108 protein-coding genes, 1 tRNA gene and 1 pseudogene (2 of these 110 cut by a window edge) are annotated in these 113,504 nt (G+C 65.4%); 71 read left to right on the top strand and 39 right to left on the bottom strand.

Annotated elements, in window-relative coordinates; translation table 11 throughout:
* A protein-coding gene (locus tag QNO03_RS09310; RefSeq protein WP_289603069.1) for a LutB/LldF family L-lactate oxidation iron-sulfur protein crosses the window boundary here: on the top strand, positions 1-1,416 show its 3' portion. It extends 102 nt beyond the left edge of the window; only the last 1,416 of its 1,518 coding nucleotides appear in the window; its start codon lies off the left edge, out of view; the stop codon is at positions 1,414-1,416.
* Entirely contained in the window at positions 1,413-2,030 is a 618-nt protein-coding gene (locus tag QNO03_RS09305; protein ID WP_289603068.1) for a LutC/YkgG family protein, read from the top strand. The genes QNO03_RS09310 and QNO03_RS09305 overlap by 4 nt, the downstream gene beginning before the upstream one ends.
* 23 nt (positions 2,031-2,053) lie before the next feature.
* Here the strand turns inward: QNO03_RS09305 and QNO03_RS09300 are convergent, their stop codons facing one another.
* From QNO03_RS09300 to QNO03_RS09285, 4 genes are all read right to left on the bottom strand, one after another.
* Positions 2,054-3,499, bottom strand: a complete 1,446-nt coding sequence (locus QNO03_RS09300) for a DUF5129 domain-containing protein (RefSeq protein WP_289603067.1) — start codon at positions 3,497-3,499, stop codon at positions 2,054-2,056.
* 138 nt (positions 3,500-3,637) lie between these two features.
* Positions 3,638-4,471, bottom strand: a complete 834-nt coding sequence (locus QNO03_RS09295; RefSeq protein ID WP_289603066.1) for an alpha/beta hydrolase — start codon at positions 4,469-4,471, stop codon at positions 3,638-3,640.
* Between the two features lie 380 nt (positions 4,472-4,851).
* A complete protein-coding gene (locus QNO03_RS09290) occupies positions 4,852-6,591 on the bottom strand; it encodes an L-lactate permease (RefSeq protein WP_289603065.1) in 1,740 nt (579 codons plus the stop codon).
* Positions 6,592-6,715: 124 nt separating this feature from the next.
* Positions 6,716-7,444, bottom strand: coding sequence for a YoaK family protein (locus QNO03_RS09285; RefSeq protein WP_502874573.1), 729 nt, complete (start codon positions 7,442-7,444; stop codon positions 6,716-6,718).
* A 122-nt stretch (positions 7,445-7,566) separates the two neighbouring features.
* On the opposite strand from QNO03_RS09285, the gene QNO03_RS09280 reads away from it, so the two are divergent.
* Together QNO03_RS09280 and QNO03_RS09275 are read left to right on the top strand one after the other, a co-directional pair.
* A complete protein-coding gene (locus tag QNO03_RS09280; protein WP_289603063.1) occupies positions 7,567-9,378 on the top strand; it encodes a gamma-glutamyltransferase family protein in 1,812 nt (603 codons plus the stop codon).
* Between the two features lie 168 nt (positions 9,379-9,546).
* Positions 9,547-10,509, top strand: coding sequence for an L-lactate dehydrogenase (locus tag QNO03_RS09275; RefSeq protein WP_289603062.1), 963 nt, complete (start codon positions 9,547-9,549; stop codon positions 10,507-10,509).
* Between the two features lie 30 nt (positions 10,510-10,539).
* On the opposite strand, the gene QNO03_RS09270 is transcribed toward QNO03_RS09275, so the two are convergent.
* Positions 10,540-11,265 carry a DUF72 domain-containing protein gene (locus tag QNO03_RS09270; protein ID WP_289603061.1) on the bottom strand — a complete coding sequence of 242 codons (726 nt, stop codon included), beginning with the start codon at positions 11,263-11,265 and terminating at the stop codon, positions 10,540-10,542.
* A 179-nt stretch (positions 11,266-11,444) separates the two neighbouring features.
* On the opposite strand from QNO03_RS09270, the gene QNO03_RS09265 reads away from it, so the two are divergent.
* The 4 genes from QNO03_RS09265 to QNO03_RS09250 all read left to right on the top strand — a co-directional run bounded on the left by QNO03_RS09265 (position 11,445) and on the right by QNO03_RS09250 (position 14,016).
* Positions 11,445-12,434 (top strand): LLM class flavin-dependent oxidoreductase, encoded by a 990-nt coding sequence (locus QNO03_RS09265; protein WP_229949476.1) that lies wholly within the window; start codon positions 11,445-11,447, stop codon positions 12,432-12,434.
* A 47-nt stretch (positions 12,435-12,481) separates the two neighbouring features.
* Entirely contained in the window at positions 12,482-12,952 is a 471-nt protein-coding gene (locus tag QNO03_RS09260; protein ID WP_289603060.1) for an acyl-CoA thioesterase, read from the top strand.
* A 108-nt stretch (positions 12,953-13,060) separates the two neighbouring features.
* Complete coding sequence (locus tag QNO03_RS09255) at positions 13,061-13,636, top strand: DUF421 domain-containing protein (RefSeq protein WP_229949480.1); 576 nt, start codon at positions 13,061-13,063, stop codon at positions 13,634-13,636.
* A gap of 176 nt (positions 13,637-13,812) precedes the next feature.
* Complete coding sequence (locus QNO03_RS09250; RefSeq protein WP_146362594.1) at positions 13,813-14,016, top strand: cold-shock protein; 204 nt, start codon at positions 13,813-13,815, stop codon at positions 14,014-14,016.
* Positions 14,017-14,401: 385 nt separating this feature from the next.
* Here the strand turns inward: QNO03_RS09250 and glsA are convergent, their stop codons facing one another.
* Positions 14,402-16,216, bottom strand: coding sequence for a glutaminase A (glsA, locus tag QNO03_RS09245; RefSeq protein WP_289603059.1), 1,815 nt, complete (start codon positions 16,214-16,216; stop codon positions 14,402-14,404).
* Between the two features lie 207 nt (positions 16,217-16,423).
* Between glsA and QNO03_RS09240 the strand changes: the two genes are divergently transcribed.
* The 7 genes from QNO03_RS09240 (at position 16,424) to QNO03_RS09210 (ending at position 23,507) form a co-directional block, all read left to right on the top strand.
* Positions 16,424-16,627 (top strand): cold-shock protein, encoded by a 204-nt coding sequence (locus QNO03_RS09240; RefSeq protein WP_146362590.1) that lies wholly within the window; start codon positions 16,424-16,426, stop codon positions 16,625-16,627.
* A 277-nt stretch (positions 16,628-16,904) separates the two neighbouring features.
* Positions 16,905-18,203 (top strand): Nramp family divalent metal transporter, encoded by a 1,299-nt coding sequence (locus QNO03_RS09235; RefSeq protein ID WP_289603058.1) that lies wholly within the window; start codon positions 16,905-16,907, stop codon positions 18,201-18,203.
* A gap of 183 nt (positions 18,204-18,386) precedes the next feature.
* Positions 18,387-19,853 carry a serine/threonine-protein kinase gene (locus QNO03_RS09230; RefSeq protein ID WP_289603057.1) on the top strand — a complete coding sequence of 489 codons (1,467 nt, stop codon included), beginning with the start codon at positions 18,387-18,389 and terminating at the stop codon, positions 19,851-19,853.
* Between the two features lie 27 nt (positions 19,854-19,880).
* Positions 19,881-20,285 carry a YchJ family protein gene (locus QNO03_RS09225; protein WP_289603056.1) on the top strand — a complete coding sequence of 135 codons (405 nt, stop codon included), beginning with the start codon at positions 19,881-19,883 and terminating at the stop codon, positions 20,283-20,285.
* 149 nt (positions 20,286-20,434) lie between these two features.
* The gene (locus tag QNO03_RS09220; protein WP_229949490.1) at positions 20,435-21,490 is read left to right on the top strand and encodes a zinc-dependent alcohol dehydrogenase family protein; all 1,056 of its coding nucleotides are present in this window, start codon (positions 20,435-20,437) and stop codon (positions 21,488-21,490) included.
* A 128-nt stretch (positions 21,491-21,618) separates the two neighbouring features.
* On the top strand, positions 21,619-22,635 hold the full coding sequence (locus QNO03_RS09215; protein ID WP_289603055.1) for a zinc-binding dehydrogenase: 1,017 nt from the start codon (positions 21,619-21,621) through the stop codon (positions 22,633-22,635).
* A 122-nt stretch (positions 22,636-22,757) separates the two neighbouring features.
* A complete protein-coding gene (locus QNO03_RS09210) occupies positions 22,758-23,507 on the top strand; it encodes a sulfite exporter TauE/SafE family protein (RefSeq protein WP_289603054.1) in 750 nt (249 codons plus the stop codon).
* Positions 23,508-23,517: 10 nt separating this feature from the next.
* Here QNO03_RS09210 and QNO03_RS14655 read toward each other — a convergent pair whose 3' ends face one another.
* Positions 23,518-24,207 carry a hypothetical protein gene (locus QNO03_RS14655; protein WP_354003892.1) on the bottom strand — a complete coding sequence of 230 codons (690 nt, stop codon included), beginning with the start codon at positions 24,205-24,207 and terminating at the stop codon, positions 23,518-23,520.
* A gap of 196 nt (positions 24,208-24,403) precedes the next feature.
* On the opposite strand from QNO03_RS14655, the gene QNO03_RS09200 reads away from it, so the two are divergent.
* Positions 24,404-25,300 carry a phosphodiesterase gene (locus QNO03_RS09200; RefSeq protein WP_289603053.1) on the top strand — a complete coding sequence of 299 codons (897 nt, stop codon included), beginning with the start codon at positions 24,404-24,406 and terminating at the stop codon, positions 25,298-25,300.
* On the opposite strand, the gene QNO03_RS09195 is transcribed toward QNO03_RS09200, so the two are convergent.
* A complete protein-coding gene (locus QNO03_RS09195; protein ID WP_229949497.1) occupies positions 25,297-25,722 on the bottom strand; it encodes a pyridoxamine 5'-phosphate oxidase family protein in 426 nt (141 codons plus the stop codon). The two genes, QNO03_RS09200 and QNO03_RS09195, sit on opposite strands and share 4 nt — an antisense overlap.
* 141 nt (positions 25,723-25,863) lie before the next feature.
* Between QNO03_RS09195 and QNO03_RS09190 the strand changes: the two genes are divergently transcribed.
* Positions 25,864-27,537 carry a catalase gene (locus tag QNO03_RS09190; protein ID WP_229949500.1) on the top strand — a complete coding sequence of 558 codons (1,674 nt, stop codon included), beginning with the start codon at positions 25,864-25,866 and terminating at the stop codon, positions 27,535-27,537.
* Between the two features lie 78 nt (positions 27,538-27,615).
* Here QNO03_RS09190 and QNO03_RS09185 read toward each other — a convergent pair whose 3' ends face one another.
* Positions 27,616-29,061 (bottom strand): stealth family protein, encoded by a 1,446-nt coding sequence (locus tag QNO03_RS09185; RefSeq protein WP_502874577.1) that lies wholly within the window; start codon positions 29,059-29,061, stop codon positions 27,616-27,618.
* A 337-nt stretch (positions 29,062-29,398) separates the two neighbouring features.
* Here QNO03_RS09185 and QNO03_RS09180 point away from each other — a divergent pair, with 337 nt between their 5' ends.
* From QNO03_RS09180 to QNO03_RS09170, 3 genes are all read left to right on the top strand, one after another.
* The gene (locus QNO03_RS09180; RefSeq protein WP_289603052.1) at positions 29,399-30,112 is read left to right on the top strand and encodes a hypothetical protein; all 714 of its coding nucleotides are present in this window, start codon (positions 29,399-29,401) and stop codon (positions 30,110-30,112) included.
* Between the two features lie 167 nt (positions 30,113-30,279).
* On the top strand, positions 30,280-30,951 hold the full coding sequence (locus tag QNO03_RS09175) for a DUF6318 family protein (RefSeq protein WP_289603051.1): 672 nt from the start codon (positions 30,280-30,282) through the stop codon (positions 30,949-30,951).
* Entirely contained in the window at positions 30,948-31,844 is an 897-nt protein-coding gene (locus tag QNO03_RS09170) for a hypothetical protein (RefSeq protein WP_289603050.1), read from the top strand. Before QNO03_RS09175 ends, QNO03_RS09170 begins: the two co-directional genes overlap by 4 nt.
* Before the next feature lie 45 nt (positions 31,845-31,889).
* Here the strand turns inward: QNO03_RS09170 and QNO03_RS09165 are convergent, their stop codons facing one another.
* The 3 genes from QNO03_RS09165 to QNO03_RS09155 all read right to left on the bottom strand — a co-directional run bounded on the left by QNO03_RS09165 (position 31,890) and on the right by QNO03_RS09155 (position 33,967).
* Positions 31,890-32,687, bottom strand: a complete 798-nt coding sequence (locus QNO03_RS09165; RefSeq protein ID WP_289603049.1) for an MSMEG_6728 family protein — start codon at positions 32,685-32,687, stop codon at positions 31,890-31,892.
* Between the two features lie 12 nt (positions 32,688-32,699).
* The gene (locus QNO03_RS09160) at positions 32,700-33,248 is read right to left on the bottom strand and encodes a GNAT family N-acetyltransferase (RefSeq protein ID WP_289603048.1); all 549 of its coding nucleotides are present in this window, start codon (positions 33,246-33,248) and stop codon (positions 32,700-32,702) included.
* Between the two features lie 83 nt (positions 33,249-33,331).
* On the bottom strand, positions 33,332-33,967 hold the full coding sequence (locus QNO03_RS09155; protein WP_289603047.1) for a DUF1684 domain-containing protein: 636 nt from the start codon (positions 33,965-33,967) through the stop codon (positions 33,332-33,334).
* A 22-nt stretch (positions 33,968-33,989) separates the two neighbouring features.
* Here QNO03_RS09155 and QNO03_RS09150 point away from each other — a divergent pair, with 22 nt between their 5' ends.
* Both QNO03_RS09150 and QNO03_RS09145 read left to right on the top strand, forming a co-directional pair.
* Positions 33,990-34,736, top strand: coding sequence for a sulfite exporter TauE/SafE family protein (locus QNO03_RS09150; protein ID WP_289603046.1), 747 nt, complete (start codon positions 33,990-33,992; stop codon positions 34,734-34,736).
* A 116-nt stretch (positions 34,737-34,852) separates the two neighbouring features.
* Entirely contained in the window at positions 34,853-36,103 is a 1,251-nt protein-coding gene (locus QNO03_RS09145; RefSeq protein WP_289603269.1) for a cell division protein PerM, read from the top strand.
* Here QNO03_RS09145 and QNO03_RS09140 read toward each other — a convergent pair.
* Complete coding sequence (locus QNO03_RS09140) at positions 36,100-36,525, bottom strand: hypothetical protein (RefSeq protein WP_289603045.1); 426 nt, start codon at positions 36,523-36,525, stop codon at positions 36,100-36,102. The two genes, QNO03_RS09145 and QNO03_RS09140, sit on opposite strands and share 4 nt — an antisense overlap.
* Positions 36,526-36,565: 40 nt before the next feature.
* Here QNO03_RS09140 and purN point away from each other — a divergent pair, with 40 nt between their 5' ends.
* Positions 36,566-37,144 (top strand): phosphoribosylglycinamide formyltransferase, encoded by a 579-nt coding sequence (purN, locus tag QNO03_RS09135; protein WP_289603044.1) that lies wholly within the window; start codon positions 36,566-36,568, stop codon positions 37,142-37,144.
* 7 nt (positions 37,145-37,151) lie between these two features.
* Here the strand turns inward: purN and QNO03_RS09130 are convergent, their stop codons facing one another.
* Positions 37,152-38,504, bottom strand: a complete 1,353-nt coding sequence (locus QNO03_RS09130) for an MFS transporter (RefSeq protein ID WP_289603043.1) — start codon at positions 38,502-38,504, stop codon at positions 37,152-37,154.
* Between the two features lie 702 nt (positions 38,505-39,206).
* On the opposite strand from QNO03_RS09130, the gene QNO03_RS09125 reads away from it, so the two are divergent.
* The 4 genes from QNO03_RS09125 to QNO03_RS09110 all read left to right on the top strand — a co-directional run bounded on the left by QNO03_RS09125 (position 39,207) and on the right by QNO03_RS09110 (position 43,919).
* Positions 39,207-39,593: an endonuclease domain-containing protein gene (locus tag QNO03_RS09125; RefSeq protein ID WP_289603042.1), complete on the top strand. Its 387-nt coding sequence runs from the start codon at positions 39,207-39,209 to the stop codon at positions 39,591-39,593.
* Between the two features lie 193 nt (positions 39,594-39,786).
* On the top strand, positions 39,787-41,400 hold the full coding sequence (gene purH / locus QNO03_RS09120; protein WP_289603041.1) for a bifunctional phosphoribosylaminoimidazolecarboxamide formyltransferase/IMP cyclohydrolase: 1,614 nt from the start codon (positions 39,787-39,789) through the stop codon (positions 41,398-41,400).
* 177 nt (positions 41,401-41,577) lie between these two features.
* Positions 41,578-42,813 carry an NADP-dependent isocitrate dehydrogenase gene (locus QNO03_RS09115; protein WP_283995890.1) on the top strand — a complete coding sequence of 412 codons (1,236 nt, stop codon included), beginning with the start codon at positions 41,578-41,580 and terminating at the stop codon, positions 42,811-42,813.
* Positions 42,814-42,956: 143 nt separating this feature from the next.
* Complete coding sequence (locus QNO03_RS09110) at positions 42,957-43,919, top strand: bile acid:sodium symporter family protein (RefSeq protein ID WP_289603040.1); 963 nt, start codon at positions 42,957-42,959, stop codon at positions 43,917-43,919.
* Between the two features lie 156 nt (positions 43,920-44,075).
* Here the strand turns inward: QNO03_RS09110 and QNO03_RS09105 are convergent, their stop codons facing one another.
* The 3 genes from QNO03_RS09105 to QNO03_RS09095 all read right to left on the bottom strand — a co-directional run bounded on the left by QNO03_RS09105 (position 44,076) and on the right by QNO03_RS09095 (position 46,896).
* Positions 44,076-44,654: an Hsp20/alpha crystallin family protein gene (locus QNO03_RS09105; protein ID WP_502874572.1), complete on the bottom strand. Its 579-nt coding sequence runs from the start codon at positions 44,652-44,654 to the stop codon at positions 44,076-44,078.
* A 232-nt stretch (positions 44,655-44,886) separates the two neighbouring features.
* Positions 44,887-46,356 (bottom strand): glutamate-cysteine ligase family protein, encoded by a 1,470-nt coding sequence (locus QNO03_RS09100; protein ID WP_289603039.1) that lies wholly within the window; start codon positions 46,354-46,356, stop codon positions 44,887-44,889.
* Positions 46,357-46,362: 6 nt separating this feature from the next.
* Positions 46,363-46,896, bottom strand: a complete 534-nt coding sequence (locus QNO03_RS09095; protein WP_289603038.1) for a hypothetical protein — start codon at positions 46,894-46,896, stop codon at positions 46,363-46,365.
* Positions 46,897-47,130: 234 nt separating this feature from the next.
* On the opposite strand from QNO03_RS09095, the gene QNO03_RS09090 reads away from it, so the two are divergent.
* From QNO03_RS09090 to QNO03_RS09080, 3 genes are read left to right on the top strand one after another with little or no spacing between them, the layout of a single operon-like run.
* Positions 47,131-47,889 carry a hypothetical protein gene (locus QNO03_RS09090; RefSeq protein WP_289603037.1) on the top strand — a complete coding sequence of 253 codons (759 nt, stop codon included), beginning with the start codon at positions 47,131-47,133 and terminating at the stop codon, positions 47,887-47,889.
* Complete coding sequence (locus QNO03_RS09085; protein ID WP_229949539.1) at positions 47,889-48,314, top strand: phage holin family protein; 426 nt, start codon at positions 47,889-47,891, stop codon at positions 48,312-48,314. The genes QNO03_RS09090 and QNO03_RS09085 overlap by 1 nt, the downstream gene beginning before the upstream one ends.
* Positions 48,311-48,940, top strand: coding sequence for a DUF3618 domain-containing protein (locus QNO03_RS09080; protein ID WP_289603036.1), 630 nt, complete (start codon positions 48,311-48,313; stop codon positions 48,938-48,940). Before QNO03_RS09085 ends, QNO03_RS09080 begins: the two co-directional genes overlap by 4 nt.
* 150 nt (positions 48,941-49,090) lie before the next feature.
* Here the strand turns inward: QNO03_RS09080 and QNO03_RS09075 are convergent, their stop codons facing one another.
* The 7 genes and pseudogenes from QNO03_RS09075 to purU form a co-directional block, all read right to left on the bottom strand.
* A complete protein-coding gene (locus tag QNO03_RS09075) occupies positions 49,091-50,179 on the bottom strand; it encodes a Gfo/Idh/MocA family protein (RefSeq protein WP_289603035.1) in 1,089 nt (362 codons plus the stop codon).
* Positions 50,180-50,361: 182 nt separating this feature from the next.
* Entirely contained in the window at positions 50,362-51,444 is a 1,083-nt protein-coding gene (locus tag QNO03_RS09070; RefSeq protein WP_229949545.1) for a substrate-binding domain-containing protein, read from the bottom strand.
* 54 nt (positions 51,445-51,498) lie between these two features.
* Positions 51,499-52,791: a multiple monosaccharide ABC transporter permease gene (gene mmsB / locus QNO03_RS09065; protein ID WP_229949547.1), complete on the bottom strand. Its 1,293-nt coding sequence runs from the start codon at positions 52,789-52,791 to the stop codon at positions 51,499-51,501.
* Positions 52,788-54,293 (bottom strand): annotated as a pseudogene (mmsA, locus tag QNO03_RS09060) (multiple monosaccharide ABC transporter ATP-binding protein); the annotation flags it as partial. The gene mmsB and the pseudogene mmsA, both read right to left, overlap by 4 nt.
* Before the next feature lie 303 nt (positions 54,294-54,596).
* On the bottom strand, positions 54,597-55,811 hold the full coding sequence (locus QNO03_RS09055) for an ROK family transcriptional regulator (RefSeq protein WP_289603033.1): 1,215 nt from the start codon (positions 55,809-55,811) through the stop codon (positions 54,597-54,599).
* Positions 55,812-55,861: 50 nt separating this feature from the next.
* Positions 55,862-56,389: a gamma carbonic anhydrase family protein gene (locus QNO03_RS09050; RefSeq protein ID WP_229949555.1), complete on the bottom strand. Its 528-nt coding sequence runs from the start codon at positions 56,387-56,389 to the stop codon at positions 55,862-55,864.
* Positions 56,390-56,420: 31 nt separating this feature from the next.
* The gene (gene purU, locus QNO03_RS09045; RefSeq protein WP_229949768.1) at positions 56,421-57,293 is read right to left on the bottom strand and encodes a formyltetrahydrofolate deformylase; all 873 of its coding nucleotides are present in this window, start codon (positions 57,291-57,293) and stop codon (positions 56,421-56,423) included.
* Positions 57,294-57,347: 54 nt separating this feature from the next.
* Here purU and QNO03_RS09040 point away from each other — a divergent pair, with 54 nt between their 5' ends.
* Entirely contained in the window at positions 57,348-57,884 is a 537-nt protein-coding gene (locus QNO03_RS09040; RefSeq protein ID WP_289603032.1) for a GNAT family N-acetyltransferase, read from the top strand.
* Here QNO03_RS09040 and QNO03_RS09035 read toward each other — a convergent pair.
* Positions 57,853-58,929 (bottom strand): FAD-dependent oxidoreductase, encoded by a 1,077-nt coding sequence (locus QNO03_RS09035; RefSeq protein ID WP_289603031.1) that lies wholly within the window; start codon positions 58,927-58,929, stop codon positions 57,853-57,855. The genes QNO03_RS09040 and QNO03_RS09035 overlap by 32 nt on opposite strands.
* 298 nt (positions 58,930-59,227) lie before the next feature.
* Between QNO03_RS09035 and glyA the strand changes: the two genes are divergently transcribed.
* From glyA to QNO03_RS09010, 5 genes are all read left to right on the top strand, one after another.
* A complete protein-coding gene (glyA, locus tag QNO03_RS09030) occupies positions 59,228-60,511 on the top strand; it encodes a serine hydroxymethyltransferase (RefSeq protein ID WP_289603030.1) in 1,284 nt (427 codons plus the stop codon).
* A 101-nt stretch (positions 60,512-60,612) separates the two neighbouring features.
* Positions 60,613-61,506, top strand: coding sequence for a bifunctional methylenetetrahydrofolate dehydrogenase/methenyltetrahydrofolate cyclohydrolase (locus QNO03_RS09025; protein WP_229949772.1), 894 nt, complete (start codon positions 60,613-60,615; stop codon positions 61,504-61,506).
* A 78-nt stretch (positions 61,507-61,584) separates the two neighbouring features.
* Complete coding sequence (locus QNO03_RS09020; RefSeq protein ID WP_229949561.1) at positions 61,585-62,550, top strand: ABC transporter ATP-binding protein; 966 nt, start codon at positions 61,585-61,587, stop codon at positions 62,548-62,550.
* Entirely contained in the window at positions 62,543-63,436 is an 894-nt protein-coding gene (locus QNO03_RS09015) for an ABC transporter permease (RefSeq protein WP_289603029.1), read from the top strand. Before QNO03_RS09020 ends, QNO03_RS09015 begins: the two co-directional genes overlap by 8 nt.
* Entirely contained in the window at positions 63,433-64,266 is an 834-nt protein-coding gene (locus QNO03_RS09010; protein WP_289603028.1) for an ABC transporter permease, read from the top strand. Before QNO03_RS09015 ends, QNO03_RS09010 begins: the two co-directional genes overlap by 4 nt.
* A 2-nt stretch (positions 64,267-64,268) precedes the next feature.
* On the opposite strand, the gene QNO03_RS09005 is transcribed toward QNO03_RS09010, so the two are convergent.
* A complete protein-coding gene (locus QNO03_RS09005) occupies positions 64,269-64,790 on the bottom strand; it encodes an O-acetyl-ADP-ribose deacetylase (RefSeq protein ID WP_289603027.1) in 522 nt (173 codons plus the stop codon).
* Positions 64,791-64,879: 89 nt separating this feature from the next.
* On the opposite strand from QNO03_RS09005, the gene QNO03_RS09000 reads away from it, so the two are divergent.
* From QNO03_RS09000 to QNO03_RS08985, 4 genes are all read left to right on the top strand, one after another.
* Entirely contained in the window at positions 64,880-65,383 is a 504-nt protein-coding gene (locus QNO03_RS09000; RefSeq protein ID WP_229949570.1) for a hypothetical protein, read from the top strand.
* A gap of 94 nt (positions 65,384-65,477) precedes the next feature.
* Positions 65,478-66,329 (top strand): exodeoxyribonuclease III, encoded by an 852-nt coding sequence (locus tag QNO03_RS08995; protein WP_289603026.1) that lies wholly within the window; start codon positions 65,478-65,480, stop codon positions 66,327-66,329.
* Positions 66,330-66,341: 12 nt separating this feature from the next.
* Positions 66,342-67,376 carry a tryptophan--tRNA ligase gene (gene trpS, locus QNO03_RS08990; RefSeq protein ID WP_229949571.1) on the top strand — a complete coding sequence of 345 codons (1,035 nt, stop codon included), beginning with the start codon at positions 66,342-66,344 and terminating at the stop codon, positions 67,374-67,376.
* 4 nt (positions 67,377-67,380) lie between these two features.
* The gene (locus QNO03_RS08985; RefSeq protein ID WP_331460338.1) at positions 67,381-67,980 is read left to right on the top strand and encodes a 2'-5' RNA ligase family protein; all 600 of its coding nucleotides are present in this window, start codon (positions 67,381-67,383) and stop codon (positions 67,978-67,980) included.
* Here QNO03_RS08985 and QNO03_RS08980 read toward each other — a convergent pair.
* The 5 genes from QNO03_RS08980 to sdhC all read right to left on the bottom strand — a co-directional run bounded on the left by QNO03_RS08980 (position 67,977) and on the right by sdhC (position 72,309).
* Positions 67,977-68,753, bottom strand: coding sequence for an alpha/beta hydrolase family protein (locus tag QNO03_RS08980; protein WP_289603025.1), 777 nt, complete (start codon positions 68,751-68,753; stop codon positions 67,977-67,979). The genes QNO03_RS08985 and QNO03_RS08980 overlap by 4 nt on opposite strands.
* Before the next feature lie 80 nt (positions 68,754-68,833).
* Positions 68,834-69,610, bottom strand: coding sequence for a succinate dehydrogenase iron-sulfur subunit (locus QNO03_RS08975; RefSeq protein WP_227914227.1), 777 nt, complete (start codon positions 69,608-69,610; stop codon positions 68,834-68,836).
* Positions 69,610-71,376 carry a succinate dehydrogenase flavoprotein subunit gene (sdhA, locus tag QNO03_RS08970; protein ID WP_229949574.1) on the bottom strand — a complete coding sequence of 589 codons (1,767 nt, stop codon included), beginning with the start codon at positions 71,374-71,376 and terminating at the stop codon, positions 69,610-69,612. The genes QNO03_RS08975 and sdhA overlap by 1 nt, the downstream gene beginning before the upstream one ends.
* Positions 71,377-71,443: 67 nt before the next feature.
* Positions 71,444-71,926 carry a succinate dehydrogenase hydrophobic membrane anchor subunit gene (locus QNO03_RS08965; protein ID WP_229949577.1) on the bottom strand — a complete coding sequence of 161 codons (483 nt, stop codon included), beginning with the start codon at positions 71,924-71,926 and terminating at the stop codon, positions 71,444-71,446.
* 5 nt (positions 71,927-71,931) lie between these two features.
* Complete coding sequence (sdhC, locus tag QNO03_RS08960; protein ID WP_146363726.1) at positions 71,932-72,309, bottom strand: succinate dehydrogenase, cytochrome b556 subunit; 378 nt, start codon at positions 72,307-72,309, stop codon at positions 71,932-71,934.
* 237 nt (positions 72,310-72,546) lie between these two features.
* Between sdhC and QNO03_RS08955 the strand changes: the two genes are divergently transcribed.
* The 18 genes from QNO03_RS08955 (at position 72,547) to QNO03_RS08870 (ending at position 92,546) form a co-directional block, all read left to right on the top strand.
* Entirely contained in the window at positions 72,547-73,686 is a 1,140-nt protein-coding gene (locus QNO03_RS08955) for a mannose-1-phosphate guanylyltransferase (protein WP_289603024.1), read from the top strand.
* 98 nt (positions 73,687-73,784) lie between these two features.
* Positions 73,785-74,975, top strand: a complete 1,191-nt coding sequence (locus QNO03_RS08950; RefSeq protein WP_289603023.1) for an amidohydrolase — start codon at positions 73,785-73,787, stop codon at positions 74,973-74,975.
* A 291-nt stretch (positions 74,976-75,266) separates the two neighbouring features.
* On the top strand, positions 75,267-76,349 hold the full coding sequence (locus QNO03_RS08945; RefSeq protein WP_502874571.1) for a BMP family lipoprotein: 1,083 nt from the start codon (positions 75,267-75,269) through the stop codon (positions 76,347-76,349).
* Positions 76,350-76,520: 171 nt separating this feature from the next.
* Entirely contained in the window at positions 76,521-78,065 is a 1,545-nt protein-coding gene (locus QNO03_RS08940) for an ABC transporter ATP-binding protein (protein WP_289603022.1), read from the top strand.
* Entirely contained in the window at positions 78,062-79,429 is a 1,368-nt protein-coding gene (locus QNO03_RS08935; RefSeq protein ID WP_502874570.1) for an ABC transporter permease, read from the top strand. Before QNO03_RS08940 ends, QNO03_RS08935 begins: the two co-directional genes overlap by 4 nt.
* The gene (locus QNO03_RS08930) at positions 79,426-80,712 is read left to right on the top strand and encodes an ABC transporter permease (RefSeq protein WP_229949587.1); all 1,287 of its coding nucleotides are present in this window, start codon (positions 79,426-79,428) and stop codon (positions 80,710-80,712) included. Before QNO03_RS08935 ends, QNO03_RS08930 begins: the two co-directional genes overlap by 4 nt.
* Before the next feature lie 43 nt (positions 80,713-80,755).
* Positions 80,756-81,187, top strand: a complete 432-nt coding sequence (locus QNO03_RS08925) for a cytidine deaminase (RefSeq protein ID WP_229949589.1) — start codon at positions 80,756-80,758, stop codon at positions 81,185-81,187.
* Positions 81,184-82,473, top strand: a complete 1,290-nt coding sequence (locus tag QNO03_RS08920; protein ID WP_289603021.1) for a thymidine phosphorylase — start codon at positions 81,184-81,186, stop codon at positions 82,471-82,473. The genes QNO03_RS08925 and QNO03_RS08920 overlap by 4 nt, the downstream gene beginning before the upstream one ends.
* A gap of 277 nt (positions 82,474-82,750) precedes the next feature.
* Entirely contained in the window at positions 82,751-83,419 is a 669-nt protein-coding gene (locus tag QNO03_RS08915; RefSeq protein ID WP_289603266.1) for a DedA family protein, read from the top strand.
* A 19-nt stretch (positions 83,420-83,438) separates the two neighbouring features.
* On the top strand, positions 83,439-84,575 hold the full coding sequence (locus tag QNO03_RS08910) for an adenosine deaminase (RefSeq protein WP_289603020.1): 1,137 nt from the start codon (positions 83,439-83,441) through the stop codon (positions 84,573-84,575).
* Positions 84,568-85,266 (top strand): MazG nucleotide pyrophosphohydrolase domain-containing protein, encoded by a 699-nt coding sequence (locus tag QNO03_RS08905; protein ID WP_289603019.1) that lies wholly within the window; start codon positions 84,568-84,570, stop codon positions 85,264-85,266. The genes QNO03_RS08910 and QNO03_RS08905 overlap by 8 nt, the downstream gene beginning before the upstream one ends.
* 170 nt (positions 85,267-85,436) lie before the next feature.
* A complete protein-coding gene (gene eno / locus QNO03_RS08900) occupies positions 85,437-86,723 on the top strand; it encodes a phosphopyruvate hydratase (protein ID WP_289603018.1) in 1,287 nt (428 codons plus the stop codon).
* 393 nt (positions 86,724-87,116) lie between these two features.
* Positions 87,117-87,791 carry an FtsB family cell division protein gene (locus QNO03_RS08895; RefSeq protein WP_289603017.1) on the top strand — a complete coding sequence of 225 codons (675 nt, stop codon included), beginning with the start codon at positions 87,117-87,119 and terminating at the stop codon, positions 87,789-87,791.
* A 63-nt stretch (positions 87,792-87,854) separates the two neighbouring features.
* Positions 87,855-88,532: a DUF501 domain-containing protein gene (locus QNO03_RS08890; protein WP_289603016.1), complete on the top strand. Its 678-nt coding sequence runs from the start codon at positions 87,855-87,857 to the stop codon at positions 88,530-88,532.
* 29 nt (positions 88,533-88,561) lie between these two features.
* Complete coding sequence (locus tag QNO03_RS08885) at positions 88,562-89,506, top strand: Ppx/GppA phosphatase family protein (RefSeq protein ID WP_289603265.1); 945 nt, start codon at positions 88,562-88,564, stop codon at positions 89,504-89,506.
* Positions 89,503-90,909, top strand: a complete 1,407-nt coding sequence (locus QNO03_RS08880; protein WP_289603015.1) for a S8 family serine peptidase — start codon at positions 89,503-89,505, stop codon at positions 90,907-90,909. The genes QNO03_RS08885 and QNO03_RS08880 overlap by 4 nt, the downstream gene beginning before the upstream one ends.
* A gap of 69 nt (positions 90,910-90,978) precedes the next feature.
* Positions 90,979-92,364, top strand: coding sequence for an NAD(P)/FAD-dependent oxidoreductase (locus QNO03_RS08875; protein WP_289603014.1), 1,386 nt, complete (start codon positions 90,979-90,981; stop codon positions 92,362-92,364).
* Between the two features lie 105 nt (positions 92,365-92,469).
* Positions 92,470-92,546, top strand: a tRNA-Leu gene (locus tag QNO03_RS08870).
* A 62-nt stretch (positions 92,547-92,608) separates the two neighbouring features.
* Here QNO03_RS08870 and QNO03_RS08865 read toward each other — a convergent pair.
* On the bottom strand, positions 92,609-93,139 hold the full coding sequence (locus QNO03_RS08865) for a hypothetical protein (RefSeq protein WP_289603013.1): 531 nt from the start codon (positions 93,137-93,139) through the stop codon (positions 92,609-92,611).
* Between the two features lie 212 nt (positions 93,140-93,351).
* Here QNO03_RS08865 and QNO03_RS08860 point away from each other — a divergent pair, with 212 nt between their 5' ends.
* Entirely contained in the window at positions 93,352-94,743 is a 1,392-nt protein-coding gene (locus QNO03_RS08860; protein ID WP_289603012.1) for an ABC transporter substrate-binding protein, read from the top strand.
* Between the two features lie 129 nt (positions 94,744-94,872).
* On the opposite strand, the gene QNO03_RS08855 is transcribed toward QNO03_RS08860, so the two are convergent.
* From QNO03_RS08855 to QNO03_RS08840, 4 genes are all read right to left on the bottom strand, one after another.
* The gene (locus QNO03_RS08855; protein WP_229949612.1) at positions 94,873-95,616 is read right to left on the bottom strand and encodes an ABC transporter ATP-binding protein; all 744 of its coding nucleotides are present in this window, start codon (positions 95,614-95,616) and stop codon (positions 94,873-94,875) included.
* Entirely contained in the window at positions 95,613-96,560 is a 948-nt protein-coding gene (locus QNO03_RS08850) for an ABC transporter ATP-binding protein (protein WP_229949790.1), read from the bottom strand. Before QNO03_RS08850 ends, QNO03_RS08855 begins: the two co-directional genes overlap by 4 nt.
* 116 nt (positions 96,561-96,676) lie before the next feature.
* Positions 96,677-97,657 carry a branched-chain amino acid ABC transporter permease gene (locus QNO03_RS08845; RefSeq protein WP_229949614.1) on the bottom strand — a complete coding sequence of 327 codons (981 nt, stop codon included), beginning with the start codon at positions 97,655-97,657 and terminating at the stop codon, positions 96,677-96,679.
* A 9-nt stretch (positions 97,658-97,666) separates the two neighbouring features.
* Positions 97,667-98,968: a branched-chain amino acid ABC transporter permease gene (locus QNO03_RS08840; protein ID WP_289603264.1), complete on the bottom strand. Its 1,302-nt coding sequence runs from the start codon at positions 98,966-98,968 to the stop codon at positions 97,667-97,669.
* 346 nt (positions 98,969-99,314) lie between these two features.
* Between QNO03_RS08840 and QNO03_RS08835 the strand changes: the two genes are divergently transcribed.
* From QNO03_RS08835 to QNO03_RS08810, 6 genes are all read left to right on the top strand, one after another.
* A complete protein-coding gene (locus QNO03_RS08835; RefSeq protein WP_229949616.1) occupies positions 99,315-100,157 on the top strand; it encodes a Bax inhibitor-1/YccA family protein in 843 nt (280 codons plus the stop codon).
* A 186-nt stretch (positions 100,158-100,343) separates the two neighbouring features.
* On the top strand, positions 100,344-101,051 hold the full coding sequence (locus QNO03_RS08830) for an ANTAR domain-containing protein (protein WP_289603011.1): 708 nt from the start codon (positions 100,344-100,346) through the stop codon (positions 101,049-101,051).
* Between the two features lie 43 nt (positions 101,052-101,094).
* Entirely contained in the window at positions 101,095-102,057 is a 963-nt protein-coding gene (locus tag QNO03_RS08825) for an aldose 1-epimerase family protein (protein ID WP_289603010.1), read from the top strand.
* Between the two features lie 48 nt (positions 102,058-102,105).
* A complete protein-coding gene (locus tag QNO03_RS08820) occupies positions 102,106-103,329 on the top strand; it encodes an AI-2E family transporter (RefSeq protein ID WP_289603009.1) in 1,224 nt (407 codons plus the stop codon).
* Complete coding sequence (gene ilvA / locus QNO03_RS08815; protein ID WP_289603008.1) at positions 103,326-104,567, top strand: threonine ammonia-lyase; 1,242 nt, start codon at positions 103,326-103,328, stop codon at positions 104,565-104,567. The genes QNO03_RS08820 and ilvA overlap by 4 nt, the downstream gene beginning before the upstream one ends.
* A 4-nt stretch (positions 104,568-104,571) precedes the next feature.
* Entirely contained in the window at positions 104,572-105,153 is a 582-nt protein-coding gene (locus tag QNO03_RS08810) for a rhomboid family intramembrane serine protease (RefSeq protein WP_289603007.1), read from the top strand.
* Positions 105,154-105,186: 33 nt separating this feature from the next.
* Here QNO03_RS08810 and greA read toward each other — a convergent pair whose 3' ends face one another.
* Positions 105,187-105,678 carry a transcription elongation factor GreA gene (gene greA / locus QNO03_RS08805; RefSeq protein ID WP_229949628.1) on the bottom strand — a complete coding sequence of 164 codons (492 nt, stop codon included), beginning with the start codon at positions 105,676-105,678 and terminating at the stop codon, positions 105,187-105,189.
* A gap of 222 nt (positions 105,679-105,900) precedes the next feature.
* Positions 105,901-106,359, bottom strand: coding sequence for a DUF4307 domain-containing protein (locus tag QNO03_RS08800; RefSeq protein ID WP_289603006.1), 459 nt, complete (start codon positions 106,357-106,359; stop codon positions 105,901-105,903).
* 57 nt (positions 106,360-106,416) lie between these two features.
* On the opposite strand from QNO03_RS08800, the gene mca reads away from it, so the two are divergent.
* Genes mca through QNO03_RS08785 form a run of 3 tightly spaced genes read left to right on the top strand, consistent with a single transcriptional unit; the run spans position 106,417 to position 109,822 of the window.
* A complete protein-coding gene (mca, locus tag QNO03_RS08795; protein WP_502874569.1) occupies positions 106,417-107,334 on the top strand; it encodes a mycothiol conjugate amidase Mca in 918 nt (305 codons plus the stop codon).
* Positions 107,335-107,385: 51 nt separating this feature from the next.
* Positions 107,386-107,700 carry a hypothetical protein gene (locus QNO03_RS08790; protein ID WP_289603005.1) on the top strand — a complete coding sequence of 105 codons (315 nt, stop codon included), beginning with the start codon at positions 107,386-107,388 and terminating at the stop codon, positions 107,698-107,700.
* Between the two features lie 10 nt (positions 107,701-107,710).
* A complete protein-coding gene (locus tag QNO03_RS08785; RefSeq protein WP_289603004.1) occupies positions 107,711-109,822 on the top strand; it encodes a thioredoxin domain-containing protein in 2,112 nt (703 codons plus the stop codon).
* Here the strand turns inward: QNO03_RS08785 and trhA are convergent.
* Positions 109,819-110,469, bottom strand: coding sequence for a PAQR family membrane homeostasis protein TrhA (gene trhA, locus QNO03_RS08780; protein WP_289603262.1), 651 nt, complete (start codon positions 110,467-110,469; stop codon positions 109,819-109,821). The two genes, QNO03_RS08785 and trhA, sit on opposite strands and share 4 nt — an antisense overlap.
* A gap of 285 nt (positions 110,470-110,754) precedes the next feature.
* On the opposite strand from trhA, the gene QNO03_RS08775 reads away from it, so the two are divergent.
* The 3 genes from QNO03_RS08775 to QNO03_RS08765 form a co-directional block, all read left to right on the top strand.
* Positions 110,755-111,516, top strand: coding sequence for an isoprenyl transferase (locus tag QNO03_RS08775; RefSeq protein WP_289603003.1), 762 nt, complete (start codon positions 110,755-110,757; stop codon positions 111,514-111,516).
* Positions 111,517-111,669: 153 nt separating this feature from the next.
* Entirely contained in the window at positions 111,670-112,998 is a 1,329-nt protein-coding gene (gene phoH2 / locus QNO03_RS08770) for an RNA 5'-3' helicase PhoH2 (protein ID WP_229949638.1), read from the top strand.
* Positions 112,999-113,060: 62 nt separating this feature from the next.
* Positions 113,061-113,504: the 5' portion of a prepilin peptidase gene (locus tag QNO03_RS08765; protein WP_289603002.1), read on the top strand. 90 nt of this gene lie beyond the right edge of the window; only the first 444 of its 534 coding nucleotides appear in the window; its start codon is at positions 113,061-113,063; the stop codon falls past the right edge of the window.

The following is a 113,504-nucleotide window of genomic DNA, read 5'->3' as shown; positions in this document are numbered from 1 at the left end:
AACGCGCAGCTGCGGGCCAACCTCGGCCACGCCACGCACACGATCCGGGACAAGCGGCTGCGCGTGGTGGCCGAACTGCCGGACTGGGAAGACCTGCGCGAGGCAGGCAGTGCCATCAAGGCGTCGGTCATGGCGAGGCTGCCCGAGCTGCTGGAAGAATTCGAAAAGAACTTCACGGCCCGCGGCGGCATCATCCACTGGGCACGGGACGCCGATGAGGCCAACGGGATTGTCCGCGACCTGATCCGGGACGCAGGCGTGGACGAAGTGGTCAAGGTAAAGTCCATGGCCACGCAGGAAATCGGCCTCAACGAGTACCTCGAAGAGCAGGGCATTTCCGCGTTAGAAACCGACTTGGCGGAGCTGATCGTCCAGCTGGACCATGACAAACCCAGCCACATCCTCGTGCCGGCCATCCATAAGAACCGCGCCCAGATCCGGGAGATTTTCCTGCGGGAGATGCCCGACGTCGATCCGGGACTCACCGATACCCCGGCACGGCTGGCCGAAGCCGCCCGGCAGCACCTGCGCCGGAAGTTCCTCTCCGCGAAGGTCGCCATTTCCGGCGCCAACTTTGCGCTGGCGGACACCGGCACGCTCGCCGTCGTCGAATCCGAGGGCAACGGCCGGATGTGCCTGACTCTGCCGGAAACCCTGATCACCGTCATGGGAGTGGAAAAGCTGCTGCCCTCGGCGACGGATCTGGAAGTGTTTATGCAGCTGCTGCCGCGTTCCTCCACGGGGGAGCGGATGAACCCGTACACCTCGCTGTGGACCGGGGTGACCGAAGGAGACGGCCCGCAGAACGTGCACCTGGTGCTGCTGGACAACGGGCGCAGCGCGGCGCTCGCCGACGAGATGGGACGTTCGGCCCTGCACTGCATCCGCTGCAGTGCCTGCATGAATGTCTGCCCGGTGTATGAGCGCACCGGTGGCCACGCATACGGCTCCACCTATCCCGGACCCATCGGTGCCATCCTGTCGCCGCTGCTGACCGGGATTACGTCTGAGGAGAATGCGTCCCTGCCGTATGCGTCCTCGCTGTGTGGTGCCTGCTACGACGCCTGCCCGGTGAAGATCAACATTCCGGAGATCCTGGTCCATCTGCGCTCGGAGGATGTGGAGAGCCGCCGCGGGACCACGAAGGTGCCGGGACAGATGGACGTCGCCATGAAGGCTGCTTCCTGGGTGATGGGCTCGGGCCGCCGGATGGCCCTGGCGGAAAAAGCACTGCCGTTGGGGAAGCTGGCGGCCGGACCGGACCGGAAGATCAAGAAACTTCCCGGCATGGCGGCCGGGTGGACCCAGAGCCGGGACATCCCGGCTCCGCCCGCGCAGTCCTTCCGGGATTGGTGGGCGAAAGAGCATCACGATCCTGGGTCGGAAGAGCACACCGAATTGGAAGAGAAGGCATGAGCGCGCGTACGGAAATCCTGGACCGGCTCCGGGCGGCCCTCCATGATTCGCCCGAAGCGCCGGAGATTCCCCGGAAGTACCGGCACACCTCAGGCATGAGCGAGGACGAACTCATCGAACTGCTCAGCGACCGGCTGCTGGATTACAAGGCCGGGGTCAGCGTGGTGGATGAAGCCTCGCTCCCGACCCGGGTTGCCGAGCTGCTGGCTGGAGAGAAGTCCTACGTGGTTCCTGCGGGACTGGATGAGCGCTGGACGGCTCTGGTTCCGGGGCGGGTGGTGGATTCACCCCAGGAACCGCTGAGCGTGGAGGAGCTGGACGGCATCGATGCTGTGGTGACCGGCAGCGCGGCGGCGGTGGCTGAAACGGGGACCATCATCCTGGACGGCAGCCCTGGCCAGGGCCGGCGGGCCTGCTCCCTGATCCCGGACCACCACGTCTGCATAGTGAAGGCAGGTGACATAGCCGGAGTGCTGCCGGAGGCGGTGCGGCGGCTCGACGTCACCCATCCGTTGACCTGGATCAGCGGTCCGAGCGCCACCAGCGACATTGAACTCGAGCGTGTGGAAGGTGTGCACGGCCCGCGGAGGTTGGACGTGGTTATTGTCCGCTGACGCGGAGCACGGGATGAATACCCCTAGAAGCTGCCGGAACTCCCCGCACCGGAGAAGCTTCCCCCGGTGCTGCCGTAGCCCGTGGTGCTGCTGGACTCTCCCCGCGCCGAGCTGATTTCCGTGGTGCCGGTTTCAAGACCGGTATTAAAGGTGCCCACCGTGTAGAAGGCGTAGTAGGGGAAGGCCGTATCCAGGATGGAGGGTTGGTAGCCCTCCCGGCTGCCGGGCCGGCGGGCGCCCTTCTTCTCCAGGGCTTCGCGCATCAGGTCGCGTTCCTTGTCGTTTTTCGCGTACCCGGCAATCACCGTTTCGGAGTGGTTCTTCAACAGATCCGAAAGCTCGCTCCGGGCATCGCGCAGCCGGTCCAGGGCAGTTTCGGGGTTGATGCTTCCCTCCGAGAGCTCGGCTGCCCAGGTCTGCACGTCCTGCCGTACCCGGCCCCGGAACGCGACGAGCGCGGCGGCGGTCGAGGAGTCCTTCTGACCCTCCTTGGAGTCCAGGAGATCGTCGAGTTTGGCCAGGTCGGCTTCGAACGGAGCAACCTGCCGGTCCCAGGCCCGCTCCCACCCGTGTGCCTTGTTGAGTAGGGAATTCGTGTCCGCAATGACGTCATCCAGGCCATCCAGCTCCATTGCCGTGTCCGCGTAGTCCTCGATGACGGCGGTGCTGCTGCGCTTCCGCAGGTCCTTCGCCGGTAGGTCATGAGCTGCGTTGTTTTGCCTGGTAGCGGCGTTGTAGCGGGTTCTGAAGGTGCGGTACTGCTCCAGGACCTTGGCTCCGTACGTCGATTCGGAGGGAATGGTCTGGGCGTTCACCTCGGTGGCTTCCAGATCCCGCGTCACGCTGGAATAGGCGGCGTCCGCTTCTTTCAGCAGCTTGGTGTTCTTGGCCCCGCGGTGGCGCCGGACTCCAACACCGACCCCTGCGCCTGCCAGCACCGCTACACCGCCCACAACCGACGCTCCGATGAAACCGTCAGAGGCGTACCAGGGCTGGTTGATCAGTTCGGCGGCTTCCTCGGTTGCGGCTATGGTGCCGCCGGTCCACTGGGCTTCGCGGAAAAGATCAGTGACCTCTTCGCGGATGTCTTCCTGCTGGTCCAGGGAAATCTTCCGGTCTTCACCGAAGTAGGTGCCGATATGGCGTCCCACGGGATCCAAGGCAAAGATGAACAGCCCGTCTGCCCATTTCTGTCCGTCCTCGCTGAGCCACTCCGGGTGCTCGGCACGGGCGAAGCTCAGAACGTCCTCATTCAGGTTCGCGCTCCCGCTGCCGTTGTAGGTATATACGGCCACAGTGGTGGGGTCGCGGAACTCAATGTCCTCGATCGCCGGCAGCAGTGTGTTGGCGTCCAGCACCCCGGCGGTGTCCTCGACAACCACTCCTGTCGGCGTCACCGCTGCGGCGGGCGGGATGCCCAAAAGGAAGGCAGACATCAGAAACAGCAGGGCAGTGAGTACGCGGCGCAAGGTCCCCCCTCGTCGTGAAGCGTGGTGCCCCGATCCTAACTGCTCCTCCGCCCGGCCGGTACAGGCACCGCAAACCGCCGTGCCGCCTTCGTGCCCCGACGACGACGGCGGGTGTGGTGCGGTACGGCGAAGCCTCCGCTAGGCCGTGAGTTCGTTGTGCTCCTGCAGGGCGGACTGCGCCGAAGCCGAAGTCACCGCGTCCAGGAACCCGATAGTTTCCTCCAGTACCTCGCGTGCTTCCGGCCGGTCCAGCCGGAACTGGTACTCGTGGCCGAGGGCAGGCTTGTAGTCCTCCGGCCAGAATCTGCGGGTCACCGGGACCCCCAGCTCCTCCAGCCGGTCGGCAAGGGGGAGGGACTGGTCAGCGGTCAGTGGGTCACCGTTGCCTCCGGAAATATACGTGGGAGGAAAGTCTGGATTCACGTGGTCAAAGATGGACATGTGTTCTGCGGCGGAGGTGGAAGCCCAGTCCTTGGATCCGGTGTAGGCCCACAACGCCTTCCTCAACCCCCACCCGAAAACGCCGTTGAGCTTGGCAACGGACTCGAAGTCGTAGACCCCGCAATTCAGCAGGATCCCGCGCAGGTGCTCCGGTGCCGCGGCGGGAGTAATGCCGGTGCGGCGGGCATAGTCGGGGTTCGTGATCCCCAGGGCCAGTTGTGCTGCAAGCTGGGCTCCCGCTGAGTCTCCGGCCAGGACAACCCGGTCCGGGTCCAGCCCGTACTTGTCTGCGTGTTCGCGCAGATAGCCCAAGGCAGTGTTCAGTTCCCGGACCGCCGTCGGATAACAGGCCTTGGGCGAGATGGTGTACCCAACACCCACCACGGCATAGCCGTAACCGGCGAGGACCCGCAGGTAGGGTTCCACGTCCTTCTTCGACCCCGAGATCCAGGCACCGCCATGGACCCACACCACCACGGGCAGCGGTTTCCTTGCCTCGGTGGGCAGGAAGAGATCCAGGGTGGGGTTCACTGCGGAACCCAGATACTGCAGCCCGCGATGGCCGGTGATGCTCCCCTTCGTAAGGTGCGGTCCGACCCTGTGCGATTGAAACTTTCCGGCACCAGAGAATACTCCGCGGATCAACAGGGCTGAGGGCCGGGGGTCGCGCTGCAAAGTGGCGGCGGCAACGGTTCCGGCAACGGCGGCCGCCCCGGCCAGAAGCCCCGCTGCCGGCAGCGACAGGACTTTCACGTTTTTAAATTAGGGCCGGCCTAAGGGTGCCATTTTCCAGTTTGCCCGCAGGCAACGCGTTCTCCCGGGGTGCCCGTGTGGCATCTCATGGCTGGATGTGCCCGCCGCCACAGGGTGAGGAACCCCTGGCCCCGAGGCCTAACCTGCGCAGCCAGTTGCTAGGGCAGCATCCACTCCAGGACCGGGGTGGACTGCAGGAAGACCAGGATGCACAGGGCCAACAGCAGCAGCACGCTCCAGCCGATCACCTTGCGCAGCAGCACCGATTCCTGGCCGCTCATGTTCACGGCTGCGGCACCGATGGCGAGGTTCTGCGGACTGATGAGCTTGCCCATCACACCGCCGCCGGTGTTGGCAGCGACCATCAGCTGGGGATCCAGGCCGGCTTCAATCCCGGCGGTCTGCTGCAGCTTGGCGAACAGGGCGTTTGCCGAGGTATCGGAACCGGTCACCGCCGTACCGATCCAGCCGAGCACGGGGGAGAGGAAGGCGAAGAACGCGCCGGTGCCCGCCAGCCAGGTGCCGATGGACACCGTCTGCCCGGAAAAGTTCATCACGTAGGCCAGGGCCAGGACCCCCAGGATGGTCAGCGCCGCCGAACGCATCCGCACCGCCGTCGTCCAGATCTCCCGGACAGCCGCGCCCATACTCAGCGGATACCGGCCGTTTTCGTTGAAGCGTGAGTAGACCAGCGCCACGATCAGGCCGGTGATCAGCAGCAGGGTGCCCGGGCTGATCAGCCATTCGAACGAGTAGATGGTGGAGGACTGGGTCTGGCCGTTGCTGTCCAGCAGTGCTTCGTGCAGCACCGGCCAGGGGATCTCGATGTTGGTTTTCGCCAGCGCCGCGGGCACGTCGATGCCGAGCGTCCACAGGTTCACGAACCCGAAGATGACGATCACCGCCACGTAGGGGAACAGGGCCATCCAGGCCCGGGATGGGGTCAGGCGGTCCGCCGCGGTGTCGTCGGCGGAGGTGAGCATATCTGAGCCCGCGCCGGAGCCGGCCGGTGTCCAGCCGTCGGCCCGCGCTTCGGCCAGCTCGGCCTTCATCCGCTGGTCGGCCTCCGCTCCGTTGCGTGGATGCCAGAACCGCAGGAAGCCGACGGCGGCTAGCATCGCGACAAGGGAGGCCACGATATCGGTGAGCTCGTAGGAGAAGTAATTCGAGCAGAGGAACTGGAAGACGGAGAATACGACGCCGGTAAAAAGGGCGACGGGCCAGCAGTCCCGCAGGCCCCGGCGTCCGTCCAGGATGAACAGGAGAATCAACGGGACGAAGACGGCGAGCACCGGCGTCTGCCTGCCGACCACCGCGCCGATCTCCTCGCCGGTGTAGTTGGTCAGGTTGGCGGCGGTGGTGATGGGGATGGCCAGGGCGCCGAAGGCCACCGGAGCGGTGTTGGCCACCAGCACCGCAGTCGCAGCGCGGATCGGGGCGATGCCCAGGGCCAGCAGCATGGTCACGGTGATGGCCACCGGCGCACCGAATCCGGCCAGGGCCTCCAGGAGGCCGCCGAAACAGAAGGCCACCAGGATGGCCTGGACCCGAAGGTCTCCGCCGCCAATCGCATCGAAGACGCGGCGCAGGTCCTCGAACCGGCCGCTCAGCACGGTCACCTGGTACAGCCAGACGGCCATCACGATGATCCAGACCACCGGGAACAGTCCGAACGCCGCACCCTGCGTCGCGGAGAGCAGGGCCAGGCCTATCGGCATGCCGAACCCCAGGACGCCGACGGCGAGGGCCACCAGCAGTGCCCATCCGCCGGCAACATAGGCGCGGGTCTTCGCGAAGGCCAGCAGGAAGAAGAACGTCAACAGCGGCAGCAGGGCCACCAGGGCGGACAACGCCACACTGTTCAGGACGGGGGAGGTGCTGGGAGTAAAGCTGTCCATAAAGACCTCCGCGCCGGCTACTGACCGGCTCAACCGGGGAAGCACTGGAACAAGCGCTACTTAAGCGTACGGCGGTGTTCCCTGCAGGTAACCCCCCGGACGCCCGGCAGAGGGGGTCAGCCGGCTATACGCTGCCCGACGCCGGGGCCGCGTTCCCGGCGGTGCGTTCCCGGTGGTGCCGCAGATAGCCCGCCGCGGCCACCAGGATCGAGATGACAGCGGAAAGTGCCAGCCCCAGCCAGAGCCCCACGTTCAGGGCCGCAGCACCGGCGACGGCGCCGAGGAGGATCAGCGCGATGGCCAGGGCCCGGCGCACCCAGTACTGGCTGTTCCCGCCTGCGAGGCGCGAATCGGAAGCCAGTCCGGTGATCGTGGAGGTCACTACTACGGTGGTGATCTCCGCAACCTTCAAACGCTTGGCGGTCGCGGCCTGTATGCCCATGGCGGTGGCGAGCGCCGACGTCGTGATGCTCCCCAGCACGCTGATGCCCTGGACGTCCGCCACTGCCGTAAACACGGCCAGCGCGGTAATGATGCCCGCCACCACCATCAGCGAAACGGAGGTGCGGAGGGACCAGCCTTCCGGTCCCTTGCGCAGCATCCGCCCGGCAAGGGCAGCGCCCAGCATAAAGAAGACCAGTGCCAGGACCGGGCGCAGGATCGGCAGGTTGGCTCCGCCGGCGAAGGCCATGCCCAGCAGCACCACGTTGCCCGTCATGTTTCCGGTGAAGACCCGGTCCAGGCCCAAGTACCCCACGGCGTCGACGACCCCGGTGGAAAAGGTCAGGGCCAGCATCAGCCACAAATGCACGCGGTCGGTCGGTACTGCGTTAAGTCGCTTCACTGGCGGCATGTCTCCTTGGGCGGGCACCGTCCGTGTAGACGAACGCGTGGTGGAAGTCCGATTGTATTCAAAACCGGATGCGAATAATGCAAGGATTCCCCTGACCCAGTTACCGGCCGAAAGCTGCCCCCATGACCTTTACAGCACCCGATCCCTTCACCACCCGGCCCACCCTGCAGGGCACCTTCGGCATGAGCGCCTCCACGCACTGGCTTGCCACGGCCTCGGCCCAGGCGGTGCTGGAGCGCGGCGGAAACGCGTTCGACGCCGCCGTTGCAGGCGGTTTTGTGCTGCACATCGTGGAACCGCACCTGAACGGGCCGGGCGGCGACATGACCGGTGTTTTCGTGACGGCCGAGCATCCCGCAGACCCGGTGGTGCTGATGGGACAAGGGCCCGCCCCGGCTGCTGCCACGCGGGAGCATTATCTAGCCGAAGGGCTGGAACTGGTGCCCGGTGCCGGTGCGCTCGCCGCAGCGGTTCCCGCCGCCGTCGACGCCTGGCTGCTGTTGCTTCGGGACCACGGCACCTGGGAACTGGCCGATGTCCTGGCCTTCGCTATCGGCTACGCCCGCAACGGCCACCCCGTCCTGGCAAGGGTCGGCGCCACTGTCGAGTCCGTTGCCGAGCTGTTCACCGAACACTGGCCCACTTCGGCTGCGCAGTGGATGCCGGAAGGCCGGGCGCCGCGCGAAGGCGAAATCATCCACAACCAGGCCTACGCATCGGTATTGGAGCGGCTGGTGCTGGCCGGTCCGGGCACGGGTACGCGGGCCGAACGCATCGACGCCGCCCGGCGCGAATGGCGGACGGGCTTTGTTGCGCGCGCCGCCGTAGACTTTGTTGCCGCGCCGCACCGCCACTCCTCGGGCACCGACCATGCCGGTGTCATCAGCACGGCCGACTTCGCCGGTTTCGAAGCCGGCTTTGAACCTGCCGTCACCTTCGACTTCCGCGGTTACACCATTGCCAAGACCGGTGCGTGGGGGCAGGGACCCGCGCTGCTGCAGACCCTGGCCATCCTTGCCGGTTTCGACGACGACCGGCTGGACCCGTCCTCCGCATTGGGTGCACACACCATCCTGGAGGCCCAGAAGCTCGCCATCGCGGACCGCGAGGCCTACTACGGCGACGCGCCGGTGCCGCTGGACTACCTGCTCAGCGAGGAATACGCCGCCGGCCGCCGTGCCCTGATCACCGACACGGCTTCCCACGAGTTCCGTCCCGGAACGGTGCCCGGCCACACGGCCTTCGTGCCGCCGCTGCGCACCGAATACCTGCCGCCGGCCCTGGCCGACGGCGGCGCTGGCTTCGCCGGTGTCGGGGAACCCACCGTGATGCCCACGGGCGAGACCCTCGGGGACACCTGCCATATCGACGTCGTGGACCGCTGGGGGAACATGGTTTCCGCAACCCCGTCGGGCGGCTGGCTGCAGTCCTCCCCGACCATCCCGGACCTGGGTTTCTGCCTGGGCTCGCGGCTGCAGATGACCTGGCTGGAAGCGGGGGCACCGTCCACGCTGACCCCGGGGAAGCGGCCGCGCACCACGCTGACCCCCACCCTCGTCCTGAAGGACGGCCAGCCGGTCGTGGCACTGGGCTCACCCGGCGGGGACCAGCAGGACCAATGGCAGCTGCTGTACCTGCTGCGCACCATTGTTGGCGGATACACCCCGCAGCAGGCCATTGACGCCCCCGCACTGCACACCACATCCATTCCCGGGTCGTTCTTCCCCCGCACCTGGACACCGGGCGGTGCGGTGGTTGAGGACCGGCTGGGGGAGGACGTCATCGCCGGGCTTCAGGCCCGCGGCCACGTGGTGACCCGGGCCGGGGACTGGGCCCTGGGAAGGCTTTCCTCAGTGCTGCGCGATCCCGGCTCAGGCCTGCTGCAGGCCGCGGCGAACCCCCGTGGCGCGCAGGGGTATGCCGCCGGGCGTTGAGGGACCGCTGCGCGTCCGGGACAGCCGGTTCGGCGCTTCCCGGACGTGGGCCGTTCCCGGGGCTGGGGTGGCTCTGCCGGTGCGTTCAAGCGGCTCTTCCGTTCCGTTCCCGGGGGCGGGAACCTATAGTTCAAGAGGGGTTCCTCCTACTGTGAGCGAGGCTTGGCCATGGCCAATATCACCACCCGACCCGTCACCAAACTTGGAATCGTGGGAGCCGGAAGCGTCGGCACATCGCTGGCCTACGCGGCTATCATCCGGGACACTGCCCGCCAGATCGCCATTTACGATATCGATGCCGAACGGGCCGGAGCCGAAGGCCTCGATCTTGCCCACGGCACCCAGTTCACAGGCGCCAATACCGTGACCGGCGGCGGAAATATTGAGGATCTGGCCGGATCCGACGTCATCGTTATTACGGCCGGAGCCCGCCAGCAGCCGGGCCAGAGCCGGCTTGACCTGGCTGGCGCCAACGTGCGGATCCTGGAGAAGCTGATGCCGCAGCTGATGGGACAGGCGCCGGACGCCGTGTACATCATGGTGACCAACCCGGCAGACGTGCTTGCCGTTGCTGCACAGAAGATAGCCGGACTACCGCGCAACCGGATCTTCTCCTCCGGCACGGTCCTGGATACCTCCCGGCTGCGGCTGCTGCTGGCCCGCGAAGCACACGTGCTGATGACCAGCGTGCATGCAACCATCATCGGCGAACACGGGGACACGGAGTTCCCGGTGTGGTCCAACGCCACCATCGGGCCCGTGCCCATCCGGGAATGGGAAATCAGCGGCCGGCAGGTGTTTACCGACGCGTTCCTCGCCGCCGCCACGGACGACGTCGTCAACGCCGCCTACAAGGTGATCGAGGGAAAGGGCGCCACGAACTACGCGATCGGCCTGGCTGGAGTGCGGATTGTCGAGGCGGTGCTGAACGCGGAAAACGCAGTACTGCCGGTGGCGGCCACGCTGGACGGGGAGTACGGGATAAGCGGTGTTGCGCTGTCCCTGCCATCGATCGTGGGCCACAACGGCGTCTACAAGATGCTCGAGATGCCGCTGGATGAGACCGAGCGCGGAAAACTCATGGCCTCCGCGGAAACCCTGCACAGCACGCTGGACTCGCTGGGGATCTGACCCGCCGAAGGCTGGCCCGCAGCTCCCCGCTTACGCCAGCAGCTCCCGCAGCCGCCGGGCATTGCGGACTGCATGGCCTTCGAGGTCGTTGTTGAAGTAGGCGTAGACGTCCCTGCCCGCGGATTCCCATTCGCGGATCCGGTCCGCCCACCACTGCAGGTCCTGCTCGGAGTAGGAACCGACGTAGAGGTGTTCCGGGTCCGGGCCGTGCAGGCGGACATACACGAAGGGCGCGGTGGCGCGCAGCGTGCAGGGCAGGTGTGCACCGCTCATCACCGTGTAGGCGGCACCGTGCCGTTCCAGCAGGCGGAAGACGTCTTCGGAGTTCCAGCTGTCATGGCGGAACTCTACGGCGACGCGGATCTCCTTCGGGAGGTTCGCCAGAACATACTCCAGCCGGTCGTCGTCGCGCTCCATATCGGGGGAGAGCTGGAGCAGGAACACACCGCTGCGGTCGCGCAGTTCGACGAAGCAGCGCTGGATGCGTCCGATCCACTCGTCCGGATCCCGCAGCTTCTGGGCATGGGTGAGCCCGCGGGGCGCCTTGACCGAAAAGACGTACCCTTCCGGCAGTCGGTCTCGGTAGGCGGCGAAGGCTTCCTCGCGGGGCCAGCGGTAGAAACTTCCGTTCAGCTCCACGGTGTCGAATTCCTCCGCGTATTTTTCCAGCCACAGCCGTGACGGCACGCCCTTGGGGTACAGCACATTGCGCCAGTGGTTGTAGGCCCAGCCTGATGTCCCGATATGGATGCTCACACCATCCAAACTAACGGTCTCCGGGCAGGCCCCGCGGTGGCTACGCGGGGGAGCGGTGTGAGGTAACTTTTGGCGGCCCGGTCCGCGCGCGTGAAATAAGCCGGGTGCTGCTGCGGTTGCATCTAGCGTGCCCGGACAAAAAGGCCCGGTGCACAAGCAACTGAAAGGCACGCACTCCCATGACTGTTCCGCTCTCCATTCTCGATCTCGCCATCATCGATGAGGGCGAGAGCGCACGTGATTCCTTCGCTTCCTCCCTGGCGCTGGCGCGGGAAGCGGAAGCTCTCGGCTACACCCGCATCTGGTACGCCGAGCACCACAACATGCCGACCATTGCCTCCTCCGCCACCAGTGTGCTGATCGGCTACATTGCCGCGCACACCGAAAGCATCCGGCTCGGAGCCGGCGGAGTTATGCTGCCGAACCATGCGCCCCTGACCATTGCGGAGCAGTTCGGCACGTTGGAAACCCTGTTCCCGGGCCGCATCGACCTGGGCCTGGGCCGTGCCCCCGGCAGCGACCAGAAGACCATGCGTGCGCTGCGCCGCGACCCGATGTCCTCGGACAGCTTCCCGCAGGACGTGCAGGAACTGCAGGGCTACCTGACCGGCAACACCCTGATCCCGGGTATCCATGCGACGCCGGGTGCCGGCACCAACGTGCCGCTGTACATCCTGGGTTCCTCCCTCTTCGGTGCCAAGCTTGCCGCCGCCCTGGGCCTGCCGTACTCCTTTGCCTCGCACTTCGCGCCGCAGGCACTGCAGGACGCCGTCACCATCTACCGCCGCGACTTCAAGCCCTCGGCGCAGCTGGCCGAGCCGTACGTCATCGCCGGCGTGAATGTCGTGGCCGCCGAAACCAGCGAGGAAGCCAAGCAGATGTTCGAGGATTCGCAGCGCCGCCGGGTAACCCAGCTCTTCGGCCGGGACCGCACCTTCACCGACGAAGAGGCGGACGCCATCCTGCAGTCGCCGGGCGGCCAGCAGGTCAAGCAGATGGGCCGCTACTCCGCTGTTGGCAACCCCGAGGAAGTCCGGGACTACCTCGACTGGTTCGCCGGGCACGCGCAGGCCGATGAGCTGATCGTCGCCACGCAGACCGCCACACTCGAATCACGGCTGCTTTCCTTCCGGCTGCTCGCGGACGCCGCCCTGCCGGTCCGTTCCTGAGCATTGCCCCTCCCGGGGGACCGGAAACCCTGTGCTAGATATGAAGGATGAGTTCCAGCCCCCAGATCATCTCCTGTTCCGTCAGCATGCGCTGGGGAGATATGGATGCCTACGGGCATATCAACAATGTTGAGATTGTCCGCATGCTCGAGGAAGCACGCGTGCATGCCTTCGGCCCTCCCGGCGGAACGGGAGGGCCCGGACGGGAACCTGCCGTCCCGCTGTTCACCGATGTTCCGCCCGGCACGCAGTCCCTCGTGGTGGAACACCGTGTCCGGTACGTGGCGGAACTGACCTACCGGAACATCCCCGCCGACGTCGACGTCTGGATCAGCGCGGTCAAGGGCGCCAGCCTGACGATCGCCTACGTCATCCACGATCCGGCGACGCACCAGGCCTGTGTGCGCGCCGAGACCACCCTGGCCTTCGTCGACGGCGCTACCGGCGCCCTGCAGCGGCTGACGCCGGCCCAGCGGGAGATGGCAGCCGCCCACACGGGAGCTTCCGTCTTCGCCTGAGGCCCACACCCGGGTTCCTGCAGCCGGGCCCTGTGATCGGCTGAGCACGGCCACTAGCATTTTCGGTAGTCCCGGCAGTTCCGCTGCGGAATTCAAAGGAGATGCACCGTGTGGCAGAACCTTGGCATCACTCCGACCGAAGCACTCTGGGTTGTTCTCAGCGCCCTGGGGATATACGCCGTCTTCTTCCTGCTGATCCGTGGTTTCGGGCAGCGTGCACTGGCCAGCTGGTCCACCCTGGACCGTGCCGTCGTCATCGCCCTTGGCTCCGTGCTCGGCCGGGTTGTCCTCGGCTACACGCCTACCCTCGCTGCCGGCGTCATTGCGCTGGCCACCATGTTCGGGATGCTCCGCGTGGAGGGGTACCTGCGCCGGACGCGGCGCGGCGCGTACCTCACCAGCCGGCCCATCCTCCTGATGGCGGGGAACGAGGTCCTGGAGGAAGGCCTGCGTAAGGCCCGGATCCTGGAGGACGAGCTGTACTTCAAACTGCGGCAGTCCGGAATCCGGAACCTGTCCGAAGTGGCGATTGCCGTGCTGGAGCCGACCGGGGACGTCAGCGTACTGCGCCGCGGCCAACTCATTGATCCTGTGCTGCTGCGCCGGGTCACCAACCAGTCACGTATTCCCCGGGATCTGGTGCTGCCAGGGCAAGGCCCCGGCAGGGCAGGGGAGGCTGATTAGGCGTCCGGGCAAACCTCGTGTAGGCTGAAACGCAGTTGTTGTGTTGCGCATTTTGTATTTCAAGTGGCGAAACCCAATTGGTCTAGCTGCTTTTTCTGTAGAAGCGGTAAAGGAACACCGCGACTGAAACCGCCCGAAAGTCGGGATGTGTTTCGAATGCAGAAGGAATTAAAAAAATGGCTACAGGTACCGTAAAATGGTTCAACTCCGAAAAGGGCTTCGGCTTCATTGAGCCCGACGACGGCAGCGCCGACGTCTTCGCTCACTACTCCGCGATCAACTCCAACGGCTACAAGTCGCTGGACGAGAACCAGAAGGTTAGCTTCGACACCGAGCAGGGCCCCAAGGGCCCGCAGGCCTCGAACATCCAGGCCCTCTAATTTCTTAGAGACTTTGTAACGGCCTAGCGCCGATACTCCAAGAGCAGGACGGGATCTCCCGTCCTGCTCTTGTGTTTAACCCGAGTGTTCTGCTGCGTTGCTTCACCGGCTTGGGCGCTGGGGTCTGGCCGGTACCGTCCGCGTAGCGCGTTGCGCCGTCCTCGGATCCCGACAAACCGCAGCGATCCGGACAGTCCGTATGGTGGGGGCTGTCCCATTCCGCGCAGGCGCCCGGGTTAGGCGGCTTTAATATTCCTGCGAGCTCTGCGAGCGAGGAATTTCGTTGCCGCCGTTCCGGGCTCCGGAGCGGAACCCGGCCACCTTCGCGGTAACGAGCGGAACCCAGCCACTTGCGCGGAAACCCGGAAACCCGGACCCGAGAGGCCTAGTCGTGAATCCGCACAGCCGCTTCACGCAGATACTGCTCGACCCGGCTGTAGGCATCCTGAGTCAGCGCCTTCCACAGGTTCATGCTCAGCACCGGGTCCGCCGCGGCCAGCTCATCAATGGCCTCCGCCGTTAGCACCTTCACCTTGACCGGCCCAGCGGCCTTAACCGTGGTCTCCTGGCGCTTGTCTTCGCCCATAGCCATCTCGCCGAAGGTCATCCCCGGACCCAGTGTTGCCAGCTTGACCCTGCTGCCGTCCGGACCGGGCATGGAGGTAGTGATGTGCCCGGACACAATAAAGAAGACGCCCCCGAACCGCTGGCCTACGCGCCGGACCACGTCGCCGTCGTCGTACGTCCGGTCCTCCATCATTTTCTGCAGCAGCTGTGCCTCTTCCGGATCCAGCGGGCTGAGCGCCGGGGAATCGGCGGGGTCGATGGCGTCCGGAAGGACAAGTTCGGTGCCGTGCTGCTCGAGCAGCCTGTTCTCGCACCACTCGATCGCAGCGGAGCGCAGGGTGAAGGATTCGGTCTTCCGGCCCAGTTCCTTCAGGGCGGACGTGACCGATCCTTCAACGTCCACCAGGGCCAGTTCGCGCCCGGCCTGGCGGAGCATGTCCTCGGCTTCGGCAATCAGGCGGATGGCGACGTCGGACACTTCGTCCACGCTGCGCAGATCGGCAACCACCAGTTCGACGTCGTCGGGCAGGTCGGTGAGTGCCCTCACCATGGACTCGGCCCCGGCGAAGAGCAGGTCGCCGTTGAGTTCGATGACCTGGACCCGGTGGCCGTGTCCGGCCAGGATCTCGGCGGCTTCGTCGGTCCGCCGGATACCCGAGGGTGTCGACGTGATGTCGTAGATGGCCCGGATGGCGGAGCGGCCGGTCCGTGCTGCCCGGACAAAGTGCAGCCCCAGGTCGTGGGAGAGCCGCTGGCTCACGGCCACCCCGCGCACGCTGTTGCCGTGTGCGTCCAGGGGAGGGGAGTAGACCGCCAGGCCCACCTGTCCGGGCAGGACGGCGAGGATGCCGCCGGCCACCCCGGACTTGGCGGGCATACCCACGCTGCTGATCCACGAGCCGGCGTCGTCGTACATGCCGCACGTGGTCATGACGGACAGGACGCGTTCCACCGAAGCGAGGTCCAGGACCTCGTCGCCGGTGAGGGGGTGGCGGCCGCTGTTGGCCAGGGTTGCGGCCATCAGGGCGAGATCGCGCGCGTTGACCATGACCGAGCATTGCCGGAAGTAGTCCTTGATGATGGGCGCCGGGTCGGATTCGATGATGCCGAAGGACCGCAGGAGGTACCCCAGGGCGGTGTTGCGGTGCCCGGATCTCAGCTCGGAGGTGTAGATCCGCTGGCTGACGTCGAGGTCGCGTCCGGCGAACGCGGAATAGGTGTCCAGGATGCGCTTGAAGCGGGACCTGCCGCCGGACCCCTTGACCAGGGACGTGGCGGTCAGGGCGCCGGCATTGATCATCGCGTTGGCGGGCCGGCCGGTGCCTTCGGCCAGGGAGATTTCGTTGAAGGAGTCGCCGGACGGTTCCACGTCCACCTTTTCATCCACGGCCTCCATGCCGAGGTCCGCGAGGGCCAGGGCGTAGGTGAAGGGCTTGGAGATGGACTGGATGCTGAATTCTTCGCGGGTATCCCCGACCTCGTAGACGAAGCCGTCGGCGGTGGCCAGTGCTATCCCGAAGCAGTCGGGGTTGACGTTGGCCATGGCCGGTATGCCGCGGTACGGGGTGCCGTCTTTTACGCCGGCTATCTCGGCGTGGATCCTGCGTAGGTAGTTCTCGATCGGGGAGTCCATACTTCAAGCGTAGGGGCTGGCGGAGGGGTGACTCTCCACGGTGTCCGCGGTATACTTTTTCCTGTTGCAGTGTTGTGCAATTTGTACGTTCAAGCGGCGAAACCCAGATCTAGGGCCAGCCGCTTTTTCTGTATTTTGCACGGAAGGCACGGCAGCGTGAAACTCCCCGAAGGTCGGGGCAGGTTTCGTTCAGAAGGATGATTAAAAATGGCAACAGGTACCGTGAAATGGTTCAACGCTGAAAAGGGCTTCGGCTTCATCGAGCCCGACGACGGCAGCGCTGATGTTTTCGCCCACTACTCCGCTATCAACTCCAGTGGCTACCGGTCTCTCGAAGAGAACCAGAAGGTCACTTTCGACACCGAGCAGGGCCCCAAGGGTCCGCAGGCGGTTAACATCCAGGCTGTCTAATAAGACATTAGGTCCGTTTCACGGGCCGGCTTGAATCAGAAGCAGGACGGGATTAATTCCCGTCCTGCTTTTGTTTTGCCCGCCGGAATTTATACGTAAACGCCCTTGTGATGGAGGCGGAGCGCCGGACAGCCGGGTGAGCAAGCTAACGCCGGAAGGGCGGGTCAGATTCCCTGATAGCGGTGCGAGGTGCGAAGATAACTGGGCTGGGGTGACGTACAGCACACTGTATGGATACCGCGCCCCGGACATCGCACCCAGGGATAGGAACGAAGGTATGTCTACTGACAATTTCCCCAAGCGGCCGCTGAACCACGCAGACGCTGTGGATGACGACGGCGGCACCCCCGCCAAGTGGAAGGTCGTCGGTCCCGGACTGGTGGTTGCCGCCACCGGCGTCGGCGCCGCGGACATGGTGGCCACACTGGTGGCCGGATCCCGCTACGGGTACGCATTGCTTTGGGCAGTGGTCCTCGGCGTGGTCCTGAAAATCATCCTGGTGGAAGGAGCCGGCCGCTTCACCCTGGCGACCGGCCTGACCATTTTCGAAGGCTGGCGGTCGCTGGGTAAATGGACCACCTGGTACTTCGGCCCCTACATCATGATCTGGGGCTTCATCTACGGGGCCACGGCCATGTCCTCCGCTGCCCTGCCGCTGGCGGCAGTCTTCCCGGTCCTGCCGCTGACTGCCTGGGCGGTTCTGATGGGCCTGGCCGGTTTCGTTATGGTCTGGTTTGGCCGCTATGCCACCTTCGAGAAAATCACCGCCGTGCTGGTCGGGCTGATGTTCGTAACCGTGGTGGGGCTGGCCGTGATCGCCGTGCCCAACATTCCGGCAATGTTCACGGGCCTGATCCCGATGATTCCCGAGGGCGGAGTGTTCTACACGCTGGCTCTCGCCGGTGGTGTGGGCGGAACGATCACCCTTGCTGCCTACGGCTACTGGCTGCGTGAAAAGGGCTGGTACACACCCAAGTGGATGCGGGTCATGCGGATCGACAACTCCATGGCCTACGTGATGACCGGCATCTTCGTCATCGCGATGCTCATTGTCGGAGCCGAAGTGGTCCGTTCGGCTGGAGTATCCCTCTCCAGCGGCGACGCCGGACTGCTGGACCTCTACGACGTGCTCAAGGCGGAATACGGCGACGTCGTCGGCACCGGCTTCCTGATCGGATTCTGGGCAGCGTCCTTCTCCTCGATCCTCGGGGTGTGGAACGGCGTTTCCCTGATGTTCGCCGATTTCTGGGGAAATATCCGCGGCAAGGAATCCGGCCACCCGGACACCCGGATCGGCGGCAAGTACTTCCGTTTCTACGTCCTCTGGCTGACCTTCCCGCCGATGATCCTTTTCCAGCTGGGACAGCCCATTGGACTCATCCTCGCCTACGGTGTGCTCGGCTCGCTCTTTATGCCGTTCCTTGCCGTGACCCTGCTCGGCCTGCTGAACGGCCGCCGCATTCCCAAGCAGTGGGCCAACAAGCTGCACACCAACCTTGCCCTCGGCTTCACGGCCCTGCTGTTCATCGCACTGGGCATCCAGCAGCTCTGGGACAACATCGCCAAGGTGCTGTAGCGGCACCAAGACCCAGGGAGAGCCCTGCAGACTGGCCCGTCACCGACCATCGGTGGCGGGCCAGTTTAGCGCAGCAGCCGTGCTTCTACGAGGGGTGAAACCAAGTAAAAGAAAAGTCGTTACGGGCCATCTACGCAGCGATTCTGCTCAGCTACGCTATTAGCGGCGAGGGAAGGTTGCAGGATGGAAACCAGCTCAACGGGTGGCCTGAACAGGGTCATCGCAGGCCGATACCGACTCATCGAACCAATTGGACGGGGAGGTATGGCCACCGTCTACCGGGGCCAGGACGAAGCGCTGGGACGCGACATTGCCGTCAAACTTTTCCGTGCCAGTGCGGTGGCTCCGGACGACGTCGGGCGGCAGGACAACGAGATGCGCCTCCTTGCGTCGCTGTCCCATCCGGGGCTGGTCACCCTGTTCGATGCGGGCAAGGAGGACCCCGGGACCGCTGGTGCCGACGACGGCGGAGCCGGGGAACCCCGGACCTACCTGGTCATGGAACTGGTGGACGGACCGGACCTCCGCAGGCGCCTGCGCGGCGAGGCGGTCCCGCCCACGGATGTTCCCTCCATCGGTGCCGACCTTGCCGCCGCCTTGGCGTATATCCATGACCGGGGGGTGGTGCACCGGGACGTGAAGCCGGCGAACATCCTGCTCCCGTCCAACGCCACGGGAACAGCGCCGCGGGCCAAGCTGACGGATTTCGGCATTGCCCGGATCCTGGACGGTGCCCGCATTACAGCCGCCGGTGCCACCCTCGGCACGGCCAACTACCTCAGCCCGGAACAGGCCTCCGGGCTCGGGGCGGATGCAGCGAGCGATATCTACTCCCTGGGCCTGGTCCTGCTTGAAGCCGTCACGGGAAGGGTGGAGTTCAACGGCAGCGCGGTCGAGTCCGCCGTCGCCCGCCTCAGCCGGGACCCTCAGATTCCGGTATCCCTCGAAAGCCACTGGCGCGGTCTCCTGGCCGCAATGACCACACGCGACCCCGACCTCCGGCCGACGGCGGCAGAAGTGTCCGCGACCCTGCTGGACTACCGCTGGGCGGAAGGCGTTACGCAGCCGGGGCTGATACCGCAGCTGGCATCGGGGCAGGGCAGTCCCTCCCTTCGGACCGCTCGTGCGGACTCCTCGTGGGACCCGTGGAGCGGGCCGGCAACGGCGGAGGCCTCACCGCTGCCGGACGGCGTCGTTACCGGGGCAGCCGACCCGGCCGACGGTCTTGCCGCAGGGCCAGCCAGAGCGGACCGCGGGGCACTGGGGAGGCATCCCTCGGAACCGCTGCCCTCGGTTCCTCCGCCCGTCGACCTTCCGCCCATCGACTCTCCTGCCGTCGACCCTGCTGTCGACCCCGCCGTCGACCACCCTGCTCTGTCCGGAGGCCTGCCGCCGGCGTTCCCGCCGAAGATCCCTCCGCCGGTGGGAACTCCATCCGCCGCACAGCCCGCGGCATCGCGGGTACAGGTGCTGGCCGAGCCGCGGCTGTCTTCGGCAGGACGTGCCCTGCTGGCGCTGCTGGTCATGGCAGTGCTGACAGCGGCCGTGGTCCTGATGCTCGGCAGAGCGGGTGCCCTGCCGGACGGAGGAGTCCTTCCGGGCGAGATCGGGCAGAACCTGGACCGGGTGCAGGACAGCTTCGGCCCGTAGCAGTGTTCCGCGCGGGATACTGGAGGAATGAGTACTTCCACCCCCGCCGGTCTTCCCAGTGACAGCCGCTGCCCCTGCCTCAGCGGGGAAACCTATGGCAACTGCTGCGGACGCTTCCATTCCGGAGCGGCCGCCGCTCCCACGGCTGAGGCATTGATGCGTTCGCGGTACAGCGCCTTTGCCACCGGCAACGCCTCCTACCTGCTGGACACATGGCACCCGGACCACCGCCCCAAGACGCTGGACTTGGACCCGGACATCGAATGGCGCCGGCTGGATATTCTTTCCACCTCCGGCGGCGGCCCCCTGGACACCACCGGGACGGTGGAATTCCGGGCACACTACCGGCAGGACGGCCAGCGCGGTACCCAGCAGGAACTCAGCAGATTTGTCCGGGAACGGGGCCAATGGCTGTATCTGGACGGACGATAACCCCCGGCATCTTCCGGCCCGGTCGGGGTGGCACCTAGGCTGGAAAGCATCCGACGGCGGCCCCGTAAACAGGCCCGCTCAGGGAAGCTCCCGAAACGCAGGCACATCAGAGGCCCTGCATCTAAGTCGGATGAGCAGGCGAGGACACCATGAAAGCACTCGTTTACGAAGGACCCGGACAGAAGTCGTGGAAGGACGTGCCGGATCCGCAGATCCAGGACCCGCGTGACGCCATCGTCAAGATAGATACCACCACCATCTGCGGCACCGACCTGCATATCCTCAAGGGCGACGTTCCGGCAGTCACTCCGGGCAGGATCCTGGGCCATGAGGGCGTCGGCACCGTGACCGAGACCGGCTCCGGGGTGAACGCCTTCAAAACCGGAGACAAGGTAATCCTGTCCTGCGTCTCGGCGGACGGCTCCTGCAGTTTCTGCAAGGACGGGCTATATTCGCACTGCACCGGAGAGGAAGGGCAGTCCGGTATCGGCTGGATCTTCGGACACCTGATCGACGGAACGCAGGCCGAGTACGTCCGCGTACCCTACGCGGACACCTCCATGTACCGGCTGCCGGAAACCGTCTCACAGGAGCACGGCGTCCTGCTCAGCGACATTTTCCCCACAGGATTTGAAATGGGTGTGCAGTACGGGCAGGTCCAGCCGGGCGACGTCGTCGCAGTGATCGGTGCAGGCCCCGTGGGGCTGGCTGTGATCGCGACCGCGGGACTGTACGGTGCGGCGAAGATCATCGCCGTGGACCTGGACGCCAACCGGGTGGAACAGGCCCAAAGGTTCGGTGCCACCCACGGAGTGAACTCCGGGGATAAGAACTGGCGCGAACAGATCATGGACCTGACCGACGGCTGGGGCGTGGACGTCGCGGTGGAAGCCGTGGGCATCCCAGCCACGTTCGAGATGTGCACCAATATCGTCCGGCCCGGCGGCAACGTGGCCAACGTGGGGGTACACGGGACGCCCGTGAGCCTGGACCTGGACCGGCTCTGGATCGAGAACATCAACATCAGCATGGGCCTGGTCAACACAAATACCCTGTCCATGCTCCTGAAGCTGATTGCCGAGGGGAAGCTGCCGGCCGAGGAGTTCATCAGCCACCGCTATCCGCTGGGCGACATCCTCACGGCGTACGACACCTTCTCCCGGGCCGCCGAAACCAACGCGCTCAAGGTGATCCTGCAGGCCTGAGCGGCGCACCTGGAGTGGACGGGCGGCAGCTGCCGCCCGTCCACTTTTTTGCGCACCGGCGGCACAGGCAGATAATGGGACCGCGGCCGCGTTCGCCCCCGCAGTTCTTCGCCCAAAAGAGGTTTTCCATGTCTAACGGCACCATGATCGCAGGACGGCTCAACGTCGAGACGGGCACCTTCGCCATGAAGGAAGTTCCGATTCCCGATCCCGGGCCGGGTTTTGTCCGTATCAAGGTCGGAGCGGCCGGCGTCTGCCTGTCGGACGTGCACCTCATCCAGGGCCTGCTGCGCCCGCAGTTCCTCAAGGGCAACGAGGTCACCCTCGGCCATGAGGTGGCCGGAACCGTGGATCTGCCCGGGGCTGGTGTCACCTCCGTTGCTCCCGGCGACCGTGTGGTGCTCCAGGCCGGTTACGAATACAACGGCGTCACGCTCACCATGGGTGTTGACTACGACGGCGGCTGGGCCGAGTACCTGGTGGTTCCCGCCGGCGTGCTGGTACCGCTCGGCAATGACATCCCCTTCGACCAGGCCTCCATCATCCCCGACGCCGTGTCCACACCGTGGGGCGCCATCGCTTCCACCGCCGATGTGCGTGCCGGTGAAGCAGTAGGTGTCTGGGGGATCGGCGGACTCGGCGCCCACGGAGTGCAGCTGCTGCGCCTGATCGGTGCCGCGCCGATCATTGCCGTTGATCCGATCCCCGAGGCACGCGCACGGGCCCTGGAATTTGGGGCCGACATTGCCCTCGATCCGATGGCGGAGGACTTCTCCGAGGCCATGAAGGCAGCCACCGGCGGCAAGGGGCTCGACGCCGCCCTCGACTTCGCCGGCGTCGACGCCGTCCGTGCCCAGGCCATCAAGTGCCTGGGCCGGGGCGGACGCCTCGTACTGGTAGGCCTGTCCGGCAAGCCGATGACCATTGATGACAGCACCGGCTTTTCCTACGCACGCAAGCAGATCCGGGGCCATTACGGCTCCGAGGCGCACCACGTGCCGCAGCTGGTGTCCCTGGCCAGGCTCGGCCGGCTCGACTTCGCCAAGTCCGTCAGTGCGCGCATTCCGCTGGCTGACGCGGAGCAGGCCGTCAAGGCCCTCGACGCCAAGGAAGGCAACCCGATCCGTTTGGTGCTGATCCCGTAGCTTCGGGAGGTGAAACAGCAGGAGCTCCCCGCACGTGCGGAGAGCTCCTGCTGTTTAATCCCGGCCGGAATGGAACAGCCTGGAATTGGGACGAAGGGAAGTCCGGGCCATAGACTTCGGCGGTGCATTCCGGACTGCTGCTGACCATCCTGATTGCCGTATTTGCCGGTGGCATCGCGCAGCGTGTGGCCGGGATCGGATTCGGGCTGCTGCTTGCACCGTTCTTCATCATTGCCCTCGGCCCGTATCCGGGGGTGGTGGTGACCAACGTGTGCGGTGCGCTCGCAGCCGGTCTGGTGATCGCACAGGTCTGGCGGAATATCGACTGGAAGATGTACGCCACGCTGGCGGTGCCGGCCGCGGCCGGTGTGCTCGGGGGAACCTATGCTGCCTCGGTCCTCCCGCCGGGACCGCTTGAAATCGGAGTCGGCCTCTTTATGCTCGCCGCACTGACCTCGTCCCTCGTGCTGAACCGGGCGGACGTGGTCCTGCGTGGCGAATCCCCGAAAGTTGCCGCCGGCCTGCTGGCCGGAATCAGCAACTCCATGGCCGGAGCAGGGGTTCCCGCCGTCAGCGCCTATGCGGTGCTGGCGCGGTGGCCGCAGGCATCCTTCATGGCAACCATGCAGCCTTTCCTGGCTACGCTGAGCCTTACAACTATTGCTGTCCACGCCGTCATTGACCCGGGGGAGTGGCCGGAACTCGCCTGGTGGACCTGGGTGCTGCTGTGCGTCCTGACGGTCGCCGGGCTACGGGCGGGAAACTGGCTCGCACCGCGCGTCAACGAAACCGCCGCCCGCCGCGTCGTCGTCGTACTGGCCTATCTGGGTGCCGTTTCCGCCCTGGTCAAGGGGATCATCGACCTGCAGTAAGGCCCGGGACCTACTTGGATTTGCCCGCGTGTTCCTTGGCAGCCTTGGCGGCCTTTGCCGCGGCACCAACCTTGGCAACCTTGGCCACCCGGGCCGCCTTGGCCTTCCTGGCATCTTTGGCAACCTTGGCGGCCTTGCCAGCTTCGGCTGTCTTCGCCGCCTTCGCTGTCTCGGCTGTCTTGGCGGCCTTGGCACTCCTATTGGCCTTCGCCGCAGCCTTCGCGGCCGCCTTGGCGCCAACGGCCACCGCGGTGCCCTTCACCGGCGTCGGGACCTTGACGACCTTGATCTTGGTCTTGGGCCGCTTGCGGTCCAGGATCAAAGCCGCCGCAACGCCCGCCATCCAGGTGTCCTTGGCCAGCCCCATGCCGTCTGCGCTGGGGCGGATACCGTCCTGCTCAGTCATGCCCGGCGTCTTCAGGTACATCCGGACCATGCCGCCGGAGAAGCAGCCCAGGATGAGTCCGGCGAGCCGGCTGGGTACGAAGGGAAGCAGCAGGGACAGCCCCACGCAGATCTCGGCATTGCTCAGCAGCTTGCCGAATTTCACCGGCTCAATGTCCTGGACCTGGGGAAAGGCATTGGCAGCCATCTGCTGCAGGCCTGCCGCGCTTTCGGCATCCAGATTGCGCTTGTTGAGGCCGGAGTTGAGGATATAGGCGCCGGTGGTCAGGCGCAGGGGGATATGGCTGATTTTCATGGAATTCCCTTCGCAGACGATGCAATTCCGAGCCTACGGCGGTCCCCGCCCTGCGCGCCAGAGTGGAAGCCGGATGAATCCGGCACGTAACTCCCGGTAAATTCCCGAAACGCGCAGGAACAGGTTACTCACCAGTCGCTAAGTCTGGTTTCATGAAGGGGTACGCCGCAGCAGCTGCCGACACGAGAAGGTTCCGATGGAATTGCTCCCGGCCGAGCATCCCCGCCCGCGCCATTTCCTCCTCCATCTAAGCGACACGCACCTGCTCGGGGGTGAGGACTGCCTGTACGGTGCGGTTGACAGCCACGCCAAGCTCCGGGACCTCTTTACCCGCCTTGAGGACGGAGGCCAGCGGCCCGACGCCATCATCTTCACGGGCGACCTTGCGGACCGGGGTGAGGCCCGCGCCTATGCCCGGCTGCGGGAAACCGTCCTCCCGGCCGCCGAGAGGATGGGCGCCAGGGTGATCTGGGCGATGGGCAACCACGATAACCGCGCGGCCTTCCGTGAGATCCTGCTGAGCGAAGCGCCGGACATGTCCCCGGTGGACCAGGTGCACCACCTGGGCGGGCTGCGGATCATCACCATGGACACCACGGTTCCGGGCTACCACCACGGGGAACTCAGTGAGGGTCAGCTCGCCTGGCTGCGGCGTGAGTTGCAGACCCGCGCTCCGGAGGGAACCATCCTCGCCATGCACCACCCGCCGGTCCCCAGCGTGCAGGACCTCGCTGTCCTGGTGGAACTGCGGAAACAGCACCGGCTTGCCGAAGTGCTGGCAGGAAGCGACGTCCGAGCCGTCATTGCCGGGCACCTGCACTACTCGACCTTCAGCACCTTCGCCGGCATCCCCGTCTCCGTGGCATCCGCCACCTGTTACACGCAGGACCTGACGACGCCGGGGACGCGCGGGCAGGATGCGGGACAGGGATACAACATGGTCCACCTGTACGAGGACTCGGTAGTGCATTCCGTGGTGTCCCTGCAGGAAAGCCGCACCGTTGGGAAACCCGTAGGGCCGGAGGAAACCGAGGCGCGCCTCGCCGCAGCCGGTATCAGCATTGCGGACGCCCGCGCCCTCGCGTCCGCCTAATCCGTGGCCGGTTCCGGACCCAGATTGAAGAACCGCCCGGTCACCGATTCGGGGATAATCTCCACGTAGCGGTACTTCTCCGTCCGGACCCAGGGCCGCAGGGGAAGCGCGTCCGCGGCCTCAATCTCGCCCGACGTTTCCAATGGCCGGGTGGTTCCCTTGACGACGACGGACCATGCCTCGGCGCTGTGGATGCCGTCGGCTTCGAAAGCGACGTGCGTATTAACCGTCATTTCCGCCAGTTTGGTGCCCGGCGCCGTGCGGATGAGGAGTACGCCGTCGTGCGCCAAATAGTTGATCGGATAGATGCTGGGCCGGTTGGCCACGCTGACCGCGAGCCGGCCGTGGTGCGTGTTCTCGAGGTACTTCCAGCTCTGTTCGGCGGACAGTTCAACGACTGGTGGCAGCTCTTCAGTGCTCATGAACACAGTGTGCCAAGGGGTGTCCCGGACCGCCACTATCAGGCTGCTTATGAACTTGACTCGGCCCCGGACCTTGCAAGAGAGTGGACTAGGTAGTATTTACGACCAAGCTAAGTACCGCACCCTCGAGGAGCACACGTTATGACAGACGCAGAACAGCAGAATCCCGCAGACGGACAGAACGCTGCCGGCGATCCGAAGACCCTGACCACCCGTCAAGGACACCCGGTCTACGACAACCAGAACACCCGTACTGTGGGATCCCGCGGTCCGGCTACCCTCGAGAACTACCAGCTCCTCGAGAAGATCAGCCACTTCGACCGCGAGCGGATCCCCGAGCGCGTGGTGCACGCGCGCGGTTTCGTGGCGTACGGCGAGTTCGAAGCCACCGGCAAGTGGGGCGACGAGCCCATTGCCAAGTACACGCGCGCGAAGCTCTTCTCCGAGCCCGGCAAGAAGACTGACGTCGCCATCCGCTTCTCCTCCGTGATCGGCGGACGCGACTCCTCCGAGGCCGCACGCGACCCGCGCGGTTTTGCCGTCAAGTTCTACACCGAAGACGGCAACTGGGACCTGGTCGGCAACAACCTCGGCGTCTTCTTCATCCGCGACGCGATTAAGTTCCCCGACGTCATCCACTCCCTGAAGCCGGACCCCGTCACCTTCCGCCAGGAATCGGCACGCATCTTCGACTTCATGTCGCAGACCCCCGAGGCCATGCACATGCTGGTAAACCTCTTCAGCCCGCGCGGCATCCCCGCCGACTACCGCCACATGCAGGGCTTCGGCGTGAACACCTACCGCTGGGTCAACGCTGCCGGTGAGTCCAAGCTGGTCAAGTACCACTTCCAGCCGCGCCAGGGCGTGAAGTCCCTGACCGAGGAAGATGCCGCCAACATCCAGGCCAATGACCTGGGCCACGCGTCGAAGGACCTCTACGAGGCCATCGAACGCGGCGACTTCCCCAAGTGGGACCTGTACGTGCAGCTGATGGACGACCACGACCATCCGGAACTGGACTTCGATCCGCTGGATGACACCAAGACGTGGCCGGAGCAGGAATTCGAACCCAAGCTCATCGGCACCATGACCCTGAACCGCAACGTCGTCGACCACCACAACGAAAACGAGCAGATCGCTTTCGGCACCGGTGTCCTCGTGGACGGCCTGGAGTTCTCGGACGACAAGATGCTTGTTGGCCGTACGTTCAGCTACTCGGACACGCAGCGTTACCGCGTAGGCCCGAACTACCTGCAGCTTCCGGTGAACTCCGCGAAGAACGCACGGGTTGCCACCAACCAGCGCGGTGGCCAGATGTCCTACGGCACCGACCTCGCGCCGGGCCAGAACCCGCATGTGAACTACGAGCCGAACATCACGGGCGGCCTGCAGGAAGCACCGAAGCCGGAGCAGGCCGAGGTTGGCCCGGAACTCGTTGGCCGCCTGACCCGCGCCCGCCTGAACCGCACGAACGACTACATGCAGGCCGGACAGCGCTACCAGCTGATGGAGCAGTGGGAGAAGGACGACCTGGTCGCCAACTTCATTGCCAACGTCGGCCAGGCAGCCCGCCCGGTGCAGGAGCGCATGCTCTGGCACTTCTACATGAGCGATGACGAGCTGGGTGCACGCGTCGGCGAGGGCCTGGGCATCAGCCTGGACGAGATCAAGGATCTCGGCCCGCTGGCCACCCAGACGCTCAATGAGGAAGAAACCGAGCGGATGAAGAACCTGGGCCACAACGGTCCCCGGAACGTCGAGGGCCTCACCATGACCCACTGCGTGCCCAACGAGCACGTAGTCGTCACCCGGTAAGGCACCGGTTCCGACTCAACGCAGTCAACGACGGCGCGGGCGCACTTCGGTGCGCCGGCGCCGTCGTCGTTTAACCCGCTACTTCTCCCACGGAGCCACGATGGGGAAGTACTTTTCGAGGAACTCCGTCACGCGTGCGGTCCGCTCCTCGGCGGGGACTTCCGGGAAGCTCCCGTCGTTGAGGCAGAACATGTCCACGTGCCGCTTGGCGAGCAGCCTGTCCATCACCTTCAGGCCCGCGTAGCTGGTGGTGTCGACATACCGGACCTTCGCCGTCTCCTGCGTGACCGCCCGGCCGGTGAGCAGCGCATAGTAGTGATAGAGCGAATTGGTGACGGAAATGTTGTCCTTGGCCCGGAATGTGCTGGCCGCAGTGGCGGCGAACTCCTCGGGAAAAGCCTCCTCCATTTCCAGCAGGACGCTGCGGCGCAGGGGAGCGGCCGAGTGTTCCAGATGGCGGGTGGTAACCCTGCCGAAACGTTCCCAGAGCAGGCGCCGGTTCACCCGGGCCGCGTTCTCGAAGCCGCTGCGCTCGGGATCGTTCGCGCCGAGGCCGATCCGGGTGTTGGCCTCAATGAACTTCGTAATCCCACCGGGGGAGAAGAACATATCCGGGGCAACCGGCCGGCCGAAGAACATGTCGTCATTGGAGTACAGGAAGTGCTCCGCGAGTCCCGGTATGTGCTGAAGCTGGGCTTCGACGGCCTGGGAATTGTGGGTGGGCAGCACCCCCGGGTCCTTGAAGTGCTCCGCCGCCGGAACGAAGGTGACGGACGGGTGGTCGGCCAGCCAGTCCGGCCGCGGGGAATCCGAGGCAATGAAGATCCGGCGGATCCAGGGTGCGAACATATGCACCGACCGGAGCGCGTATTTCAGTTCGTTGATCTGCCGGAACCGGGCTTCGTGGTCATCCCCTTCACCCACAACGGCGCCCTGCATCCGGGCGGCGCGGGCGGCCTGGAACGTGGGGGAACTGCCGTCCACCCAGGAGAAGACCAGATCGATGTCGAACCGGATATCCGTGGCGTGGTCGGCGAACATGTTCTCGATGGTCGGCCAGACCAGGCCGTGCTTTTCCACCGTGCCGCGGACCACCTCGGAGGCGGGGAGCGTGCGGCGGGTCAGGGAGTTTTCCACCGGAAGGGTGATGTTCTCGCCGTCCAGGTCCCAAAGTTCAATCTGCACACCGGCTGCACCCGAGATCAGCAGATTGGTGCCGGTGAAGGCCCTCGGCCGGTACACCCGGATGATGCGGGCCTTGTCGCTGGCGGAGAGGCTGCCGTCGGCAATCAGCAGGGTGCGGCTCTTTTTGGTATCCACGGTGCGGGCGTAGAAGGGCTCGTCGCGGCAGGCGTCGACCAGTGCCTTCGTCAGCTGCTGGCGCATCCGCAGGTCGACGGCGATGACCGGACGCTGGTCGTTGCCGCGCACCAGCAGGTAGGCGATGCCGGCGTCGTCGAGCACCCGGCGGACAAACAGCAGGTCCGCCACCATCGCCTCGTGCGGCGTGAGCCCGGTGTCCATAAGGGCCAGGCGGCCCTTGACGAAGGCGACGTTCGGGCGTTGCTCCACCCGGTGGAGCACGGCAGGCGAAGCGGGCTGGAGGGACTCCGGTGCGATATCCGGTTCCGGCGCTCCGAAGTAGACATCGTGTTCGGCGGCTGTATCGGTAATGGGAACCTCCTATGACGGTTCGGCGCCCGCAATGCAGGCGCTGGTTGAGTGCTGCGCTGCACGGGAGCTGCTTGCCGGTCATCCGGCGGGGTCCTTCGGGAAGCGCCCGAGATGCTCCGGGCGCTATGTGCTCAACTGTAGGCCGCCAGTAGCATTGATTTCGGACACGGACATTCCGGGAGTCGATGTGGGATACCGTAACACCGCCCGAAGCAGCACCGCCCGAAAAGCCATCACGCGTAACAGTTTTGCCCCTCAAAGCGCCCTGATCGCGGCAGCATTGCTCCTCACCAGTATCTCATCCTGCGCTCCGCCGCCCCAGTCCGGGCCGACGTCGTCGGACTCCGCCGATGCATGGTCCAGCTACACGACGGTGGACGGCAGCCTGCGCTTTGACCACCCGTCGGACTGGGAGGTCGTGGAGCTGCCGTCTCGGGCCAACGATCCGTTGGGCGGCGTGTCCCTGCAGGTGGTCGACGGCGGCCGGGTGCTGGCCCAGCTGGATACGGGCATCATCACCGACCTGAGCTGCACCGCGCCTGCGGAACCCGCCTCCTATGAGGAATACGAGAGTGTCCCGATGCCGGGACTGGAGTCGAAGCAGGGGACCGATCAGCGTTTTGTGTACCGTTCCCTGGCGCCGGCCGGCCCCTGGGGTGCCCAGGCAACCTATGCGGTGGTGAGCGGAGAGCCCCAGGCGGTGCAGTGCGGGTTGTTCGATTTCTTTACCTTGACCGAGTCCAGCGGCGGCCGGTTCGCGGGGGAGTACGGGAATGCTGCCGGAACTGCGGACGGGCCGGAAGCTGTGGAGGACTATCTTGACGGCGCCGAGCAGTACCGGGAGACGCAGGAATACCAGGATCTGAAGGAGATGCTGACGTCACTGCGCAACGCTCGGTAGCGGCCGGGGTTCCGGGGTCCTTCAACAAACCCATAAGTAGCTTGGCTTTGTTGAGCACTCTGGTGGCATGTGGATAAGTGGGTAGGCCCTGCGGCGGGCTGATTATCATGGCCTGATCGAGTGCTTGATCCTGTCTCGCGGCCGACCCACCTCCTGGGGGTTTTCGAATGTTCAGAAGTACTGCGCTTCGTTGTACCGTGCGGCTGAGATTTGTGGCTGCGGCAGTTGTGGTTCCGATGCTGTTCCTGACGGCCTGCACTGACGCGTCGGGCGATTCCGGCGATTCGGGGGATGGTGGAACGCCGTCTAGCCAGGCTTCCACACCGACGCCGACACCAAGTCCGACGCCCAGCGCCATGTACAAGCCGGCTTCGGCTGAGGGTCCGGCGGAGAACGTTCCACTGCCGGTGATGCCGGAGGAGGCGAAGGTCCAGTCGAAGGAGGGCCTGGAGGCGTTCGCGAAGTATTGGTACGACCTGGTCAATTACGGCTATGAGACGGGGGATGTTGGACCGGTTCAGGCGATTAGCAGCCCGGATTGCGCCGCCTGTCTGAACTACTACGAAGCCGTTGAACAAGGATTCATTGGTGATGACTGGATGGCCCAAGGTCACATCGAAGTCAAGGACGCCTATTCAGAATTTGTTCTGACCCCGCAGGGACGTTTTCAAGTATTGGTTATGCTCCAGCAAGGAGATATGGAGTTCTACGGTCCCTCCGGTCTCCAGGGTATCGATGACGGTGATACGGCCCCGGCAGTGCAGCTGTTCGAGGCAAGCTATGCAGATGGACAATGGACCCTGCTCTTCATCGACACGATGAAGACCAATGTGCCATGAGGATGAAAAAGGTCCAGATTCACCGGGTGTTGGCTGCAGCTTTGTTGATGCTTCCAATGGTCGGTCGAGGGGGCGATACTGCTGGTGAGGGCTCTTTCGTTGGCGGAAGTAACGTCGGGGGTTCTGCCGCCTATCAGCGCGATCCTGACAGCGGAATGTGGACTTCGATGCCGATCGGCATCCCGGATAATCCCTTTGGCTACCGTTTCGAACTGGTCTGCTTTGACGATACGACGGGATACCTAGAGTGTCTGGCTGGTAACCAGGACGCGTGTACGGCAGGTGAAGACGGTCGGCTTGTTTATTGGTTTTCCGGCCTGAGGAACACCGATCCGGCCACCTGGTTGCGGGTCAGCGATACCCCGTCCTGCATCTATTCCGAAGAACCCGTGGACATCGGTGAGCAGATTCAGCAGCAAATCCTCACTGCCTTTCAGGAACGCCCGATAGCCGCCGGGAAGGTGGTCCTGCAGCCCAGCCCGCACACCCTGGTGGGGATGGAAACCAACGTCTACGTCGAGGCCGCTGAGCAGGTTTTCGAGATGGTCCTGCTGGAACAGACCATACGAATTGTTGCCACTCCCACCGAGTTCGAACTGAACTACGGCGACGGGACTGTGTACGGTCCCACAGCCGGTCCGGGCGCGCCGCTGTCCCAGGACCGGTGGGGAGAGCAGACCAGGACGAGCCATAAATATGCCGCCAGCGGCGATTACCAGGTGGGGGCCACTGTTCATTTCTCCGGAACCTACTCGGTGAACGGCGGACCGATGATTCCCATCGACGGCCGCGCCGCCGTGTCCTCCGAACCGCAGACCCTGCGCGTGTGGCGGGCCGAAACCCGCAGCGTCGCGGATAACTGCCTGGTCAACCCGAACGGTGTGGGTTGCTAGGTCCCCATAAAAGGTCCTGCTGCGGGGCAGGACCGATGACAGTTGCTACACGGAATTCGGCCTCGGCACCGCAAAGAGCGTCCGGGGGTCCTGCAGCACGGCTGGATACGCGAACGCAGAGCGGGGAATTTCTCCGGTCAGCTTCACTGGCCGCACGGCCGTATCGTTCGTGAGCTCCACCGGACCGGCACGGCCCAACAGCAGTGTGTTCCTGTCTGCAGGAGAAAGGACAGCCACCGGATCGCCGTCGTCCATATCCTCCAACAGCCGCACCAGCTGCCGGCCCTTCTTGCCGGTGATCGGAGCCCCCTTCACGGAAAGCATCGGCAGGACAATCGCGGCAGCATCGCCGTCGGGCACGGCACGGGCCACCCACAGCGCATCGCTGGGATCCGGATCCACCGGATCGGGAACGTCGGCAGGGGAGGGCCAGACATACGGCAGCCCGCCGTCGGTATCCGGAAATAACGGACCGTAGACCTCAGGGGACTTCGTGATCAGGTTGGACCGGTGGCTGCGGTGCAGCTCCTCGTTGCCGATCCATGATGGAAGGTCGACGTCGGCCTCCGCCGCAGCATCCGGAGCGAACTCCAGGATCTGGTCCCGGACGGTATCGGCATGTCCGCGGGCAACCCACTCGTCCGTCATGGCCAGCCCGTAGGCGGTGAGCGCCGGCACAAAGCCCTTCCACATCAGCAGGGCGGGGTGGCGCTGCCAACCGTAGTCGGGAACCACCAGGCCGCGCAGCAGCTGCAGCGTCTCCACCCGCTGCTTACCCAGCCGCGCCTGGTCCAGGACAGCGGCGCTGCGGGCGAAACTCGGATAGGGAAGGAAGGTCTGCACGGGCCTAGTCTGTCACTGCGGTCCGGTGCCAAGCCGCCGGACCATGATCAGGTCCCGGAAGGTATGCCCGCCCACCTGGAAGGATCGGCGTCCGGAGGTCTGGAACCCCGATTTGCGGTAAAAGGACTGGGCCCGCACATTTCGGTTGTTGACGCCAAGCCAGAGGGACCGGGCGCCGACGGATTCCGCCGCGCCCGCAGCAGCCTCAATCAACTGCCCTGCCAGCCCGCTTCCGTGCACGTCCGGATGCAGATAGAACTTGCTCAGTTCGGCCGAGGGACGACCCGACTCCAGCGACTCGAGCACCTCCGGGTCCGACGGCGGTGCCAGCACCAGCAGGCAGTACCCCAGGAGCCTGCCGTCCTGCCGGGCCACCAGCACTTTGCAGGACTCGTCAGCGAGGAAACCGGTGAACCGTGCGGCGGAAAGATTCGCCGCCACAAACGCTGCACTGTCTTCCGGAGTTACTTCCGGCGGGCAGGCGAGCGGAAAGGTGAGGGCAGCCAATTCGGCGAGCCCGGGCACATCTTCAGGTGTTGCGGAGGAGATGGAAGCTTGCACCCTTCCAGCATAGGCACGCGCGGGTGCGTGACCCCGTCCGGCTGCGAGACCAGCCGCGAGACCGGACGGAGTCCAGCAGAAACTCAGTAGCGTGCGTACAGCTCGCCTACGTGCAGGGCAGCCGCGACGGTGTTGTCCGGCCCCGGCAGCGGGCAGGCCCAGGCCTCGTCGTAGGCACAGGACGGGTTGTAGAGGAAGTTGAAGTCCAGCACCAAGCTGCCGGGCAGCTCACCGGCACCAAGATTGGCGCCCTTGATGGTGTCCAGCAGGTAGCGCCCGCCGCCGTAGCTGCCGCCGTCTTTGCCGGAGGTGGCGTCCCGGACGGGAATGAAAATCCCGCCGCCGTAGGTGTCGAGATGCCACACCGCCAGGTTGCCCACACCGTCAACGGCAACCGTGCCAAGCCGGGTGAACGGCACCACGCCGTCCGTCCCGGTGGCAACTTCCATCGTCTGCCCGGCACCGGCGTCGTCAATCACGGCCTCGAACCGGAACGCGGGATCGTAGCGGGCGGTCTGCAGCCCGCGGAAGCGGCGCCGCACGTCCTCGGGAAGGGGCGACGCCGGGTGGGTGCCGAAGAGACGGTCCCGCCCGGTGGCCCACAAGGCGTGGGCGTGTGACGGCGAGATGCCCTCGGCAGCGCGCCTGGCCTGCTCATAAAGGGCGAACATGTTACGGCGCCAATCGGCGGTGGCAAGGGCTGTGACGGAAGATACCATTCTTCCAGCGTAGTGTGTTCGGGTGACTACCGGACTCCTCATCGTGGTGCTAGGCGCCGTCTTTATCGGTGCCATCGCCCAGCGCATCGCCGGCCTGGGGTTCGCGCTCCTGATTTCCCCGTTCCTCGTGATCATCCTCGGCTCCCACGGGGGAGTGCTGATGGTGAACATCTGCGGACTGGTCTCCTCGCTGCTGATCATGAGCCGCGTGTGGCGGGACGTGGACTGGTCCATGTACCGCTGGCTGGCCATTCCCGCAGTCATTGCCAGCGTGCCGGCCTCCGCTGCCGCGGTATATCTGCCGGCAGCGCCGCTGGCCGTGACCGTGGGCGCCGTCGTCCTCGTAGCCCTGAGCATCTCCCTGCTGCTGCAGCGCACCTCCCTGGTGCTGACCGGAAACGTCTCCAAAGCCGTGGCTGGATTCGCCTCCGGAATCACGAACGCGCTGGCCGGCGTCGGCGGTCCTGCCGTGAGCGTGTACGCGCTGTTGTCCCGCTGGCCGCAGCGGCCGTTCGCCGCCACCCTGCAGCCGTTCTTTGTCACCATCGCCATCGTCACCCTGACCTCCAAGCTGCTGCTGGACCCGGGACAGGTGCCGCCGTTCCAGCCGTGGGCATGGGCGCTGATCGGACTCATGATTGTGGGCGGCATCTACACAGGTGAAAAACTGCAGCGCTTCATCCGTGATGACCAGGCCCGGCTCGCCGTGATTGTCATTGCGTTCATCGGTGCCGCCGCCGCCCTCACCAAGGGCCTGATCGACCTCTAGGAACAACCGGCCGTTATCCGACTCACGCCGGCACCTCAGCGGGCTGCACCAAGCCGGATGGCACGATAGAAGCGATGAAAATTTTATTGCGGCCGAAGAAGCCGGGCGTGCCACCCATGCCGCTCTGGCTGCAGGGAACGTTCGAACTGGGCCAGGCCGCGCTGCTATCAGCGCTGCTGGTCCTCCTGCCGCTGGCAGGCGTGTGGCTTACCCACGGATTCACCGATCTGGACTTCCCCTCCGTGGCCCGGCTCGGCGGACAGGCCTGGCTGCTGATCCACGGCGTGCCGCTGTCCCTGAGCTTCCCCGCAGGCGAACTGGGTTCGGACCCGGCCTCCGGGCTGCTCTCCTTCTTCCCGCTGGGGCTGACGCTGGTTCCGTTCTTCCTGTCCTGGCGGGCAGGTCGCCGGCTGGCGCGTGCCTGCTACACCGACCAGCTGTGGCAGGCGCTGCTGGGCGCTCTGGGAACGTATGCGCTTCTCGGCGCCGCAGCGGCGTACTTCAGCAGCACCGACGGCGTACGGATATCCCTGACAGCCGGAGCCCTGGTTCCCCTGATCGCCGCCGGTGCGGGGGTCATTGTGGGCGCCCGGATTGAAGCCGGTTCGTGGGTGCGGCTTATCGGCATGGACCTGACGGATTGGATTGCCCGCACCAGCCAGCATTCCCGCTGGGCCGGCTCCTATTTGTGGGCCGCACTGCGGGCCGGAGCGGTGGGCATACTCGCCGCACTCGGCCTCTCCGCCGTGCTCCTGGTGGCAGCGCTGGCGATGAACTGGGCCTCGATCGCGTCGGTTTATGAACGGCTCGACGCCGGTGTGGTGGGCGGCGTGGTGCTCACCGTGGTGGAACTGGGACTGATGCCCAACTTCGTGGTCTGGACCCTCGGCTGGGCGTCGGGTGCCGGCTTCTCCCTCGGAACCGGCAGCATGATCAGCCCGCTGGAAACCACGGTAGGTCCATTGCCCGCGCTTCCGGTCCTGGCCGCCCTGCCGGTGGGGAGCATGGAATACGGTTGCGTGGCGCTGCTGATCCCGGTACTGGCCGGCATCCTCGCCGGCTGGTGGTTCCTTCGGGAAGGGGAAAACCACTTCGACGAGTGGCTCTCCATCAAGATCCGCGCCCGTTGGTTTACCGCCCCGGTGTCGACGCTGGCGCTCGGGCTGATCGTGGGTCTGGTCTCCGGACTGCTCGCCGCCGGCGCAGCATGGCTGGCCCTTGGATCGCTGGGCATCGGACGCTTTGTGGGCCTCGGCCCGGATCCGCTCTGCCTGGGACTGTGGGTCGCGGCTGAAGTGGCGGTCGGCGTCGTCATCGGTTACGCCGTGGGCCCGTGGCTCGAGCGTGAACCGAAGCTGGACGCTTAGCGGATCTGCTGGAAGGGCAGGTATTCGGCCTCGCAGGCATCCACGCCGTCAAGGGTGAGGGCGGAGCGCATGCAGGTCTCGTAGGCCGCAGTCTCATCCCAGAGCAGGACCATGCCGGCCAGCCCCAGGGTGGTGAGGGCCGCGACCAGCAGGCCGACGGAGACGAGAATCGGCATGGCCGGGCCCATCCGGCGCCGCGCCAGCTTGACCAGGGCAATGACGCCGACCACCAGGGCCGCAACACCCAGCGCGAGCGGGAACAACTTCCACGGCAGCACCAGGTTGCTGCTCAGCAGCATGGCCGCCACCAGCAGCCAGAACACGCGCACGTACTGCACGGCGTTGCGCTTCTGCTCGGGCCCGGGGTGGCTGCTGCCGGTCGCGGGCGGAGTGGAGGTCTGGTTCTGCGTGCCGTCATTCATGGGTTTAACCCTAGGCGACGCCGCCGCCTATGGTTGACGCATGCGCATCGTTGTCCTCGTGTCCGGCACCGGCTCCAACCTTCAGGCAGTGCTGGACGCCGTCCGGGAGGGAAGGCTCGACGTCGAGATTGCGGCCGTGGGCTCGGACCGCCCCGGCACCTACGGGGTCCAGCGCGCCGCCGACGCCGGCTACCCGACTTTTGTGGTTCCCTTCCGGGACTATCCGGTCCGGGCGGACTGGAACCGGGCGCTCACTGAGAAGGTCTCCTCGTATGAGCCGGACCTGGTGCTCTCCTCCGGCTTCATGCGGATTGTGGACGAACACTTCATCAACAGGTTCCAGGGACGGTACCTGAACACCCACCCGGCCCTGCTGCCGTCTTTCCCGGGCGCGCACGGCGTACGTGACGCGCTTGCCTACGGCGTAAAGGTCACCGGCTGTACGGTCCATTGGGCCGACGCCGGCGTCGACACCGGTCCGATCCTGGCCCAGGCCGCCGTCGAAGTGTTCGACGGCGACACCGAGGAAACGCTGCACGAACGGATTAAGGTACAGGAACGGAGGCTTCTTATCGAAACCCTGGACCGGATCAGCCGCGAGGGCCTGCCGTCCCTGTAACCACCGGCTAGTCCAGCGCCGCTCCCTTGGTTTCCGGAGCGAACCGGGCCATCCACAGCACGGCCAGCAGGACCAGGATCCCGGCCAGGGCGAAGGACATCGGCAGGCCGAGGTAGGGCCAAAGCACCGACACGAAGATCAGCGGACCGAAACCGGCACCGATCCGGGAAATGGTGGACGCCCAGCCGAAGCCGCTGCCGCGCAGATGGGTGGGGTAGAGCTCCGACACATAGGCGTAGAGCACCGGGATGGCCACCTGCACCACAAACCCGTACACCAGCAGCCAGATCGTGGCCGCCGTGGGGACATCCACCACCAGCGCCACCACCACGAGGATGGCGGCCGAGAGCGGGCCGGTGACAGCAAGGATCCACTTCCGGCCGACCTTCTCCACCAGCAGCGCGGCGGCAACCACACCCAGCAGGCCGACGGCGGCCATCCCCGAGGTGGTCAGGAAGGCGCGGTATTCGGCGAACCCGGCGTCGACGAGGATTTTCGGCATCCACTGCAGGGCCAGGTAGTAGACCAGCAGGATGGTCAGGAACAGGGACCAGGCCGCAATGGTGGTTTTGGTGCTGAACCGCCAGAGGTCCGCGAGCTGGGTGCCCATCGTGCCCAGGGACAGCTTCTCGGGGGCCTGCGGTTCGGGGAGGGTCCATTCGGTCTGGGTTCCGCCGGTGCGCCGCACCAGATCATCAATCACCGTGGTGGCTTCCTCCGTACGGCCCTTCCTGACGAGGTAGAGCGGAGATTCAGGGACCGAGCGCCGCACCCAGAAGACCAGGAAAGCAGGGATCACCATAACCAGCATGGTGTAGCGCCAATCGGCAAAGGTGGCCATGATGACCGCGGAGGTGACACCGCACAGTGCGGCGCCCACGGGCCACCACCCGTCCATTCCAGTCAGCACGCGCCCGCGCTGCTTCTTGGGCGTGAACTCACCCACCAGGGCGTAGTCCACCGGAACGCAGCCGCCCAGACCAAAGCCCGCCATGAAGCGGAAAACGCAGAACCAGACAATATCCGGGGAAAAGGCGCCGAGCACCGTAAAAATCGAGAACACCAGCAGGGTCGCGGAAAAGGCCCGCTTCCGCCCGATCGCGTCCGCAATGGAACCCCAGACAAAGGCACCGATCGCCATGCCCAAGAGGTTGGCCGTTCCGATCCACGCCGCCTGTGCGGGAGCAAGATCCCATTCCTTTGACAGGAGCGGAATCAGGACGCCGTTCAGCGTGACGTCCCAGGCGTCGAACATAAAACCGAGGCCGCCGATGAGGAAGATCTTGCCCTGGACTCTCCACCGCCACGGCAGATTTTGGACCACCTGGTCTCCGGTGGGCAGGGCATTGGTGACGGACATCGGCATGGTGCCTTTCGGAAGGGAGGTGCGTGGGTTCGGCAAAACAATACATGCACCCGGGGGAGACCTGTGGATAACGCGGTAGCGGCTTTCGGTGTCTCACAAAATGGTGCCGTGGCTGAACATCCACCGGGCATACCCGGCCCCCGCCGCAACGTGTTCCCCGGCCCTGTCTTCACTCTCGACGAGGCGCGTGCCCTTGGCATCACCGCCCCACGCCTTCGCCGGAAGGAATTCGACGCCGCGGGCCGGGGCCTTCGATCGGTGTCCTCTCTGCCGGCTGGGTTGCCGGACCATGTGCGGGCACTCGCTCCGGAGGGCGGACCCACAGTCGCCAGCCACACCACGGCGGCCGTTCTCTGGGGTATGTGGTTGCCTAGTCGGGCGCAGGCCGGAGGACTGCATCTCACCCGCCCGTTACGGCTAAGCCAGCCGCGGCGCCAAGGCGTGGTTGGCCATCATGCGTCACTTCGGCAGGAAGACGTGGTGCGGATTCAAGGCCTCCAGGTGACAAGTCCAGCCTGGACCTGGTGTGACCTCGCTGCAGTGCTCCCGTTTGCTGACCTCGTTGCCGCTGGAGACTCCTTGCTGCGGCTCAAGGATGCACCGCCGCGGGGTGGGTTCCTCGCTCGTGCTGATCCCCTCTGCCACGTGGAAGACCTCCGGAGAATGATTGATCGCCGAAAAGGTGGCCGGGGTATCTTGACCGCGCGGGCGGCCGTGGAATTGCTCCGTCCCGGCGTGGACTCTCCGCCGGAATCACGCCTGCGTCTCCTCATCCACAACGCAGGCCTGCCGGAGCCAGAGGTCAATCAGTGGATTGCCGGACCAGACGGCAGGGCCATCTCCCGTCCCGACCTGCAGTACCGGCGGCTGCGGATCGCCTTGGAGTACGAGGGTGAACACCATCTGCTGGATCCGGCCCAGTGGCATCGGGACATTGAGCGGGATGACCGGCTGCGCCAAGTGGGATGGGTGGTCCTGCGCTTCACGAAGAAGCATCTCCGGCAGGAGAACGCGCCCGCAACGGTGGAGAAGATCCGCAGGACGCTTTTGGACCGGGGATGGCGTCCCGGACAGTCCGTCTGACCATCGAGAGTGCAGTAGTTACCGTTTTTCGTCGGAAAATCGGTAACTACTGCACTCTCGATCCCGGATTCGGAAACTACTGCACTTTCGTTTGTTACTCGCGGCCCGGGAGCGCCAATTGCTGAGGGCATAAACTTCTCGCAGGGCCCCACGGCCTGCGCGCACCGATCATCGACCACTTGGAGTGTCAGTTGTGAGCAATCCCGTCCCCGACCGTGTTCCCATCCGCCGGGCGCTGATCTCGGTGTACAACAAGACCGGCCTGACGGAGCTGGCGCGGGGCCTCGCTGCGGCCGGCGTCAGCATCGTGTCCACCGGCTCCACCGCGAAGCAGATTGCGGCCGCCGGCATCGCCGTCACCGAGGTTTCGGAAGTCACCGGTTTCGCCGAATGCCTGGACGGACGGGTCAAGACGCTGCACCCCCGGGTCCATGCCGGAATCCTGGCCGACCGACGCCGCGAAGACCACGTGGCCCAGCTGGAGGAGATGGGCATCGAACCCTTCGACCTCGTGGTGGTAAACCTTTACCCCTTCGTGGAGACCGTCCGCTCGGGTGCAGACCAGGACGAAGTCGTGGAACAGATCGATATCGGCGGACCGTCAATGGTCCGTGCCGCCGCGAAGAACCACCCCTCGGTGGCCGTGGTGGTGGATCCGGGCAAGTACTCCGACGTTGTCACTGCCGCAGCCGAGGGCGGGTTCGATCTCACGGAACGACGCCGGCTGGCCGCCGAAGCGTTCGCCCACACCGCCGCCTATGACACAGCCGTCGCCACCTGGACGGCTGAGCAGTTCGGGGACGGAACGGATGCAGCCAGCACCTGGCCTGCCTACACCGGCCTGGCCCTGGAACGCGCAGAGGTGCTGCGCTACGGCGAAAACCCGCACCAGGACGCCGCGCTCTATGTGGACAAGGCTGCCCGGCCCGGCGTCGCCCAGGCCGACCAGCTGCACGGCAAGGCCATGTCCTACAACAACTACGTGGACGCCGACGCCGCCCTGCGGGCCGCCTTCGATTTCACCGAGCCGGCCGTCGCCGTCGTGAAGCACGCCAACCCGTGCGGCATAGCGGTTGCCTCCGCCGACGCCGCGGACCCGATTGCCGACGCACATGCCAAGGCCCACGCCTGCGATCCGGTTTCGGCCTTCGGTGGGGTGATCGCCGCCAACCGCACCGTGACGGCCGGCATGGCGCAGACCGTGAAGGACATCTTCACGGAAGTGGTGATTGCGCCGGACTTCGAGCCGGAAGCCGTGGACATCCTGTCGGCCAAGAAGAACATCCGCCTGCTGGCGCTGCCGGACGGCTATGGACGCAGCGACACCGAATTCCGCCAGGTCTCGGGCGGCGTCCTGCTCCAGAAGGCAGACCGGCTGCAGGCCGAAGGCGATGACCCTGCACACTGGACCCTTGCCGCGGGCGAAGCAGCGGACGACGCCACCCTGGCCGACCTTGCCTTTGCCTGGACCGCCGTGCGCGCAGCCAAGTCCAACGCCATCCTGCTGGCGAAGAACGGTGCCGCCGTGGGTGTGGGAATGGGACAGGTGAACCGGGTGGATTCCTGCCGGCTCGCTGTCGAACGCGCCAATACCCTTGGCGGGGCCGGCGACGACCGTGCGCGCGGCTCCGTGGCCGCATCCGATGCGTTCTTCCCCTTCGCCGACGGACTGCAGATCCTCGCCGACGCCGGCGTCCGCGCCGTCGTGCAGCCCGGCGGGTCCATCCGGGACAACGAAGTGATTGAAGCGGCAGCCGCCGCCGGCATCACCATGTACTTCACCGGAGCGCGGCACTTCTTCCACTGACGCAGACCCCGTCGTGGACGGCGGGAACAGAGGGGCGGTACGGGTAATCCGCCGTCCCTCTGTTTAGGGTGCGGATAGTGGGCTGTGGCATAGTTGGACTCAAATAAAAGCCAAAAAGACGGGTTCCGTCATGCCACAAGACATGCTCCGGTGCCCACCAACACACAAGGAGACCGTGTGGCTGAGAAAATTAAGGTTGTGGGCTCTGTAGTAGAGCTCGACGGCGACGAGATGACCCGCATCATCTGGCAGTTCATCAAGGATCGCCTGATCAACCCGTACCTGGACGTCGACCTGAAGTACTACGACCTCTCCATCCAGAACCGCGACGCAACTGATGACCAGGTCACCATTGATGCCGCCAACGCCATCAAGGAACACGGCGTCGGCGTCAAGTGCGCCACCATCACCCCCGACGAAGCACGCGTCGAGGAATTCGGCCTGAAGAAGATGTGGGTCTCCCCGAACGGAACCATCCGCAACATCCTCGGTGGTGTGGTCTTCCGCGAACCGATCATCATCTCCAACATCCCGCGCCTGGTCCCGGGCTGGAACAAGCCGATCATCATCGGCCGCCACGCCCACGGCGACCAGTACAAGGCCACGAACTTCAAGGTTCCCGGTGCCGGCACCCTGACGCTGACCTACACGCCTGCCGACGGCAGCGAAGAAATCAAGCAGCAGGTTGTTACGTACAACGAAGATGGCGGCGTCGCCATGGGTATGTACAACTTCAACGATTCCATCAAGGACTTCGCCCGCGCGTCCTTCGCCTATGGCCTGCAGCGCAACTACCCGGTGTACCTCTCCACCAAGAACACGATCCTGAAGGCCTACGACGGCCAGTTCAAGGACCTGTTCCAGGAAGTCTTCGACGCCGAGTTCAAGGACCAGTTCGAAGCAGCCGGCCTCACGTATGAGCACCGCCTGATCGACGACATGGTTGCCTCCGCGATGAAGTGGGAAGGCGGCTACGTCTGGGCCTGCAAGAACTACGACGGCGACGTCCAGTCCGACACCGTGGCACAGGGCTTCGGCTCGCTGGGCCTGATGACCTCCGTGCTGATGACCCCGGACGGCAAGACCGTTGAGGCCGAAGCCGCACACGGTACGGTCACCCGCCACTACCGCCAGCACCAGCAGGGCAAGCCCACCTCCACGAACCCGATCGCCTCGATCTTCGCGTGGACCCGTGGCCTGATGCACCGCGGCAAGCTGGACAACACCCCCGAGGTCATCCGCTTCGCCGAGACCCTTGAAGACGTAGTCATCAAGACGGTCGAATCCGGCAAGATGACCAAGGACCTGGCACTGCTGGTCGGACCGGACCAGCCGTACCTGACCACCGAAGATTTCCTCGCCGCACTGGACGAGAACCTCAAGGCCCGACTGGGCTCCGAGGTTGCCGCCTAAGCGGTAGTTTCTTCACCACGACGACGGCGCGCTGTCCCTTCCGGGGCGGCGCGCCGTCGTCGTTTCCCCGGGGGTGTGGTCCGCGGTGTTAAGCGGGGGCGTAACAAATAGCGCCGTTGCGGTGCCGGTGCCACGATGTGGGGATGTCGAACTCCGTCACAGCGCAGCCCTCCGCGAAGAACGCGGGAGCCCGCAGCGCCCGCATAGCGGTCACCGTGTTCCCGCTGCTGATTGTTGCCGGGGGAACGGTGGCCCTGTTCTTCCCGCAGCCCTTCACCGGCCTGTCCGCCTTTATCAACCCGGGACTGATGCTCATTATGTTCGGGATGGGGTTGACCCTGACCCTGCCGGACTTCGCGCTGGTGGTCCGGCAGCCGCTGCCCGTTCTGCTGGGCGTAGTGGCGCAGTATGTGATCATGCCGCTGCTGGGCTTCGGGATCGCCTGGGCGCTCCAGCTCAGCCCCGAACTGGCCGCCGGCGTGATCCTGGTCGGCTGCGCACCGGGCGGCACGGCGTCGAACGTCGTGACGTACCTGGCCCGGGGCAACGTGGCCCTGTCCGTCGCCATGACCTCTGTCTCCACGCTGCTGGCACCCCTGCTGACCCCGATGCTCGCGCTGTGGCTTGCCGGGCGGTACATGGCGGTCGACGCCGGTTCCATGGCCTTGTCGATCGTTCAAATCGTGCTGATTCCGGTTGTGCTTGGTCTGGTGATCCGGTATCTCGTGCCGCGGCTGGTGGACCGGGTCCTTCCCGTCCTGCCGTGGATCTCGGTTGTGGCGATTACGTTCGTGGTGATTGCAGTCGTCTCCGGAAGTGCCGAAGCCATCTTCACGGCCGGCTGGCTGATCCTGCTGGCTGTGGTGCTGCACAACGGACTGGGACTGGGCCTGGGGTACGGTGCCGCGAAACTCTTCCGCCAGCCGATTCCCTCCCGGCGGACCATGGCCATCGAGGTCGGTATGCAGAACTCAGGACTGGCGGCGGGACTGGCCAAGCAGTACTTCGCTCCCGAGGCAGCCCTGCCGGCAGCGGTGTTCTCGGTCTGGCACAACGTCTCCGGGGCGCTGATGGCCGCCATCTGGCAGCGGCGGCCCTCGGCCTGACCGGTCCGCCGGGAATCCCGGCGGACATGCTGCAGACCCTGGGCACGCCGCAGGCCCCGGGACATTCCGTCCCGGGGCCTGCAGGTGTTTCGCCTGGCCTCAGCTAGATCAGTGGCGTCAGCTAGATCAGTGGCGTCAGCTGAATACCGCCGTCAGCTAGATGCCGGCGCCGTGGTCGCCCGAGGACGCCGGCCCGCTGGAACCACCCGAGCCGGATGACGCGGAACCGCTGCCGCCGGATGAACCGGATCCCGATGAACCGGAGCCGCTGCCGCCGGAAGAGGACACCGAGGCCGGCTCAGAAGACGACTGGCCGGAAATGGTGCTGCTGTCCTTGTAGGTGGCGGACACTTCGATCTTGCGCGGCTTGGAGCGTTCGCTCACCGGGATGAACACGCTCAGCACGCCGTTCTCGTACTTGGCGGAAATGGAATCAATATCGATGCCCTGCCCAAGGTTCAGCTGACGCAGGAAGCTGCCGCTCTCCCGTTCCCGGGTCAGCCACGTCACGCCTTCGGTGGTGTGGATGGTCCGCTCGGCCCGGATAGTGAGCAGCTGTCCGTCCACGTCCACATCCACCGACCCGGGGTCGATTCCCGGAAGGTCCGCGTTGAGGATGTAGTGGTCGCCTTCGCGGAACAGGTCGATCGGCATCAGCCGCAGCCGCTGCCTCGGGTCAAGGAGCGCACCTGCCATCCGGTCCAGCTCACGGAATGGATCAAACTTCATCGCCATGGTCATCAACTCCTGTTGCACCGGTCCCCACCGGGGTACCGGAGGTTGGAATACCGCTGTGGAAAAGGGTCGATAAAGGTTGAGTCAGCCGAACTCAACGATGCAAAAAACGCTAGCACTCGCCGGTTTTGACTGCTAGATCACAGTCCGAATCCGCTGCCTGGCTGCCCCACTTTTCTTTGGCGCGTTTTCGTCGCCGGGCGGCTTCCTCCGGCAGAATCAGCTTCCTTCGTCAGACGATCGGCCAGGAATGCACCGCCGCATTGCTGTGCATGTTCTCCCAGTAGAGCCGGGAGAGCTCGGTCAGGGCCGCGGGGCGGCTAAGACCCGAGTCCTCGAGCCTGTGCAGCGTAGCGATCTGCCACGCCGCACCGTTCTGCTCGGTGCGGGCACGCTCGGTCACCACATCCAGGTAGCGGTCGATCAGCGACGAATCCACCTTCAGTTCCCTCAGTCCCTCCGCAGCCTGCGGAATCAGGTGGCGCACAAGGAGCTCCGCCACCGGAATCTCACCGGTCCCCGGCCAGTACACGGTTGCTTCCAGTCCGTACCGGGCGCAGTTCAGGAAGTTATCCGACGCCGTCTTGAAGGCCATGCGGCTCCAGAGTGGCCGGTCCGCGGTGCGGAGGTACTCGAGCAGTCCGTAGTAGAACGCCGCGTTGGCCACCACGTCCAGGACGGAAGGGCCAGCCGGCAGAACCCGGTTTTCCAGGCGTAGGTTTGGTGCTCCGGAGCCGGGGTCGTAGATAGGGCGGTTCCAGCGGTAGACCGTGCCGTTGTGGAGGCGCAGTTCGGGCAGCAGTGGAGCACCGGCCGGGGTCGCTTCCGAGCCGTTGCCCGAGAGCTCCGGCAGGAGGGCAGGGAAAAAGCGCACGTTCTCTTCGAAGAGATCGAAGATCGAGGTAATCCACCGTTCGCCGAACCAGACCCGCGGGCGTACTCCCTGGTTCCGCATCTCCGGCGGCCGGGTATCGATGGCCTGCTTGAAGAGTTCTATCCGAGTTTCGTGCCAGAGCAGATGCTCCATGAAGACAGGCGAATTTGCGGCCAGGGCAACCTGTGGCCCGGCGATCATCTGCGCCGCGTTCCAGGCCGGTGCAAACTGCTCCGGAGAGACCTCCAGATGCAGCTGGACCGAGGTGCAGGCGGCCTCGGGGGCGATGTTCTGGGCGTAGAAGGACAGCGGCTCCGGGCCGGAGAGGTCCACCAGGACGTCTTCCCCGCGGGCCTGGAGGACCGAGGTGTTCAGGGCGGCATAGCGCTGCCCGCTGCTGAGCCATGCCCAGCCGTCCATAAAATCCGGAGTCAGCGTGGGGAGGATTCCCACCATCATGATGTCTGCAGCTTCCTGCGCGGCCCGCTCGTCGGCCCGGTTCAGCTGCAGCCGCAGGCTGTCCTCGAGCTCCTTCAACCCGAACTGGCCCACCGACATGGCGGGGTGGTTCATTTCGATGTTGAAGGCGCCGATTTCGGTCTGGAAGGCCGGATCGGCGATCCGCTCAAGGACAGCCTTATTGCGCAGGGCGGGGGAGAAGTCGCGGTTGGTCAGGTTCAGCTCGAGTTCCAGGCCAATGCTTGCGGTGTCCGCAAACTGGGCGGTGGAAAGGTAATGAGCGAAGTGGTCAAGGTTTTCCAGCAAACGCTGCCGGTAAGCCGTCCGCTGCGCCCGGCTGAAGGTCCTGCTCGTGACTTCCGCACCCATGGTCGGCTACTTCTTCTTCAAGCCCTTGAGGACGCGGGCAGGCCGCTGCATTTCACCATGCTGCGCGCCCATCACGATCACTGCACCGGAAAGGGCGGGGATGCTCCACTGCAGGACTTTCAGCTGGAGCTGCGCCGATTTCAGTTCCTTAGAGGCATCCTCCCGGGGTTCCGTGGCCCCTTGGCTGCCCTCGCCGGAGAGCTTTCCAACCTTCCCGCCCAGGATCCCCGAATAGAGTGTGACCACAGCCGCGAGAACGGTAACCGCCGTTTTGTACACGGTGAGGCGGCCGACGCCCTCCTGCTCGGAAACCCGGACCTTGTTGTCTCCGATGAGGGCGAGTCCTGACAGGAAGTGCAGGCCGATCGCTGCCGCCTGTACCGGGGCCCACTTCTTCCAGCCCAGTGCGGAAAGCCGCGCTCTCTCGGTGGGGTCCTTCGCTGCCGCTGCCGCACCGTTGAGGCCGACAGCGCCCATCAGGGAACCTCCGAACCAAGCTGCAGCCGTTAGGTCGTGGACAGAGCGTGTTAGTGCCGCCATGGTGATGCTCCTGTGGTTTGGAGACCAGTGCTGCATTCAGTACCGGATATCCGGCAGCGAACAGGGGTCGTCGGGTCTCATCTGATCGGTGCAAAAAGAAAACCACGCACAGAATCCAATAGCAAGGGCGCTTATAATTCTAACACGCTACACATTCGTAACTAAGTGTGCTTATTATCGATGCACGGAACATCCGATCTTGATCAGCAGTTGCAATGACGAAAGAGAGCGATGATGACAGAGAACTTCACCCCGCGTGACGGAAGCCATGCCGCATCCGGTGCCAGCAGCGCCGGCGATTCGACGGCTTCGGCAAAGGCCGATGCCGCCAAGCAGCAGGCAGGCGATATCGCCCAGCAGGCCAAGGGCAACGCCGCTCAGGTAGCGGACACCGCCAAGACCGAAGCGGCCGGTGTTGCCTCTGAAGTGAAGGGCAACGCCAAGGAACTCTTTACGCAGGCCCGCTCCGACCTCACCGACCAGGCAGGTGCCCAGCAGCAGAAGGTCGCCGAAGGGCTGCGTTCGATGGCTGACGAGCTCCACTCCATGGCGCAGTCCGGCCAGTCCGGCGTGGCCGCCGACCTCGTTGGTCAAGCGGCCAGCCGCGCATCCTCCGCAGCCACCTGGCTCGACGGCCGCGATCCTGGATCCCTGCTGGACGAGGTCAAGGGCTTCGCCCGCCAGCGTCCCGTTGCCTTCCTTGCCATTGCAGCCGGTGCAGGCTTCCTTGCCGGGCGCCTGAACAAGGGCCTGAGCGCCGGCGTGCCGAGCCAGGGAACCGCCTCGAAGGGCCAGCATGTGGGCCCGGCTGTACCGCCCGTTACGCCGGTGCCGGAGGCCCCGGCCGCGCAGCCCACCGTAGGCACCACCGACCCGTTCGGCACCGAGCCGGTGCGCCCCGCCGGGACCGGTCCTGCGTCTGCCCAGAATCTTCCCCCCACGCCCTCCACCGGTGTCCCGGCTGCTGATCCCTACAGCGGTGGTCGGCACTGATGAGTACCGAACTCCCTCCCACACCCGCGCAGGCTAAGGCAGAGTCCACTTCCCTTGGCGATCTGCTCGGCCAGGTAACGCAGGACATGTCCACGCTCATGCGTCAGGAAGTGGAGCTGGCCAAGGTCGAACTGAAGCAGTCCGCCACACGTGCGGGCAAGGGCGCCGGAATGTTCGGCGGAGCCGCAGTTGCCGGGTACTTCGTCCTCCTCTTCCTGTCAGTTGCCCTGTGGTACGCCCTGGGCACGACCGCGATCGGCTTCGGCTGGTCCGCAGTGATCGTCGCAGTCATCTGGGCCATCGTTGCAGCCGTCCTGGCCTCCCGTGGACGCAAGGAAATGAAGAAGATCAAGGGCATGCCGCAGACGTCCGAGACGCTGCAGGAGATCCCCCAGACCATGAAACCTAGCGAGGAAACACGATGAGTGAAAACCCTGATGAGATCCGCGCCGACATCGAAGCAACCCGCCGGCGCCTGGGCACCAATGTGGACGCGGTGGCGGACAAGGTAACTCCTTCCCACATCGTCCAGCGCCAGACGGACAAGATGAAGGACAAGGTATTCGGAGTGAAGGACAAGGTGATGGGTGTGGCCGATTCCATGGGTAACAGTGCCAGCAACACCGGCAGCAACATCAGCGGCGGCGTCTCCAATATGGGTGGCAGTGTCTCCGACGGCGTCTCCGCTGCCGGTTCGGCCGTCCAGGGCGCTCCCGCAAAGGTTGCCAACCAGGCCCAGGGTAACCCTGTGGCCGCGGGCCTGATCGCCTTCGGCGCGGGTCTGCTGGCAGCGACGTTGATCCCCACGAGCGACAAGGAACGCGTCGCTGCGGACAACATCAAGACCGCTGCGCAGCCGATGACTGACGAGCTGGCCGGGGCTGCCAAGGAAATGGCAGAGGGCCTCAAGGAGCCGGCGCAGGAAGCGGTCGAGAACATCAAGACCACCGCAGCCGACGCCGCGCAGACCGTAAAGTCGGAGGGCCAGGCCGCGGCTTCCGACGTGAAGGATTCCGCCTCTGACGCTCCGCAGAACGTCAAGAACGCGTAAGCGAACTCTCCAACGGACCCCGCGTCCACTGGATTAAACAACGGCATTACGCGACGGCGGTGCCGCACCCTTCCCGGGTGCGGCACCGCCGTCGTTTTTCTGCCGGGGTTCTTATGCCCACGGGCTTAGTTCCGTGCCAATGCCTTACCCTCAGCGCGGGACGCCGGCTTCGTCGTTGCTGTACAGCACACCCATTTGTGCCCGCACCGCATCGAACAGGCGCATGGTCCGCAGGGAATCCGCCCAGGTCATGGTGGGGCTTTCCACCAGGCCTTCCTGGATGCAGCGGGTCACCTCCCGCAGTTCGTAGGCGTAGCCATTGCCGACCTGCGGGAATCTCTCCACCCGCGCCTCGCCCGTATGGGGGACGATGGTCAGTTCCACCGGGTTATGCAGGGGCGAACCGGTGCGGATCCAGCCCTTCGTGCCGGAAATGACGGCGGTACGCGGGCTGGAGGAGACCAGAGAAGAGGTGAGCTGGGCCAGCCCGCCGGAGGCATATCCCAGCGTCAAAGCGTTCTGCGCGTCCACGCCGTCGGGGTTGATGCTGCCCACGGCATGGACGGTCTCGGGGTACCCGAGCGCGCCCAGGGCAAAGGTCAACGGATACACGGTCAGATCCAGCAGCGCTCCGCCGCCAGCCGCCGGATCCCAGAGCCTGTTCGACGGGTCATAGGGGGCCGGGAAGCCCAGATCTGCCTGGACCCAGTTGATGTCCCCGAGCTCGCCGGAGGCAATCAGCTCCCAGATGTGGTTGATGCACGGCAGGAAGCGCGTCCAGACGGCCTCCATGAGGAACACGTTGCGGGACCGGGCCAGTTCGATCAGGTCCTCCGCCTCACGGGCGTTGATGGTGAGGGACTTTTCGCACAAGACGTGCTTGCCGGCCTCCAGCGCACGGCGGGCAATCGCGTAATGCTGCGCGTGCGGGGAAGCGATGTACACAACGTCCACATCGGGATCCGCGAACAGGTGGTCGTAGCCGCGGAGCTCGTCGGAGTCCCAGTAGCTGGTGGCGAATCCGAAGCGGGAGGCGAATTCTTCGGCGGAGGCCTGCCGGCGGGAGCTCACCGCCTGCAGGACGGCGTCCTCGAGCCGGGCAATATCCTCAGTGACACGCTCGGCGATGTTTCCGGTGGCGACTACGCCCCAGCGCAGGGTCCGGCCCGTGGACTGTACGGGGCTGGGTGCTCCCGGCTGTACACAGGGCGGGGTGGGAATGTGTTGAACGGCAGTCATGGTCCTCGTCTTCCGCGTCGTTGCAGGGAGTACCCCTACTCTATGGTTGCCGCAGGCCGGAGCCTAGGGGGTTGCCCGGAGCTCTGCCGGGGCACTGCGCGCCAAGGGAACAGCCCGGGTCTCCGCTGAAGGGAAACCCGGGCCGTTCCGCCCGAAAGGGCTGGTGCTGCGTACTTACAGAGTTACTTGGTCAGCTCGGAGAGCGTGGGGTCGTTGGCGTAGGCCTCGGCAGCGTTGTCCTTCGTGACGATGACCGGCTCCAGCAGGTAGGCCGGAACAATCTTCGTGCCGTTGTCGTAGCTCTCGTCGTCGTTGATTTCCACGTCTTCACCGGCGGCCAGGTTCTTGACCATCTCGATGCTGTGGTTCACCAGGTTGCGGGTGTCCTTATTGATCGTGGAGTACTGCTTGCCTTCCATGATCAGCTTCACGGACTCAACCTCGGAGTCCTGGCCGGTGATTACCGGAAGCGGCTTGCCGGCGGCCTCGATGGAGGTCAGTGCGGCGCGGGCCAGGGTGTCGTTGGGGGAGAGCACGCCGTCCAGTTCAGCGGAGGAGTAATTGCCCGAGAGCAGGGTGTCCATGCGCTTCTGGGCGTTTTCTGCCTTCCAGCCCTGGGTAACGACCTGCTCGAACTCGGTCTGCCCGGAAACTACGTTCAGGTTGCCCTTGTCGATCTCCGGCTGGAGCACGTCCATGGCGCCGTCGAAGAAGACCTGCGCGTTGGCGTCATCCGGGGAGCCGGCGAGCAGTTCGACGTTGTAGGGGCCCTCGGGCTTCTTTGCCTTCAGTCCGTCCAGCAGTGCCTGGCCCTGCAGCTGGCCGACCTTGAAGTTGTCGTAGGCCACGTAGTAGTCGACGTTTTCGGTGTTGGTCAGCAGGCGGTCGTAGGCGATGACGGTGATGCCGGCATCCTTGGCGTCCTGCAGCTGCGAGCCGAGCTGCTTGCCGTCGATTGCACCGACGATCAGGACCTTGACCCCGTTGGTGATCATGGAGCTGATCTGGTTCTGCTGCTCGGAAACGCCGCCGTTGGCGAACTGGACCTGGCCTTCGTAGCCGGCCTCCTTGAGCCCGTCATTGAAGAGGGTCTCGGCAAGCACCCAGTTCTCGGAGGTCTTCTGGGGCAGTGCGACGCCGATGGCCGAGCCTTCCTCGAAGCCCCCTTCGGAGCCGGAAGCGGCTTCCTCGGAGCGGCCGCAGGCGGACAGCGACAGTGCTGCGACCGTTGCGACAACGGCGAAGGACTTTGCGAATTTACGCATGATGTTCTCTTTCTTGATAGCGGTGAACTGAGTCGTACTGGTCAGTGGAACGGTCTAGGCGCCAGTGGAGATGACGGTCTTGGTGCCGGTGGGCATCTCGGGAGTGGCATCCACGACGGCGGGGCCGCCCTTGGGCTTGTTCCCGCCGAAGCCGCGCATCAGGAGGCCGGTGATGGAGGGCTTGCCCTGGGTCTTGTTGTAGACGTCCAGGGCTACGGCCAGGAGCAGGACGAGGCCCTTGATGATGGAGGTCAGGTCAGCGCCGACGCCGAGCAGCTGCAGGCCGTTGTTCAGCACGGCCATCACCAGGCCGCCGACGATGGAGCCGACTACGGTGCCGACGCCGCCGGAGACGGCGGCCCCGCCGATGAAGACCGCGGCAATCGCATCCAGTTCCCAGTTGGTGCCGTCAAACGGACCGGAGGCAGTGGAGCGGGCCACGAAGATCATGCCGGCCAGTGCGGCCAGGATGGACATGTTCATCATGACCATGAAGTTCACCTTCTTGCCCTGGACACCGGAGAGCTCGGCAGCGTGCCGGTTGCCGCCCACGGCGTAGACGTGGCGGCCGAAGATGGTCTTGTTCGAGACAAAGCCGTAGAAGAGGACGAGTACGCCGAGGATGATGCCCGAGACCGGGAACGAGGTCCCCGGGCGGCCGGTGGCGAAGAGGTACGTGGCGTACAGGATGACGGCGCAGAGCAGGCCGATCTTGACCACGGGGACCCAGGTCGGTGCGTTGCCGGTGCCGAGCTTGGCGTTGCGGGCGCGCTTGCGCATTTCCCCGTAGACCACGGCCGCACACAGGATCAGGCCAAGCAGGAGGGTCAGGTTGTTGTACCCGGTGTCCGGGCCGATCTCCGGCAGGTAGCCGGCACCGATGAACTGGAATTCGCGGGGGACCGGCACGGTGTTGGACTTGCCGACCCACTGGTTGGCTCCGCGGAAGATCAGCATGCCGGCCAGCGTCACGATGAAGGCCGGGATGCCGATGTAGGCGACCCAGAAGCCCTGCCACGCGCCGATGGCCGCGCCGACCACCAGGCCGAGGAGGATGCCCATGTACCAGGGCAGGCCCCAGTCGCGCATGGCCATGGCGACAACGATGCCGGAAAAGGCCGCCACGGACCCGACCGAAAGGTCGATATGGCCGGCGATGATCACGAAGACCATGCCCACGGCGAGGATCAGGATGTAGGAGTTGCCGTTGAACAGGTTGATCATGTTCGTGGGAGTCAGGGTTTTGCCGCCGGTGAGGACCTGGAACAGGCCCACCAGGATGGCCAGGGCGAAGATCATCCCGAATTGACGGCCGTTGCCGCCCAGGAGTTGTTTGATGGCGTTCATGAAAGGGTTCCTTGAGTGGCGTAGTCGGCGGGCTTCCGGGCTGGGGAGGTCATGAGCCTCATGAGGTTCTCCTGGGTGGCTTCCGCCTGGGAGACCTCGCCGGTGATGGCACCTTCGAAGATGGTGTAGATGCGGTCCGAGAGGCCCAGGAGCTCCGGGAGCTCCGAAGAGATCACGATGATTCCCTTGCCCTGGTTCGCGAGCTGCTGGATGATTCCGTAGATTTCGTATTTGGCACCCACATCGATGCCGCGGGTCGGCTCGTCCAGGATCAGCAGGTCCGGGTCGGTGAACATCCACTTGGCCAGGACAACCTTCTGCTGGTTGCCGCCCGAGAGTTTGGAGACGCCTTCGTCCACGGTGGGTGCCTTGGTGCGCAGGCTCCTGCGGTACTCCTCCGCATAGCGGAATTCGGCGTCGTCGTCGACGACCAGTCCGCGGGTGATCTTCTTCAGATCCGCCGAGACCGTGGTGGCCTTGATGTCATCCAGGAGGTTCAGTCCAAGGGTCTTGCGGTCCTCGGTCACGTAAGCCAGGCCGTGGCGGATCGCCGAGTGGACGGTCTTGAGCGTGATCTCCTTGCCGTCCTTGATGATCTGGCCGGAAATGTAGTTGCCGTAGGAGCGGCCGAAGATGGACCGGGCGAGTTCGGTGCGGCCGGCACCCATCAGGCCGGCGAATCCAACGATCTCTCCGCGGCGGACGTGGAAGTCCGAGCCCTTGGCGACCAGGCGGTCCGGAACTGTCGGATGACCCACGGTCCAGCCGCGGACCTCGAAGAATGTTTCACCGATCTGCGGGGTGTGGTCGGGGAACCGGGATTCCAGGGAGCGTCCAACCATGCCGCGGATAATGCGGTCTTCGTCGGCACCCTCGGCAGCGACGTCGATGGTTTCCACCGACCGGCCGTCGCGGATGATGGTGATCGAGTCCGCGATCTGCTCAATCTCATTGAGCTTGTGCGAGATCATGATGCAGGAGATGCCCTTGTCCCGCAGTCCGGACATCAGGCCCAGCAGGTGCTGGGAATCCGTCTCGTTGAGGGCGGCCGTGGGCTCGTCGAGGATCAGCAGCCGCACGCTCTTGTTCAGGGCCTTGGCGATCTCGACCAGCTGCTGCTTGCCGACGCCCAGGTCCTTGATGGGGGTGGTGGGGTCTTCCTTCAGTCCCACCCGTTCCATCAGGTCGAGGGTGTCGAAGTTGACCTTGTCCCAGTCGATGACGCCGAACCGGGTGGGTTCATTGCCCAGGAAAATATTCTCCGCAATGGAGAGCTCGGGGATGAGCGCGAGTTCCTGGTGGATGATGGCAATTCCGGCTGCCTCACTGGAGCGGATATCCCGGAACTGTACGGGCTCGCCCTGGAAAACAATCTCTCCGGTGTATGTGCCGTGGGGATAAACGCCGGAAAGGACCTTCATCAGGGTGGATTTACCGGCACCGTTTTCACCGCAGATAGCGTGGATTTCACCGGCACGGACGTTAAGTGAAACGTCTGCGAGGGCTTTGACTCCAGGAAATTCCTTGGTGATGGAGTGCATTTCAAGAATGAATGGACTACCCGACATGCGCATTGCCCCTGCCGTGGTGGCAGGGGGCGCGTCGTGCGCCTACTGCCGGAGCTGCTTCTGCTGCTCGCATGAGTGCCTCCGTGTGACCTCTTTGTCGTGATATGGCCCACAGGGTGGGCCGATAAGGAAGTTAACATGGTCACAGGCACTGCCGTCAAGTCTTGAACGCATTCCCCCGGATTGACGGTAAGTTTTTGAAGTCCGGCGGAGCCTGCCCCACGGCCGCGCGGCAGGCTATGCGGCGGCAGCGCCCTGCTCCTGCAGGACGAGCGCCGCTGCGCCCAGCGCCTCCGCCCGGTCTCCGAGGGAGGACATAAGCACCGTCGACGTTTCACCCACAAGGGGGACGGTGTGCCGGAGCAGTCCGCGGCGGATTGGGTCCAGGAAGGTGTCGCCCAGCCCGGTCAGAGACCCGCCGATGATGATGAGCTCCGGATTCAGGGTGTTGGCGAGGTTGGCGGCTGCCCGGCCCACCGCTGCGCCGGCGTCCTCAATGACGCGCAGGGTAGCCGGGTCCTTTTCGGCGGCCTGCGAAATGATGTCCGTGGTGGTGACAACCCGGTTGGCGGCGCGGCTGAGCAGCTCGATCATGATGGACGTGGAGGCGATGGTTTCCAGGCAGCCGCGGTTGCCGCAGCGGCAGATTAATCCGTGGTCGAAGATGGTGGCGTGGCCGATTTCGCCGGTGACGCCGACATTGCCGTAATACAGCGACCCGTTGATCACCAACCCCGCACCGATGCCTGACGCAACCTTGACGAAGATCAGGTTTTCCGTACAGCCGTGCGGTCCCCAGGTCACCTCGGCCAACGCCCCCAGGTTGGCGTCATTGTCGACGAAAACGGGTACGCCCAGCCGGTCGGCGAGGTCTTCGCGCATGTTGATTCCGACCCACTCGGGCAGGATCGCGCCCTGGACCACAGTGCCGGTCCGCCGGTCGATGGGTCCGGGGATGCCGACGCCGGCCCCCAGGACAGCGCTGCGGTCCACGCCCTGGCGGCGCAGGAGGCTGGCCAGCAGGGCTGCTGCGGTGTCCATGCCTTCGGCCGCGGTGTGGCCCAGCGGCAGCGGGACGGACTCCTCCTGGAGGATCCTGCGGCCGAGGGAGGCGAGGACCACCCGGACGTGCCGCCGGCCGATGTCGATGCCGGCAGCGACGGCCCCTGAATCGTTGAGCCGGACGGATAACGCGCGGCGGCCGGAACTGGTGGTCGGCTCGGTGACCACCAGCCGGTGTTCGTTCATCACCCGCACGATGTTGGAGACGGTGGCGCCGGAAAGGCCGGTCTGGCGGGAAAGTTCAGCCTGGGTCTGTGGTCCGGATTCCAGCAGCGCATCAATGATGCGCTGCCGGTTGCGTTCGCGGAGGGCGCTCTGGGAACCCGGTCGAGGGGTGCTGGTTCCGGGCGTTCGGGCGGTCCTCAACGGCGAGGATGGATCGGCTGGCATCAATTAAGAGTGCTACATCACACTCTTGCAGTCAAGAAGTGAACGCAAGCCTAGGACTGAGCCGCGACCGCGGCACGGTGGTCCGCCGCCGTCTGCCGGTAGTTCTCCGCGTTCGCCTGCACGCCGGCGAATTCCTCGTCCGTGAGGGGACGGCGTACCTTGGCCGGCATCCCCGCCACCAGGGACCGCGGCGGTACCACGGTGCCTTCCAGGACCAGCGCCCCGGCGGCCACCAGGGAACCTGCCCCGATCACGGCTCCGTTCATGATGGTCGCGCTCATGCCGATGAGGCAGTCATCCTCGACCGTGCAGCCGTGCACCACGGCGTTGTGGCCGATACTCACCCGTTCACCCACCGACGTCGGAAAGCCGGGGTCCGCGTGCAGGACCACATTGTCCTGGAGGTTGCTGCCGGCGCCCACAGTGATGCTGTTGGAATCGGCGCGTACGCAGACGCCGTAGAAGGCGCTCGACCCGGCGGCCATGCTGACGTCGCCGATCAGCGAGGCGGTGGGGGCGAGGAAAACGCTCGGATCAATGGACGGGGCCTTGCCCCGGAATTCAATAATGTGTGCCATGCCACCCAGCGTAGCGCTGCCGGTACGGGCCTTAGTTGAAGACGATCGTGCGCCGGCCGTCCAGCAGCACCCGGTGCTCGGCATGCCACTGCACCGCCTTGGAGAGCGCGCGGCCCTCGACGTCGCTGCCCAGCGCGGCCAGCTGGGCGGCCGAACGGGCGTGGTCCACGCGGATGACTTCCTGCTCAATGATGGGACCCTCGTCCAGGTCCGAGGTGACGTAGTGGGCGGTGGCGCCGATCAGCTTCACCCCGCGGGCATGGGCCTGGTGGTACGGCCTGGCGCCTTTGAAGGATGGGAGGAAGGAGTGATGGATGTTGATCGCTCTGCCGGAAAGCTCCCGGCAGAGGTCGTTGCTCAGGATCTGCATGTAGCGGGCCAGGACCACCAGTTCAATGTCCAGCTCTGCCATCAGGGAACGCAGCCGGTCCTCGGCCTCGCCTTTGGTATCCGCGGTGACGGGAATGTGGTGGAACGGGACGCCGTAAAAGTCCGCAAGGGACTCCAGATCGCGGTGGTTGGAGACGATGGCCGGGATGTCGATGGGCAGCGTTCCGGCACGCTGCTGGAACAGCAGGTCATTGAGGCAGTGGCCGGACTTCGACGCCATGATCAGGGTGCGGGTCCGGCGGCCGGCGCGGTGGAGCTCCCAGTCCATGCCGAACGTGGACGCCGTTGCAGCGAGTTCCGCCTGGACCTGTTCGTAGGAGCGGGGGGAGGTGAAATCCACCCGCATGAAGAACGAACCGGTTTCGGGGCTGCCGTACTGCGCGGACTCGGTGATGTTGCCCTCGGCCGCCACGAGTGACGCGCTGACGGCATGGACAATTCCCGGGCGGTCGGGGCAGGACAGCGTCAGGGTGTAGGCATTGGGGGACGCGGGCGTGCCGGGAGGCGGAATCATGTCTGTCACCCTTGCAAGGTTACCGGTTTGGGCGCCCTGGCCTACTGTGGGCACATGGATGTGATGTTCCTGCCTTTTTCGGACAAGGACGAGGGAGAGCTGGTCCGGTTCCTCACCACCAACAGCTTTCCGTACCACCGGATCAAGGCACCGTCCGAAGGACTGGTGCGGCGCCTGATGATCGAAGGACGCTTCGACGGCGACGGCGTCCGTACCTTCTGGGTGTTCGGCGACAACCAGCGCATGGGCCTGGTCATCCTCGAGGACCTGGGGACAAACACTCCGATGCTGGACCTGCGGCTGGTGGAGAAATTCCGGGGACGGGGAAACGGGGTACCGGTGACGAAAGCGCTGACGGGAATGGTGTTCACCGCTTACCCCGATTCGAACCGGTTCGCGGGCCGGATGCGGGAGGACAACATTGCCATGCGGAAGACCCTGCTGCGTTCGGGGTTCCTGAAGGAAGCACACCACCGGGAGGACTGGCCGCTGGAGGACGGCCGGAGAGTGGCAACGGTGGTTTACGCCATCCTCCGCCGCGACTGGGAGCAGGGCACGGTTACTGCTTTTGCGTGGGAAGAGCTTCAGTAGCCAGCTGCCGCACAGCGGCCAGCGCCGCGGCCCGGCCGGCACGGGTGGCCCCGAGCGTCGAGGAGGACTCGCCGTAACCCACCAGCAGCAGCCGGGGTTCGCGCACCACCCGCACCCCGTCCATCCGGATGCCGCCGCCGGGCTCGCGCAGGTGGAGGGGTGCCAGATGGTCCAGGGCGGCCCGGAAACCGGTGGCCCACAGCACGGAGTCGACCGGCTCCGCGGACCCGTCGGCGAAGACCACGCCGCCTTCGTTGAGGCGGCGGATGGGTCCGCGGGAAACCAGGATCCCGTCCTCGATGCCCCGGCGGTATTCCTCGGTCAGCGGCAGGCCGGTGGCCGAAACCACGCTCAGCGGCGGCAGGCCGGCACGGGTCCGCGCGCCGACCTTCGCCTCCACCGCCCGTCCCCACTCGGCGTCGAACGGGCGCAGCGTGAACTCCGGCGGCCGGCGGGTGGACCAGACGGTGGCAACGCCCGCCCGGTGCAGCTGCAGCAGGAACTGGACCGCCGAGGTCCCGCCACCGACCACCAGGACCCTCTGCCCGGCGAATTCGTCCACCGAACGGAAATCACGGGTATGCAGCTGCCGGCCCTGGAAGGTCTCCCGTCCGGGGTAGTAGGGCCAGTACGGGCGGTCCCAGGTTCCGGTGGCGTTGATGACGGTCCAGGCCTGCCAGCCGCGCCCGTCCGCCGCCCGGACAGCCAGCCGGCCGCCGTCGCCCTCCGCCACAGCAGCCACGGCAACCGGACGGACGACGTCGAAGCCAAACGTGCGCTCATACTCGCCGTAATAGCGGGTGACGACGGCGGACGCGGGTTCGCTCGGATCAGGTGCGCCGAGCGGCATGCCCGGCAGGTCGTGCAGGGCATGCGCGGCCCCGAAGGTAAGGGAATCCCAGCGGTGCCGCCAGGCCCCGCCCGGGCCGGGATTTGCATCCAGCACGGTAAAACCGGCGCCGGGTTCCAGGCCGCGGCGGCGCAGATGGTAGGCGGCGCTGAGCCCGGCCTGCCCGGCCCCGATCACCAGTACATCCGTCTCCATCCGTACCTCCCTTTCGTCGAATCCTAACCATCCCGGCGGAGGCCCTATTCCGGCAGGACCTGCCCCCGGGGGGACAGGGGAGGCTAGGATGGAAAACGCCGCGACTGGCGTCAGGTGGATTACCACCAGGAAGCGGCACGGCACCCCCTCAGGGTGTCTTCACGACCACGGATCGCACGCCTGGGCCGCGGGTCACGCTCGAAACTGTCTGCCATGCCCGCAGAGTCTGTTCCGCGGACCCCTGCTGTGCACGGACGGGTAGCCTGACCTATAGAGAACCCCTTCCCAGGAGATCCATGTGAGAGTATCCACCCAGCCCGTCACCAACGCGCCGCTAATCGATGTTGATCCCGAAATAGCCGCCGTCCTGAAGGATGAACTGTCCCGCCAGCGCAGCACCCTCGAGATGATCGCATCCGAGAACTTCGCCCCGCGGGCCGTCCTGGAAACCTCCGGGTCCGTCCTCACCAACAAGTATGCCGAGGGTTATCCCGGCCGCCGCTACTACGGCGGCTGCGAATATGTCGATGTCGCGGAGAACCTGGCCATTGACCGGGTCAAGGCGCTGTTTGATGCCGAGTTCGCCAACGTGCAGCCGCACTCCGGCGCGCAGGCCAACGCCGCGGCGCTCGCAGCCCTGATGAAGCCCGGCGAGAAACTGATGGGCCTGAACCTCGCCCACGGCGGGCACCTGACCCACGGCATGAAGCTGAACTTCTCCGGCAAGCTCTACGAAGTGGCCGCCTACGGGGTGGACGAACAGACCTACCGCGTAGACATGGACCGGGTCCGGGAACAGGCCCTGGCCGAGCGCCCGCAGGTCATTGTCGCCGGCTGGTCCGCCTATCCGCGGCAGCTGGATTTTGACGCGTTCCGTTCCATTGCCGACGAAGCCGGCGCCTACCTCTGGACGGATATGGCGCACTTTGCCGGACTGGTGGCGGCGGGGCTGCACCCGAACCCGGTGCCGGTGTCCGACGTCGTTACCTCCACCGTGCACAAAACCCTCGCCGGACCCCGCTCGGGCATGATCCTGGCCAAGGAGGAGTACGCGAAAAAACTGAACTCCGCCGTCTTCCCCGGTCAACAGGGCGGCCCCTTGATGCACGTGATAGCGGCCAAGGCCGTGGCCTTTAAGATCGCCGGCACCGAGGAATTCCGCGAACGGCAGGAACGCGTGCTCGAAGGTGCGCGGATCATCGCCGATCGCCTAAATGCGCCCGACGTCGCTGAACATGGAGTGTCCGTGCTTACCGGCGGTACCGACGTGCACCTGATCCTGGTGGACCTGCGGCACTCCGCCCTGGACGGCAAGCAGGCCGAGGACCTTCTGGAGGCCGTGGGCATTACGGTGAACCGCAACTCCGTGCCGTTCGATCCGCGGCCGCCGATGGTCACCTCGGGCCTGCGGATCGGCACCCCGGCCCTCGCAACCCGCGGCTTCGGCGCAGTGGAATTCACCGAGGTGGCCAAGATCATCGCCGCCGCACTGAAACCGGCCCCCGACGTCGAGGCACTCCGTGCCCGCGTGGCTGCGCTGGCTGAGAACTTCCCGCTCTACCCCGGACAGGAGGAATGGTAACCGTGGAGAAAGGAACCAATATGGAGGGCACCGCGACCGACGAGGCCGCCAGCGTCAACCTTGGCTGGGACGCTAAGGAAAAGACCGACTTCGGCACTCCGGTGGCGGCGAAGATCCTCGATGGACGCGCCGCCGCCCGGGAGATCAAGGACGACCTGGCCGAACGGGTCCGGGTGCTGAAGGAAGAGCATGGCATCACCCCGGGCCTGGGCACCGTACTGGTGGGCGATGATCCCGCCAGCCACTCCTATGTGGGCGGCAAACACAAGGACTGCAAACAGGTGGGAATTAACTCCATCCGCAGGGACCTTCCCGGCGACATCAGCCAGGAAGACCTGGAAAAGGTCATTGACGAGCTGAACGGGGATCCGGCCACCACCGGCTACATTGTCCAGCTGCCCCTGCCGGCACACATCGATGCGAATGCCATCCTGGAGCGGATCGATCCGGAAAAGGATGCGGACGGGCTGCACCCGGTCAACCTGGGCCGCCTGGTGCTCAACGTCAGCGAACCGATGACGTCGCCGCTGCCCTGTACCCCGCACGGGATTGTGCAGCTGCTGGTCCGCAATGGGATTTCGCTGAACGGAAAGAAGGTCCTGGTGGTTGGACGCGGCGTCACCGTCGGGCGGCCGCTTGGCCTGCTCCTGACCCGCCGGCCGATCAACGCCACAGTCACCCTGGCGCATACCGGGACCGCGGACCTGTTCGAGCACCTGCAGTCAGCCGACGTGGTGGTTGCCGCGGCGGGTTTCCCGGAAATGATCCGGGCCGAGGAACTCAAGCCCGGTGCGATCGTCCTGGACGTCGGCGTCACCCGGGTCACTGATCCGGACACCGGGGAAACCACGCTGACCGGCGACGTCGAGCCGGCAGCGGCCGACGTCGCCTCCTGGATCTCGCCCAACCCCGGCGGAGTCGGCCCGATGACCCGGGCCATGCTGCTGGCGAACGTGGTGGAAGCGGCCGAACGGCAGGCCGGGATCCTGGGCTAGGACGGTTTTGCCGTCATGGAACGGGCCGGGGCGCCCCAGTGTGCGCCGGCCCGTTCCGTGTCCACTACACTGTCGTGAGTGTCGCAGATCACATCAAGTAGAACCGCCCCTGAAACCCGCTCCGATTTTGTTATTTCCGCACGGGACCTGACCAAGTCCTACGGGGATTTCACTGCAGTGAACGGCATCTCCTTCGACGTTCCGCCGGGGGAGTCCTTTGGGCTGCTCGGCCCCAACGGTGCGGGAAAGTCCACCACCATGAAGATGATCGGCGGCGTTTCCCAACGCACTGCCGGTGACCTCAGCATCATGGGGCTGGACCCCAACACCTACGGCCCGGAAGTCCGTGCGCACCTGGGTGTGGTGCCGCAGCAGGACAACCTGGATGAGGACCTGCGCGTCCGGGACAACCTGCTGGCCTACGGACGCTATTTTGGGCTGCCCAAGAGCTACCTGCAGTCCAAGGCGGACGAACTGCTCGAATTCGCCCAGCTGACGGACAAGGCCAAGGCGCGCGTCGACTCGCTCTCCGGCGGCATGAAACGCCGGCTGACCATCGCACGGTCCCTCATCAATGATCCGAAAATCCTGCTGCTGGACGAACCGACCACCGGCTTGGACCCGCAGGCCCGGCACATCCTCTGGGACCGGCTGTTCCGGCTCAAGGAAGCCGGTGTCACCCTGATCCTCACCACCCACTACATGGACGAGGCCGAGCAGTTGTGCGACCGCCTGATCGTGGTGGACAAAGGCACGATCATGGCCGAAGGTTCGCCTGCCGCCCTGATCCGTGAGCATTCCACCCGGGAGGTGGTGGAACTGCGTTTCGGGTCGGAACGGAACACCACCGTCGCTGCGGAGCTTGAGGGGATCGGCGAACGGCTGGAGACCCTGCCGGACCGGGTGCTGATCTACGCCAACGACGGCGAAGCCGCCCTCGAAGCCGTGACCAGCCGTGGGCTGCGGCCCATCACGTCGCTGGTGCGCCGCTCCTCGCTGGAAGACGTGTTCCTGCGCCTGACCGGTAGGAGCCTCGTTGACTAGCCCTGAGCCCACCGGCACTGCGGTGCGGAGCCACGAGGTGCTTGGGCTGCGGTCGCCGCTGACACCCCTGGAAACCGCCGCCAAGGCCCGGCGTTTCGGTTCCTTCTACTATGCCGACATGTGGATCCGGCGGATGCGCGGCTATCAGTGGACCGTGCTGATGACCGCCGTGGGCACCCCGCTGGTGTACCTGCTGGGCATGGGCACTGGGCTGGCGGTGCTGATCGACGGAAATACCAATGCGGGGTTCCCGGGTGCCGGAGGGTCCACCGTCTCCTACCTGGTGTTCCTGGGACCGGCCCTCGTGGCCACGGCGGCGCTGATGGTCTCCAGTGAGGAAAACACCTACACCATCATGGGCGGTTTCAAATGGCACCGCACCTACTACGGACCCAATGCTTCTCCGCTCTCCAGTGGACAGATTGCCCTCGGCCACGTCATGGGGCTCACCGTCCGCATCCTGTTTACCACGGTCATCTACTACCTCTTCCTGCTCGCCTTTGGCGCCGTGGAGCAGCCGGCCACCGGATGGCTGATGGTTTTCACGGCGCTGCTGGCCGGGCTGGCCTTTGGTATGCCGCTGATGGCCTTCAGCGCCACGCTGAAGGAGGACAAGGGCCAGTTCGCCATGGTCCAGCGCTTCATTGTGATGCCGTTGTTCCTGTTCTCCGGCACGTTCTTTCCGCTGGATTCCCTGCCGCTGGCCGTCCGCTGGATCGGCTGGGTTTCCCCGCTCTGGCATTCCACCGAACTGGGCCGGGTGCTCAGCTACGGGCACCCCGAACCGGCAGTCATGACTGCCGTCCACGTGTTGTACCTGCTGGTCCTGGCCGTCGGCGGGCTGGTACTGGCCCGGCGGAACTTCACGAGGAGGCTCGACGGATGAGCGTTGAAAACCACACGGCGCCAACTGCGCTGGTACCGCAGGACAGGTTCCTCGGCTCCCTGTATGGACGGAACATCCGGGCGGTGATTGCCCGCGGCCTCAAGGCCACGTGGGGCACCAACTGGAGCATCATGGTGAGCGGTTTCGTGGAACCGGTGCTCTACCTCGTGGCCATGGGTATTGGCCTTGGCGCCCTCGTGGGCACCGTTGTTGGCCCCGGCGGGCAGGAAATGGAGTATGCCAACTTCATCGCGCCCGCGCTGCTGGCTGTGTCGGCGATGAACGGCGCGGTGTACGACTCCACCATGAACGTGTTCTTCAAGCTCAACTATGCCCGCCTCTACGAAGGCATGCTTTCCACGCCGCTGGGGCCGCTGGACGTCGCGATGGGGGAGATCTTCCTGGCCCTCCTGCGGGGCGCCATGTACGCCACGGGCTTCACCGCCGTGATGGGCGCAATGGGGCTGATCACCTCGCCCTGGGCGCTGCTGATGATCCCGGCCGCCGTGGTGATCGCCTTTGGCTTCGCCTCCTTCGGGATGGCCGTGACCAGCTATATGAAGACCTTCCAGCAGCTGGACTGGGTCAACATGATCATGCTGCCGATGTTCCTGCTCTCAGCCACCTTCTATCCGCTGAGCGTGTACCCCGAAGCGGTGCAGTCGGTGATCCAGGCTCTGCCGCTGTGGCACGGAGTCGAACTGCTCCGGCAGATCAGTGTAGGGATCTTCAGCTGGGGAACGGCAGGGCACCTGCTGTACTTCGTGGTGATGATTGTGCTGGGCCTGACCCTGACCACTAACCGGCTCCGGGCGCTGTTCCTCAAGTAGGATCAGCCCGTCAACTGCCCATACCTGCGGGTGAAGATCCCGGCCAGGCGGTCGTTGAACAGGACGAACTCTGCACGCTTCAACGTCCGCGGGGTATGGTCCAGGAGCTCCTGCAGCCCGATGCCGGCAACGGTCTCCGGGTCCCAGCCGTAGATGCCCGCACTCACGGCCGGGAAGGAGATGCTTTCGGCGCCGAGCTCCTCGGCTGCCGCCAGGGCGGTGCGGAAACAGGACCTCAGCAGTTCGGGGTCGGTTTCCCCCGCCCCCGCATTCGGGCCCACGGTATGCACCACCCAGCGTGCGGGCAGGTCGAAGGCATCCGTGGCCACGGACAAACCGGTGGGAAGTCCCTTGGGCAACGACGTGTTCCGCAGCTCCCGGCAGGCCGCCAGCAGCTGCGGGCCCGCCGCCCGGTGAATCGCGCCGTCCACGCCGCCGCCGCCGAGCAGGGACGAATTTGCGGCATTAACAATGACGTCGGTGTCCCGCTTCGTGATGTCTCCGGTGGTGATGGTGATCTGCATCGAGCCAGTTTCCCATCCCGGAGAAGCAGGTGCCAGCGCGCAGAGCGAACACGGCACGGGCACCCGCGGGAGTTTGAGAGAATAAAACCATGCAGTCGATCCGAAACGGCAAGACGCCGTCGTCCCCGTCCACGCCCGGCCACGGCATTAGCCGCCGGATGGGCTCCACGGGCATCGTCGTGATGCTCATAGTCTTCCTCGTGGCAGTTGTTTTCGCGGCTAACCAGAATGACGTCATCGGGTGGCTGGTGGTGATTGTCTCCCTGGGCTGGCTGTTCCTCGCAACGTTCGTGGTGTTCTCCGTCCGGAGTGCAACGCGCAAGGCCACCGCGAAGATTGCCGAAGCCACCGCCGACCTTGCTCCCCGCGCAGGAGTGCAGGTCCTCGACGAAGACACCGTGGTCCGCGACCGGAAACTGGACCACAGCTTCAAGATCATCGAGGTCCAGGCAAAGGTCATCGCCGACAACCTGGACACGGACCGCGGGATGGTGGACCGGGCCCTCGATACCATCGGGATCACCGCCCACAACGGTCGTGGCATGATCAAGAAGGACGACGGTGGAACCGTCGAAGGCACCGTAGTCGACTAGTTCCCGCCCGCTGTCCCGTGTACCGCCGCAGCTCGGCGGCGTGCCGGGGCGGCCGTTTCGGGATGAACAGCTACTGAGGAGTAAGGTTATTCGCGTGAGTTCGGCATCAGCAGGGACTAAGGACAGTTCCGGGGAAACACTGCGCATTGCGTCCGTGAACGTCAACGGCATCCGCGCCGCCTACAAGCGGGGCATGGCCGAGTGGCTGGCAGCACGCGATGTCGACATCCTGTGCCTGCAGGAGGTACGCGCCCCCGACGCCATCCTGAAGGACCTCCTCGGTGATACGTGGCACGTCCAGCACGCCGAATGCCTCGACGCCAAGGGCCGCGCCGGCGTCGCCATTGCCTCCCGCACCGCACCTGTCGCGGTCCGCGAACATATCGGCGACGAATACTTCGCGCGTTCGGGCCGCTGGGTGGAAGCCGACTACAAGGTGTCCGTCGCCGGCGAAGAAAAGCTCCTGACCGTGGTCAGCGCCTACGTCCATTCCGGCGAAGTGGATACACCCAAGCAGGTGGACAAGTACCGTTTCCTCGACACGATGGCCGTCCGGCTGCCGGCCCTGGCCCAGGAGAGCGACTTTGTCCTGGTGGTGGGGGACCTGAACGTGGGCCATACGCCCCTGGACATCAAGAACTGGAAGGGCAACGTCAAGCGTGCCGGCTTCCTGCCCGAGGAACGGGCCTACTTTGACCGCTTCTTCGGCGAGGAAATCGGCTACACGGATGTCCACCGGTCCCTGGCCGGCGAGGTCAATGGCCCCTACACCTGGTGGTCCTGGCGCGGACAGGCGTTCGACAACGATTCCGGTTGGCGGATCGACTACCACATGGCCACCCCGGACCTGGCGGCACGGGCCGTCAACGCCGTCGTGGACCGTGCACCTACCTACGACTCCCGCTTCTCAGACCACGCTCCAGTAGTGATTGACTACCAGTTCTAAGGGCCTCCTTCCATGACATCCGAGTCTTCCAGCAGCCGTCGGCGCATCCTCTCCGGGATGCAGCCGTCCGCTGATTCCCTGCACCTGGGCAACTACCTCGGCGCCCTGGTGAACTGGGTGCGGCTTCAGAACGAGTACGACGCCTACTTCTTCATCCCCGACCTGCACGCCATCACGGTGCCCCAGGATCCTGCCGACCTGCGAAAGCGGACCCGCGTCACCGCCGCCCAGTACATCGCCGGCGGAGTCGACGTCGACAAGGCCACCCTGTTCGTGCAGTCCCAGGTGCCTGAGCACGCCCAGCTGGCCTGGGTGCTCAACTGCCTCACCGGATTCGGCGAAGCGTCCCGCATGACGCAGTTCAAGGACAAGCAGCAGCGGTTCGGCTCGGACTCGGCCAGCGTTGGTCTGTTCACGTACCCGATCCTGCAGGTCGCGGACATCCTGCTTTACCAGCCGCACGGCGTGCCCGTGGGCGAAGACCAGCGCCAGCACGTCGAACTGAGCCGGGACCTCGCCAAGCGGTTCAACACGCGTTTCGGCGACACCTTCGTGGTGCCCGAGGTGTTTATCCAAAAAGAAGCAGCGAAGATCTACGACCTGCAGAACCCGGCGGCGAAAATGTCCAAGTCCGCCGCCTCACCCGCAGGGCTGATCAACCTCCTCGATGAGGACAAGGTGATAGCCAAGCGGATCAAGTCGGCCGTGACCGACGACGGCAGCGAGATCCGTTTTGACCGGGAGGCCAAGCCCGGGATCTCCAACCTGCTGTCGATCTACTCCCTGATCAGCGGCCGAAGCGTGGAAACCCTGGAAAAGGAGTACGAGGGCCGGATGTACGGACACTTGAAGGTGGACCTTGCCGAGGTCGTCACGGAACACGTCCGGCCCATCCGGGAACGTGCCCTGCACCTGCTGGACGATCCCGCCGAACTGGACCGCCTGCTGGCCGTGGGTGCCGCCAAGGCGCGGGAGGCCGCGTCGGTGACGTTGGCCGATGTGTACAACAAGGTCGGCTTCCTGCCGCTGGGCAGCGTCACCGCATAGTGCCATGAAAATCACCGAATCCCTCGACCAGGCCATGGCGCCGGGCACCGTCAACAACTGCCACGCCCTCGACTGTGATGCCCGCTGCGTGGGGATCGTGATTGCGGTCCCGGAGCCGATGGCCACCGAGCTGCGGGCCGCCCGCGCATCCTTCGGCGACCCCATGGCCGCTGTCATCCCTGCGCACATCACCCTGGTCACCACTACGGAAACCACGGATTGGGAGGCGACACTGCGCCACGTGCGCAGCGTCGCTGCGGCGCAGGAGCCGTTCCGGGTCACCTTGGAAGGGACGGGGTCCTTCCGCCCCGTTTCGCCGGTGGTTTTCCTGAAGGTGGACGCAGGCTTTGATGAGTGCACCGCGCTGCACAAGGAATTCCAGAGCGGACCGCTGGACCGGGACCTGGCCTTCCCGTTCCACCCCCACGTCACGGTGGCACACGATGTCAGCGAGGCGAGCATGGACGAGGCCGTCCGCTGCCTGGAAGGCTACTCCGCCGGCTTTACCGTGGAGACCGTAGGCCTCTACGAACACGACGCCACCGGAATGTGGAAACTGCACGAGCATGTCCGCCTCGGCAGCGCAGGGGAGCCCCGGGACTAGGAGTCCGCTCCCAGATCCAGGTAGGTGCCCGCCCATGCGGCGATGATCGACGCCGCCCGGGTGGTCTGCGGGCGTTCGACCATCAGATGGTCGCTGCCTTCCAGGGAAATGAAATTCCGGGGATGGCGGGCGGTCCGGAAGATTTCGCTCGCGTTCTCGATTCCAACGGTGTTGTCGGTGGGGGAGTGCATCACCAGCAGGGGCAGGTGCAGGTCCCGGATACTGTCCGTGAGGTCATGGCTGTGCAGGTCCTCGATCAAGTGCCGGCGGATCTCCCGTTCGCCGCCGCCAAGGTCGACAGAGGCTGAGCCGTGTTCGGCAATCCGGTCCAGCTCCGACTCAAACAGGTGGACGACGTGGGATGGCCGGAAGGGTGCGGCGATGGTCGCCACCGCCTCCAGCCCGTCGACCCGGGATGCGGCCGCCAGCACGGCGGCACCGCCCAGGGAGTGGCCGATCAGCAGGGACACCTGCCGGCCGCTATCCGCCATGAACCGGGCTGCGCTGAGGACATCCGCCACTTTGGTGCTGAAACTGCCGTCCTCCCAGTTACCGGTGGAACTGCCCAGCCCGGCAGCGTCATAGCGCAGCACCCCGATGCCATGGGCGGCGAGGGCCTTGGAGATCCGCGAGGCGGCAGCACTGTTCTTTCCCAGTGTGAAGCCGTGGCAGAAGACGGCCCAGGCGCGGGCGCCGCCGTCGGGAATGTCGAGGGTCCCCGCGAGCGTGGTCCCGTTGACGCCGGGAAAGGAGACGGATTCAAACGAAGGCATGGACCTACTCTATCCAGAACGCAAAAGGCGCCGGCCAGCGGTGAAAACCGCTGGACGGCGCCTTCGCAGCGCAGGACCGGTTAGAGCGAGCGGGCCAGGATGGCCTGCTTGACCTCTGAAATGGCCTTGGTGACCTGGATGCCGCGGGGGCAGGCTTCCGAGCAGTTGAAGGTGGTGCGGCAGCGCCACACGCCTTCCTTGTCGTTCAGGATCTCCAGGCGCATGTCCCCGGCGTCGTCACGCGAGTCGAAGATGAAGCGGTGGGCGTTGACGATGGCCGCAGGACCGAAGTACTGGCCGTCGGTCCAGAAGACGGGGCAGGAGGACGTGCACGCGGCGCACAGGATGCACTTGGTGGTGTCGTCGAAACGCTCACGGTCTTCGGCGGACTGCAGGCGTTCCTTCGTGGGCTCGTGGCCCTTGGTCACCAGGAACGGCATGATTTCACGGTAGGACTGGAAGAACGGTTCCATGTCCACGATCAAGTCCTTTTCCACCGGCAGGCCCTTGATGGGCTCGACGAGGATGGGCTTGGAGGTGTCCAGGTCCTTCAGCAGGGTCTTGCAGGCGAGGCGGTTGCGGCCGTTGATGCGCATGGCATCGGAGCCGCAGACGCCGTGGGCGCAGGAACGGCGGAAGGAAACCGAGCCGTCGTGTTCCCACTTGACCTTGTGGAGTGCGTCCAGCACACGGTCGGTGCCGTACATGGTCAGCTTCCACTCATCCCAGTAGGCTTCGTCGGAAACCTCGGGGTTGTAGCGGCGGACCTTCAGGGTGATCTCGAACGAGGGGATCTCTCCGCCGATCGATTCGGGGAGTTCGACCTTCGAGGCCGGCTCGGCGATTTCGGTTGTCATTAGTACTTCCTCACCATCGGCTCGTAGCGCGTGAAAATGACCGGCTTGGTGTCCAGCCGAATGCCGGCGGTGTGCTCGGTATTCTCGGCTTCGTCGACCTTGTAGGCCATCGAATGCTTCATGAAGTTCTCGTCATCGCGCTCCGGGAAGTCCTCGCGGAAGTGTCCGCCGCGGGATTCGGTGCGGTGCAGGGCGGCAACGCTCATGACCTTTGCCAGTTCCAGGAGGAAGCCCAGTTCCACGGCCTCGAGGAGGTCGAGGTTGAAGCGCTTGCCCTTATCCTGGACGCTGATCTTCTGGTAGCGCTCCTCGAAGGAAGCGATATCCGTCAGGACCTTCTGGATGGTCTCCGCGGTCCGGAACACCTGCATGTTCAGGTCCATGGTGTTCTGCAGGTCGCGGCGGATTTCGGAGACACGCTCGGTGCCTTCGGAATTGCGGACGTGGTCCAGCAGGTTGACCGTGTCCATTTCGGAGTTCTCCGGCAGGTCGACGAAATCGGCCGTCAGGGCGTACTCGGCAGCGTAGATGCCGGCCCGCTTGCCGAAGACGTTGATGTCCAGCAGGGAGTTGGTGCCCAGCCGGTTGGAACCGTGCACGGACACGCAGGCCACTTCGCCGGCCGCGTACAGTCCGGGAATCACGGTGTCGTTGTCCTGGAGCACCTCGGCCTTGATGTTGGTGGGGATGCCACCCATCACGTAGTGCGCCGTGGGGAATACCGGTACCGGCTCGGTGTAGGGCTCCACGCCAAGGTAGGTACGGGCGAACTCGGTGATGTCCGGAAGCTTCGCATCAATGTGCGCCGGTTCCAGGTGGGTCAGGTCGAGCAGGACGTAGTCCTTGTTCGGCCCGCAGCCGCGTCCTTCACGCACCTCGTTGGCCATGGAACGGGCCACGATGTCACGGGGTGCCAGGTCCTTGATGGTGGGGGCGTAGCGCTCCATGAAGCGTTCGCCCTCGGAGTTGCGGAGGATGGCGCCTTCGCCGCGGGCAGCTTCCGAGAGGAGGATGCCCAGCCCGGCCAGGCCGGTCGGGTGGAACTGGATGAACTCCATGTCCTCCAGGGGGATGCCCCGGCGGAATGCGATGCCCATGCCGTCGCCGGTCAGGGTGTGTGCGTTGGACGTGGTCTTGTAGACCTTGCCGGCGCCGCCGGAGGCGAACACCACGGACTTGGCCTGGAAGATGTGCAGCTCACCGGTGGCGAGGTCATAGGAGATGACGCCGGCAACCCGCTTCTGGCCGTCGAGGTCTACGACGGTGATGAGGTCCAGGACGTAGTACTCGTTGTAGAACTCCACGTTGTGCTTGACGCAGTTTTGGTAGAGCGTCTGCAGGATCATGTGGCCGGTGCGGTCGGCGGCGTAGCAGGCACGGCGGACCGGTGCCTTGCCGTGGTCACGGGTGTGGCCACCGAACCGGCGCTGGTCGATGCGTCCCTCGGGGGTGCGGTTGAACGGCAGCCCCATCTTCTCCAGGTCCAGCACGGCGTCAATGGCTTCCTTGGCCATGACCTCGGCTGCATCCTGGTCCACCAGGTAGTCACCGCCCTTGACGGTGTCGAAGGTGTGCCACTCCCAGTTGTCTTCTTCGACGTTGGCCAGTGCTGCGCACATGCCGCCCTGGGCCGCGCCCGTGTGGGAGCGGGTGGGGTAGAGCTTCGTCAGTACCGCCGTACGCGCGCGCTGACCTGATTCGATGGCGGCACGCATACCGGCGCCGCCGGCGCCGACAATGACGACGTCGTACTTATGGACCTGCATAGCAGATGCTCTTTCTGTTGAAACCACTAGAAATTCCTGGGCGTACCCGTGCTCGTTTCGGCGGGAGCTAGCTGGCTCCGCAGAACTCCTGGAGCGTCTCGGCCGAGGCGCCGGCGAGGCAGGGGTCAAAGGTGAAGATGACCAGGGTGCCGAGCACGATGATCACGAAGGTGGCGACGTACAGGACCGTCTTGAGCCACATCCGGGTGGCCTTCTTGTCTGCGTAGTCGTTGATGATGACGCGGACGCCGTTGGTGCCGTGGAGCATGGCCAGCCAGAGCATGACCAGGTCCCAGACCTGCCAGAGCGGACTCGCCCACTTGCCGGCAACGAACCCGAAGTCGACGGCGTGGATGCCGTCGCCGAGAACCAGGTTCATAAACAGGTGGGTGAAGATCAGGACCACCAGGATGACGCCCGAGACACGCATGAACAGCCAGGCAAGCATTTCAAAGTTGCCGCGGCCGGACGCGTTACGGGTGTATCGAGGGGCGATGCGTCCTGACCGGGGTGCTTCGAGGGCATGCGCTTCGTTAGTTGATGTGGTCATGGTTATTAACCCCCGAAGACGTTGGGCAGGTGGCGGATGGAGAAGCCGATAACCGTTACGGCCCAGAGGGCGACGACGCCCCAGAGCATCTGGCGCTGGTATTTCGGCCCCTTCTTCCAGAAGTCGATCAGGACTACGCGCAGGCCGTTGAAGGCGTGGAACACGATGGCGGCGACGAGTCCAAGCTCGCCGAGGCCCATAATCGGGTTCTTGTAGGACTCGATCACCACGTTGTAGGCCTCAGGCGAAACCCGCACCAAAGAGGTATCCAGAACATGGACCAAAAGGAAGAAGAAGATCGCCACGCCGGTGATACGGTGCACAACCCACGACCATTGGCCCTCGCGGCCACGGTAGAGAGTGCCTGCTGGTAACTTCGACACTGAATTTTCCTCCCTGCATCGCAGCGGTGTTAGCGCGTGTTCCACGCAGTGAAGACGCCGGTGCGACAGCGATATAAGCTCTACCATAATCTAGGCTCGAGTGACCGGCGTTTCAATTTAGGTTGCCCTATGGTGTGACCCTGATTACATTGATCCCCGCCGTTAAGCCGTGTAAGCAGGCGTGTAGGTAGTGCCGCTTCCTCACCTTTGCAGACAGCTGGGCTAATCTTGGCTGTGATGAGTAACGAAAAGCCACAGGCCCACCTTCCGTCCGCTGTCCTTGACCGTTTCTACGGCGTCATCCCGGCGGGTGGCGTCGGGACACGGCTCTGGCCCCTTTCGCGTGCGGCCGCGCCCAAATTCCTTCACGACCTCACCGGTTCCGGGTCCACCCTCATCCGGGCCACGTACGAGCGCCTGAGCCCGCTCAGCGGAGACCGCGTCATGGTGGTCACCGGCGCTGTGCACCGGCAGGCCGTACGGCAGCAGCTCCCGGAAATCCGGAGCCAGGACCTGGTCCTGGAACTTGAACCCAAGGATTCGGCCGCAGCCATCGGCCTGGCCGCGGCGATCCTCTACAAGCGCGATCCCCAGATCATCATGGGATCGTTTGCGGCGGACCAGGTGATTGCTCCGGTGGAGGTTTTCCAGGCGGCCGTCCGGGAGGCAGTACATACTGCGGCGCAGGGCTACATTGTCACCATCGGTATCCAGCCGACCCATGCGTCCACCGGATTCGGCTACATCCGGGCAGGCGAGCAGCTGCAGGTCGCCGGCGCTCCCACCGCCCGCTCCGTGGTCGAGTTCGTGGAGAAGCCCTCGGCGGATGTCGCACAGACCTATCTGGACAGCGGCAGCTACAGCTGGAACGCCGGTATGTTCGTTGCGCCGGTGGATCTTATGCTCAAGCACCTCGAAGCCAACGAACCGGTGCTCTACTCCGGCCTGATGGAAATAGCGGAGGCCTGGGACACCACCCGGCGCCGGGAAGTGGTCCGCCGGATCTGGCCCACCCTGCCCAAGATCGCCATTGACTATGCGGTGGCCGAACCGGCAGCGGCGGCTGGGGACGTAGCGATGATCCCGGGAGCCTTCAGCTGGGACGACGTGGGTGACTTTGCCGCGATCGGCCGCCTGAATCCGGCTGCGGAGAACAGTGAACTGACAGTGATGGGCGAGGGTGCCCGGGTCTACTCCGAGAATGCCTCCGGAATCGTCGTCTCCGACACCAAGCGCGTGATCGCACTGATTGGCATCGAGGACGTCGTTATCGTCGACACCCCGGACGCCCTGCTCGTGACTACCAAGGAACACGCGCAGGAAGTCAAGAAGGCAGTGGAGCATCTGAAAGCCAGCGGCGACACGGACGTCCTCTAGCCTCCGGCAAGTCCCGTCACGGGGAGTCGTTTCCCAGGCTGCACATTCCCGTTTTAGTCCTGAAATTGGCTAACCTTGAGGTTGTGCAGACTATTCCAGTGAGCAATTCGCCCATCCCCTCAATACGGGGGAGCGTGGCGCCGCTTCTGGGTGGATTGATAGCGTTCCGGCGCGACCTGCATGCGCACCCAGAACTCTCGCACAAGGAATTCCGTACCACCGACCGCATTGTCGAGGCACTCGAGCACGCGGGACTGGCACCCAAGCGGCTGGAGAACACCGGCGTCGTGGTGGACATCGGCGACGGGCCCATCCGTCTCGCCGTGCGTGCGGACATCGACGCCCTTCCTGTCCTGGAGGAGACCGGCCTTCCGTATTCTTCGGAGCACACCGGCATTGCCCATGCCTGCGGCCACGACATCCACACCACGGTGATGCTGGGCGTAGCCATGGTGCTCGCAAAGTTCGACGCCGCCGGCGGCCTGGGCGGACGCGTCCGGGTGATTTTCCAACCGGCCGAAGAAGTCATGCCGGGAGGCGCGCTCTCGGTGATCGAACAGGGCGCCCTCGACGGCGTTCCGCGTGTGCTGGCCCTGCACTGCGACCCCCGGATCGATGTGGGCCAGGTGGGAACACGCATCGGGGCGATTACCTCGGCCTCGGACACCATCCGGATAGAACTCAGCGGCCGGGGCGGGCACACATCCAGGCCGCACCTGACCGAAGACCTGGTGTTCGCACTGGCCGAGATCGCCGTCAGCGTTCCGGCAGTGCTCTCCCGCCGGATCGATGTGCGCAGCGGCGTCTCGGTGGTCTGGGGCCAGATGCATGCAGGGTCGGCTCCGAATGCAATTCCGGGGCACGGTTTCATGGCAGGCACCATGCGGTGCCTCGACGCCGAAGCTTGGCATGCCGCCGGTGAACTGCTGGACACGGTGGTCCGGGAAATCGCCGCGCCGTATGGCGTGGACGTGCACCTTGAACACACCCGCGGTGTTCCGCCGGTCATCAATGCCGACGCGGAGATCAGCCTGATCGAAGCGGCAGCCCGCGCGGAACTGGGGGAAGACGCCGTCGTGCTGGCCCCGCAGTCCATGGGCGGGGAGGACTTTGCCTGGATGACGCAGGCAGTGCCGGGAGCCCTGATGCGGCTGGGAACGCGTTCACCCGGCGGGGAAACCTTCGACCTGCACCGGGGCGACTACAACCCTGACGAACAGGCCATCAGCTGCGGGATCAGCGTGATGGCGGCTGCCGCCCTGCGCGCCGTAAGGGGCCTGCGGCACTAGGTGGCGCTGTCCACCACAGGACCGGACCCGCGTAACTTTCCGACATTTGACGCGGGAAAACCACCGGCCAGCCAGGCGGGGCAGGACAATATCAGCCGCGCTCCGGTCCAATGCGCTGCTTTGATAACAACATGTAAACAATGTCCGGCTCACCCCGGATTTGGAATTAGTGTTGCCTCCGACACACTATGGTTATGTTGCTGCGGTCCAACGACGGACGGAGCGCTGCGCCTAACGCTGCACATCACAGGGCACCGTAGGGCGAATCCCATTTTCTTTTCTGGAGGAACATTGAAGAATTACCCGCGCAGCTTTAAGCGCAACGCAGGCGTTTCCGCCGCTATGCTCGGCGTTTCGGCGCTCCTGCTTTCCGGCTGCGGCGCGGCCCCCGAAGAAGAGGGCGGCTCCGCTGAAGGCGCCACCGATTTCCTGGGCTGCATGGTTTCCGACTCCGGTGGATTCGATGACAACTCGTTCAACGAGTCCACGCACAACGGCATGATGAAGGCGGAAGAGGAGCTCGGCATCGAGGTCAAGACCGCTGAGTCCCAGTCCGAGACCGATTTCGCGCCGAACGTGGACAGCATGGTCCAGGCCGGCTGCGATCTGACGGTTACCGTCGGGTTCCTGCTCGCCGACACCACCCGGGACGCCGCCGAGGCCAACCCGGACAGCCACTTTGCGATCGTTGATGACCAGTCCATCGAGGCTGACAACGTCAAGCCGATCATCTACGACACGGCCCAGGCTGCCTTCCTGGCCGGCTATGTTGCGGCCGGTACCTCCCAGACCGGAAAGGTTGCCACCTACGGCGGCCTGGACATCCCCACGGTCACCATCTTCATGGAAGGCTTCCAGCAGGGTGTGGAGTACTTCAACGAGGAGAACGGCGGCGACGTCCAGGTTCTCGGCATGGATTCCTTCACCGGCGGCTTCGACGATGTCTCCGCAGGCAAGACCACCACGCAGAACTTCCTCAACGAAGGCGCTGACGTCATCATGCCCGTTGCCGGCCCCGTAGGCGCAGGCACCATTGACGCCGTGCTGGCTGCTAACGCCGCCGGCAAGGACGCCAAGGTTATCTGGGTTGACTCCGATGGCTACGAGACCGTGACCACGGGCAAGGAAGTTATCCTCACCTCCGTCATGAAGCTGATGGGCGAAGCCGTTGAGGACGTCGTGAACACCGACGTCGAAGGCGAATTCGACAACAGCCCGTACGTCGGCACCCTGGAGAACGGCGGCGTTGCGCTGGCTCCGTTCCACGACCAGGAAGCCAACGTTCCCGAGGACGTGAAGAAGGCCGTTGAGGACATCAAGGCCAAGATCATTTCCGGTGACATCAAGGTTGAATCTGCTTCCAGCCCGAAGTAGCACCTCCACGTAACATCTGTGGCCCGGGAAATAGCCGGGCTACAGTAAGCACCGCATGCACTAAAAGTGACCGCCGTCTTCCCGGCAGCCTTGAGCAGCCGGGAAGACGGCGGTTGTTTTGCGTCGCATTTGTTCTCTGTTTTCTTATCTCGAAAAAGATTGGTTGGGGTTTTGAAACTCGAACTCAAGGGCATCACCAAACGCTTCGGCACCCTGGTGGCCAATGACCACATCGACCTGGTGGTCGAGCCGGGGCAGGTCCACAGCCTGCTCGGCGAAAACGGCGCGGGCAAATCAACGCTCATGAACGTGCTCTACGGGCTCTACGAACCCACCGAGGGCGAAATCCTGGTGGATGACCAGCCGGTGGCTTTCAACGGTCCGAGCGACGCCATGGCTGCGGGCATCGGCATGGTGCACCAGCACTTCATGCTCGTCCCTGTCTTCACAGTTGCCGAAAACGTGGCGCTCGGAAACGAGAAGACCAAGTTTGCGGGAATGCTGAACCTGGACCAGACCCGGAGCCGCATCCGCGAAATTTCCGACCAATACGGGTTCGACGTTGATCCCGACGCCGTGGTCGAGGACCTTCCCGTGGGAGTCCAGCAGCGGGTGGAAATCCTTAAGGCACTGATCCGTGACGCTGAAGTCCTCATCCTTGACGAACCCACCGCCGTCCTCACACCCCGCGAAACCGACGAACTGCTGGGCATCATGCGCCAGCTCACCGAAGACGGAAAATCGGTGGTCTTCATCTCGCACAAACTGCGCGAAGTGAAGGCTGTCTCGGATGTTATTACCGTGATCCGCCGCGGCAAGGTGGTTGGCTCCGCCGAACCGAGTGCCTCCACCACGGAACTGGCGTCCCTGATGGTCGGCCGGTCGGTCAGCCTGAACCTTAACAAGGAGCCCGCGAAGCCCGGCGAGGAGACGTTCGTCGTCGAAAACCTCACTGTTGCCTCCGCGTCCGGTCCGGCTGTCCTTGACGGGGTCAGCTTCGGGATCCGGCGGGGAGAAATCCTGGCCGTCGCCGGTGTCCAGGGCAACGGCCAGACCGAACTGACCGAGGCCATCCTGGGCCTGCAGGACCACGTCTCCGGTTCCATCCGCCTCAACGGCGTGGAACTGGTGGGCCGCAGGACCCGCGACATCATCAACAGCGGCGTGGGCTTTGTGCCCGAAGACCGCAACGTGGACGGCCTGGTGGGTACCTTCTCCGTCGCGGAGAACCTGGTACTGAACCGCTACGACCAGGCACCGTTTGCCCGGGGCGTCTCCCTGCTCCCGGCGGTGATTGAAGCCAATGCGGCGGAAAAGATCGCCGAGTTCGACATCCGTACCCAGTCCGCTGCCACCGCAGCAGGCACGCTGTCCGGTGGCAACCAGCAGAAGGTTGTGATGGCGCGGGAGCTGTCGCGCCCGCTGCAGCTCTTCATCGCCTCCCAGCCCACCCGGGGCGTGGATGTGGGATCCATCGAATTCCTGCACCGCCGGATTATCTCGGAGCGCGACGTCGGCACACCGGTAATGATCGTGTCCACCGAACTCGATGAAGTTCTTGAACTGGCGGACCGGATTGCCGTTCTTTACGGCGGCCGCCTGATGGGCATTGTGCCCGCAAACACCTCCCGCGACGTGCTGGGCCAGATGATGGCCGGCATGCCCGCGGACGAAGCTATGACGCAGAATACAGATTTCAAGGGAGGGGCCAAGTGAGCCCGGAGGATTCCACCAAGCAAGACCCGCCGGGGGAGCGCAGCATTGCAGCTGCGGAAGCCACCCGGCTCGAGGCCGCGGCGGAAACCGCCGGCGGTACTGTAGCTCCGCCCGCGGTGCCCGCAGCGCACCAAAGCGGCGCATTGGGCGGTGAACCGCAGCAGCAGTCCACGGTGCGGCGGATCCTCTCTTCCAACGCCATGGTTTCGATCCTGTCCGTCCTGCTCGCCCTCGTGGTGGGCGGCATCCTCATTGCCGCCACCGACGAGGAAGTGGGCGAAACGGCGTCGTACTTCTTCTCCCGGCCCACTGACATGCTGTCCGCTGCCTGGTCCGCCGCAGCCGGCGCCTACATTGCCCTGTTCCAGGGTGCGTTCTTCAACTTCGAGGCCGAAACAGCGGCACGGTTCTTCTACCCGCTGACCCAGACCCTCACGGTGGCAACGCCGCTGATCCTGGCAGGCCTCGGCGTCGCCGTCGCTTTCCGGACCGGCCTGTTCAATATCGGTGCGCAGGGCCAGATCATCATCGGTGCTGCCATGGCAGCCTGGGTGGGTTTCGCCGTCCACCTTCCGGTGGGCCTGCACCTGCTCCTCGTGATTCTCGCGGGTATGCTCGGCGGCGCCATCTGGGCCGGTATCGCCGGCCTCCTGAAGGCAAAAACCGGTGCACACGAAGTCATCGTCACGATCATGCTCAACTACGTGGCCATCAACCTGGTGCTCTTCCTGCTCAGCACGCCGGCTTTCCAGCGGCCGGGATCCTCGAACCCGATCAGCCCCCAGCTTGACGCCAATGCCATGTTCCCGCCCCTGCTCGGCAGCGGTTTCCGCCTGCACTGGGGCTTCGTCCTGGCCGTGCTTGCCACCGTCTTCATCTGGTGGCTGATGAACCGCTCCACGATCGGTTTCGAACTCAAGGCCGTGGGCGCCAACCCGTCCGCTGCCCGCAATGCAGGCATCAGCATCACCAAAGGATATGTCGTCGTGATGCTGATCGCCGGTGCCCTCTCCGGGCTTGCCGGTGTGGCGCAGGTGGCCGGCACCGAAAAGGTGCTGACCTCCGGTGTGGCCGCCAGCTTCGGCTTCGACGCGATCACCGTCGCCCTGCTGGGCCGGTCGAGCCCGTGGGGCACCTTCGCGGCAGGCCTGCTGTTCGGCGCTTTCCGTGCCGGCGGCGTGACCATGCAGACCAACACGGGAACCAGCATCGACATTGTCCTGGTGGTGCAGTCGCTGATCGTTCTCTTTATCGCAGCCCCGCCCCTGGTGCGGTCGCTGTTCCGTATTCCGCCGCCCGGAGCGTTGAAGACCTCCGGCAAGCGTCTGTCCAAGAACACTGAAGCCGCCGGAGGCGCAGCATGAGCACCGCAACAACGCTTCCGGCTCCCAAGGCGGCCACCCTCAGCGGTGTCCGCAGCTGGAAGACCCCGATCATCCTGATTGTCCTGTCCCTGCTGGGACTGTTTGTCTTCGCCCTGGGGGCCCCGTCCAACGACGTGACCTTCCGGCTCTCCGATCCCGGAGAGGCTATTGTCCTGCCCGAACTGGTGGTTTCCGCCCCCATGGTCGGCTGGCTGACCGCTGTGCTGATGGTGGCCGCCGCAGCCTGGGCCCTGATGCTGACGCGCAGCGGCCGCCGGGTACCTGTCTGGCTCATCGCCGTCTTCGGCGTGCTCTTCGTCCTCGGCTTCCTGACCTGGGTCGTGGGCAGCGCCAACACCCCCAACGTGGCCCTCTACGGACTGCTTTCCGGATCCTTCGCCCTGGCCATCCCGCTGATCTTCGGTTCACTCTCGGGTGTGCTGTGCGAGCGTTCCGGCGTGGTCAACATCGCCATCGAAGGACAGCTGCTCTTCGGCGCCTTCGCTGCCGCCGTGGCAGGTTCGCTCTCCGGCAACGCGTTCGTCGGGCTGTTTGCCGCCGCCGTCGCCGGTGCGCTGGTCTCCCTGGTGCTGGCCGTGTTCAGCATCAAGTACATCGTCAACCAGGTGATCGTCGGCGTTGTGCTGAACGTGCTGGTCTCCGGCCTCACCGGCTTCCTGTTCTCCACGCTGCTGTCCTCGGACGCTGCGAAGTGGAACTCCCCGCCGTCGCTGCCGCCGATCCGGATCCCGCTGCTGGCGGATATCCCGGTCCTCGGGCCGATCCTCTTCAACCAGTCGATCGTGGGCTACCTCATGTACATCGCCCTTGCGGCGGTCTACTTCGGACTGTTCCACTCCAAGTGGGGCCTGCGCACCCGCGCAGTGGGCGAGCACCCCAAGGCTGCTGACACCCTGGGAGTGAACGTGAACCGCACCCGGTTCATCAACGTCCTGCTCGCCGGTGTGGTGGCCGGTATCGGCGGCGCCTTCTTCACCCTCGTTTCGGTGTCCGCGTTCAACCGCGACATGACCGGCGGACAGGGCTACATTGCCCTGGCAGCGCTGATCCTGGGCCGCTGGAATCCGCTCGGCGCCCTGCTGGCGGCACTGCTGTTCGGCTTCGCCACCAACCTGCAGTATGTGCTGAGCCTGTTGGGAACCGCTGTTCCCAACCAGTTCCTGGCCATGCTGCCGTACGTGGTGACGATCTTCGCCGTGGCCGGTGTGGTCGGCAAGTCCCGGGCACCTGCGGCCAGCGGCGTGCCTTACATCAAGGGCTAGAAACGCTACGCACCCGCTAGAAATGCACCAGCTAGGACTAAGAATGACAACTACCCCCCACCCGGACCAGCCGCAGGCGGTGGACTGGGAGCTGCTCCTGGAAACCGCCCGGGCGGCCCTGGCCCACGCCTATGTGCCCTACTCGAAGTATCCGGTAGGCGCCGCGGCGCTTACCGACGACGGCCGGATAGTTTCCGGCTGCAACATCGAAAACGCCTCCTACGGGCTGACACTGTGTGCCGAGTGCTCCATGATCAGCCAGCTGCGAATGACCGGCGGCGGCAGCCTTGCCGCCTTTGCCTGCGTGGACGGATCGGGCAATGTCCTGATGCCGTGCGGCCGCTGCCGGCAGCTGCTGTACGAATTCCGGGCACCCGGAATGCAGTTGATGACCGTAAGCGGCATCCGGAGCATGGACGAAGTCCTGCCGGATGCCTTTGGACCGCAGCACCTTGAAGGGCAGGACAACCAATGAGCGCTGAAAAGTTCGACGCCGTAGACATCATCGGCATCAAGCGGGACCGGGGCACGCTGAGCCCGGAACAGATTGACTGGACGATCGACGCGTACACCCGCGGCGCCATTGCGGATGAGCAGATGGCCGCGCTGAACATGGCCATCCTGCTCAACGGCATGAGCCGGGACGAAATCTCCCGCTGGACCAATGCCATGATCAATTCCGGGGAGCGGATGGACTTCTCCTCGCTGGGCAAGCCGACCTCGGACAAGCACTCCACCGGCGGCGTGGGGGACAAGATCACCCTGCCGCTGGCCCCCCTGGTGGCGGTGTTCGGCATCGCCGTCCCGCAGCTCTCGGGCCGCGGACTTGGCCACACCGGCGGCACCTTGGACAAGCTTGAAGCCATCCCCGGCTGGCAGGCGTCCCTGAGCAACGACGCGCTGATGGCCCAGCTGCGCGACGTCGGCGCGGTCATCTGCGCCGCCGGCGCAGGCCTGGCCCCTGCCGACAAGAAGCTGTACTCGCTGCGTGACGTGACGGGAACGGTGGAAGCGATTCCGCTGATCGCGTCCTCGATCATGAGCAAGAAGATCGCCGAAGGCACCGGCTCGCTGGTGCTCGACGTGAAGGTGGGCAGCGGTGCCTTCATGAAGGATGAGGCACGTGCCCGCGAACTGGCCGAGACCATGGTTGCCCTGGGTAAGGACGCCGGCGTCAACACGGTGGCCCTGCTGACCGACATGTCCACTCCGCTGGGCCTGACCGCAGGCAACGCCATCGAAGTTCAGGAGTCCGTAGACGTCCTCGCAGGCGGCGGACCGGAAGACGTAATCGAGCTCACGCTGGCCCTGGCCCGCGAAATGCTCACGGCCGCCGGGCGGCCCGACGCCGACCCGGAAGCGGCGCTGAAGGACGGCCGGGCCATGGACGTGTGGCGCCGGATGATCTCCGCGCAGGGCGGCGATCCGGACGCGAAGCTGCCGGTAGCCCGGGAATCGGAAACCATCTTCGCCCCCGCCGACGGTGTGCTGGTGGAACTCGATGCCCTCTCCGTGGGCGTTGCGGCCTGGCGCCTTGGTGCCGGCCGTGCGCGCAAGGAAGACGCCGTCCAGGCCGGTGCCGGCGTGGTTATGCACGCCAAGCCGGGAGCCGTGGTCCGCGCCGGAGAGCCGCTGATGACGCTGCTGACCGACACCCCGGAGAAGTTCGACCGTGCCCGTGAGGCACTCGAGAACGCCGTCGTCGTCGCTCCCGAGGGATCGCGGCCGGCACGGAAGCTGATCATCGACCGGATCAGCTAGGGCGTTCCCTGCAGTGCCGGGCCCTGCGGGTGCCGGGCCCTGCGGGTCCCGGAACGGCGGCAACGAAATTCCTTGCTCGCAGAGCTCGCAGGAATATTAAAGCCGCCTTCCTCCGGGGCCCTCCGCGGCCCGGCATGCCTGGGTCTTCCTCCGGGACCCTACGGGTCCGGCGGGGGCCGGTGCCTCCCGGGGCACTGCTGCGTCCGTGGCATGCTTGTAAATGGACTTGGACAGCTAACTCAAGGAGCGGCACCAGTTGGATGTTTTCAGTGCCACTGTGGACGGCATTAACAACTTCATCCTCGCTTCGGCAGGCTCGCCGTGGGTCTACATCGGGCTCTTTGCCTGTTGCCTGATCGACGGATTCTTCCCGCCGGTGCCCAGTGAGTCGCTGGTGGTGGCGCTGGCGTCGCTGGCCCTCAGCGGCGCAGGGGTGAACGTGTGGCTGATTATTCCGGCCGCCGCACTGGGTGCCTTCGTGGGCGATAACCTCGCCTACCTGATGGGCCGGGGGATCGGCATCGAACGGTTTGCCTGGATGCGCAGGCCCAAGCTGCAGCGCTCCATCGCCTGGGCCCGCCACGAGCTCGACAAGCGCTCGGTGTCCCTGATCCTTGTGGCCCGGTTCATCCCGGTGGGCCGGGTAGTGGTCAACGTGACCGCCGGTGCCACCGGCTTCCCGCAGCGCCGCTTTATTGCGCTGACCGGCATCTCCGGGATTGTCTGGGCGGCCTACAGTGTGGCCATCGGCTCCATTGCCGGGGCCTGGTTCAACGAACACCACCTGCTCGGCGTCGTCGTTGGCGTCAGCGGCGCGCTGGTCCTGGGCCTGATCGTCGACCGGCTCATCACCATGGTCCGGGGAGCGGTGCCGGAGACCCAGCACCAGGTTCCGGACGACATGCCGAAGGCCGACGACGGCGAGAGCTCGCAGAAGGCCGCCTGAAACACCGTAGAGTTGCCGTGTGACTGAGCCTACAAACCTCCCCTCGAACCGTTCCTTCGACGTACGCAGCCTGCCGAAGGTATCGCTGCATGACCACCTTGATGGTGGCCTCCGTCCGGCCACCATCATTGAGCTGGCTGCCGCCGTCGGTCATTCCCTGCCGGCCACAGACCCGGCGGAGCTGGGGGAGTGGTTCCGTCAATCGGCGGATTCGGGTTCGCTGCCGCGCTACCTCGAAACCTTCGACCACACCATCGCCGTTATGCAGACCCGTGAGGGCCTGATCCGCGTAGCCCGTGAATTCGTCGAGGATCTTGCAGCCGACGGTGTGGTCTACGCGGAGATCCGCTGGGCACCCGAACAGCATGTGCAGGCAGGACTGAGCCTGGACGAAGCCGTGGAAGCGGTTCAGGCAGGCATTGAAGAGGGCGTGGCGAACGCGGAAGCGGCGGGCAGCTTCATCCAGGTGGGCCAGCTGATCACCGCTATGCGGCATGCCGACCGGGCCATGGAGATTGCCGAACTGGCTGTCCGGCACCGCGACTCCGGGGCCGTCGGTTTTGATATTGCCGGGCCGGAAGACGGTTTCCCGCCCGCACGGTTCAAGGATGCCTTCACCTACCTGGCCGAAAACCAGTTCCCGGCGACGGTGCATGCCGGCGAAGCGGCAGGGATCGAGAGCATCGTGGACGCCCTGGTACATGGCCGGGCGCTGCGGCTGGGACACGGCGTGCGGATCGCCGAAGACATTGACGTTGAATTCGAAGACGACGCCACGGCGGATGCCGAAGTGGGCATTGTCAGCATGGGCCGGGTTGCTGGCTGGGTCCGGGACCGCGGCATCGCCCTTGAGGTCTGCCCGTCCTCGAACCTGCAGACCGGCGCCGTCGCCTCCTTCGGTGAGGACATCGAAACGCACCCGATCGACCTGCTCTACCAGACCGGCTTCGCCGTTACCGTCAACACCGACAACCGGCTGATGAGTAACGTAACGCTTACCGGGGAATTTGAACTGCTGATGGACACCTTCGACTACGACCTCGACGATGTCCTGGAACTGACAATGAACGCCGTCAACGCAGCCTTCCTCCCGCTGGACGAGCGTGCCGCGCTGTCCGCATACGTCACCGAAGGATTCAACCGCGCCCGTGTCTGATCTGGCCCTCCCTGATGATCTCGGCGGGCGGTTCACCCGCCTCGCCGAGATCATCGGTGCCCTCCGTGAGCGTTGCCCGTGGACCCGGGCCCTGACCCACGAATCCCTGCTCGAGTACCTCGTGGAGGAAACCTACGAGCTCATCGAAGTGGTGGAAGGCGGCACGGCCGGCCCGGAACGCGCCGCCGAACTGCGCGGCGAACTCGGGGATGTGCTGCTGCAGGTGCTGCTCCATGCCCGGCTGCAGCAGGAAGCCGGCAGCTTTTCCGTGGCGGACGTAGTCGATGAGCTGACCGCCAAGATGATCCGCCGCAATCCCCACGTCTTCCGCCCTGACGGGACCCTCCGGGAAGAGGGGGAGGAATCGGATATTGCGGCGATCGAACAGGCCTGGGACGACGCCAAAAAGGCGGAATCCCCGGCCCGGGTCTCCGCTTTCGAGGGGATTCCGGCCGGGTTGCCGGCGCTTCTCCTGGCCGCCAAGACCCTGTCCCGCGCCCAACGCGCCGGCCGTCCGATGCCGCCGCAGACTGTCGGTGGAGATGTGGCCGGAACGGGTTTCACGGATGAAACCGAGCTCGGGGATGTGCTGTTCTCCTTGGTCCGCCGCGCCTCCGAGCAGGGGCTCGACGCCGAGGCGGCACTTCGCGCGGCGGTCCGCCGGTACACCGACAAAGACGCAGAAAGCTGATTTCCTCGCCCCTTCCGTGCGGTAACTGACCGGTCCGATCCACCCGATTCACCTGCCGGACGTTCCCCGGGGCCGCGATTCTATTAGGCTAAGAAGCAGACACAGGAACCTGCTGTCCCAGCAGGACTGCGGTTTTCTGCCCATTCGTTCCAATGAACAGGAGCAATTCAATGGCCATCATCGATGCCATCCACGCCCGCGAGATCCTCGACTCCCGCGGCAACCCGACCGTTGAGGTGGAGGTGCTGCTCGACGACGACACGTTCGGCCGCGCAGCTGTTCCCTCCGGTGCCTCCACGGGTGCCTTCGAAGCCAACGAACGCCGCGACGGCGAGAAGAACCGCTACCAGGGGAAGGGTGTGCTGCAGGCCGTTGAAGCCGTAATCGACCAGATCCAGCCGGCCCTGCTGGGCTACGATGCCGCGGACCAGCGGGCCATCGACCAGGCCATGATGGATCTGGACGGCACCGAGAACAAGTCCAGCCTGGGTGCCAACGCGATCCTCGGCGTCTCCCTCGCCGTCGCCCGTGCCGCCGCCGAGTCCGCCGCCCTGCCGCTGTACCGCTACCTTGGCGGCCCCAACGCGCACATCCTGCCCGTGCCGCTGATGAACATCCTCAACGGCGGGTCCCACGCGGACTCCGACGTTGATATCCAGGAATTCATGATCGTTCCCCTGGGCGCGCAGACCTACTCCGAGGGCCTCCGCTGGGGCGTTGAGGTCTACCACAACCTCAAGTCCGTACTGAAGGAAAAGAACCTTTCCACCGGCCTGGGCGACGAAGGCGGCTTCGCACCGAACCTACCCTCCAACCGTGCAGCCCTGGACCTGATCATCGAAGCCATCGAGCGCGCCGGCTACGTACCGGGCAACGACATTGCCCTGGCACTGGACGTGGCAGCGTCGGAGTTCTTCAAGGACGGGGCGTACCTCTTCGAGGGGCAGAACCGGACCGCTGCGGAGATGTCCGCGTACTACGAGGAACTGGTCCGTGACTACCCGCTGGTATCCATCGAGGATCCGTTGGATGAGGAGGACTGGGACGGCTGGAAGACCCTGACCGCGTCCATCGGTGACAAGGTGCAGATCGTCGGTGACGACCTCTTCGTCACCAACCCCACCCGCCTGGAGACCGGCATCAAGAACAACGCCGCCAACTCCCTGCTGGTGAAGGTCAACCAGATCGGCACCCTGACCGAGACCCTGGACGCCATCACCATGGCCCAGCGTGCCGGCTACACCACCATCACGTCCCACCGCTCGGGTGAGACCGAAGACACCACCATCGCGGACATCTGCGTTGCCACCAACGCCGGCCAGATCAAGACCGGTGCGCCGGCCCGCTCGGAGCGCGTAGCCAAGTACAACCAGCTGCTGCGCATCGAAGAGGAACTGGACGACGCCGCACGCTACGCCGGGCGCAGCGCCTTCCCGCGTTTCAACTCCGGCCAGTAGCCGGACCGATGTAACTGTGCCGTCGTAACCCCAACGCCTACACGCCCGGTGAATCCGGCTGTGTAGGCGTTGCGGAACGGCTGCGGAACACCACGGGTGGGTAACCTCATAGGAGGGGACCCGCCCGCGGTGGTTCCGGGACCGGTTTACCCCGCATTTTCGACGGCTGCCCTGCCGCCGGCACCAAGTTCCGCAGCACGTAGTTCAGCACTGATAAAAAACAGCACCAATCAAGACAGGAACGGCATGTCAACCCGACGCCCCAAGGTGCCCAGGCCCGCGGCCCCCGTAAATCCGGCCCCCGTAAACCCGGCGGGGCCGAAAGCGAGTGGGTCGAAAGCAAGTGGGGCGAAAGCAGGCGGGACCAAACCCGCCGCGTCAAAGCCGGCTGCCGTGAGGCCGTCGTCAGCGAAGGCTGCTGCGCCGAAGGCCGCTGCTCCCAAGACTGCACTGCCGAAGGCTGCCGCTCTCAAGGCTGCTGCGCCGAAGGCTGCCGTTCCCAAGGCCACGGCGTCCAAGTCTGCCGCGCCTAAGTCTGCCGGGGCGGGCGAGCGTTCCCGGAAACTGTCGGCGTCGGACGCCCGTGCCGCCGTGCGGTCCCAGCTCTCCGGCGGCATCCGGCGTCAGGCCGACCCGGCACCGGAAAATTCCACCCCGGAGCCGGAAACCCAGGACGAGCTGCTGCCGGTACCTGCCAAGGCGTTCTCCGGCAGGCTGCTGGTGCTCGCCATGGTGATGGTCGCTATCACGGTCCTTCTGGCTCCGTCGGTGCGGACCTACCTCCAGCAGCGCTCGGACATTGCGGTGACCAAGGCGGAAATCGCCGAGGCCCGCGCCACGCAGGCCGAACTGGAGGTCCAGCTGGGCCGCTGGGAAGATCCGGCCTACGTCAAGCAGCAGGCCCGTGACCGTATTTTCCTGGTGATGCCGGGGGAGAAGCGGTACCTGGTCAAGGGCGAAAACGGCCTGGAAGAAGCAGAGCAGCTGGCAGCCGAAGAAGAGCCGGAGGACCTGCAGTGGGTTGATTCGCTCTGGGACTCGGTCAAGAAATCCGCCACGGCACAGTAATCTGGAGGCTGATAGAAGTAGCAGCCCGGGGCCTCAACGGTCCCCACGGAAGGAACCTCCTGCATGACCCAGGACCAGCTTGCCCCCACCCAGGAAGACCTGGAAACCCTGAGCAGGCAGCTTGGCCGCCCGGTGCGCGACGTCGTTGAAATCGGCGCCCGCTGTGTCTGCGGCAACCCCCTGGTGGCCACCACCGCTCCCCGCCTGAGCAACGGGATCCCGTTTCCCACCACGTACTACCTGACGCATCCGGTCATCACCGCGGCCGTCTCCCGGCTGGAAGCAGCCGGACTGATGACCGACATGACCCGGCGGCTGGAGGAGGACCCGGACCTGGCGCAGCGCTACCGCACTGCCCACGAGCATTACCTCCAGGTCCGCAATGAGATCGGAGAGCGCACCGGAACCGGGCCCGTTCCGGAAATCGACGGTGTCTCCGCCGGCGGAATGCCTACCCGGGTAAAGTGCCTGCACGTGCTGGTCGGCCACTCCCTGGCCGCAGGCCCCGGCATCAATCCGCTGGGCGACGAAGCGCTGGCCGCCATCGAGCAATGGTGGACAACCGACCGCTGCTACTGCGAAGGTGCTTGGGATACAGCCGCTCCCGCCCCGGAGCGGGACCTCAGCCGCCACACCAGGACACAGGGCCTGAGCCCGGAAGAACTTGAAAGCAAGAAGGCTGCCCGCCGGCAGGGCAGCGAAGCAGCTGAGCAGACTGCGACCAACGAGGGGGAACTGTGACAGGCCAGGAAGACAGCCGCGCTGAGAGCATGCGGGTTGCAGCCATCGACTGCGGCACCAACTCCATCCGTCTGCTCATTGCGGACGTCAGCCGGGACGGACAGGGTGTGGCGCAGCTGACCGACGTCGTCCGCCTTATGCGCGTGAACCGGCTGGGACAGGGCGTGGACGCCACCGGAAGGCTGGCCCCGGAAGCGCTGGAACGCACCTTTGCCGCCGCTGACGAGTACGCGGACCTGATCCGCCGGCACGGCGCGTCCCGGGTCCGGTTCGTAGCCACCTCCGCCAGCCGCGACGCGGAAAACCGGCAGGAATTCGTGGACGGTATCCGCGCCCGGCTCGGGGTCGAACCCGAGGTCATCAGCGGGGATGAGGAAGCCGCGCTGTCCTTCGCCGGTGCAGCCAGCGTCTTCGCAGGCGGAAACGGCGCCAAGACACTCGTAGTGGACCTTGGCGGCGGCAGCACCGAGTTTGTGCTCGGTGACGGCAGCGGCGTCCTGGCGGCCAAAAGCACCAACATGGGCTGCGTGCGCTTTACCGAACGGTACCTGCTCTCCGATCCGCCCACCGAGGCGGAAATTGCGGCGGCACGGGCGGACATCCTGGACATGATCGCCTCCGCCCTCGCCACCGTGCCGCTGGCCCGGGCCGACCGGCTGGTGGGTGTGGCCGGAACGATTACCACCGTCACGGCTGCCGCGCTGGGCCTGAGCGAGTACTCGCCCGACGCGATCCACGGCACCGAACTGAGCAGGGATCAGATTGACGACGCAGCCGACGCGCTGCTGCGCCGGAACCGTGCCGCGCGGGCGGCCCTGCCGTACATGCATCCGGGCCGGGTGGACGTGATCGGTGCCGGCGCCCTGATCTGGCGCACCATCGTGGACCGCGTGGACGAACTGACGGACGGCCGTGTAGTCACGGCCTTCGCCAGCGAACACGACATCCTTGACGGCATTGCGCTGAGCGCATGAGCCCGATGGGAACCGGCCCCGGCCGACGCCGGGGCGGCGCAGCACGCCTTCGAACCGCCGCAGCCGCGCTCTGCGCCGCCGTGGCGCTGCCGCTTCTGGCACCCGTCCCCGCCTACGCCGATGAATGGCGGGACAAGCAGTACTGGCTGGCCGATTACGGGGTCATTGATGCCTGGAAAACCACCAAGGGTGCGGGGGTGAAGGTCGCCGTCATCGATACCGGTGTGGACGCCAGCCACCCCGATCTTGCCGGTGCGGTCACCGGCGGCGTGGACGTGTCCGGAGCAGGAGATCCCAAGGGCGCGAAGGGCCTGGGCGGCACGCCGGAGCACGGCACACTCGTGGCCACGCTGCTTGCCGGACGGGGGCACGAGAAGCCCAACGACGATAAGGGCGATAAGGGTGCCAGGGAGGACAAGCCCGCGGAGGACAAACCTGCCGACCGTCCCGACGGCATCATCGGGGTTGCCCCGGAGGCCGAAATCCTCGCTGTGTCGACCTGGATCGGCGGGACCAATCCCGGCGGTGTACCGATCGACCAACAAATCCCGAACGCCGTCCGCTGGGCCGTAAACAACGGCGCCAAGGTCATCAACATGTCCCTGGGCAGCACCTCCACCGCCTGGCCGGAGAGCTGGGACGACGCGTTCCTCTACGCCGAGCAGAATGACGTGGTGATTGTCGCGGCTGCCGGCAACCGCGAAGGAGGCATGGTCCAGGTGGGCGCACCCGCCACCATCCCCGGAGTCCTGACCGTGGCGGGCCTGAACCGGCAGGGTGAGGCGAGCTGGGACTCGTCCTCGGAAGGCATCAGCATCGGCGTGGCCGCTCCGTCCGAAAAGCTGGTCGGCGGGCTGCCCGAGGGGACCAGCCGGTATGCCGGGTGGGAAGGCACTTCCGGTGCCGCACCGCTCGTCTCCGGAGTCGCCGCGCTGATCCGGTCGGCGCACCCGGAAATGAGTGCGGCGGAGGTGGTCAACCGGATCGTCCGCACTGCCCGCGACGCCGGGGCCCCGGGTGTGGACACTATTTACGGCTACGGAATCCTGGACGCCAACGCGGCAGTTAATGCCGACGTTCCTTCCGTCACCAGCAACCCGCTGGGCACCATTGCGGAGTGGATCCGGGTGCACCGGCGGGTGGCGGACGTATCGCCCGGAGCCGCCGACATTCCGGCCCCCACTGTTCCGGACCTGCCGGAGCCGGCCGTCCCGGTGGCGCAGGAGCCGGCCGCGGAGAAGGACAACCTGCCCGCGGTCGTCGTGCTCGGTTTCAGTGCGCTCCTGGTGCTCGTGCTGGTGGGCGGCACCGTCCATGTCAGCCGGGTAAGGCGCCGCGGGACAGCTGCAGGAAATCCCGAAAACACCTCCACCGGATCCCTTGACGAAGCCGGGGTCCGGTAGCAAACCGCCGGCTGAGCTGTTTGTCAAATGGTTCGTGAAGACTTTCACAAACTCAGGTAGGATTGGGTCATGGCATCGAACAAGCAGTTTTCTGATCGTCCCCGCGTTCTGGTGGTCGGCGGTGGTTACGTCGGTCTGTATGTGGCCAAAGACCTCCAGAAGAAGGTAAAGGAACAGGGCGGCATCGTTACGGTAGTGGATCCGCTGCCGTACATGACCTACCAGCCTTTCCTCCCCGAGGTTGCCGCAGGCACCATTGAAGCCCGCGACGCCGTAGTGTCCCACCGCATGCACCTCAAGAACACCGAGCTGATCACCGGCAAGGTCACGTCCATCAACCATGCCGCGCGTACCGCGACGATCGAGCCGGGCGACGGCAGCGAGCCGTTTGAGCTGCCCTACCAGGACGTTGTCCTGGCGGCCGGCTCAATCACCCGCACCTTCCCGATCCCCGGACTCGCCGAGGCCGGCATCGGTATGAAGAGCATCGAAGAAGCAATGGCCACCCGCAACCACGTGCTTGAGCGCATCGAAACCGCATCGCTCATGCCCGCGGGCCCGGAACGTGAACGCGCTCTGACGTTCGTCGTCGTCGGCGGCGGCTTTGCCGGCATCGAAACCCTGACCGAGCTTGAGGACATGGCCCGCGACGCCGTGCGCATCAATGACCGGCTGCGCCGCGAAGACCTCCGCTTCGTCCTGATCGAAGCCATGGGCCGGGTAATGCCCGAGGTCAAGCCGGACCAGGCCGAGTGGGTTGTCTCCAGCATGCGTGAGCGCGGCATCGAGGTCCTGCTGAACACCTCGCTGGCGTCCGCCGAAGACGGCGTCCTGAAGCTGATCAACATGGCTGACAAGTCCCCGGCCGGCGAGTTCGGTGCGGACACCCTGATCTGGACTGCCGGTGTGCAGGCCAACCCGATGGTCCGTGCCACCGACTTCCCGATCGACGACCGCGGCCGCGTCCGCGCCAACGCCGAACTGCGCATCACCGGCGACGACGGGCCCCTCGAGGGTGCCTGGGCCGCCGGCGACGTCTCCGCTGTTCCGGATCTTTCCGGCGGCGGCGTAGGCGGCTTCTGCGTCCCGAACGCACAGCACGCTGTCCGCCAGGCCAAGCTGCTGGCCAAGAACATCATGGCCGCCCGCTACGGCGTTGGCAGCGTTGAAGAGTACAACCACAAGAGCCTCGGCGCTGTTGCCGGCCTGGGCCAGTACAAGGGTGTTGCCAACATCATGGGCTTCGGCCTGAAGGGCTTCCCGGCCTGGCTGGCACACCGTGGCTACCACGGCATGGCCATGCCGATGTTCGAGCGCAAGTTCCGCGTCATCGCGGGCTGGCTCCTGAATGTCAGCTACGGCCGCGACCTGACGTCCCTGCGCAACCTGGAAGACCCGCGCCGCGGCTTCGAGGAAGCCGCAGCGCCGGCCAAGAAGCCGGCCGTGAAGGCCTAGTCTTCGCCCCAGGTTCGTAAACGACGACGGCGGTCCTCCAGCAGGAGGGCCGCCGTCTTCGTGTGGACCAGGGTGTTTCCAGTAGGCTTGGAAGGCGCTTACAGAGCCCCAGTAGCCCAATTGGCAGAGGCAGCGGACTTAAAATCCGCGTGTTGTCGGTTCGAGTCCGACCTGGGGTACCAAATGAAACCGGTGGTTCCTGCCGGTTTAGCCGTGTTTCAGCAGCGTGTATCAGCAGTGCGTATTAGCCGCGTGCCGAACGGCGGTTGCGGTGCCGCAGCAGCAGCCCCCCGGCAAGCAGGCCCAGGATGACAATTGCGGCAGCAGCGGGAAGCACCATGTCCGAGCCGGCCCGTTCCTCGTCCGGTGTGGCTGTGGAGGACGGTGAGGGGCTGGCCGTGCGGCTTGGGCTCTGTGACGGCGTGTTGGCAGGGGTTGACCTGCTTTCGCCGGTGTTTCCCGCGGTGCCGGGCGTTGCCGGGGCAGTGGACGGCGCCGGGTCAGCTGTCGGGGTCGGAGCGGGATCCGGATTGGCCGGCGGCACCGGAACCGGCACCGGGACGGCCGGAACCGCTTCCGAATAGTGGCCGGTGGCAGGATCGTAATGGCTTTCACCCGGGTTGTAGCCTTCAACGCAGACCTCCACCCCGTAGGAGACGGCGGGAATAAAGCCCGGTCCGCACTCCAGCGCGTGTGCGCTGCCAGCGTTCCCCAGCAGGAGCAGGCCTGCGAGCGGCAGTGCGGAAGCGGCAGCGGATAGCCGTGATGCGTGCATTGTTTTCCCCCAAATAAGTGTTCTACCGCCATCGTATAGGCCGTAGGTCGACTTCCCGGCAAGGGCACAAACATCGAAATGTGACGAGCGTTACAAGGCTGTAACCGCAGGCTCTTATATTCGTCACAATGTTCCACTAGCTTTTCTTCTAATCAGGAACACCTGGTAATTGCATCAAAGGCACCCGCCTTTCGATCGGGGAGATAACTTTTATGACTGCACTACGCACTGCCGGCGGACTGGGCCAGGGCACGGCATACGCCCGTACCGCCAAAATCGCCGCTCTAGGACTGGGGCTGGCACTGTTTGCCAGCGGCTGCAGCGGCGGCGGGGATTCGTCCGCCGAAGACACCTCGGGAGCCGGGGAGACCGAAACCGCAGCATCCGGACTGTCCTGCCCCGAGAACGAAGGCGGCAAGGGCGAGGATCCGGGTGCCAAGGGGGACGTCGCGGCTGTTCCCGCTTCCACGGGAACCACTGACGTTCCCCTGAAGATCGGGTCCCTGCTGCCGACCACCGGCGAACTTGCCTTCCTCGGCCCGCCCGAAATTGCAGGCGTTAACTACGCCATCGAGCAGGTGAACGAGGCAGGCGGCGTCCTGGGGAAGCCCGTGGAGGTCATTCACCGCGACTCGGGCGACACCACCACGGACATTGCCACCCAGTCGGTCACGGACCTGCTCAGCCAGGATGTGAGCGCCATTGTCGGTGCGGCATCCTCCGGCGTTTCCAAGACCGTCATCGGGCAGATCACCGGAGCCGGCGTCATCCAGTTCTCCCCGGCCAACACCTCGCCGGACTTCACCGACTGGGATGACAACGGACTCTACTGGCGCACCGCTCCGTCCGATGTGCTCCAGGGCCGTACCCTGGGCAACTACATCATGAGCTGCGGCGCCCAGACCGTCGGCATGATCGTCCTCAACGATGCCTACGGCACCGGCCTGCAGAGCAACGTTAAGAGCAGTGTTGAGGCAGCTGGCGGGCAGGTTGTCATCTCCGAAATGTTCAACGAAGGCGATTCCCAGTTCAGCAGCCAGGTCGACGCCGTGGCTGCCGCGGATCCGGACGCCATTGTGGTCATCAGCTTCGCGCAGGCCAAGAGCATCGTGCCGCTGCTGACCGCAAAGGGCGTGGACGCCTCGCAGCTGTTCTTCGTGGACGGCAATACCTCGGACTACAGCAAGGACCTGGAAGCCGGAACGCTTGAAGGTGCCCAGGGCACCATCCCCGGCCCGTTCGCCTCGGACAACTTCAAGGAGTCCCTGCTGGAGATCGACCCCGCGCTGAAGGACTGGTCCTACGCCGGTGAAAGCTATGACGCAGTCACCATGCTGGCACTGGCTGCTGAGGCCGCCGGTTCCACCGACGGCCAGGCAATGGCCGCACAGCTGCAGGGTGTTTCCGCAGAAGGCGAGAAGTGCTTCGACTTCGCCGGCTGTGTGACCATTCTGCGCAACGGCGGCGACATTGATTACGACGGCTATTCCGGACCGGTGACGTTCGATGAGAACGGCGACCCGACGGAAGCGTTCATCGGCATCTACCAGTACGATGCCGAGAACAAGCCGGTGCCGAGCCGCTCCGAAGAGGGCAAGCTCTAACCGTCCCGTACAACCGGCGCTCGCACGGAGCGCCAACAGAACAGCCCCCGCCGGTACCGGCGGGGGCTGTTCTGTTCTCCTGCTGCGGGGGAGGCGCTGGTTGTGCCAGGCCTGCGGAGCGCAGGCGTGCTAGGCGTCCGCCAGTGTGCCGAGGTAGAGCTGGATGACCTTCGGGTCCTTCATCAGCTCGCGCCCCGTCCCCGTGTAGGCGTCGCGGCCCTGGTCAAGCACGTAGGCGCGGTCGCAGATCTGCAGGCAGCGCCGCGCGTTCTGTTCGACCATAATCACCGAAACCCCGGCCCGGTTGATCTCGTGGACGCGGAGGAACGCCTCATCCTGTTTGACGGGGGAGAGGCCGGCCGAAGGCTCGTCCAGCAGCAGCACGGCCGGTTCCATCATCAGTGCCCGGCCCATCGCCACCATCTGGCGTTCACCGCCGGACAGCGAACCGGCCCGCTGCGCCCGCCGCTTGTGCAGTTCGGGAAACAGGTCGGCCACGAACTCGAACCGTTCCTTGAACCGTTTAGGCGCCTGGTACAGGCCCATCTGCAGGTTCTCTTCAATGGTGAGGGACGCAAAGACATTGTTGTTCTGCGGCACGAATCCCACGCCGCGGCTGACCAGCTTGTTGGCCTTCAGCCCGGTGAGGTCCTGGCCGCGGACCACCACGGTTCCCGAGTGCACCTTCACCAGCCCGAACATGGCCTTGAGCAGCGTCGACTTGCCCGCGCCGTTGGGTCCAATGATGCCGATCAGCTCTCCGCGGCGTGCCTCGATGCTGCACCCGTTGAGAATGTTGACCCCGGGGATGTAGCCCGCCACGAGGTCGGTCACCTTGACGACTGAGTCGCCTTCGAATGCATCGGCAGTCATGCCTGGTCCTTCCGCTCGTTGATCCGCCCGCCGACCACGCCGTCAGGTTCCGTACCCACCGAGGATTCGGCGTCGTGCTCCAACTCCGCTTCCAGCTTTTCGAAGCCCGCAGAGTCACCCAGGTCCACATCATGGTGCGCACCCAGGTAGGCGTCGATGACGGCCTGGTCCTTCATGACCTCGCTGGGCGGGCCTTCGGCGACGACCTTGCCTTCGGCCATCACCACCACCCAGTCGGCGATGTGCCGGACCATATGCATGTCGTGCTCAACGAACAACACGGTCATGCCTTCGGCCTTGAGGTTCTTGATGTGGTCCAGCAGCGACTGCGTCAACGCCGGATTCACGCCGGCCATGGGCTCATCGAGCATCACCAGCTTGGGACGGACCATCAGTGCGCGGGCCATCTCCAGCAGCTTGCGCTGGCCACCCGAAAGGGAGGCGGCGTAGTCGCTGCGCTTGGTGTCCAGCTTGAACTTGGCCAGCAGGACGTCCGCCTGCTCGGTGATCTCCCGCTCCCGTGCGCGCCACAGGGGAGGCAGGAAGGCCCGCCACAGGGATTCACCGGGCTGGGAGGCAGCCCCCAGCCGCATGTTCTCGATGACCGTGAGCTTGCCCATGACCTTGGTCAGCTGGAAGGTACGGACCATGCCCAGGCGTGCCACCTTGTAGGCGGACATTCCTGCCAGGTCGTGGCCCTCGAACTGCCATTCGCCGGACTGCGGGGTATCGAATCCGGTGAGCAGGTTGAACAACGTGGTCTTGCCGGCACCGTTGGGTCCGATGAGGGCGGTGATCTTGTGCCGCGGGATTTCCACGTGGGCGACGTCGACGGCGTTGATGCCGCCGTAGGTCCTGGTGACGTTCTTGGCCACCAGGATGGGATCCCGCTTCCGGCAGCCGGGGCCGACGTCGCCCGCCGCAATGGGCCGGGTGTCGGTCATGAACTCGTTGCTGCCGTCGCCGGGTTCGGGAGCGACAGTTGTGGCTGTGGTGGCAGGTTCGGCGGCGTGTGCCCCGCCGGCGCGGACCCTCGCCCGCGGCTGGTCTGACTGGGAACTCATGCGAACGCCAGCTCCTTCTTATTGCCCAGGATGCCCTGGGGCCTGAAGATCATTAGCAGCATCAGTGCCACACCCACCAGGATGTAGCGGATCTGTCCTGCCTGCGAAGTGGAAATGAAAGTGATGTACCCGGCTTCGATGGCGCCGTACAGCACGCCCTGGGTCACGGAGAGCAGCACCCAGAAAATCATGGAACCGAGTACCGGGCCGAGCACCGTGGACATGCCGCCCAGAAGCAGGGCGGTGTAGAGGTAGAAGGTCAGTTCCGTACCGTAGTTGGCCGGCTGTACTGCCCCTCGGGGGAGAGTGAAGACGATGCCCGCGAGGGAGCCGAGGACACCGCCGATGACCAGCGCCTGCATCTTGTACGCGTAGACGTTTTTGCCAAGGGCGCGGACGGCGTTTTCATCCTCCCGGATGCCCTTCACGACCCGGCCCCACGGGCTGCGCACCAGCAGCCAGACCAGGAAGCAGGCGCCGATGACCAGTGCCCAGGCGACGAGCCGGACCCAGACGTCGCGTTCGTTCATGGCAAACGGGCCCAGGTCGTAACTGCCGGAGGGAATCGGGTTCAGGTCGTAGAAGCTGCCGGTGAAGGCTGCGAGGCCGTTGGCGGAACCGGTGATCGGCGTCATGCTGTTGGTGGTCACCACGTACCTGATGATTTCGGCCGCGGCGATGGTCACGATGGCCAGATAATCGGCGCGCAGGCGCAGCGTCGGGATGCCCAGGATGACGGCGAACACCACTGAACCGAGAAGCGCTATCAGCAGTGCCAGGGGCAGGGGTGCATTGAAGGACAGGATCGGAATGGCGAAGCCGTACGCGCCCACGGCCATGAAGCCGGCCTGGCCGAAGTTCAGCAGTCCGGTATAGCCGAAGTGGACGGCAAGCCCCAGGGCCGCCAGTGCGTACGCCGCCGTCGTGGGGCTGATGATCTCGTTGAGTGCGCCGAGAAGAATGTTCGAGAAATCCATGAGGGGCCCCTAACCAATGCGCTCGCGGCGGCCCAGGATCCCCTGGGGACGGACAAGCAGGACAAGAATCATGATGACCAGCGCGCCCACGTATTTCAGGTCCGCCTCCAGCCAGAGAGTGGAGATTTCCACAAAGAGCCCCACAATCACGGAACCGATCAGGGCGCCGAAGACGGTGCCGAGACCGCCGAGGGTGACGCCGGCAAAGATGAGGAGCAGGATCTGCTGGCCCATGTTGAAGGACACACCGGGACGGTAGTACGCCCAGAGGATGCCGCCCAGTGCCGCGAGTGCGCCGCCGACCACCCAGACGAGCCGGATGACCCGGTCCACGTCGATGCCGGAAGCGGCGGCCAGCGCCGGGTTGTCGGAAACGGCCCGGGTGGCCTTGCCGATGCGGGTGCGCAGCAGGAGCAGGGCCACGACGAGGATGACGGCCAGGCTGACCACCAGCGAGATCAGGGTGTTCTGCGGAATGGAGACGGGCCCGAGTTCCAGGGTGGGACTCTGTGCCCCGGGCAGCTGCTGGGTGCCGCCGCCCAGGAAGAACAGCACGGTGTACCGGACGGAGACGGCGAGGCCGATGCTGATGATCATCATCGGGATCAGGCCGGTGCCGCGCCGCCGCAGCGGCTTCCACAGCCCGGCGTCCTGGACGTAGCCGAAGGCCGCGCCGCCGACGACGGCCAGCGGGATGGCCACCCAGGTGGGCATCCCCAATGCGGCAAAACCAAAGGTCAGGACGGCGCCCATGGTGACCATCTCGCCGTGCGCAAAGTTCGTCAGGCCGGTGGTGCCGAAGATCAGGGACAGGCCCACCGCGCTCAGAGCAAGCAGCAGGCCGAAACTCAGTCCGGCCACCGCCCGCTCCGTGATGGCGGAGGCCAGGCTCTCCTGCTGTACGACGATTCCTTCGCCGAGCAGGAAGAGCGTGGTGATGTTGGAGGTGCCGGCGAAGGTCACGGTGCGGGGATTCTGCTGTCCCTCCGCCAGGGCGACGTCGTCCGGCAGCGTGGATTCGTCCAGCTCCACTTCGTAGGCGCCCTGTTCGGGAACGCCGATGGACCAGGATCCGTTGGCTCCGGTCTCCGCCTCACCTTCATATCCGTTGCCGGTGGCGGTGATTTTGACCCCTTCAAGGGGGGTGCCCTCGTTCTTGACGACGCCGCTGATCCGGTCGCGGTATTCCGACCCGTCCGTGGCGCCGGGGCTGGTGGCGGACGAGGTGGCGTCCGGTGTGGCTGTGGTTGCGGAAGCGGCAGGGGCTGCGAGCAGCAGGGCGGCAAACATTGCCGCCACGGCCGCCAGCATCCCCAGATACCGGGTCAGCGCCGATGTTCTTACCAAGTTTTGAAACCTCCACGCAGGGCTGCGAAACCGAAGATGCGGCGCGCAGGCGGGCAGATGTGACACAGGTCACCGATTGGGGAACATGCTACCTACTGAATGTTTCAGGCAGTGACGTTTGTCCCGGCACGCATGTCGCGATCGCGTAACGACTTTGTTGCCGGGGCCGCAAGGTGGCGGGCCCTGCGGACGACGCTCGTGTACCGAACCGTGACCCACGGGCGCGGATTTCCGGGAATCCGCAGCCCGCCGTCGTCGTTGTACTTGGTAGGCTGGGCTGAAACAGCCCCCCAGATGGAGGACAGATTCAATGGCACTTGGCGGAAATCCGGTTTTCAACGGAAAGAACTTCCGTTCCCAGACCCGTGGCGGCACCGCCACGGGTTCACTGGCAACAGACAACAGCTACATGACCCCGCAGCAGCTGCAGGATCTTTACTCGGCGCCGTCGGCCAAGCCCTCGGACATGGGCCGTATGACTTACGACGACGTCATCATGAAGACCGTCTTCTGCCTGGCCATGGTTCTGGTGGGTGCCGCGGTCCCCACCTTCATCCTTCCGGGCATGGGTGGCGGGCTGATGATCCTGGGCGCCCTGGGCGGCTTCGTCCTGGGCCTGGTGAACTCCTTCAAGCGTGAGCCGGTTCCTGCACTGATCCTGGCCTACGCGTTCCTTGAAGGCATGTTCCTCGGCGGGCTCACCGCTGTCCTGGACAACGCGTACCCGGGCGTCGGCCTGCAGGCAGTGCTGGGCACCCTGGCAGTCTTCGGCGTCACCCTCGTGCTGTTCCGCAGCGGCAAGGTGCGCGCCACCCCCAAGGCCATCCGCTTCTTTATGATCGCCATCATCGGCTACGCCGTGTTCTCGCTGCTGAACGTGGGCCTGATGATCTTCGGCGGCGTGCAGGATCCGTGGGGCCTGCGCGGAAGCGTGGAAATCTTCGGCATCCCGCTGGGCGTATTCATCGGGGTCCTGGCCATCGGCCTGGCCGCGTTCTCGCTGATCATGGACTTCACGTCCATCGAGCAGGGCGTCAAGGCGGGCACCCCGGAGCGCTACTCCTGGACCGCTGCCTTCGGTCTGACCGTCACCCTGGTGTGGCTGTACGTGGAGATTATCCGTCTCCTCTCGATCCTCCGGGGCAACGACTAATCGGCGAGAACTCCGCAGCGGTGACTTAACGACTCCGCAGCAGTACTTCCGGGAAGGACCGCAGGCACACCGCCTGCGGTCCTTCCGCCGTTTGGGCTGCGGTGAATCCTCATACGGCCGCGCACTCTGTGCACCTTCCGCCCGGCGACGTAGCATGGCGGCAGGTGCCGCCTGGAAGGAGTTTTCGTGGCCCATCGGCAGTCTGTAGTCGAGGAGCTCATTGATGTCCTGCTGGCCGGAACGGAACCGGCCGTCTTCCTTGCGGAAGCTGCCGGCATCGCGGCCGGACGGCTCGGCCTCGCCGCTCCCGCAGGCTGTTCGATCGCCGTTGACCGCAGCCGCCGGCCGCGCCTGACGGTCCGGACCCCGGGACTTCCCGCCACGCTGGGCGAGGCGGAGTACGGGCCGGGAAGCCCGGGCGGCACGGTGCTGGGCGGCGGTCCCGACGTCGTGGTGCCGGACCTTGCTGCGGACCGGCGTTGGACCGCCATGACCGGGGGCGCCGGCAACGGAATCCGGTCCCTTGTGGCCGTTGCCCTCCCGCTGGCGGGGGGCCGGGGAGTCCTCAGCTGCTATTCGGCACGGGTCCACGCGTTCGCGCCGGGCGCCGACGACGTCCGTGCCGTCGCGGCAGCACTCGCCAAGGCCGTGCGGGTGGCCCTGCTGATCGATACCCAGGCCAACCGTGCCGCGAACCTCCAGGCAGCGTTGGAATCCCGGACCGTAGTGGACCTAGCGGCAGGCATCATCATGGGGCAGAACGGCTGCAGCCAGCAGGCAGCGGTCGACATCCTCCGCAGCGTCTCAAACAGCCGCAACATCAAGATCCGGAACGTCGCAGCCGGAGTCGTGGCATCCGTCAGTGACCGGGTGAGCACCCATTTCGATGAGTGACACACGGCGTCCGGCGGGGAGCACACGGGTAACATAAGTGGACATGAACCTCACCGGCAGCGAACCAGCCCCTCCGGCCACCGGCACGCAGTATGAAATCAGCAACGGCGGCGCCCGCGCCGTAATCGGGACCCTGGCCGGCGCGCTGCGGCGCTACACCTTGGACGGGGTGGACCTGGTGCAGACCCACCCGGACAGTGCCATACCGCCTTTGGCCAACGGGATGCTGCTGGCACCCTGGCCCAACCGGACGGAGGATGGGCGCTGGATCCTGGACGGAGAAACCCAGCAGCTGGACATCACCGAACCCTCCCGCGGGCATGCCAGCCACGGGCTGCTGCGCAACACCGGCTACACCCTCCGGGAGCATGTTCCGTCTGCGGTGGAACTGAGCGCGGAAATCTTCCCGCAGCACGGGTATCCATTCCACCTTCTGCACCGCGCCCGGTACACCCTGGACGACGCCGGCGGGTTGCGCGTGCACCAAAGCCTGACCAACTTAGGGACCGCGGCCGCTCCCGTTGCCCTCGGCGCCCATCCGTTCCTGCGACTTGGCGAGGTGCCGACCGGGGACCTGGTCCTGACGGTGGCGGCGGATACCGTGCTCACCGCTGACGACCGCCTTATTCCGAACGGCAGGCAGGAGCCAACCGGTTCCGCAAACCTTCGTGCGGGAGTGCGGGTGGGCGGACTGGACCTCAACAGCGCGTATACGGACCTGGCCTTCAGTGCTGCCGAGCCGGGCACGTACCGGCATACCCTCACAGCCCCGGACGGCCGCACGGTCAGTCTCTGGACGGGACCTGAATGCGGCTACGTCCACGTCTTCGTGACGGACAAATTCCCCGGCCAGGCGTGCGCCGTGGCGCTGGAACCGATGACCGCCCCGGCCAATGCCCTGAACTCGGGGGAGGGACTGGCCTGGCTGCAGCCGGGACAGGATTTTTCCGCCCGATGGGGCATCCGGGCCGAGCTGGACCCGGTCAGCGGTAACAGCAGGGGATAGGCACGTAAAGACGGGTCCGGGACCGGCCCGGTATGGAAAGATGGCCCCATGAAACCCCACGTACGCCGCACCGCGGCGCCCCGTGCGTTGCAGGCGGCCGCGGCGAATTCCAGCCGGAACAATGATGAGGTCCCCTTCGCCCTCCGGGTAAGCGCCGCCTGGGCCTGGCGCCTCGGTGTTGTCCTGATCGTTGGCGCCGGGCTCATCTGGATACTCAGCCACTTCTCGCTGCTGATCATTCCGCTGATGATTGCGGCCCTGCTGGCGGGCCTGCTGTCACCTGTGGCGAACTGGCTGCGGCGGAACCGGCTGCCCCGCGGCCTCTCGGTGGCAGTCACCATCGTGACCTTCCTCGGCGTCATCGCCGCAGCCCTGACTCTGGTGGGACGGCAGCTTGCCCTCGGGTTCCAGGATCTTTGGGGAGAGACACTGCAAGGGGTCCGCCAGGTCCAGGGGTGGCTCTCCTCGGGCCCCCTGAACGTCACGGCCGGCGACCTTGACTCCCTGCTGAATGAAGCCACCACCACTCTGCAGGACAACTCGGCCAATATCCTGTCCGGTGCCTTGAGCGTGGGAAGCAGCGCCGGCCACTTTGCGGCCGGGATCCTGCTGACCCTGTTCGCCCTGGTCTTCTTCCTGCTGGACGGCCGGCGGATCTGGGAGTTCACCTCCGGCCTGCTGCCGCGCCGGGCACGTCCGGCCGCTTATGGTGCCGGCATCCACGGCTGGGAGTCCATGGTCAACTATGTGCGGGTACAGGTGGTGGTCGCGCTCATCGACGCCATCGGCATCGGCGGCGGAGCAGCCCTCATCGGTGTGCCGCTGGCGCTGCCCCTGGGCGTCCTGGTTTTCCTTGGGTCCTTCGTTCCCCTCGTAGGTGCCTTTGTCACCGGCTTCGTGGCCGTCCTGCTGGCGCTGGTGGCTAACGGTGCGGTCAATGCGCTGATCATGCTGGGCATCGTCCTGCTGGTGCAGCAGCTGGAATCCCATATCCTCCAGCCGCTGGTCATGGGCAGGGCAGTGTCCCTCCACCCGCTCGCCGTCATCCTGGCCGTCACCGGCGGCACTCTCGCCGCCGGCATTGCCGGAGCCCTGTTCTCCGTCCCGCTGCTGGCGATCCTCAACACGATGGTCCGCTACATTGCCGCCCGCGGCTGGGAAGACGATCCGGCCATGGACGAAGACGGGGGCGAGGATGAGGACGACGCCGGGACCGACGACAGTCCCGGCGCGGAGGAATCGCCGACGGCAGGGGAAGGGAAGCGCCCATGACCGATCTGGCCAACCTGCCTGTCACCCTGGACGATATCCGGGCGGCAGCGAAACTCCTCGACGGCGTCATAGCCCACACACCCATCGAGATGTCCCGGGCGCTGGCCCGCGAGACCGGGTCCCCGGTCTACCTCAAGTGTGAAAATCTGCAGCGGGCCGGTTCCTTCAAGGTCCGCGGAGCCTACGTCCGCATGGCCAAGCTGTCACCCGCAGACAAGGCCCGCGGGGTAGTGGCGGCCTCCGCCGGGAACCACGCCCAGGGTGTGGCCGTGGCGGCGGCACGGCTGGGCATCGCCGCCCGGATCTACATGCCGCTGGGCGTTGCGCTGCCCAAGCTGGCCGCCACCCGGGGCCACGGAGCGGAGGTCATCCTGCACGGCCACAGCGTCGATGACGCCCTGGCCGAAGCCCAGGCATACGCCGACCAGACGGGTGCGGTGTTTGTGCATCCATTCGACAACGTGGACGTCGTGGCCGGGCAGGGGACCATCGGACTGGAGCTGCTGGACCAGATCCCCGACCTGGACACCGTGCTGATGGGAGTGGGCGGCGGCGGACTGCTGGCCGGCGTCGCCGTTGCACTGAAGTCCCGCGCCCGGGAACTTGGCCGGGACATCCGGATCATCGGCGTCCAGGCCGAAAATGCGGCGTCCTACCCGCCGTCGCTCGCTGCTGATGCCCTGGTGCCGCTGACGCGGGTCACCACCATCGCGGACGGCATCGCCGTCGGGCGGCCGGGGCAGCTGCCGTTCTCCATCATCCGGGAGCTTGTGGACGATGTGGTGACCGTCAGCGAGGACTCCCTGGCCCGGGCACTCATATTCCTTCTCGAGCGCGCCAAAATGGTCGTGGAACCGGCAGGCGCCGTGGGAGTGGCCGCCCTGATGGACGGGAAGATTGAAAGTCCCGGGACGACCGCTGTGATCCTCTCCGGCGGCAACATCGATCCGATGCTGATGCTGAAGGTGATCCAGCGGGGACTGGCCGCCGCGGGCCGCTACCTGGTGGTCCGCATCCTCCTCGATGACCGGCCCGGATCACTGGCGACCATCTCGCGGATCATTGCGGAATCGGATGCCAACGTCACGGGTGTGGACCACACCAGGGTTGGAGGATCCATCAGCATGGGAGACGTTGCCATCAGCATCAACATGGAAACCAAGGGCCACGAACACTGCGAACTGGTCCTGAAGAATCTGCGGGCAGAAGGTTTCCAGCCCGTCGTGCTGCCGGGTTAAGCGCATGTTCGCCAACCGTGCCCGCACCGCCCTTACCGGGTCGCTCCTGTTCGCGGCCGTCCTGTGGGCGGTCTACCTATTCACGCCGGCCTTCTCGCCGGTCCTCTTTCCGCTGCTGGGAATTCTTCCGCGGCAGATGGAAGGGCTCGACGGCGTGGTCTTCGCCCCGCTGCTGCACGCCGGGGCGGCCCATCTGATCGGCAACACGCTGCCCTTGATCGTCTTTTCGTTCCTCACCCTGCTGGAGGGTGTCCGGCGGTTCGTGTCGGTACTGGCGATTTCCTGGCTGTGCTCCGGCATCGGAGTGTGGCTGTTCGGCAGCGGACTCACGGTGGGGGTCTCCGGCGTCGTCTTCGGCTTGTTTGCCTACCTGATGGTCCGGGGATTCTATAACCGCGATATTTTCCAGATCCTGCTCAGCGGAGTGCTGTTCCTGATTTACGGATCAATCCTGTGGGGACTTTTCCCCACCACGCTGGGCGTCTCCTGGCAGGCGCACCTGTTCGGGGCGGCAGGCGGGGTGCTGGCCGCCGTCGTACTGCGGCGCGGGCGCCGGCCGGCAACACAAAGGCGGGCCCTCCCGTAGGAAAGCCCGCCTCCGGCGGTTCAGTGGAAGAACCTAGCCGACGTACGGCTTGGCGGAGATGATTTCCACGGAGATGCTCTTGCCGTTCGGCGCGGTGTACGTGGTGCTGTCCCCGGCCTTGAGGCCCTGGATGGACGCACCCAGCGGAGACTTCTCGCTGTAGACGACGATGTCGCCGTCGCCTGCAATCTCCCGGCTGCCCAGCAGGAAGGTTTCCACGTCGCCTGCAACGCGGGCTTCCACCAGCATGCCCGGCTCCACGACGCCGTCGTCCGCCGGAGATTCACCAACATGTGCGGTCTCAAGAAGCTGCGTCAGCTGCCGGATCCGGGCCTCAGCCTTGCCCTGTTCCTCTTTGGCTGCGTGGTAGCCGCCGTTTTCCTTGAGGTCGCCCTCGGACCGTGCCTGCTCGATACGGGCAACAATTTCCGTCCGGCCGGGACCGGACAGGTGCTCGAGTTCCGCCTTCAGGCGGTCGTAAGACTCCTGCGTGAGCCAGGCGACAGATGCGCTGTTGGTTGACACGGGTATCTCCTTAGATAAACGTCCGGGCCATCGGATGGTCCGGCATGGCTGAATGCCGCCGGCCGGATCGGCCTGACAAGCAAAGACCCCGCCGGGCGGAGCCGTTCGGCTTTGGAATGTGTACCAAAGACCAGCCGGACACCTGGGCGGGGCATGTCGTGCTAACCATACTAGTTTGCGTGCGGGCTTAACCCAATATGGCGCGCCCAGACGTCACGGCGCCTAGTCCCCGTCCACCACCCAGCAGCTGTAGACGCCGCCGGTGACCGCCGGGGAATCGGTGCGGAGTTCAAGGTGCTGGCTGCTGCTGTCCGGCGCGTCCGGTCCCAGTACCACCGTCTTCCAGCCGACGACGGCGTAACTTTCGTTGAGTGCCTGCACCGCGCAGGCAGCAGTGCTGCCGGCGGACTTGTCGACCTTGAAATCAACAATGACCCGGTCCTCGGCAGGGAAGCTGAAGCCCACGTCCTTGGAGGTTACCGTTCCGGTGGAGGAGGGGACGTTCATCCACGCTGCTGCCCCTACCGCGGCAATGACCGCGGCGGCCGCTGCAATGACGCGGGTACGCCGGGTGAGGCGCCGCTTTGGGGCGCCGTAGCGATTGGCTAATCTGGACTCGGACGTGGAAACGTCCGGCTGCTGGGGTGCCGACGTCTCGGGCTGACCTTCCGAAGTACTCACGGCCCCATTTTAGCTGGTCGATTTCCACGCCATATTCCGCTTAGCTCAGGAGTTGCCTTGTCTGCCCGTGAAAGCGCCGAAATCCGGCCCACCGCTCCACTGCGCCTGCTCGCAGTACATGCCCACCCCGATGACGAGGCCAGCAAGGGTGCGGCCATGATGGCCTCCTACGCCGCCGCGGGCATCGACGTGATGGTGGCTACCTGCACCGGTGGGGAACGCGGTTCCATCCTGAACCCCGGTGCCGAAGGCGATCCCGCCGGCAAACGGGACCTGGCCGGACTGCGCCGCCGGGAAATGGCTGCCGCGCAGGCTGCCCTGGGTGTTCAGCACCGCTGGCTGGGCTTTGCCGATTCCGGGCTGCCCGAAGGTGATCCGCTGCCGGACCTGCCCTTCGGCTGCTTCGCCCTGCAGCCGCTGGAACGTGCCGCCGCGCCGCTGGTGAAGCTGGTCCGGGAGTTCCGTCCGCACGTCATCATCAGCTACGACGAAAACGGCGGCTACCCGCACCCCGACCACATCATGGCGCACAAGGTTGCCGTGGAGGCCTTCACGGCTGCCGGGGACCCAGCGCGCTACCCGGGGACCGGCCCGGCGTGGGAGCCGCTGAAGCTCTACTATGACCGTGCCTTCAACCCCGAGCGGTTCCGTGCCCTGCACTTTGCCCTCGAGGAAGCGGGCCTGCAGTCCCCGTACGCCGAGCGCATCGCGGCCTGGCAGGAAACCGACACGGAGGGGCACCAGCCGCCGGCTCCCACACACGCCACCACTACACAGATCGAGTGCGGGGACTTCTTCGAGGTCCGTGACGAGGCCCTGCGCAGCCACCGCACCCAGGTGGATCCCGAAGGATTCTTCTTCGCTGTGAGCCCGGAGATGCAGCGCAAGGTCTGGCCCTGGGAGGACTACTCCCTGATCGAGTCCCGCGTGGAAACCGAACTGCCTGAAACTGATCTGTTCGCTGGCATACGATAGACCTCGGGAACGTAGGTTCCGCCGCAGTATTGGCTAAAAGAGAGATATACCGTGAACTTCCTGTACAGCCTGGCTACGGCCGTTACCCCGGCACCCGAGGAGACCCTTGCGCCGGGGGTCGACCCCAGCGATGTCACACCCGGCACGCTCGGGTTCCTCTTCACCCTCTTTATGGTGATCGCGATCATTTTCCTGATCCGCGATATGACCAAGCGCATCCGCCGGGTGCGTTACCGCGAGCAGCTGGTCACCGAGAAGCTGGAACGCGAAGCTGCCGCCGTCCCCGACGCCGCCGGACCCGTGCCCGCCAAGAGCACCCCCAGTGCTCCTGAGGACCGGGACACCACCTGGGACCACCTGAAGTAGCAGGCACACCATGGCTGAAAGACTGAGGAACCAGGCATCGGCCTACCTCCGCCAGCATGCGGACAACCCGGTTGACTGGTGGCCCTTCGGCGAAGAAGCCTTCGCCGAAGCCCGCCGCCGAAATGTCCCAGTCTTTATTTCCGTGGGCTACGCGGCCTGTCACTGGTGCCATGTGATGGCCCACGAATCCTTCGAGGATGCCGCCACAGCGCAGTACCTGAACGAGTTCTTCGTCTCGGTGAAGGTGGACCGCGAGGAACGCCCGGACGTCGACGCCGTGTATATGGCAGCCACCCAGGCACTCACCGGCCAGGGCGGCTGGCCGATGAGCGTGTTCACCCTCCCTGATGGGCGCACCTTCTACGCCGGCACGTATTTCCCGCCCCGGCAGCTGCAGGGCATGCCGTCCTTCCGGCAGGTGCTGGAGGCGGTTTCCTCCGCCTGGCGGGACCGCCCGGAGGAAGTCGAGGCCAGCGCGGCCCAGATCGCCGCGCACCTGGCATCGGCCCAGGCCGGCAACCGCCGGCTGGTCGGTACCCTGGAGCTTGCCCCCGGCGGGTCCGGCCCGCTCTCCGGTGACGTGCTTGCCACAGCGGTGGAGACCGTCGCCGAGCAGGAGGATCCCCGTTTCGGCGGACTCGGAGGTGCTCCGAAGTTCCCGCCGTCGCCCCTGCTGCGGTTCCTCCTCGAGTACGGTTCCACCGGGCGGCCCGCAGCCGGCACCGCTGCCGCCGTCGCCGACCGCACCCTGGAAACCATGGCCCGCAGCGGGCTGTACGACCAGCTCGAAGGGGGCTTCGCCCGGTACACGGTGGACCGCGCCTGGGCTGTTCCGCACTTTGAAAAAATGCTTTACGACAACGCCCAGCTGCTGCGCCTCTACGCCCACTGGAGCCGCTCGGCACCCACCGGAGATCAGCGGAACCTGGCACTGCAGGTCAGTACCGATACTGCGGCCTGGCTTGCCAAACGGCTGCGCGTGGACGGGGGAGGGTTCGCCTCCTCGCTCGATGCCGACACCCTTGTGGACGGGCAGCGGCGGGAGGGTGCCACCTATGTGTGGACCTCCGATGAGCTGCGCTCCGTGCTGGCCGGCGCCGGTCCGGATACAGATGCCATCCTGGCCCTGCTTGACCTTGACACCGGCCGGATGGAGGACGGCGCCTCAACCCTGCACTTTGGGCGCAGCCTCGCGCCGGAGGAGGACCAGCTGTGGCAGCGTTACCGGCCCGACCTGCTGGCGGCCCGGGACCGGCGGCCCCAGCCGGACCGGGATGACAAGGTCGTCGCGGGTTGGAACGGGCTGGCCATAGCGGGCCTGGCCGATGCTGCCGTGGCCCTGGCGGACGCAGGCTCCGTTCAGGATGCCGGGCTGCTGGACCTGGCGCGGGAGGCCGCGGGCTACCTGCTCCGCGTCCATTACCGGGACGGCATTCTGGCCCGGGTGTCCCACAACGGCAGGGCCTCGGGCATCGAGGGCCTGCTGGAAGACTATGCGGGCACTGCGGAGGGCCTTTTTGCGCTTTTCGCGGCCACGGGCGAGGAAGAGTGGTACCTGGCCGCCGAGGAGCTGGTCCTGGCTGCAGAGCAGCGGTTCATTTCCGAAGGGACCCTGCAGGACACCGCTGTACGCACGGACCAGCTGGCCGCTGCGCAGGGATCACTTTCCGCCGCCGATCCCATGGACGGCCCCACACCCAGCGGAGCCGCCTTGTTTGCCGGGGTGCTGGTCACCTACGCGGCGTATTCGGGTTCCTCCCGGCACCGTGCCCTCGCCGAAGCGCTGCTGTCCCATGTGCAGCTGGTGGCGGCACGTGCGCCCCGGGCCGGCGGCTGGGCCATGTCCGTCCTGACGCAGGCATTGGAAGGTCCGCTGGAACTGGCCGTGACCGGCAACGATCCCGTCTTGGTGGAGCAGCTGCTGCGGGCAGGCAGGAGCGCGGGTGGGCCCGGCGTCGTCGTCGCCCGCCGACCGGGCACGCAGACGCAGGTTCCGCTGCTGCGTGGCCGGACCGCTCCGGACGGCGGCGCCCTGGCCTACCTGTGCCGGGGCATGGTCTGCAGCCGCCCGGCCGCGGATCCCCAGGAGCTGGTGGAGCAGTTCCGCGGACTGCGGTCCTAGCCGGCCACTGAGCGGACAGCCAGCATGATCGCCGCGTAGTGCGCGGCGAATCCGGCCAGCGTCAGGGCATGGAAGATCTCATGGAAACCGAACCAGTCCACGGACGGATTGGGTTTCTTCATGGCGTACATCACGGCACCGGCGATGTACGCCACGCCGCCTACGCAGATAAGGATTGCCGCCGTTGGGTTGGTGCCGTAGAAATCCGGAATGTAGAACAGGGAAGCGCAGCCCAGGGCGATATAGACGGGGGTGTAGAGCCAGCGGGGCGCGTGCAGCCAGAGCAGCCGGAAGGCGACCCCGACGAGGGCGCCGGACCAGATGATCCACAGCAGCGTCGAGGCGCTGTCCCGGGGGAGCAGGGACCAGGCAAGCGGGGTATAGGAACCGGCTATCACCAGCATGATGTTGGTGTGGTCCAGGCGCTTAAGCACCCGTTTGACCTTGGGGGACCAGTTGCCGCGGTGATAGACGGCGCTGGTGCCGAACAACAGCACACCGGTGAAGGCGTAGATGGCCGAGGCAATCCGGGTGCCGGTGGTCGGGGCCACGGACACGAGGATGATCCCGGCCGCGAGGGCCAGGGGAGTGGCGCCGGCATGCAGCCAGCCACGCAGGCGCGGCTTGACTTCGAGTTCTTCGGCAATGGCTTCAACGGCGTTTTCAAGGGGGCCGGGCGCGGTCCGGGACTCCGGATCATGCTGGGCGGGAACACCTGTTGGGCGGGCGGAAAATGGTGACGAATCCATAACGGAATTCTAACTTACGATCGGGTAACTTAGAGCGAGGCGGGTCGTTGCCCCCGCCGGTCGGCGCAGCGGCAAGCCGGGCTAGCGGTAGCCTAGGAGAAGATTTTTCTACTTTGGGCAGAGCCGGAGCCTGCGGAACGTTCAGTTGCGTCTGTCCCGGACCCCAGGCACGTGAGGCAAACAATGAAATTCCCCGGTGTTGTCTACGCCTACTACGAGCGTAAGCTGCGGCGGTCCCTGATTGGAGACCGCATCCCCGAACACATCGGGGTAATGGTGGATGGAAACCGGCGGTGGGCCAAACTCGCCGGTGCGCCCACCAGCGACGGGCACCAGGCCGGAGCGGACAAGATCCTGGAGTTCCTGGGCTGGTGCCAGGAACTCGGTGTGCGGATGGTGACCCTCTACATGCTCTCCACTGACAACCTGAACCGTGACGCGGACGAGCTGGAACCGCTGCTGGACATTATCGGCAACACCCTGGACCGCCTGGGCGAAGAGGGCAACCTGCGGGTCCAGCCGGTGGGGGCCCTGGAGATCCTTCCGTCACGGCTGGCCAAGCAGCTCACTGAGCTCGGCGACAGCACCGGCGACGCCGACGGGCTGCATGTAAACGTGGCCATCGGCTACGGCGGGCGGCGGGAAATTGTCGACGCCGTCAAGGAACTCCTGCGGGACGCTGAGGCCGAGGGCAAGTCAATCGCGGAAGTAACCGAGGAAATCTCCGACACCAAAATTTCCGAATACCTTTACACCCGCGGCCAGCCGGACCCGGAACTGGTCATCAGGACCTCCGGCGAGCAGCGTCTCTCCGGCTTCCTGATGTGGCAGAGCGCCTACAGCGAGTTCTATTTCTGCGAAGCACTGTGGCCGGATTTCCGGCGGGTGGACTTCCTGCGGGCCCTGCGTGACTACGCCAACAGGCAGCGGCGCTTCGGTTCCTGAACCGCCTTCCCTGTGCGGCCGCCGACGGCCGTGTCCTGCTGCGGAACACCGGGCCGCGGGCGTACTTTGGTGCTATCGGTCAGCTTAGGTGCCGGCCGAACTGTGTTTCATCCAGCGACCGGGGCCTTGGGGCGCCCCTGACGGGAGTTCCACGTGGCAGCTGAACAGCAGGAAAATGCAGCGGAATCCGGGCGGTCCAGCTTTGTGCTGGACACTTCGGTGCTTTTGTCCGATCCCCGGGCGATACTCCGGTTTGCCGAACACGAGGTGATTCTTCCCCTGGTGGTGATTACCGAACTAGAGCGCAAGCGGCAGGATCCCGAGCTGGGCTATTTCGCACGGAATGCCCTACGCCTGCTGGATGACCTGCGCGTCCAGCACGGCGGCCTCGGAGCGGCCATTCCCCTGGGGGACAACGGCGGCACACTGCGGGTGGAGCTGAACCACATCTCCACGGACGTCCTGCCCGCCGGTATCCGGGGAAGCGACAATGACAGCCGGATCCTGGCCGTCGCCAAGAGCCTGGCCGACGGCGGCCGGAACGTCACCGTGGTGTCCAAGGACCTGCCCATGCGGGTGAAGGCCTCGGCGATGGGGCTGGCCGCGGATGAATACCGCAACGAACTGGTCCGGGATTCGGGCTGGACCGGAGTGGCCGAACTGGACATCTCCGACGCGGACATGGCGCTGCTCTACGACCACCAGGCGCTGTTGATCCCCGAAGCCGCGGAACTCCCCGTCAACACGGGTGCGGTACTGATGGCCGGGCGTGCTTCCGCCCTCGGCCGGGTGGGCGCCGATAAGCGGCTGCGGCTGGTGCGCGGGGACCGGGACGTCTTTGGGCTGCACGGACGCTCGGCCGAACAGCGGCTGGCCATCGACCTGCTGATGGACCGCGAGGTGGGGATAGTCTCGCTGGGCGGACGGGCCGGTACCGGAAAGTCCGCGCTGGCACTGTGTGCCGGGCTGGAAGCGGTACTCGAACGCCGGGAACACCGCAAGGTCATGGTGTTCCGGCCGCTCTACGCCGTGGGCGGGCAGGAACTCGGCTACCTCCCCGGCACCGAGGCCGAAAAAATGGGGCCCTGGGGGCAGGCGGTCTTCGACACCCTGGAGGCGCTCGTCTCACCGGAGGTGGTGGAAGAGGTCCTGGACCGCGGCATGCTCGAGGTGCTGCCCCTGACGCACATCAGGGGACGCTCCCTCCACGACGCGTTCGTGATCGTGGACGAGGCGCAGTCGCTGGAGAAGAACGTCCTGCTCACCGTCCTGTCCCGGATTGGACAGAATTCCAAGGTGGTCCTGACCCACGACGTCGCCCAGCGCGACAACCTGCGGGTGGGCCGGCACGACGGCGTTGCTGCCGTGGTCGAGACGCTCAAGGGCCATCCGTTGTTCGGGCACGTGACGTTGACCCGCTCCGAGCGTTCGCCCATCGCGGCACTCGTGACGGAACTCCTGGAGGAAGGGCAGATCGGCTAGCTTGTCCACAGCGCCTGGCCGGTGTTCCGCGGAGGGCTCCCGGGGTCGGTACGGTGGGCCCCATGGTGGAGATCCTGGCGGGTTACTACGGTGCGGGTGCGGCCGGAACGGCGGGTGCTTCCGTCGCCGCGGTCCTGCTGGGTGCGGCCCTAGCCTGGTTCGCGGCTGTGGGCCTCCGGCTGGCCGTGATCGATATCCGCACCCGGCGGCTGCCCAACGGGCTGGTCCTGCCCTCCTATCCGGTTGCGGGGGTGCTGCTGGCCGGTGCCGCGCTCGCCGCCGGGGAACCGGACCGGATTGCCGCCATGCTGCTGGGAGCGGCAGGGCTGTGGGCCGGGTTCTTCGCGCTGAGGCTGGCGAGTCCTGCGGGCCTGGGCTTCGGGGACGTGAAGCTTGCCGGACTGCTGGGCCTCTATCTGGGTTTTCTCGGCGCCGGCCACGTCCTGGCCGGGATGGTGGCGGCGTTTGTTTTCGGCGGCATCTGCGGGGTGGTGCTGATCCTCACC

Source organism: Arthrobacter sp. zg-Y877, assembly GCF_030373105.1.
In the GTDB taxonomy this organism is placed as follows: domain Bacteria; phylum Actinomycetota; class Actinomycetes; order Actinomycetales; family Micrococcaceae; genus Arthrobacter_B.
Note: the sequence above shows the minus strand (reverse complement) of the source record. Positions and strands in the feature narration are given on the sequence as shown.

Bases quoted from the DNA above. Each gene is read 5' to 3' on its own strand.
- QNO03_RS09305 (WP_289603068.1), top strand. From the start codon at position 1,413: ATGAGCGCGCGTACGGAAATCCTGGACCGGCTCCGGGCGGCCCTCCAT.
- QNO03_RS09290 (WP_289603065.1), bottom strand. From the start codon at position 6,591: ATGGACAGCTTTACTCCCAGCACCTCCCCCGTCCTGAACAGTGTGGCG.
- QNO03_RS09285 (WP_502874573.1), bottom strand. From the start codon at position 7,444: ATGCCGCCAGTGAAGCGACTTAACGCAGTACCGACCGACCGCGTGCAT.
- QNO03_RS09280 (WP_289603063.1), top strand. From the start codon at position 7,567: ATGACCTTTACAGCACCCGATCCCTTCACCACCCGGCCCACCCTGCAG.
- QNO03_RS09275 (WP_289603062.1), top strand. From the start codon at position 9,547: ATGGCCAATATCACCACCCGACCCGTCACCAAACTTGGAATCGTGGGA.
- QNO03_RS09265 (WP_229949476.1), top strand. From the start codon at position 11,445: ATGACTGTTCCGCTCTCCATTCTCGATCTCGCCATCATCGATGAGGGC.
- QNO03_RS09260 (WP_289603060.1), top strand. From the start codon at position 12,482: ATGAGTTCCAGCCCCCAGATCATCTCCTGTTCCGTCAGCATGCGCTGG.
- QNO03_RS09250 (WP_146362594.1), top strand. From the start codon at position 13,813: ATGGCTACAGGTACCGTAAAATGGTTCAACTCCGAAAAGGGCTTCGGC.
- glsA (WP_289603059.1), bottom strand. From the start codon at position 16,216: ATGGACTCCCCGATCGAGAACTACCTACGCAGGATCCACGCCGAGATA.
- QNO03_RS09240 (WP_146362590.1), top strand. From the start codon at position 16,424: ATGGCAACAGGTACCGTGAAATGGTTCAACGCTGAAAAGGGCTTCGGC.
- QNO03_RS09235 (WP_289603058.1), top strand. From the start codon at position 16,905: ATGTCTACTGACAATTTCCCCAAGCGGCCGCTGAACCACGCAGACGCT.
- QNO03_RS09230 (WP_289603057.1), top strand. From the start codon at position 18,387: ATGGAAACCAGCTCAACGGGTGGCCTGAACAGGGTCATCGCAGGCCGA.
- QNO03_RS09225 (WP_289603056.1), top strand. From the start codon at position 19,881: ATGAGTACTTCCACCCCCGCCGGTCTTCCCAGTGACAGCCGCTGCCCC.
- QNO03_RS09220 (WP_229949490.1), top strand. From the start codon at position 20,435: ATGAAAGCACTCGTTTACGAAGGACCCGGACAGAAGTCGTGGAAGGAC.
- QNO03_RS09215 (WP_289603055.1), top strand. From the start codon at position 21,619: ATGTCTAACGGCACCATGATCGCAGGACGGCTCAACGTCGAGACGGGC.
- QNO03_RS14655 (WP_354003892.1), bottom strand. From the start codon at position 24,207: ATGAAAATCAGCCATATCCCCCTGCGCCTGACCACCGGCGCCTATATC.
- QNO03_RS09200 (WP_289603053.1), top strand. From the start codon at position 24,404: ATGGAATTGCTCCCGGCCGAGCATCCCCGCCCGCGCCATTTCCTCCTC.
- QNO03_RS09195 (WP_229949497.1), bottom strand. From the start codon at position 25,722: ATGAGCACTGAAGAGCTGCCACCAGTCGTTGAACTGTCCGCCGAACAG.
- QNO03_RS09190 (WP_229949500.1), top strand. From the start codon at position 25,864: ATGACAGACGCAGAACAGCAGAATCCCGCAGACGGACAGAACGCTGCC.
- QNO03_RS09185 (WP_502874577.1), bottom strand. From the start codon at position 29,061: ATGGACACCGGGCTCACGCCGCACGAGGCGATGGTGGCGGACCTGCTG.
- QNO03_RS09175 (WP_289603051.1), top strand. From the start codon at position 30,280: ATGTTCAGAAGTACTGCGCTTCGTTGTACCGTGCGGCTGAGATTTGTG.
- QNO03_RS09170 (WP_289603050.1), top strand. From the start codon at position 30,948: ATGAGGATGAAAAAGGTCCAGATTCACCGGGTGTTGGCTGCAGCTTTG.
- QNO03_RS09155 (WP_289603047.1), bottom strand. From the start codon at position 33,967: ATGGTATCTTCCGTCACAGCCCTTGCCACCGCCGATTGGCGCCGTAAC.
- QNO03_RS09145 (WP_289603269.1), top strand. From the start codon at position 34,853: ATGCCGCTCTGGCTGCAGGGAACGTTCGAACTGGGCCAGGCCGCGCTG.
- QNO03_RS09140 (WP_289603045.1), bottom strand. From the start codon at position 36,525: ATGAATGACGGCACGCAGAACCAGACCTCCACTCCGCCCGCGACCGGC.
- purN (WP_289603044.1), top strand. From the start codon at position 36,566: ATGCGCATCGTTGTCCTCGTGTCCGGCACCGGCTCCAACCTTCAGGCA.
- QNO03_RS09130 (WP_289603043.1), bottom strand. From the start codon at position 38,504: ATGTCCGTCACCAATGCCCTGCCCACCGGAGACCAGGTGGTCCAAAAT.
- QNO03_RS09110 (WP_289603040.1), top strand. From the start codon at position 42,957: ATGTCGAACTCCGTCACAGCGCAGCCCTCCGCGAAGAACGCGGGAGCC.
- QNO03_RS09105 (WP_502874572.1), bottom strand. From the start codon at position 44,654: ATGGCGATGAAGTTTGATCCATTCCGTGAGCTGGACCGGATGGCAGGT.
- QNO03_RS09100 (WP_289603039.1), bottom strand. From the start codon at position 46,356: ATGGGTGCGGAAGTCACGAGCAGGACCTTCAGCCGGGCGCAGCGGACG.
- QNO03_RS09095 (WP_289603038.1), bottom strand. From the start codon at position 46,896: ATGGCGGCACTAACACGCTCTGTCCACGACCTAACGGCTGCAGCTTGG.
- QNO03_RS09090 (WP_289603037.1), top strand. From the start codon at position 47,131: ATGACAGAGAACTTCACCCCGCGTGACGGAAGCCATGCCGCATCCGGT.
- QNO03_RS09085 (WP_229949539.1), top strand. From the start codon at position 47,889: ATGAGTACCGAACTCCCTCCCACACCCGCGCAGGCTAAGGCAGAGTCC.
- QNO03_RS09080 (WP_289603036.1), top strand. From the start codon at position 48,311: ATGAGTGAAAACCCTGATGAGATCCGCGCCGACATCGAAGCAACCCGC.
- QNO03_RS09075 (WP_289603035.1), bottom strand. From the start codon at position 50,179: ATGACTGCCGTTCAACACATTCCCACCCCGCCCTGTGTACAGCCGGGA.
- QNO03_RS09070 (WP_229949545.1), bottom strand. From the start codon at position 51,444: ATGCGTAAATTCGCAAAGTCCTTCGCCGTTGTCGCAACGGTCGCAGCA.
- mmsB (WP_229949547.1), bottom strand. From the start codon at position 52,791: ATGAACGCCATCAAACAACTCCTGGGCGGCAACGGCCGTCAATTCGGG.
- QNO03_RS09055 (WP_289603033.1), bottom strand. From the start codon at position 55,811: ATGCCAGCCGATCCATCCTCGCCGTTGAGGACCGCCCGAACGCCCGGA.
- QNO03_RS09050 (WP_229949555.1), bottom strand. From the start codon at position 56,389: ATGGCACACATTATTGAATTCCGGGGCAAGGCCCCGTCCATTGATCCG.
- purU (WP_229949768.1), bottom strand. From the start codon at position 57,293: ATGATTCCGCCTCCCGGCACGCCCGCGTCCCCCAATGCCTACACCCTG.
- QNO03_RS09040 (WP_289603032.1), top strand. From the start codon at position 57,348: ATGGATGTGATGTTCCTGCCTTTTTCGGACAAGGACGAGGGAGAGCTG.
- QNO03_RS09035 (WP_289603031.1), bottom strand. From the start codon at position 58,929: ATGGAGACGGATGTACTGGTGATCGGGGCCGGGCAGGCCGGGCTCAGC.
- QNO03_RS09010 (WP_289603028.1), top strand. From the start codon at position 63,433: ATGAGCGTTGAAAACCACACGGCGCCAACTGCGCTGGTACCGCAGGAC.
- QNO03_RS09005 (WP_289603027.1), bottom strand. From the start codon at position 64,790: ATGCAGATCACCATCACCACCGGAGACATCACGAAGCGGGACACCGAC.
- QNO03_RS09000 (WP_229949570.1), top strand. From the start codon at position 64,880: ATGCAGTCGATCCGAAACGGCAAGACGCCGTCGTCCCCGTCCACGCCC.
- trpS (WP_229949571.1), top strand. From the start codon at position 66,342: ATGACATCCGAGTCTTCCAGCAGCCGTCGGCGCATCCTCTCCGGGATG.
- QNO03_RS08985 (WP_331460338.1), top strand. From the start codon at position 67,381: ATGAAAATCACCGAATCCCTCGACCAGGCCATGGCGCCGGGCACCGTC.
- QNO03_RS08980 (WP_289603025.1), bottom strand. From the start codon at position 68,753: ATGCCTTCGTTTGAATCCGTCTCCTTTCCCGGCGTCAACGGGACCACG.
- QNO03_RS08975 (WP_227914227.1), bottom strand. From the start codon at position 69,610: ATGACAACCGAAATCGCCGAGCCGGCCTCGAAGGTCGAACTCCCCGAA.
- sdhA (WP_229949574.1), bottom strand. From the start codon at position 71,376: ATGCAGGTCCATAAGTACGACGTCGTCATTGTCGGCGCCGGCGGCGCC.
- QNO03_RS08965 (WP_229949577.1), bottom strand. From the start codon at position 71,926: ATGACCACATCAACTAACGAAGCGCATGCCCTCGAAGCACCCCGGTCA.
- QNO03_RS08955 (WP_289603024.1), top strand. From the start codon at position 72,547: ATGAGTAACGAAAAGCCACAGGCCCACCTTCCGTCCGCTGTCCTTGAC.
- QNO03_RS08930 (WP_229949587.1), top strand. From the start codon at position 79,426: ATGAGCACCGCAACAACGCTTCCGGCTCCCAAGGCGGCCACCCTCAGC.
- QNO03_RS08925 (WP_229949589.1), top strand. From the start codon at position 80,756: ATGACAACTACCCCCCACCCGGACCAGCCGCAGGCGGTGGACTGGGAG.
- QNO03_RS08920 (WP_289603021.1), top strand. From the start codon at position 81,184: ATGAGCGCTGAAAAGTTCGACGCCGTAGACATCATCGGCATCAAGCGG.
- eno (WP_289603018.1), top strand. From the start codon at position 85,437: ATGGCCATCATCGATGCCATCCACGCCCGCGAGATCCTCGACTCCCGC.
- QNO03_RS08890 (WP_289603016.1), top strand. From the start codon at position 87,855: ATGACCCAGGACCAGCTTGCCCCCACCCAGGAAGACCTGGAAACCCTG.
- QNO03_RS08885 (WP_289603265.1), top strand. From the start codon at position 88,562: ATGCGGGTTGCAGCCATCGACTGCGGCACCAACTCCATCCGTCTGCTC.
- QNO03_RS08880 (WP_289603015.1), top strand. From the start codon at position 89,503: ATGAGCCCGATGGGAACCGGCCCCGGCCGACGCCGGGGCGGCGCAGCA.
- QNO03_RS08875 (WP_289603014.1), top strand. From the start codon at position 90,979: ATGGCATCGAACAAGCAGTTTTCTGATCGTCCCCGCGTTCTGGTGGTC.
- QNO03_RS08865 (WP_289603013.1), bottom strand. From the start codon at position 93,139: ATGCACGCATCACGGCTATCCGCTGCCGCTTCCGCACTGCCGCTCGCA.
- QNO03_RS08860 (WP_289603012.1), top strand. From the start codon at position 93,352: ATGACTGCACTACGCACTGCCGGCGGACTGGGCCAGGGCACGGCATAC.
- QNO03_RS08855 (WP_229949612.1), bottom strand. From the start codon at position 95,616: ATGACTGCCGATGCATTCGAAGGCGACTCAGTCGTCAAGGTGACCGAC.
- QNO03_RS08850 (WP_229949790.1), bottom strand. From the start codon at position 96,560: ATGACCGACACCCGGCCCATTGCGGCGGGCGACGTCGGCCCCGGCTGC.
- QNO03_RS08845 (WP_229949614.1), bottom strand. From the start codon at position 97,657: ATGGATTTCTCGAACATTCTTCTCGGCGCACTCAACGAGATCATCAGC.
- QNO03_RS08840 (WP_289603264.1), bottom strand. From the start codon at position 98,968: ATGCTGGCGGCCGTGGCGGCAATGTTTGCCGCCCTGCTGCTCGCAGCC.
- QNO03_RS08835 (WP_229949616.1), top strand. From the start codon at position 99,315: ATGGCACTTGGCGGAAATCCGGTTTTCAACGGAAAGAACTTCCGTTCC.
- QNO03_RS08825 (WP_289603010.1), top strand. From the start codon at position 101,095: ATGAACCTCACCGGCAGCGAACCAGCCCCTCCGGCCACCGGCACGCAG.
- QNO03_RS08820 (WP_289603009.1), top strand. From the start codon at position 102,106: ATGAAACCCCACGTACGCCGCACCGCGGCGCCCCGTGCGTTGCAGGCG.
- ilvA (WP_289603008.1), top strand. From the start codon at position 103,326: ATGACCGATCTGGCCAACCTGCCTGTCACCCTGGACGATATCCGGGCG.
- QNO03_RS08810 (WP_289603007.1), top strand. From the start codon at position 104,572: ATGTTCGCCAACCGTGCCCGCACCGCCCTTACCGGGTCGCTCCTGTTC.
- QNO03_RS08785 (WP_289603004.1), top strand. From the start codon at position 107,711: ATGGCTGAAAGACTGAGGAACCAGGCATCGGCCTACCTCCGCCAGCAT.
- QNO03_RS08775 (WP_289603003.1), top strand. From the start codon at position 110,755: ATGAAATTCCCCGGTGTTGTCTACGCCTACTACGAGCGTAAGCTGCGG.